We start from the raw sequence: 115,343 nt of genomic DNA, 5'->3' as shown, positions 1-115,343 counted from the left end.
AAGAAGAAAAGAAAATACCAGCCGCCGTGATGGCGTTTGCTGGATCCAATAGGTGCCGAAGCATAGCTCTCTCCATGATCGTTAGCGAGCCGCTACAAGTGTGTTGTTGCACAGGAGTTCTCCGGAAATGTCCCCAAGACGAAGATCGTCTTCGCTGTCGATTTCGCACCATTGCAGATCGCAGCCGCGCAGCGGTATCTTGGCTTGAGCCATCGTAGACCGGAACAGCACGTGCTTCCGCGCATCAGAATGCTCCCATCATGCTGTCTCACCTCCACTGACACTACCCAGCAGACACGCCTGCCATGGCTGCCGCATAGGGCGTGTTCTGCACGAGCCGCTTAGCGGGTGCCACTACCGTCCACCGCGCGAAAATCGTCGAAGCAAGTTGCATGCCGGATTGGGGCACCGGTTGTCTTGCACCACTTATCCATTCCCGCAGCCCGGACCTGCCGGCCGGTTTTGTCGGGCTTCCAACATTCTCGTTCAGCTTCGAACGCAAGAGGCTCGGTCCGTACATTGCTGGTGAAAACGGCCACCTGAACCGATTTACTTCGCCGCGCCCTCGATGGTTTTTCGCCCAGTTCCCCCCGAAGCTCCCGTGACAATGGCCGACGCCATGCCGGTCCAAATCGACCGGGATGCGCGCTTCACCATCTGCTGCCATTTCGTGCAATCGCTGGGGGTGGGACCTCCTTCCTTGTTCTCTTCCCGGCATGCCTCCGGCGGCCGTCACCGACAGCGCAGGCCGCTGATCCAAGATGAGAAGAGTTCGTCGGCGAAGGGAGACAAACGCACCGGCATTCGCACTGGTGCTACTCCCCGCACCATGCGAATGCCGCGTCGCATATCGAAATCCGGCTCCCAGTCTTCGACCGGTTCGTCCATGTCTGCTCAAGGCCGACTTTCGACCGCCTCGACAGCGCGGCCGTTGATCATGTGGAAAATGTTGGCTTCTTTGAATCGGGCACGTCCACCGGCCCAGCCTTGCGATTTCCGAAGCCATGCATTTGGATCACAGGCAAGATTGCTTCCAAACGCGTCGGTGTAATCCGTATCCACTAAAAATCCCGATCGCTCGAACAATTGCAGGCGATCAAATCCACGGCTGAAGTTCCCAAATAAGCCTTGTATACAAAGCCGGATCAAAGGCGCTCGCACCTAATCTAAACCGGAACTCCGACATACTGTCGGGTTTTGTCGACTCCATGATACCGTGGTGTTGGGCGGCTGCCTGCTGCACTCTATTTAAGCCATTGAATTGTTTGCAGAACATTTTCTGCGGCTCCTTCTGCGGAGTTGGCACGAGTTTTGAAGTTCCTTCGTCGCGAGGCGGCAGAAACCTGCCCACCGATATTCTTGTCGCGAGTGGTATGGCGATCGCTGGAGAGAAGGAAGGAAAGCAAAATGTCAGGTCGGCGCGAGATTCGCATTCTAAAGGATGGGCATCACCCGTGCGGTCGGAATGCTGAATCCGTATAATCGGCGACGACACTCACAATCGCTCACCTGCAACCAGCGGCCGTCATCGGCCTGGACGTTGAGCGTTAAGGCGATTGCGAGCGGCGGCTGACACGTCATCCCGAAGGCTACATGTCGGTTTATCGGAACGTGAACCGATCTCGTGATTGGCCAGGCGGCGCCGAGAAGCAAATCATCCCAAATCATTGTGCTGTTTGGTTTGGTAGCAATTGTTGTTGTGCCTGACTGACCCGGAAATGTCAGAGCGGGTTGTTTGGTGAAATGAACCATCAGGTTCCGCATGCGGCAGAGACCCCAATGAATGACGCAACATATCTGGCCCCAATCACCGCTGAGCCGCCGCCTATCACGTGGAGCAGAGCCTTTGAAGGAGAGAGCTATGTCTGCAGACCAAATGGTACTAGGTGCTTTTCTGCGTCCGGGTGGCCATCACGAGGCTGGATGGCGCCACATGAACGCGCATTCGGATGCGGGCGCTAATATCGAACGGTATAAATCCTATACGGCAAAAGCGGAGGCGTCCGCGTTGCATTTTGTATTCATAGCTGACACTGCCGGTGTTCGTGAATCAACGGTCGAAGCGATGTCGCGTTCCGGCCGAATTGTCGGGTTCGAGCCTACCACCTTGCTGGCAGCCTTGGCCATGACCACCAAGAACATTGGTTTAGTCGCTACAGCATCGACCACATTCAATCAGCCTTATCATCTTGCGCGCGTATTTGCATCGATCGACCACCTGAGCCGCGGTCGCGTCGGCTGGAACATCGTTACCTCGGCAAATCCGTTTGAAGCGCAAAACTTCAACCTACAAGCGCTTCCTCCCCACGAGGAACGATACCAACGTGCAGCCGAATTCTTGGAGGTCGTTGAAGGATTGTGGGATAGTTGGGCGGACGATGCATTTATTATGGAGCGTGAATCCGGGCTATATTTCGACCCGCAGAAAATGAACTTCTTGAACCACAGTGGGAAATATTTTGCAGCTCGCGGACCTCTGAATATATCCCGTTCGCCACAAGGATATCCCGTCCTTGCACAGGCAGGTAGCTCGCCGACGGGTGCCAGGTTCGCAGGGCAATATGGCGAACTGATCTTTACGGCGCAGCAAAGCATCGAGGACGCGAAGGCGTTTTATAAATCGGTCAAGGCGTTCTCAAGGGACTTCGGTCGATCTGATGCGGACCTTGTTGTGATGCCTGGGATCGTTCCACTCGTGGCACCGACTGCAGAAGAAGCTGAGGAAAAACTGCGTACGCTTCAATCGCTAATCCACGAAGACATTGCTCTTGAACTGGCTAAGCGACTCCTCGGTTACGTATTCGATGTCGATAAACATTCGCTCGACGATCCGGTTCCCGATGACTTAGGTGAAACAAACAACATGCAGAGTCGTCAGAAACTGCTGATCGATACTGCGAAGGAGAGGCATTTCACGATTCGGCAACTCACAGCTCTCCTCAGCATTGGAAGAGGACATTTGGTTTGCGTTGGCTCGACCGCAGAAATTGTCGACCAAATGGAACGCTTTTTTACGGAGGGCGCCGCAGATGGGTTTATTATAATGCCTCCTGTGTTCCCCGACGGTTTGGATGATTTTTTTCAACTTGTTGTTCCCGAGCTTCGGCGGAGAAATTTGTTTCGCTCTGAATATAGTGGAGCTACGCTCCGTGAAAATCTTGGGTTAACGCGACCCGAGAACAAGCGGACGAACCAAATGGGAAATGATCCTGTTGTGCCCGCAGTAGGCTTCGTCGATCGTGATGGATGAAGCGGGACCGCTCTGGAGCTGTACCAATCGGGTTCCGCCGACCAGGCGACCAGGACGCGTTTTAGATTGTTCTACTTTGGTCAACGTGACCTGGAAGAAGGATGATGTCGTGAAGCGTGGCTGAGTTCGCTACTCGCAGCTCTTGGTAGAGGGGCTGCTGTCCCTGTTGCGGTAATCGTGCTCACCACACTATCGATCAGACTCCTTGGCGACTGGCTCCGGGACGTGATGGACACAAAACTACGCTGAACGGATCGAAATCAGGGTCCTGCTTCAACTCGTCGGCGCCGCAGACGTTGCCGAATAGCCGCGCATTGCACGTTCGGGCTCCTGCAAATTGCAGCCTCGACTGGCATTGAGGTTTTTATTGAAGCTCCGTCTCACTGAACCTTGCGGTGATCAGAGGTAGTGCCTCGCGCAGGTTAGTCATAAAGAAAGATTCGGCGCCAAGTCCGTATTGTACGCGACGCTCCACGAACGCTCCCCGCCCATGCTCGAGTTGGCCGGCGTAGTAATTGAAAGGGTTCGATATTCAAGCGGTTTGGCACACCGATATGTCGATCTTCGAATATCCGCCATCGGGTAGTGTGGTTCCTGGTTTTTTTCGGCTCGCCATCACAAGGCGCTTCCTCTGGTCTTTGTCGGGCTGGAAATGGCGCTCGAGGTCGTTCTTCGCTGGTCGCCAAGCTCAGGATTTGGCAGATCGCCACCCGAAGACCGGCTGTTGGCGACAGCCCCAGTTGCCCGCCACCCAGAAGATCGCCGAGGCCTCTTGTTGACGCGGAAGTACGGCACGCCAATTGCAATCCCGTCAAAGGATCGGCGATCGGCCGCCATGAAATTGAGGAGGCATTTTGCGCGGTCATGCTTGCGTCGCCGCAAGGGTCGATCCGATCCTCATTCACGCGCGACCCGTCGTGGGCGCAGTTCGTTGAGACAACGTCGCCAAATGCGGGCTGGCCCAGACGGCATCGTACTCGCGGCAATGGCGACGTCCATCTGTAAGCGGGGTAACTATGCAGCACATACTGGATCGCTTGGCCGCCAAGATACAGCAAACTGATATTGATCAACGGCCTTCCCAAACTGTCTATATGGAAGATGTGCTTGATCCCGACGCATATAGCGAGATTTTGCGGGGTCTGCCCCGAGACGGGCGGGGAGCCGAAAACTCGTTGGATCTAACCAATCCAACCAAAAGAACCACCCAGCGGCTAAAACCGGAGCACCGTCCGTCCCGGAGCGACATGCGCGATGGGCAGCATAAGGCGCAAATAAAAGCCAACGATATGGCGCATATTTTGGATAACTTTGGGCATTCCGTGAAGGTACTTTCACTAGACTGCTTCGATACGTTGCTGTGGCGCAAGACCGCGGCACCTAGAGACGTTTTTGCCTTGCTGGCCGATAATCCTACTGCCCGACGGCTAGGGATAACTCCCTATCAGCGCATCAGTGCTGCTGCGCGTGCCTATCGGGCAAAGCTCTTAGAGACCGGATCTAGGCAGATCGATATCCGTGATATTTATCGATCGTTTACATCGCTTTCTGATGAGGCGCAGGCGCAACTGGCCGAGGCGGAAATCCAGGCCGAAATGAATGTTTGCTTCGCATTCTCTCCGTGCGTGGACCTGATAAGGCAGGCGTACACGCGTGGCATTAAAATTATCGTCGTGAGCGATACCTATCTGCGGGAAGGTGACTTAAGGCGCCTTTTGACGCGACATTTACCCGCAGACGTAATGCAGGCAATTAGCAAGATTTATTGTTCTGTCGATTACGGCACGGCGAAAAGCGCTGCTCTTTTTCCGATCGTAATCAAAGAGTGTGGGGTGCCTTCATCCCAAATACTTCATATCGGAGATAATGACGCATCAGATGTACAAGCACCGCGCGAGTTAGGCATGCATGCTCTGCATTTCCTGCAGTTTAATCGTGACGTTGCAAACTTCTTGCGCCTACAGCATGCGGCATCGTCCTTGATTGTAATGGGGCAGGCGGCACCGGAAACCATGGCACTGCCGCGCTATAGCCCGTTTCGGCCAGTGTTTTCTGTAGCAGACCTGCAGCCCTACGCGCCGGAGACAATGATTGGCTACATGTCGTTTGGTCCGGTTCTATACGCCTATGCCCAATTTCTTATGGACGAGGTCGAAGCGCTACAACAGCGTGGCAAGCGAGTAAAGGTCTTCTTTCTATTGCGTGACGCTTATCTTCTTGCAGCTGCATGTGAAGCGTATGCGCGTCGGCCCGTGGGAAAGCCGGTACGAATCCGCAAATTCGTTGCGATCGCTGCCTCTTTCAAAACCCGCGCTGACGTCGATTACTACATCAGCGGAATCAAACCAAAGTATTACAGTTTTCATGCAATTGCCGAACAGCTGTTGCTCCCACCTGAACTGACTGAATTGTTGATACGGATCGCTCATCGCTCTTCTGATCCACAGACGTCGTTCCATGAGCTGCTGCACGATGACGATATTTTGGAGTTGATATTCAAGCACTCAGCTGCTTTGCGCGTCCGCTTGAAGCGCTATATGTCAAAGGAATTGGAGTTAGAGGAAGGTGATACAATTATTTTGGCAGATACAGGCTATATCGGCCAAACGCAGCAATATTTGATCCGCACCTTCAAAGAAGAATTGAAAATCGACATCTTGGGACGCTATGTAGTCGCCTCTGACGAGCCCCACCGTCCGGCGAACATTAAAGCACTTATTACGACGCCCTGGTGTGATCACGATTTATTTGAGCAAAGCTGCACCTTCAAGGAAGGAGCGGTTATTGACTATGATTCGGAAGGAGAGCCAATTTTTGAAGAGATCAAACTGAGTGACAGGCAATACGAAAAAGTCGCCAATGTCCAGGCTGAATGCTTGCGATTTATCCGTGATGCAAGCACGTTTTTTGGCGAGGCTGGCGTGAAGCACGACCATTCTGTCTTGCAGCGCGCCGCGCACGCAGCCTTATTCCGTCACGTCTACATGCCTATCGAAGCAGAGCTGGAATATTTTAAAGACTTCCAGCATGACAAGTTGATGGGACCAGATCGAAGAAAGACGATTTATAGTTTAGAAACTGCTTTTAAGAATGTGAAGGGCCTGCCGTCGCCTTACCGGCTTGGTGCATATGAGACGCGCGTCTTGGGCCTTGATTTTACGTTCAGCGCTCTAATGCAGCGGGGGTTCCAATTGGACCTGGTGTCAGACGATATGGATATACGTTTCACGCCTCTGAAAATCTGCGTAGGGAAGGAACAAGAGTCGAGAGGTTTCGTGCTTAGAGCACAGCATCTGCACGATGGCTATTTCTTCGTGATGCTCCCATATGTAAGCGGCGTCAGCGTGAAAATGTTGTTGGGAGAGCACTACGAATGGCTGCAAATCGAGAAGGTACAATTATTGAACCATGCAGGAAGCGTGCGTAGTGATGTGTCAAACGCGCTCGACCTGAAGGAAATTGATCGGACGGGCGAGATTTATCGGTGCCAGTCAGAGGCAAGCATCGCGACAATTCGACCTGTTGATCTGCCACAGTTCCCAACGCCTCACTTCTATAATATTGTTTTTCGTCCACTGGTTTTGAGGGCGCACCGCGCTTTGTTGGCCTGAGCGGGCCGAAGCTGTAATTTTGAATCTATCCGACATTTGACAGTGATCACACGGCGAGGATGGAGTTTTGAGTTTTGCGCCGGAGCGGCGTGAGATTGTCGGTCAGGGTCTAGCGAGGCAGCCCTACGGCGCACCGTCATCATGGGGTACGGCGGGGTGAAGGCTGGCGGCGTGATCAGCGCTTTCGAGCCGACTTGGTCCGGCATGAGCTCGGGATGCTGACGCAATCGATAGCTTGATCCCTCGATCTGCACGACGACGGCATGGTGCAGGGGTGCAGGAGCCTGTCGAGCAGTGCGGTGGCAACGAGCGCTTGCTCGCCCGGCAGTAGTTTGAAGCGAACCCCAATTCCTTGCTTCCTTGCTCGCTTGGGGAATCTAATCCAAAGTGCAACATTGACGTGTGAAGAGTAGCGCACTACGCGCAGTGGCGCAAATGCGTCATGAACACCTCGGCGGGCGTGCGATAGCACAGGTACTTGCGCGGCAGCGCATTCAGATGATGGCCGAGGGCGACGAGCTGTTCTTGGTTGACAGCACATAGAGCGGTATCGCCGGGCATGAAGCGGCGGACGCGCTTGCTGGCGTTTTTCACGTCACCTTTGTGCCAGAGCGCACTGGGGTCGCAGAACATCTTCTCGCCTGACCCGATGTGGCGAACCCGACAATGTGTCGCGGCCATTCCAGCGGGCGCATATTTCACTCTTGCTAAATAAGGAGACCGCATTCCGTACGTGGTACGCCGATTGCAAGGATGATGAGCAAGAGGCGCCGCGACAAACCGTTTGTAGCGGCCCGTCCCAACATCGCAGGTTACGTGGGAGTGCGAGCTATGATGTCCCAGTTTGAAAACCAGTCCATAAACCAAGAGGTCGCTAGGCTCAATCTGCCGAACTCACAGATCAAGCACTTCGCGCCGGCCAGTTACGCACAATCCGGAGAAGACATTATTGTCGAAGGAATCTTGGCTGCAAAACTCTGCAAGAGCCAAAGATCTTGGACCAGTGTGTTCTATGTCGAGATCGGCGCTAATCACCCCATTTCTACGTCAAGTACCTATCTTATGTACCAAAGAGGCGCGCGAGGTGTTCTGGTGGAACCCAATCCTGAATTGGAAGCGCTGATCCGCACTGCGCGCCCGGAAGACGTTCTCGTGCGATCCGTTGTCTTGCCCGCTCCGCAAGCGTCTGCCACGCTCTTCATCGGAAACGCCCATGAGCTTTCCTCTGTGGATAAGGCACATATTGAAAGTTTCGGCGACTTCAACGGTATAGGAGGTATCCGAGAACATATCGAGGTGAGCGCGATCGGTATCAATGAACTATTGACCCCATATGCCAATAAGGTCGATTTCTTATCGATTGATTGCGAAGGACTGGATCACGATCTCGTTAAGGCCATTGACTACGAGCGCATCAGACCTGCGGTCATCCAATGCGAGCCAGGTGAGCATCGGCTAAAGGGCAACAGGGCTCGGATCATCAATCTGATGGAATGCAGGTCATACCGGCTTGCTGCAATGACTGACACCAACGTCATCTTCGAAAATGCGGTTTAAGCGCAAAAAGCAACAGCTGCAAAACCGCACTGGGGTTCCATAATTGTTATTATGCGATCTTCTCATGTAGCGGCAGTTTAGAGATGCGACATATGAGCCAGTTAGAGATGCGACAGTCGTCGCCTCTTGGGATGCTGGTCAAACGTCAACGTTTGGAAGGAAGACTGGCGACGTGAAGCGTGGTTGAGACCATGAGCGTTCGGAGTCGTCATGTCTTGTTTGATCACCATGTCGCAGAAGGAATTGCATCGTCTTGAACTGATCCAGCGGATTCGCGGTGGCGGCCTGACCGTCGTCGAGGCGGCCGCGTTGCTTCGTCTCAGCCGCAGTCAGGTTCACCGGCTGTTGCAGGCCTATGACCTGGCCGGCGCCGACGGTCTCGTCTCGAAGAAGCGCGGCCGTCCGAGCAATCGACGTCACAGCGAGGATTTCCGCAACCTGGTGCTCGACCTGGTGCGTGAGCATTATGGGGATTTCGGACCAACGTTGGCGGCTGAGAAGCTGCTCGAACGCCACCGGATTGCCGTTAGCAAGGAGACGCTGCGTCAATGGATGATCGAAGCCGGCATCTGGGTGTCGCGACGCGAGCGCAAGAAGCGGGTCTTCCAGCCGCGCGGCCGGCGCGATTGTTTCGGCGAACTCGTTCAGATCGACGGCTCGCTTCATTGGTGGTTCGAGAACCGCGGTCCCAAATGCGCCCTGCTGGTCTACATCGACGACGCCACCGGCAAGCTGTTGCATCTGCGCTTTGCGGCCTCGGAGAACACCTTCGACTATCTGCACGCGACGAAGGCCTACTTGCAGCAATGGGGCAAGCCGATCGCGTTTTACAGCGACAAGCATGGCATCTTCCGCACCACCCATGCTTCCAAGCAGGACAGAACCAGCGGCCTGACGCAGTTCGGCCGGGCCCTTTATGAGCTCAACATCGACATCATCTGCGCCAATACTCCGCAGGCCAAGGGCCGCGTCGAGCGCGCCAACCAGACGCTGCAGGATCGCCTGGTCAAGGAACTGCGGCTGCGCGGCATCGACACGATCGCGGCGGCCAATGCTTATGCGCCGGAGTTCATGGCCGACTTCAATCGTCGCTTTGGCAAGGCGCCGCGCAATCCGAAGGACATGCATCGGCCGTTTGCCGCGCATGAGAACCTCGATGGCGCCATGTGCCGCAAGGAGGTCCGCAAGCTGTCGCAGTCCCTGACGCTGCGCTATGACAAGGTGATGTTCCTCCTCGATCCGACCGACCTCGCCACGGCGCTCGCCGGCAAGAAGCTTATTGTCTGCGATTATCCCGATGGTCGCCTCGAGATCACCCATCAGGGGACGTCCCTGCCCTACAGAACCTTCGACACCTTACGGTCGGTCCATCGCTCGGAGGTGGTCGAGAACAAGCGCCTTGATGACATGCTGGCGGTGGTGGCCGAGATGCAGGCCGGGCGAGAACAACAGCGCAGCAAGAGCGGGCCGCGTCGCACCGGCCAGACGGACCATATGTTCGGGATTCGCGACGGCAGCCAGAGCAATGGCTACCAGAAGCGCGGCACGAAGCCTGGCCGGAAGACGGACTTTACCAAGGATCCGGTGGTCATCGCCAAGCGCCAGCAAGCCCTTGCGCAGCTGAAAGCGGCGGAGTGATCGGGCTGTCAAAGCTAAAGTTTATCTTGCAGCTGGAGCCATCCGCCGCCGACCGGGTTGCGCAACCCTGACCAGCTCCACCCGGACGGCGGCTTGCGTCTGTGTATTAATCAAATATGCCCGCTTGAAATCGCAGTAATAAACGATAGGATGATGTCGCGTTTCTAAGTTGACTACTTTGTCTCATCTTTAAATAGCTGTGACATCTCATGTAGCCGGGTGGGTTCAAGGATGAAGTGCGACTTGCGATAGATACCAATGGGTTATCACACGCAAGGAATGGCTCATGAGACGCACCTACTCCCAGATCGATATGGATGAACGTCGCAGGATCGCTCGCTGGCGAGCGGCCGGCCTCAGCGTCACCGTCATTGCCGAGAAGCTCGGCCGGCACCGTTCGACGATTTTCCGTGAGCTCAAGCGGAATGCTTTTGAGGATCCGCAGATGCCGGATCTGAGCGGCTACTATTGCGTGACTGCCAACGAGATGGCACGTGAGCGCAGAGCCAAGCTGCGCAAGCTCGCCCGCTTCTCCCATGTGCGCCAATCGGTGATCGAGCGGATCATGCATGGCTGGTCGCCACAGCAGATCGCCGGCCGCATGCGGCTGGAGCGCCATCCGATCTGCGTCAGTTACGAGACGATCTACAAGTTTGCCTATTCCGCAGACGGCCAGGCCATCAAGCTGTGGCGGCACCTGCCGGAGCGTCGTGCGCGGCGCAGGCCGCGGCATGCCCGACGGCGTCACGGTCGCCGCTTCAGCCCGGAACTCAACATTCTTCACCGTCCTGACACTGTCGCCGAACGCAAGCAGTTCGGCCATTGATGGTGTGGATACCCCTCCTCGGCGGCAGCGCGATATATCATGCTGCCTAGGTTCAACGTTTATATGGGAGCTATTCATGGAGAGCGCCGCTGTAATCGGGATAGACTTGGCTAAATCCGTGTTCCAACTGCATGGTGCAGACGCTACCGGCAGACCGCTGTTCCGGAAGAAGCTAACGCGAGGTCAGCTGCGCACCTTTCTTGCGAGCCATCCGCCAACGATCGTGGCGATGGAGGCCTGTGCTTCATCACATTATTGGGGGCGAGAGATCGGTGCTATGGGCCATGAGGTTCGACTTATTCCGCCGATCTACGTGAAGCCGTTTGTCAAAAGGCATAAGAATGATGCGGCCGATGCTGAGGCAATCAGCGAGGCTGCGGTCCGACCGACCATGCGCTTCGTGCCGGTGAAAACCGCTGAGCAGCAATCGCGGGCCATGGTATTCAAGACTCGCGATCTCTTGGTCCGCCAGCGCAACCAAATCGTCAATGCATTGCGCGGCCACCTCATGGAATATGGGGTCGCCATCCCGGCCGGTCTCACTTTTGTACGGAAACTGGAGCGTGAGATCGAACACCCCGATACGCCGCTGCCTTTGCTGGTCGTTGAACTCGCACGTCTTCACCTTGACCAGCTTCGAGGTTGTAACGAAAAGATTGCTGCCGTCGAGCGGCAGATGAAAGAAGAGGCCAAGCGTGATCCCGAAGCGATCCGTCTGCAGACCGCGCCTGGGATCGGCCCTGTCAGCGCAATGGCAATCAAAGCTTTCGGCCCGGACATGAACAGCTTCCAACGCGGGCGCGACTTCGCAGCGTGGCTCGGGCTGGTGCCGTTACAAAAGTCGACCGGCGGTCGTCAGAAACTAGGACGCACATCGAAAATGGGACAGCGCGACATCAGACGGCTTCTGATCATTGGAGCCATGACGCGCATCCGCTGGGCGTTGAAAAACGGGGCGCCGAGTGGATCCTGGCTCAAACAGATGCTGGAACGCAAACCGCGCCTGTTGGTTGCGATCGCGCTTGCGAACAAAACAGCGCGCGCGATCTGGGCGATGATGACAAGAGATGAGGAATATCGGGATGTGCCTGTTTCGGCGTAACGCCGAAACTAAGCATTACCGATGATGTGAGGAGGACTTCGGAAAGTAAGGACAACGGATCGACAAGATCGAGGTCAGGAAAACCAGGCACTCCCAGAGGGCTTCGCGCCCGCGCCATTGATATGGACCCGACCTTCGCATCGCCATACCGGCCCGCGGCAAATAGAAGGCCGCTTCAATAGAGGCCTGACACATGACCGCACCCGATCTCACGTTCAAACTATCCGAAAAGCCCTTGCATCGCCCGGGGTATCCACACATGGGAGTGCGACCTCATTCAGTTTCGCAAGAGGTTCGGCAAGGCCAACGTGACCTCACTGGTCGAGCGGGTCAGCCGCTTTGCGGTCTTCCTGCGCAACAACGACCGGCAATCGAAGCCGATCATGGACGGGCTGATCGAGGTGCTCCAACCCCTGCCCCACGCTGCTCGACGCTCGATCACCTTCGACCGCGGCACCGAGTTCAGCGAATGGACCTATCTGCAGGCTGGCATCGGAACACAGACGTGGTTCTGCGACCCGCAGTCGCCCTGGCAGAAAGGCACGGTCGAGAACACCAATGGCCGAGTTCGCAAATGGCTTTCGAGAGAGGTGGATCCCCTGTCGATCACCGACGGCGAGCTGAAGGACATCTGCGATCGGCTCAACTCGACACCGCGCAAGTGCTTGGGCTACCGAACGCCCGCCGAAGTCTTCCGCAAGAAACTGCTCGCGCAAATGCGGCGTGTCGGCTAGCATTACACGCGCAAGTCGCAATTCGGCGTGAACTTACACCGCAAAGTTAAAGTGTCCTGTTTCTGCAAAGTAAGAATGTCACTCTCGCCGCGTTTTCAATGACGTGGGAGATTGCGGATGGGATTGATTGCGATGAGCGAGCGTGACCTGCAGCGGATCGAGATTTTGTCGAAGGTGATCGCCGGGCGCATGACGTTGGTGTCGGCGGCACATGTGCTTGATCTGAGTACCCGCCAGGTGCGTCGTCTGTTGGATCGGATCAGCGCTGGCGGTGCGGCATCGATCCGGCACAAGGCGATCGGCCGCCCGTCGAACAATCGGATTTGCGATGGCGTGCGCGATTATGCCATGGCGATCGTGCGCGAGCGCTATGTGGACTTTGGTCCGACGCTGGCGGCCGAGAAGCTTGCGGAGCTTGATGGCCTGACGGTGTCACGCGAGACCTTGCGCCAATGGATGGCGGAGGCCGGCCTGTGGTTGTCGCGCAAGCAGCGGCGGACGTTTCATCAGCCGCGGTTGCGGCGCGAGGCCTATGGTGAACTGGTGCAAATCGATGGATCCGAGCATCGTTGGTTCGAAGATCGCGGTGACCCATGTTCATTGCTGGTGTTCATCGATGATGCGACCGGCAAGCTGATGCAGTTGCGGTTTGTACGATCGGAAAGTGCGTTCAGCTATTTCGAGGCGCTGGAGCTCTATCTGAAGGCGCATGGTGCTCCAGTCGCCTTCTATTCCGACAAGCATTCGGTGTTCCGGGTTGCGAAGAAGGATGCCAAGGGCGGTCAGCGCATGACGCAGTTCGGCCGGGCGCTTTGTGAGCTAAACATCGAGATTCTTTGCGCAAACTCGAGCCAGGCCAAGGGCCGAGTCGAGCGGATGAACCGGACGCTACAGGACCGGTTGATCAAGGATCTGCGCCTGGAGGGCATCTGCGGCATGGACGACGGCAACGCTTTCCTGCCTCGGTTCATGGAGCGCTATAACCGCCAGTTTGCCGTTACCCCTGCCCGATCTGATGATCTGCATCGGCCGCTGAACCTTGCCCCGGATCGGCTGCGCGACGTCCTGTGCAAACGTGAGCAGCGTTATGTCGGTGCCCAGTTGACGTTCTCCTACGAGCGCCAGCGGATCATGCTGGAGGAGACCGAGGTGACGCGCGGGCTGGTCGGTCGCTATGTCGAGACCTACGCGCTTGCCGACGGCAGGCTGGATGTGCGCTGGAAGGGCCATTCCCTACCCTACAGAACATTCGACAAGGACCAGCGGGTGACGCATGCGGCGATCACCGAGAACAAGCGGCTCGGTGACGTCCTGGCCTACATCAAGGAACGTCAGGAGCAGCCGACGAAGCCGGCCGTGAAGACGAACAGCGAGAAGATTGGCTACAAACCGCGGGGCCGCAAGCCGGGCAAGCGAACGGATTTCATGACCGATCCAGCGGTCATTACTCGGCGGCGACAGGCGCTTTCCCAGCGAAGTCCGGTGGAGCAAGGGCAACCCTACCCGGCACAGTTCAATGGAGAATAAACTCGGACTGCATGTCTGATTCCAGCTTTAAACACGCAGCCCACAACGGTGTCTTATGGTAGGTTCCATGCTGCCAAATCGTCAGGCCCTGGCGATCTTCATGCAGCAAACCCAGCCAGCACAGCGGGCGAATGACATCGTAGCGGAGCGCCGACCTTTCCGCCCAGGTTTCGACAGTCATTTCTGCTGGCTCCGGGTACGACTCGCTCGGGAATAGCTCGTTCGCCAGGTCGTCCAGCGAACAGCCCGTTTTTGCTTTCATATTGATAAGATTGAGAAAGACGTGCCACCAACGCATCCGATTACGGACAGCCTCCTGCGTCTGCCCGTAGTGGATATAAGCATAAAGATAATCCGTCGCGATCAGATCGAAGAAGGCCTGCGGTCTCGCCAGAAAGTCTCGGCCGCGTTGGGTTGGTACCAGTACGTCCTTTCGCCGCCGAAGAAGCCGTAAGTGCTTGAGCATGTCACGGACGACCAAAAGCGGCGGCATATCGGCTTCGTTGAGAACCTTGTTGAGGCTGTACAAGTCGTCCGACGTGTAGCCGGGCCAATCGAAGTGAACAGCGGCCCAGTGGACGAACTTGCGGTTCATCGCCCCCGACGCGGTCAGACCGATGCCTCCCTGGGTCTCGGCGTAGGAAACAGTCATGGCCATGCCGCGAAGCAGTGGCGACAGCGCGGCGACATCGACGTCACCCATCAGCTTGATTTCCGGAAGCATCGCGAGATCCTGGCCCTGCACATTCAGCTGCCAGCAACATCTACCAGGAACGCAACAATTGAAACTGAGAAAGCTAAAGCCGAAGGGGTGCCCTTCAGCCGCCCCCTCCCTTCCCTTGCAACCCGGCCCAGCCGGTCCGGTCGGGGGCTTGCCTCAGCGCAAGTGGACATGCCGAGTGTCGTATTTCTAAATGGCTGAAGACGTATCCAAAGTGACATTTTTACTTTGCGCCACGGCGGACATTTCAACCTGGCCGCCACATCTCATGTAGGGGGGGTACATTCTATTTCCAAGTGCGACATGGCAATAAAAACAATGGCTTGCCCCTTGGAGATTCTTGCATGTCGCAGTGCTATTTGCAGCTCACCCTTTCCGACCGTCGACGTTTGCATCAGCTTCTACAACGCAAGGGAGGACGGCAAGAAGTTCAAATCCCTTAGGCGACACCTGATGGCAAAGTTTGGGCTCACGCCGGAGCAATATCGGGAGAAATGGAATCTTCCAGCCGACTACCCAATGATTGCTCCGAATTATGCCCGCAAGCGTTCGGAACTCGCTCGTGCCGCCGGCCTCGGAAAGACACCCAAATCGGCGCCCGCGAGAGTCCCCCGTCCTGGACGCAAGAAGATAGGCCTGAAGTTGACCTAAGGCCTGTCACCGCGAAGATGACGTTCGAGGAAGGGTAGATTGTCCTGCCCCCAATAGATCTCGCCATCATAGACATAGGTGGGGAAACCGAAGACGCCGCTGTCGCGCGCATGCACGCGGTCCGCCGACCACTTGTTCTGGACATCGTCGTCGGCCTCTCGCCTGAGCAGCGCCGCGCCATCGAACCCTGCTGCAGTTATGATCGCCTCGCGCACATCGGGGTTGCCGATGTCACTCGCATCGCTCCAGAAGGCATGCTGCAAGGCGCGGGCGACGCCGGTCCAATCCTGCCCGTCGAGATTGGCGGCGATCACAAAGAAAGAGGCCGGCGTCGGATCGCTCAAATCCGGGCGGTTTTCGAGCCGCAATTCCTTGCCGCGTACGCGCGCCCAGCGTTTGAGGTCCCGCGTCCCGTAGGCACGCCGGATCTCGGGGCGGTTGCGCGAGAAGATCCCGCCATTTTCCTCGACCACCGTCGTCAGATAGGGCGTGATGACGACGTCGTTGTTCGCCGCAAGTTCGGTAAGGGCGTCGAAGCCGATGTAGGACCAGGGTGAGCCGATCGAAAAGAAGTATTCCAACGATTTGGTCACTGATAATGTTCCTCACTGTGTTGTGGAAGGGCGTAGGCGATCGACAGGCGCGGCCGCTGCGGACCGAAGGGCGTCTTGATCAAGGTCTGTTCGTCTCCGAGATGGGTGCCGCGCAGGTTGTCGGCCAAGCGCAACACGCGATCATGCGAGAAATCATAACTCGTCCAGTCGCCGTCGAAGGCGAGCGGGCCAATCAGCTCGGCGTGCAGCGGCTTTCCGGCGCTGACGCCGATATTCAGCCGCCCGCGCGAGAGAACAGCGACGGTGGCGAGATCTTCGGCCAGCCGATAGGGGCTCTCATAGGCGATTGGAATGACCGCGGTTCCGAGCTCGATCCGGCTGGTTCGCTGTGTGGCCGCCGCCAGGAAGGCGCTTGCGGAAGAGATCCCCGGCTCCAGATGCCGCTGGCGGACCCAGGCACTATCGAAGCCCAGCTCCTCTCCATATTGCAGTTGCTGGAGCGTCTGCTCCAGTCCCTGCAGGGGATCGTCGTCAGGATAATTGCCGGGGGTGAGGAGGCCGATATGGTTGATCGATATGGTGCGGTCGCTCATGTCATTCTTCCCGTCCGTGCCGTCCGATCCTCAGTATTTCGGTAGGCCGGGCGGGTTGGTCTCGGATGACGGCAAGGCTTCCTCGGTCAGATGCCAATGGTGGAGGATTTCGACGTAGGTGCCGTCCCTGATCAGGCCGTTGGTGGCGATGGTCAGCGCATCGGCGAGCCCACTCCCCTTGCGGGTGGCGATCGCCACGTCCGAACGATCGGGCCAGCCGGCGCTCAGCGTGCCGACGCGCTTGATGTTCTTGTCGCGCGCGGCGATGAAGACGAGCTGCGCGTGCGGCTGAACAATGACGTCGGCCCGGCCCGAATGGAGCGCGATCAGGCTTGCCGCCTCGTCGTCGTAATATTGCAGTTCGATCGGCTTCAGGCCGGCGGCGACGTCTTCGTCGCTCCACCTCAAGAGGATGCGCTCCTGGTTGGTGCCGGCGCTGACGATGACCCTGAGGCCGGCGGCATCTTTCGGTTCCTTGATCGAGGCGATGGGGCTGTCGGATTTCACGAAGAAGCCGTGCAGGCCCTGGCGGTAGGTGGAGAAATCGAACTTCTCCTTGCGCTGCTCGGTGACCCCAACATTGGAGATGACAGCATCATACTTGCCCGAGGTGAGGCCGAGCGGCCAGTCGATCCAGGCGACCGGCAGGATTTCGAGCGTCAGGCCGAGGCTGTCGGCGATGGCGTAGGCATAGTCGGGATCTGCTCCGATCACGGTCTTGGCGTCCGTAGCATAAGTCGCAAGCGGCGGGCCGCCGGGACTGACAGCGATGGTGAGCTTGCCCGGGGTGACGAACTTGAAATCCTTCGGGATCGCCGCGATCGCCGCATCATTTCTCGCGGCATGAAGCCGGCCCGGCTGTTGTGGACCGAGGTCGAAATCATCGGCCGCATGGCCAGCGCTGAAGGAAAGGCCAAGCGCCGTCGCAGCAATCAACAAGGTCCGGAATGCCGGAAGGGCAATCATCGTCTTCTATCTCCAAATTGTCAGGCAGGATGGGCCGGCCCGAATCCCGGCCGGCCCGGTAGGAAGCAATCAGGAGCCGCTCTTCGGCAGACCGAGCGGATTGGTCTGAGCCTTGTCGATCGCCTCGGGGCCGAGATTCCAAGTATCGAGGATCGTCTTGTAGGCGCCGCTGGCGATCAGGTCATTAATGACGGCAGTCAGAGGAGCCGCCAGACCGCTGTCCTTGCGCGTGGTCACCGCGATCTCGGCCGTGATCGGCCAGCCGCCGCTCACCGTGCCGACAAGCTTGGTCTTGCCGTTCAGTCCCGAGGCGTAGGCCTGCGTTGCGTTGACGCTGAAGACGGCATCAGCTCTGCCGGATTGGACAGCCAGGTCCTTGACCGCGTCGTCGTCGTAATATTGCACCTCGATCGGCTTCAGGCCGGCCGCGACGTTCCGGCGGTCCCATTCCAGCAGGATCTTCTCCTGGTTGGTGCCGGCATCGGTGATGACCCTCAGCCCGGCAATATCCTTCGGTTCCTTGATCGAGGTGATCGCACTGTCGGCCTTGACGTAGAAGCCGAGCTCGTCCTTGCGGTAGGTCGAGAAGTCGAATTTCTCCTTGCGCTCCTCCGTCACCGTCACATTCGAAATCACTGCATCGAACTTGCCGGACGTCAGTCCGAGCGGCCAATCGGCCCAGGCGACGGAAACGAGATTGAGCTTCAGCCCGAGGCTGTCGGCAATCGCCTGCGCCAGATCGACGTCGTAGCCGATGACGGTCTTGGAATCGGAGGCATAATCATGCAGCGGCAGATTCCCGCTCGTGCTGATGCCGACGGTGAAGACGCCATTTTCGACAAACTTGAAGTCCTTGATTTCGGCGACGCGCTTCTCGTTCTTTTCGACGCGCACCCGGTTCGGCTGCTCCGGGCTGAGATCGAATTTCTGCTGCGCCTGAGCGGAACCAAACCCGATCGCGCCAATGGTTACAGCTCCCGCTATGAGAAGCCTTGCCCTATCTGCAAATGTCATGCCCCTTCTCCATTTCGTTTTGAGTTGTCGTGGTTGTTATTCAACCGGAGCAGCCAGTCGCGGCCCGGCATTTCACCAGCGCTGGCCAGCGCTAGAGAACCTTGGCGAGGAATTCGCGTGTCCGGGGATGCTCCGCTTGCGTGAAGATGCGGGCCGGCGGTCCAGCCTCCAGAATGCGGCCGCTGTCCATGAAGACGACCGTATCGGCGACTTCCCGGGCAAAGCCGATTTCATGCGTGACGATGACGAGCGTCGTGCCGGTGCGGGCCAGTTCCTTGATGAGATAGAGCACCTCGCCGACAAGCTCGGGATCGAGCGCGGAGGTCGGCTCGTCGAAGAGCAGCACCTTCGGGCGAAGCGCCAGCGCCCGGGCGATCGCCACCCGCTGTTGCTGGCCGCCGGAGAGCTGGCGCGGATAGGCGTTGATCTTGTCGCTGAGGCCGATGCGAGCAAGCAGTTCCTGCGCCAGTTGCACCGCTTCCTGCCGGCCGACGCCGCGGACCTGGATCGGTGCTTCGATCAGGTTTTCCAACACGGTCAGATGCGGAAAGAGATTAAAGCTCTGGAAGACCATGCCGATGTCGGCCCGGCCTTTGAGGATGTCCTTCTCCTTCAGCTCGTAGAGCGTGTCGCCCTTTCTTCTGTAGCCGACGAAATCTCCGTCGACCGAAATGAAACCCTCGTCCACCCGTTCCAGATGATTGATGACGCGCAGCAGCGTCGACTTCCCTGAACCAGAGGGGCCGAGCACGGCGGTCACGCTGCCGGCCGGCAAATTGAGCTCGACATCGTCAAGCACCTTCAGCGAACCGAAGCTTTTGGAGATACCGTGGATCCGCACCGTTCCGCCCGCTGCCCGCAGGGCCGCCGCATCATGGAAGCCGGTATTGCGGACTCTATCGGTCGCGAGATTGAGGACAGGCAGCGGGCGGCGGAAACGGTCGAAGAATGCCTGGAAGGGCAGCGGCGCCGGGTTGCGCACGGCGCCCTTGGAGAAATAGCGTTCGATATAGTACTGGGCGACCGACAACACGGTCATGATGATCAAGTACCAGACGGTCGCGACCATCAGCAGCGGAATGACTTCGAGATTGCGGCGGTAGATCACCTGGACCGTGTAGAACAGCTCCGGCAGCGCCAGCACGTAGACCATCGAGGTGCTTTTCGCCAAACCGATGAGTTCATTGAAGCCGGTCGGCAGGATGGAGCGCATGGCCTGGGGCAGCACGATGCGGAAGGCTTGCCGGCGGCGCGGCAGACCGAGAGCGGCGGCGGCCTCCAATTGACCGTGATCGACCGAGAGGATGCCGCCGCGGACGATCTCGGCGAAAAAGGCCGACTGGTTGAGCGTGAGCCCGAGGAAGGCAGCGGCAAAGGGCGTCAGCAGCTGCACTGTGGGATAGTCAAGGAAGACCGTGTCGGTGAAGGGGATGCCGATTTTGATCGTCTCGTAGAGGTAGCCGAGATTGTTCAGGATCAGCAGCAGCACAATGACGGGGATCGAGCGCAGCAGCCAAATATATCCCCACGAGAGACCGGAAAGCAGCGGCGATTTGGAAACGCGGGCGAGCGCCAGAGCGGTTCCGAGGATGGAACCCGACATGGCGGCAAGCGCGGTCAGGAGCAGCGTCCTGCCAAGGCCGACGAGCACCGGCTCCGCAAAAAACCAATCCGCAAACACGCCCCAACCCCAGCGCGGATTGGTGAAGGTAGAATAGAGCACGGCGATGATGACAACGGCGGCGAATAACGTGCCTGCCAGCCGCTCCGGATGGCGCGCCGGGACGATGCGATACCGGGAATGATCCTGCCTCGGTTCTGCCGTCCTGCTGTCGGGCTTGATGCCCGCGAAATCCGTCGTCAGTGCCATGCTTGTTGCCCTTTGCGGTTACCGGCCTTTGCCGTTTTCAGAGACTTGCGCCGGCCACGCGCAGGCGCGGTTTGGCCGCTTCGGTTTCGAAAACCGACGGAACGAGGTGGGTGATGTCTTTCTCGAAGGGCAGGCTTTTGTAGACCTCTGGATCGACGGCCGTGTCGAAGAGAGCGGTGTAGCCGTAGTTCAGATAAAGGCCGACGGCTTCGGGCTGGCGGAAACCGGTCGTCAGGTAAATGCGGGTATAGCCTTGCCGGGCCGCCTGTGCCTCCAGCTCCACCAGCACCTTGCGGGCAAGGCCCTGGCGGCGCAGATCCGAGCGCGTCCAGATGCGTTTGAACTCGGCCGTGCGCTCGTCGTAGTGCTTGAAAGCGCCGCCGCCGATGGTTTGGCCATCGCGGATCAACAGGAGAAAATTGCCGTGAGGCGGCGCAAAGGCCTCAGGAGGATAGCGGTTCAGTTCGGCCGCAGCACCTTCGGCATTGAAATAGCTGCCGTAACGGCTGTCATATTCATGGATCAGTTCGTCGATCAGCGGCTTGGCCAGCGGATCAAGCGGCGTTGTATAGAGGAATCGATCGCTCATTTTCGCTCCTTTGGCTGATCACGACAGGAAGGTCTCGGCAAGTCGCGCCCAGAATCGGGCGGCAGGCACAATGATCTCGTCGTTGAAATCGTATTGCGGACTGTGAAGGGCAGCACTGTCGCCATTGCCGACGAACAGGTAGGAGCCCGGCCTCGCGTGCAGCATGTAGGCGAAATCCTCGCTCGCCGTGCGCGGCCTGAAATCCTTTGCCACCTGTTCCGCCGGAAAGCTTCCTTCGGCGACGCGGCGGGCAAAACGTGTTTCCTCGGGATGGTTGACCACGGCCGGAAAACCACGGCGGTACTTCACTTCCGCCTGGGCGCCAAAACTCTCCGCCTGGGCGCGCGCCAAGACCGGGACGCGTTCCTCCAGCTTGTCGCGAACCACCTCGGAATAGGCCCGCGCCGTCAGCTTCAGCTCGACGCTTTCCGGGATGATGTTGGAGGCCGAGCCGCCATGGATTGAGCCGACGGTCAGCACCGCCATTTCGAGCGGATCGACATTGCGGGCGACGATGCTCTGCAATGCGGTGATGAAGGAGGCGGAGGCGAGCACCGGATCGACGGTCTCGTGCGGTGCGGCGCCATGGCCGCCCCTGCCAATGATGCGGATCAAAGCCTGGTCGACGGAGGCCATGGCCGGCCCTTCGACGAAGCCGAACTGGCCCGCCGTAACACCCGGCCAATTGTGCAGGCCGAAGACCGCATCGACGGGAAAGCGCTCGAACAGCCGGTCCTCGATCATCTTGCGGGCGCCGGCGCCGACTTCCTCGGCCGGCTGGAAGATTAGCGTCAGCGTGCCGGAGAATTTGCCGTGTTCGGCGAGATACCGGGCCGCGGCGAGCAGGATCGTTGTGTGCCCGTCATGACCGCAGGCATGCATGACGCCCGGGTTTCGGCTCGAATAGACGAGATTTGTCGCCTCTTCGATCGGCAGCGCATCGATATCCGCACGGATGCCGATGCGCTTGCCACCCGGCCCCCGCCTGAGCGTCGCGACCACTCCATAACCGCCGACACCCTCCGTTACCTCGTAGCCGTAGGAGAGCAGGTACTTGGCCACGAGCCTGGACGTCCGCCCCTCATGGAAGGAGAGTTCGGGATATTGATGCAGGTCGCGCCGGATGGCGACGAACTCGTCGATCGAGGCAAGGATTATCCGTTCGGCGTCGTCGCGATGACGCGCGCCGTCAGTCTGGATGTTCATGGTTTTGCTTCCCAAAGGTTGCGCCGCGCACCGGCGCGAGCCGTTTACCTCGTCAATGTCTCAGGCTCGCGCCTTTTCCGCCGCAGACTGGCCGGCCGCATAAACGCTTCCGCGCCGTGGCAGTCCTAGGTGATCCCGCAGCGTCTGGCCTTCAAGATGCGGATCGAAGTTGCCGCGTTCCTGTAGGATCGGAATGACCAGCCGGATGAAGTCGTCCAGGCCCTCGGCAATTACCGGGAAGCTGAGGATAAAACCGTCTGCGCCATCCTTCTCCACCCAGTCGATGATCTCGTCGGCAATGGCTTCGGCCGTGCCGACGAAGCCTTCGCGCGGCGTCGCGGCCTCGAGCGCCGCCTCGCGCAGCGTGTGGCCCTTCTCCCTGGCGGTTCGCTTGATCCGGTCAGTGGTCGAGCGGAAACTGTTCTTGCCGATATCGCCGAGTTCCGGGAACGGCTCATCGAGATCGTAGACGCTAAAATCGTGATGGTCGAAGAAGCGGCCGAGATAGGCGAGCGCCTCCTCGATCGAAATGAGATTGCGGATGACCTGGTATTTCTCTTCCGCCTCGGCCTGGGTTGTGCCGACGATCGGTCCGATACCGGGGAAGATCTTCACATCGTCCGCCGAACGCCCCTGCGCCACGGCCGCCTGCCGTACTCGCCGGGAGAAGGTCTGGTTGTCTTCGAGCGAAACGGCATGGGTGAAGACGGCATCGGCGTGCTTGCCGGCAAGGCTTATGCCGGCATCCGACGAACCCGCCTGGAAGATGACCGGCTGGCCCTGGGGCGAGCGCTGGATATTGAGCGGTCCTTCCACCTGGAAGAAGCGCCCCTTGTGATCGAGCCGATGCAGCTTCTCGCGATCAAAGAATTTTCCGCTTGCACGGTCACGCACGAAGGCATCGTCGTCCCAACTGTCCCAGAGACCTTTGACGACTTCGAGATATTCATGCGCCATCTCGTAGCGTAGCGCGTGTTCCGGATGCGGGCGGCTGTAGTTCTTCGCCGTACCCTCGAGCGGCGTCGTCACCGCATTCCAGCCGGCCCTACCGCCGCTCAAGAGGTCGAGCGAAGCGAACTGGCGGGCGACGGTGAACGGATCGCTGTAGGAGGTCGAAACCGTGCCCGCGAGACCGATCTTCGACGTCACGGTTGCCAGCGAAGAAAGGATCGTCAGCGGCTCGAAACGGTTGAGGAAATGCGGGATCGACTTTTCGTTGATGTAGAGGCCATCGGCCACGAAAGCGAAGGCGATGCCAGCCGCCTCCGCCTTTAGTGCCGTTATTTTCAAGAACTCGAAATTGATGCTGGCATCCGCCGGTCCGCTCGGATGCTTCCAAGCATTCATGTTGCCGCCTGCGCCCTGCAGAATGATGCCGAACGTGATCTTTTTTTGAGCCATGCGATCAATCCTCCTTGGAAACGATCAGGCGACGAGAGAAAGCCGCTCTTTCGCGAGCAGCTCGATGGAGGCGAGGCGCTCGGAAGCCGAGAGCGCCGGCGTATCGAGCACGAATTCCTTGACGCCGTAGCGGCGGTGAAACTCGTCCAGTTCCTTGCGGATCTGCTTTGCCGTGCCGTGCAGGACGCTCGGCACCTTTTCCTCGGTGCGATAATCGGTGACACCAGCCTGGCGAGCAAATTCGGCGGCCTGTTCCTCGCTGCCGACATTGACGGTCTGACCGTTCGGCAGGAACACCTTGATAACCCGCAGATTGCCGACGCGCGCGCGGGCATATTCTTCGCTTTCGGCGGCAAAGGCTGCGAGCGCCAGGATCGGGCGCTTGCCACCGGATGCGCGCTCGTAAGTCTCGAAGGTCTTGCGCAGATTGTCAGGATCGCCATTCAGGTGGCCGGCAAAGACGAGCTCCCAGCCCTTCGCGGCAGCGAGTTCGGCGCTTTCGACGCTGGCGCCGAGCAGGAAGCGCTCGGGAGCGGTCGGCGGAAATGGCGTCGCTTGCGCACCGTTGTAATTCGGGTCGGCGGCAAGATAGGTGTTGAGGTCCGAAAGCTGGTCCGTAAAATCCGGCCTGCTGGCCGGATCGGCGGCAAGCTGCAGGGCGCGCGTTGCGAGCGGAAAGCCGCCCGGCGCCTTGCCGACGCCGAGATCGACGCGGCCGGGCGCAAGCGATGCCAGAAGATTAAAGGTCTCGGCAACCTTGTAGGCACTATAGTGCTGCAACATGACGCCGCCGGAGCCGATACGGATTTTCGAGGTCCTGGCAAGGAGGTAGGCTATCAGCGCCTCCGGCGAGGAGCTCGCCAGATTGGACATGTTGTGATGCTCGGCGACCCAGAACCGGTGATAGCCGAGCTCCTCGGCCCGGATGGCAAGCTTTACCGTCGCCTGCAAAGCATCCGCGGCGGTGTGGCCCTGTTCGATCGGGCTTTTGTCGAGAAGGCTGAGGAGGTAGGGCATAACACCAGGATCCGATCGCTGATTACAAGCTTTAGTCCATAAAATCAGTAGACAAACCTTATTATAAGAAATGACATTCTCTTTCGCAGACATTGCGAGGAAAAAAGCAGCCGCAGGGTCACGCGTCAGGAATGCAGCTCTACGGGAACGAGCCGACGTTACAATCAACCATTTGTTGATTTATACTCTGGTCAAAATGGAGCGACCTGCATGAAACTGTCAGACCAGGTCAAGCCGATCAGCTATCTCAAGGCGCATGCGCCCGAGATCATCCGGACGTTGAAGGATAATCCCCATCCTGTTGTCATTACCCTTCACGGCGAGGCGAAAGCGATCCTTCAGGATGTCGGTCAATACGAAGAAACGCAGGAGACGCTGGCGCTCTAGAAAGTGCTGGCGCTCACCAACCGGCAGGTCGATGAGGGCAAGCTGCGGCCTGCTGCCGAAACCTTCGCCCGCATCCGCAAACGTCTGGCCGACAGCCAGTCCTGATGCCGTATCGTGTTCTTTCGCCGGGACGCGGAACGCGACATCGAGGATCTCTATCGTTTCATCGCCGGCCGCGACGGTACCGACACGGCAGAGCGCATCCTGAGCGAGATCGAGAGCGCCTGCGCCGATCTCGAAGAGTTCCCCGCCCGCGAAAACATTCCGAAAGAGCTGGCGAGTATCAGGCTCTCCGAATATCGGGAACTGCACCATAAGCCCTGGCGCATGATCTACCGCATCATGGGCACCGATGTCATCGTCTACTGCATCGCGGACGGACGTCGTGACATGCAGACCTTTCTCGAGCGAAGGCTCATCCGCTGACGTCCTGCATGTGGCCTGCCTGCGATCACCATTCCTCGATCATCCGCAGAGACCTTCGCCGGACCGCCGCGCCCGTGAATGCGAAGACCATCCGGCTTACCGGCCGGTCGGCGCATTGCCGAGACGCCCCATCAGCATCGGGGCCGATCGCGAAGTCTCACTTTTCGGTTTGCAGCGTCAGTCCGCGAAGGTAGCCACGGCGAATTGATGCGGCCGCCGCGTTCGATGATCACAATGTAGACGCCGCACGACTATTCAGACGCAAGGCTAAACACAGGCATAGATCATCTCGCCGGCAGTTGCGGCAAGGCGGCCAGGAGTTGCCTGCGTATATCTTGCCTTCGGCGTTTCAAATATCTCCTCGACCGTCCCCGTCTCGACGATCCGGCCTTCTTTCATCACGGCGATGCGGTGGCAAAGTTGCTGCACGACGCGAAGATCATGCGAGATGAAGATCATCGCCAGCCCCAGGCTGCGCTGAAGATCTGAAAGAAGATCAAGCACGTGCGCCTGTGTCGTGACGTCGAGAGCCGAAACAGGCTCGTCGCAGACAAGGACTTTTGGCTCAGAAGCCAAAGCTTGCGCGATTGCAACCCTCTGGCGCTGACCGCCGGAAAGCTCCGAGCCGCGTCGCGACGACAGTTGCTGTTCCAGAAGCCGCATCGGTGATCTGCCGCAGCTGCGCGTTTGCATCTGCTACGAAGGCGGAGAGGGTTAAGGCAATGCGCATACCCAAAATTGTAATCAGTTTATGAGTCAACGGCATTCGATTGCTCCGGTTGCGGTTGACCCAGAAGCCATCTGCCATAGGCCCTGAGTTCGCTTTCAGGGCCGACATACCGGTAGAGGGTGACGCGCTCGATCGCGAGTTCCTTGCAGAGATGGAAGACAGATGTATCGCGCTGCGCGATGCGGCCTGGGCGAGGCGAACTTGCGCTTTGGTGAGCGCGAATTTGCGACCGCCTTTGCGACCTCGTGCTCTAGCTGCGGCAAGACCAGCCAGCTTGCGCTCACGGATCAGATCCCGCTCGAACTCGGCCAGCGTAGAGAAGATACCGAACACCATTCGACCGGATGCAGTCGTGGTGTCGATCTCAGCTCCTTTTCCAGTTAGCACCCGCAAACCGATCTTGCGGTCGGACAAATCTTCCACCGTGTTGACGAGATGGGTTAGCGAGCGCCCGAGACGATCAATCTTCCAGACAACCAGCACACCGTCGGAGCGCAACGATTTGAGGCAGCCGGACAGATCGGGTCGATCATCACGGCTACCGGAGCGCGATCCTCATAGATATTGTCCTGCTCAACGCCGGCGGCGCGTAGGGCGTCGTGCTGCAGGTCGAGGGGACTGGGAGCCGTCGGCTTTGGAGATGCGAGCATATCCGATCAACATGTTTCTTAAACGGTGGTTTGAGGCGGCGCAGCGACCGCGATTGTCATGTTCGCTGTTGCGGAAGTAGGTCGATCAATGACACTGTGGAGCCGGCGATCGACACGGGGCAAAATCGGAAAGCGTTCCGCGAGGGAACGCCGGCCGCCGCTTCACGGCGGCTTCGGACCAAGCACCGCGCTTTCTCGCTCGATAATTTGGAAACCTACGTCGATGCGCTTGTCGACGTCTGCCTCTCCCTTGATGCGGGCCAGGATAACCTCGGCAATCTTCCGGCCCATCGAAACGGGGCCTATGCGTGCCGTCGTCAGGGCCGGAACGACCGACGCAGCGATCGGCAAGTCGTCGAAGCCGCAAATGGCGAAGTGCTCGGGAACAGCGATACCTCGCCGCTGACATTCGTGCAGGGCGCCGACCGCAAGCACGTCGGTAACAAAGAAGATTCCGTCGACCTCCGGCCAGCTGTCCAGTATTGTCCGAAGTGCCTTGGCGCCGCCCTCGAAACTGTTTGTGGTCTCAATGAAGAGATCGTCCGGCAGACCCAGCTCGCGGCAAGCCGCTCGATAGCCTTCGAGGCGATCTGCAATACGATCATTTGGGTCGGTCGAGAACGTCACATGCGCGACGTGCTTGCGACCGCTCGCGAACAGGCGCGCCGTCAATTTTCGAGCCGCGTCGAAGTTCGAATAGCCGATCACGGTGTCGATCGGATTGTCGTGCAGATTGCTTCCCTCGATCACCGGGATTCCGCTGCTCTTCAGCAGCTCCCGCGTTCGGGCGCTGTGCCGCCCGCCGGTTACGTAGATGGCGTCCGGCCTGCGGGCAAGGAACGCTTCTACGACCCGTTCTTCCCCTTCTTCGGAGTAGCCGCTCGAACCGATCATGACCGTTATCCCGTAGGGTTTCAGGCCCTCGAGCATTCCCTGGATCACTTCCGAATGCTGGGCGTAACCGAGAACCGGGATGATTGCAGCCACAACGCCGGTTCTGTTCGCCGCAAGGCCCCGCGCGACCAGATTGGGCACATACCCGAGCTCCTGGATAGCGGCCATCACCCTTTCCCGGGTCTGAGCGGTCACGTTGGGCGAGCCGTTCAACACCCGCGAAACGGTTCCCGCTCCGACGTCCGCATGGCGCGCGACATCTGCGATGCGCACCGCCCCTGCCCCATTCTTTCCGGCAATTCCCATCGGCCTTTTCGGCTCCTGCACGGCTTGTGATCGAAACGTCTTTGAAATTGAAGATACACATGGAAAACGCATGTTGGAAGCGCTTCCAAATTTTTCTTGACGGTTTTATGCAGCGGGGGGTAGGAAGCTTGGAAGCGCTTCCAAAGAGGATTGCAGAGGCGCGCGAAGCTCACTGGACAGCCGTTGGAGGGACGCGTCCTTTGAGAACGATCCATTCGAAGTGCGAATGATGCCAGATCGGTGGTGGCATACCGGTTCACTTGGAGCAGAGACAATGACCTACGATCGCGGTTCATTTCTGAACCTAGTTGGAAACGCTTCCACGGGATTAGTGCTTGCGACGGGCGTCACGGCTATCGCCGCCTCCCGCCACCGCCCAGGAAAAGATCCTGCGGAAGGCCTTGACGAACCACCGGCTCGGCGCGAGCTGGAGCCTACGATGGACATGGCTTCTGACAAACTGAAGAAGCGCACCGACAGCCAGCTCGACATGCAGGTTTCTAAGCTGCGGGAACTGGGCCATTCAGGCTCGGAAATCATCCGTAGCCTGCGTTCCAGCATCGTCGACTTTGCCGACGTGGCGGTAGGCTACGGTATTCGGGATATTCCCGCCATCGAAGCCATCCAATTGCCGGGCGTTTACACCGACAACGAGCAGATCCGTAGGCAATGACATCTGGACGGACAATGTTGTCCGCTCTCGCGATAAGGTGATCGGCGGCAAGATCATCGCCACCTTCAACTACAAGTCCATCTGTCTCTTCACCAGTTTCCCAAAAGACAAGCTGGAAAACCTGAGGGGAAGAAGATCCGTGTGTTTTCCACGTGATGGCAACCACTGAGGAATTTCAATGGCTCACATGCTGCACGGTCGGTTCGAAGAAGGAGGGCGGTCTGAATCAGGCACAAAAAACAAGGCGGATCCCTTTGTCAGCGGAATTTACCAGATATCGAAAGTCCTGACCGCACCTACCCGGCTGGAGATCACGCTCACCAATGTCGTGAACATCCTCTCCTCGATGCTGGAAATGCGTGACGCAGCAATCGTCGTCCTGGAAAATGAAACCGAGCCCGAAATTGTCGCGACTGCGGGCATTACACCCTCACCTCATTCCGGCAGCGGCCGAGTTGTATCCCGGGCCGCAATAGACGCGATCGTTGCTACCGGAGCACCGGTCGTCATACAGGATGCCAGCAAGTCGGAGCTCCTTCAGCCCGACCGTCAAGCGTCTCCAAGCGGCACCACCATCCCGGGCCGCTTTATCGGTGTTCCGGTAAAGGCCGAGCGCAAAATACTTGGCACATTATCGATCGTTCGCGTCAGGGGCGACACCACCAACATTCCCTATGACGATGACGTCGGCTTTCTCACACTGATCGCCAACCTTGTCGGCCAGACGATCTGGCTCCATCGCAGTTTTGGCATCGATGATAAGCGGCTCACAGAGGAGCAACGCAGGGACGAGAACTCTCCCGACGGTGAGAGGAACGACATCGGCGGGCGGCTGCCTGCCAAGATCGACTGGATCGTCGGGGAAAGCCCCGCAGTCAAGGAGGTGCTCGCAACCGTTTCGGCCGTGGCCCCGACCAATACCACCGTACTCCTGCGGGGCGAAAGCGGCACCGGCAAGGAACTCTTTGCACAGGCCATCCATGAGCTTTCACCTCGAAGGAAGAAGCCCTTTGTAAGATTGAACTGCGCCGCACTGCCCGAAGGCGTTCTTGAATCGGAGCTGTTCGGGCATGAGAAGGGTGCCTTCACCGGGGCCATCTCGCAGCGCGCGGGCCGTTTCGAACTGGCAAACGGCGGAACACTGTTGCTTGACGAGATTGGCGAAATCTCGCCTACATTTCAGGCCAAGCTGTTGCGCGTCTTGCAGGAAGGTGAACTGGAGCGGGTTGGCGGCACCAGAACGCTAAAGGTCGACGTTCGGCTCATATGCGCCACCAACAAGAATCTCGAAACGGCTGTCGCCAATGGAGAGTTCAGGGCTGATCTTTATTACCGCATCAATGTAGTGCCGATTGTGTTGCCGCCGCTCAGGGATCGACCCGGCGACATTTCTCGCCTTGCGAAAGTCTTCCTCAAGCGATTCAACAAGGAGAATGGCCGCGAACTGACATTCGCGCCCTCGGCGCTTGACGTAATCTCGCAATGCCGCTTCCCCGGGAACGTCCGTGAACTAGAAAACTGCGTGCGAAGGACGGCAACTCTCGCGCCGTCAACGACGATCGTTTCTTCGGATTTCGCCTGCAAGAACAGCCAGTGCCACTCTGCGCTTCTGTGGAAGGGATCCAACGGTTCATTTGGCGATATGGGCAGCGGTGAGCCCACCAGAGAGAGCACAGTGTCGGGTGGATCCCCGTTTGCGGCCGGGTGCGCCGGCGCCTCTCTAGGCGAGGTCTCCTCCAAAGCTTGTGATCCGAACGATCCTGCCTGCCCCGCAATCGGTGCGCGTCTGACTGAGCGCGAACGGCTGATCGACGCGATGGAGAGATCCGGCTGGGTTCAGGCCAAAGCGGCCCGCCTTCTAGGCCTCACACCACGTCAGATTGGTTATGCCATCCGCCGGTATCAAATCGAGGTGAAGAAGTTCTAATCTAAGCCCTGGTAACGCCGACCGGAGGCCCGACCCGCCCTCCTCTCCTCATATGTGGAACGTATATGGACCCAAAGCGCAACGGCCGCGACGTTGTGGGATGCCGCCGTTGCCGCATCTTGCCGAGCCAGAGGCCTCGCGGATCCTGCTTGTCGCCAGCCCGACTTAAAGCGGCGCGTGAGAGCCATGAATCATCAGTGTACGCAGATAGCGATCGCCGCGTTTGCTGATGCCGAACAAGCGGGCTCGCCCTCCACTGGATCGCTGCTTCGGCACCAGGCCAAGCCAGGCCGCGTACTGACGGCCGTTTTTGAAGCAGGTTCTATCGCCCATGGCAGTCGATCAAGGCTGGCCGATGCCTTCGATCTTTCCAAGCCGTTGGCACTGCTCAATGGCGCGGAAGATTTCCCGTATTCGCCGGTCATAGATTGCGATGCTGTCTTGACCGCGCCTTGGACGACGCGATCCCTGATCGTGGGAATGCCCAGGGACCGGAATTGCCCTGGTTTATCGAGACTTGGGGATGAGCTTGGGCCGCGCAGGACTGGGCCGATATGCGCCGGAGCGCAGTTCCGCCTGTAGCCCTACGAGGAAGCGGTGCTCACCGATCCCATTCCGAAGCGCACCACAGTCATCCCGTCGATGCCGGCTGTGCGCCCGCCTTGGTTCGAGGCTACACGTGGCAACTGCGGCGTGGCCTCGCCTCCATCGTCCGCAACGACAATGACGGCCCCAGCGAGATGGTTCGATCGCTCATGAGGGAGTTGCGGACGGGAACTGCCCGAGCTTGATCGACGGGAGGTCGGCTTCTTCGCGAAGTCCGGGTAAAGGGCTCCGACAGCATGCTTTCTTGGACATTGGTCGCGGCTCGAACGAAACTCATGCGCACGACACTGGACGTGGCAAATCAGATTCGCGGATTGATGAAGACGTTTGGTCTTATCGTTCCGTGCAGTATGGGTGGCAAATTTGAGGTGCACGTTCGCTCCCTCTTGGCCGATAATGTCGACCTTCCGCAGATAATTCTGCCGCTACTTGAAGCGTGGCGTAATTTGCGCCTCCAGTCGGCAGGATTGGGACGACGGCTCCTCGCCGAAGCGCGTAGAAACCAGCAATGTCAGTTGTTGATGTCGATCCCCGGCATTGGAGCGATCGACGCTCACGAGCGATCACAGCCACGGCCTACCTAACTGCCGTCGAGGATCCTGCGAACTTCAAGCGATCGCGCTCGGTAGGCGCCTGGCTGCGCATTCCAACGCTACCGGCCAGTGATTCCGAAACGAAACAGGGACGCGTCCGGCTTTTGATCGGAACACTGTCCGGTAAATCGTCGGAATCTGCACCTGGCTGGGGTTGACCACGCGGCGCTATCAATCAGGCGAGGTAGACTATGATGGCCATATCTCCCGACGCGGAGAAGCTATGGCTTGGAAGCGGTCACGACGAGCTCGCGCGGTGACAAGCGCATGGTCCGCTTCTCCAATAGACAAGAACAAGAATATGATCTCGTCGTCGGCGCGGCGGGTGTAAACTCGCCGCTGCGGGCCGCAGTGTTCGGTCCGAGCGCAGCTCGCCAGATCGACATCGAAACGGAAACATACATGTATGCCGACTGCCGCTCGGACAAGTTCAGCGACGGCTCCGTGAAAGTCATGAAGCTGTTCAGCGGCTTCCGAGGTCCGCTTGCAGGAAGTTCCTGCAAGACGATGGGTAGCTGATCGCTATGTCCTGATCGGTGATGCTGCCACGCCTGCTCGCCAAGCATGGCCCAGGGAGCGGGCATGGCGATCGAGGACGCGGCGGATCGCATACTATTCCCCTGAACCGCCTCTCCCCGTCGCCACCTGTGTCAGCCGACTCGACCTGCTCTGGGCTAAACTCATGAGCCTTCTCGTCTAGGTGTTGTCATTGAGGTGTTTAAGGCCGCTGCTAAAGATCGTGCCAGAACTCTGCGGTTTTCGAGGACACTCATCATCGTTATGTGGTTCCCTGGTACCCGTACGGCATGAATGGCCGTTTCACTCAAGACCCGGTCCCACCCCCGCATGGGCGAATTTGCCTCCGAAGCCAGTGAAATCCTGCCTGGTCGTGCACGACGATCTGGGCGTGGCTCAGCGGCATAAAACTGGTGTATCTCAATTGGCAGAGACGGGACTCGATACAACTGCAGCGCCCTTTGGAACTGGGAAATTCTTTCATACATCAAAACGTCGTTTCGGAGATCACCTGGAATGCAGGGGTGGTGGGTCGTCACCGTGAACTGGAACCAGCTATCGCAATCGAGCGTTTGTAACCACAGGCAGGGCAAACTCTTCAGCCGGCCACACCATGCTTTCCAACAACCTCCGACACTGCTCCTCATCGCGCAAGACCACAATCATATCTTCCGCGGTCCGAATGTGGGTAAGCGCTGCAAGCATCGTTTCCGACATTCTCATCTCCCTCGGATCATGCCCGAGAATCGCATCGCAGCCATCAGATAGCAAGGTTGTTGCTGTCGTTCGCTGATAAAGGCCCCGTACGATTTCGAGCAGTTCTTGTTCTGACCTCTACAGGGGCAGGGCAAACCGGTCATGCTGCAGCAACATACTCATGATAAGTACGACAATTGCAAGGCAGGCCTGCACGATCCAATCCATGCCGTCTCGTGATGACCACTTTGCGAGCCAGGAACTTTTCGACGCCTGCATTGCCGAACGCGCGCTTGCTGGCTGCTTTCAAGAGCGAAATTGCACTGCCACTGCCGAAGGCCTTACCACCGATCTTATGCAAAGCGAGCATGTAGAATTGCTGGCCTAGGCCGAAGGGGGAGGCTCGCCTACCCTCCAAAGTGAAGGCGGATGAGGATACTGGGAAACGCTGCCGGGTCACGGGCACGCCGACCTCTATTGTGTGGCGGCCGGAATAGTGCGCCTGCTCGTGCCGGCGAAAGTCGCCCGCCGGTCTGCTCAGACATCAGCTTCGCGTCGAATTGGATGCCAAGTTGCGCTCAGCGCGGGCTTTCTTCCCCCTCGATCTCCACTGTCGCGTGATAGGTGATCATCAGCATACTGGCGGCACAGAAGCGGGCGTCGGCCATGGTGAAGCGGCCGCGCACGCGTGCGCCGCTCTTGACCGGCGCCATGAAGCGAACTTTGTCGAAGCCGTAATTTATCCCCATCGTCAGCTCGCGGATCTTGGGCAGGCAATTGTAATTCATCGCCGAGAGCAGCGAGAGAGAGAGAGAGAGAGAGAGAGAGAGAGAGAGAGAGAGAGAGAGAGAGGGGAACCCATGCGCGATCGTGCCGCCGAACGGTGTCTCCGCGGCTGCGCGCACCGGGTCGGTGTGAATGAACTGGAAGTCTCCCGTCGCCGCGGCAAAGTTGTCATTGGTCTCTTGTGTCACGGTGATCCGGTCGGAGACGCCGATCTCCTTGCCGATCAGGTCCTTGACATCGGACAGCGCGATTTCTTGCGGCAGTAGTCATCCTGATGAGGGCCTCGCAGCCGAACTGTAGTTGTTGGGCCAGGCTCTGAAAGAGGCGCGGTACGACTGCAGCAAGTTACTCCGCGCAGTCAGCCGATTGACACGGTCACGATTGTGGGGACTGCGCCGGTTGGGCGCCGCGCTGTGGTTGATCACGACAGGAGTCGCATGGACCTGCCTCAGCCGACTTTAATGGTGCTGACATGGTGATCCCGGACCAGTGACCCTAGGGTCCACACTGGTCTGGATCACGCTGTCTTGCCGACATTCGTTTGATATGCTTGGGGCGGCGGACGCCCGCCATTCGTTCGTCGCGTGCCTGGCCATGCCTGAACAGCGGACTGGCAGATATTCTACATAGATTGGCAGGTCATCGAAATACGCCCAATTTAGAATGCGCTAAAAAGCGCGTGGCGGCTTTGATGCGCTTGCGGTCGTCGCAAGTCCAAGGGCCACAGGCTGTCCTAAACGTCGGAACAGGATCCTTTCATGCTGGACTTCGCAGCCTCCCGGAAACGAACAAGCCCAGCAGCTCCGTGAGATCGGTCGCCAGCTATTCCTGCGGGTTAATGCAGGTTCTGATCCGCCAGATCCTCGGCGATCATGAGGGCCTGTTAAACCAGTGGCGCCTGCACGGTGAACCGACCGCGCCTTGACGATGCGAGCAATAAACTTGGGCGTAAGGTCGACACCTCCGAACTCCATTCAACAGCAAAAAAGGTCTTTGCATGCGCTCTAACGTGCAGTGGAAATTGTGTTGGGAAAACGAGTTGCAACTCTCCGACCATGTCGAACTCACGGACTTCTTTCGAAGGACCTATGGACCGACAGGGGCCTTTAATGCGAAGCCGTTCGAAGGCAGTCAAAGCTGGGCAGGGGCAAGACCCGAGCTTCGTGCCATCGCCTACGATTCCAGCGGTGTAGCGGCTCACATGGGCTTGCTGCGCCGTTTCATCAAGGTTGACGGAGTCGACCTGCTCGTGGCTGAACTCGGCTTGTATGGAGTGCGTCCGGATCTCGAAGGGCTCGGAATCGCCCATTCGATCCATGTCATGCTTCCAACACTGCAGGAGTTTCAAGTTCCATTCGCTTTCGGTACCGTTCGCAACCAGCTGCGGAAACACATTGAGCGGTTCGGCCGACACGGCCTGGTGACTGTCATGTCTGGGATCAGCGTACGATCCACGCTGCCACACGCGCGTGTCGACCTGCCGCCGACGCGCGTCGAGGATCCACTTGTCATCGTCCTGCCTGTTAGTCGGCCGCTCTCCGACTGGCCCGCCGCCAAGATGATCGACCGGAACGGACCAGAGCTATGAGCCGCCTTGACTGCTTGTCCCAAGTGCCGACGCTCATTGGCGAGCTCACGCGATCTCGCCCGCAGTCCAAAGCCGGTGGCCGGCGGGACCGGCGGCGCGTGCCCCGGTCGGCGGATCTGCCGGGCGTCCGTTGGAGTTCTGGCAGTGACCTTTCTTGACCTAAATCTCCTCGTCGCGTTCGACGCCCTGATGACCGATCGCTCGGTGCGAAATCGGCGGAAAGTCCGAGCCGCGCTTCAAAGCATCTAGGAGACGATTTTGTCGGCTGCAAGGAACTCCTGTCAAGCAAGTCCTCAGCGGCAACAAGGCTCGGGGCGGACATCCGGCACTATCGCGCCGCAATTGGAATGCATGCACATCTCTCGTCAGGTCCTTGGCCGTTGAACCAGCAGGAACGACAAAAGCAGCAATATTGAACCTGGAGAAAGCATGATGGAAAATAGCGCCGGTGATGCCGTTTTTCGATATCGTGGCTCAACGTTCGATAGCATGATCGAAAGCCTCGGAGGGGTTTTCGGCACATTCGATGCCGAGCTCGTCGGCCGTGCTCAAGACTTCCACTGGGGCATCGATCTTTCGGCCTCTGAGAACGCAGTATTGATTACTGGTTACCATCAGACAGGGTTTCAGTTCCGCGCTCAATGGTGTTCCGATGCAACAGAGCACCTGTCGATCGTAGTGCCGCGCAGAGGTGGCATGGGGGTCGGGTACGGTTCGCGTATGGCCGAGGCCGAACCAGGGAAATTGCTTCTTTACAGGAATTTCGAGCCTGACAGCATCTCAATGCACGGGCAATCCAATCTGATAGACGAGCTGGTGCTTAATTGGTCGTTGATTCAACGAACAATTGGCGAAACTTTCGATGTGCCGTTTAATGGCTCGCTCGACCTGTTGCCCGAAGTGGATCTGTCAATGCCGGTCGGCAGGACAATCGGCAATGTCACGGAAGCGATAATCGAAGGCATCCGCGATAATGGCCCCCTCCTTCAGTCCCCCGTAGCGATGGCCCATATTACGCAGGCACTCGCCGACGTGGTAATAAGGATGGTGCCTCATCGGTTGTCGCATCTCTTGAATAAGAAGCCATGCATGATTGCTCCCGGACATGTGCGCCGCGGGATCGAGTTCATGTGCGCCAATATCAGCAGGCCAATTACAATGCCAATGGTGGCAGACGCAGCGGGTGTTTCCACCAGAGCACTCGAAGCGGGATTCCGTGCTTTCAAGGACACAACGCCTGCAGCCTATCTGCAGATGCTGCGACTACGCGCAGCGCGGGAGGACCTGCTCGATCCAGAGAACCGTATGCTCTTGAAAGAAATCTGCCTGAAATGGGGGTTCTTTCAGTTCGGTAGGTTCTCCGCAGTCTATAAGGCACACTATGGAGAAAATCCGTCTGAAACGAGGAGACGCGTCTGCGGATCACTTTCTCGTAGTTCCTCCGGGCAAGTGACGAAGGCACACGGCAAGTAGGATGGGTTTGCGCGGATGGGAGACGCGCCATGCCCGGAGATAGGCGTCTGCGCCGTCGGATGATCGAATTGTGCCGCCGACTTTCTCCTCGCCAGCATCCGTCACATTCGGGTGCTCATGTAGTCGACAATTTGTCCTCCGCTTCACGGATGAACCTCGCCGCAGGGGAGGTCACGCCTTCTCGTTGGCCACCCGCGGTGTCGTCGACCGGCAAGGCTCTCGACCGAACAGGTCGAGCAACCGGCATGGGATGAGGGAAAGGCCGCCCGTTCCGAAAAACGGTGCGACGTGAGGCTAGATCGCTCCCCCTTGCCCGAACACCGCATGTCAGCAATCCGACACCGCAATGTCCAGATTCATGTTCAATATGCAATTCGCGCATGAAAGTTTCCGTACCCGGTCTCTGTGCTGTGAAAACTCCCATTTATATTACTAATGAGGAATGCGGCATACATCCACGCTATGGGAGAGACATGCGTTTTAAAGGCCTTGATCTAAATCTCCTCGTCGCGCTCGACGCCCTGATGACCGAGCGTAACCTCACGGCGGCGGCACGCAGCATCCACCTCAGTCAACCGGCGATGAGCGCGGCGGTCGCCCGGTTGCGCACCTATTTCCGCGATGATCTGTTTACAATGAGTGGCCGCGAATTCATTCCTACGCCGCGTGCGGAAGGGCTCGCGGCCGCGGTGCGGGAGGCTCTGCTGCACGTTCAGCTCTCGATCATTTCCTGGAAGGCATTCAATCCGGCGCAATCAGATCGTCGCTTCAGGATCATCCTTTCCGATTACGTCACCCTCGTGTTTTTTGAAAGGGTCGTGGAGCGTGCGACACGTGAAGCTCCCGGCGTCAGCTTCGAATTTCGGCCCCCCACCGACGACAATGAGGACCTTCTCCGGCGCGGCGACGTCGATCTTATAATTCTGCCGGAAATCTTCATGTCGGACGCTCATCCTCGAACGAAATTGTTCGACGATGTCCACGTGTGTGTCGGCTGTCGCTCGAACAAGCAGCTATTACAGCCACTTACATTCGAGAGGTACATGTCGATGGGGCACGTTGTCGTCGGGTTCGGCGAAACCCTGAGGCTAGGCATCGAGGAACGCTATTTGCTCGAGCACAGTCGCAAGCGACGAATCGACGTCGTCGTACACAGCTACAGTATGATTCCGCCGATGCTGTTCGGCACCGAGCGTATAGGGACCATGCCTTTACGGCTGGCGCAGCATTTGGCAAAAACAATACCGCTGCAGATCGTTGAGCTTCCGCTGCCACAGCACCTGCCGTTCACCAAGGCCGTTCAATGGCCTGCGCTTCATAATAGTGATCCGGCAAGCCTCTGGATGCGTGAGATGCTCGTAGAGGAGGCGTCCCGGCTGGTGTCCCCGCTTGCCACGTCCGAACCCCTCATCAATCCGGACCAGCACGAGTATTGTCCGGCTCATCTTTGATCCGCGAACTTCATCGGAGTTGGGACTGTAAAAATGGGCGACATGGCACCGCTTGCTGGCAAAGCGCGTCAATGCTGCCGATACGCTTGTCCGTTCCCCACGCAGCTTTGGCTGCAGCCTCGATCCTGAAGGGGTATCTGCCGTACTCGCCAGCGAGGCTCGAAAGCTGCGGCGAGCTCGCGGCCGTGATCCGGCATCGTCTGACCGGCATGATTCGCAGGAGCGGGCGCGATATACATGGGCAAGCACCATGCGAGGGTGCTCAGGCTCCCGCGATCATGGACGCCATTTTTAGCGTGTCCTTTTCTCAGCAAACGCCGGCAGGCGCTTTAACACGATCGAGAAGCACCACCCTGTCGGGTTTGTCGACGACACGGTAAGGTTCGCCCAGTTGCTGATGCATCACACTTTACGCCGTGATCCCATTGGAAAGAATGTCAGTTGGCACAATTCTTGAGTCTTTGTCCGAAGTTGGAAGGAATGAGGAAGGTAACATCCGCAGATGACCAAATTCGCGGCTCTTCGAACGACGGGCTGCTATACGATTATGAGGGTTCTGAGGTGATTGTGTCGATTCTTGCCAGACGCTGGATGCCCCCGATGACGATCCTTATCTCTTGCTTGAAGACATCGATGGCGAAGAAGCTCTTGCCTGGGCCGGAGAGCAATCGGCGGGAACATTGGCCCGTTTCAGGGGACCGCAGTTCGCATTCGACCGCGACACGCTCGCAGCGATTTTCGACCGGCGCTGACAAGATCCCCCTGATCAGTCGCCGCGGACGGTACCTTTACAACTTTTGGCGAACTGCCGGAAATCCGAAAGGCTTGTGGCGTAGAACGACGCTCGCCGCCCATATGACGACAGAGCCGGGTTTGGGAGATCGTTCTCGACTTGGATGCGCTTGCGGCAAGCGAAGGAGAGGACTGTTCTGGGGCGGCGCCTCGGTCAAGCCGGACGGATGAATTCATCGGCCGCGACGGTCATGAGCTTTTGCCGATCGCCGTGCCGATAATCCTTCCAGCGGAAGCGCACCGCGCCATCCTCGATGTCGACGAGGCGATTGTTGGAGATGGCGACATGACAAGTCAAAAGAGAACTTGCAATCAGCTCCGCGATCAGAGAACCCCATGTTCTGCGATCCAAATTCACCGTGGCAGGAATGTGCGGTCGAGAACACCAGTAAGCGCATCCGCCGCTTTGTGCCGAGCGATACCGACCTATCCGCCGTCAGCCAGCAGCAGCTGGTCGCCCTTGCCCATCATCTCAATTCCCTGCCCAGGAAGTGCCTCGGCTATCGCACACCCGCCGAGGTATTCATGGCGCATTTGCGAGATTGCGGGTAATCCCCTACCCTCCACTCGTCATTGTTACACTTGGATTAGATCCTCCACGGGGTCAAGCGTTTACATAAACAGAACATTTTTTACTCAGGTTCAATGCCTCAGTATGAATAACCATTTGTTGTGGCGCAGCCTCAATGTGGAACTATATTTCTGAAAGCCTTGCCATCAGAGCTTGGTGAGAAGTCATGAGCAAGGACCTATAGTAACGGCGATCATCGATAAACGGATGTCGCTTAATGGACATGTTGTAGGAAGTCCTTGAGCCGCGGGTTCTCCGGATTATCCAGCAGCACCTTCGGGTCTCCATCAACGGAGATTTTGCCACCCTCCATAAAAATCAGTCGGGTGCCAACTTTTCGTGCGAATCCGATTTCATGGGTTACGACAACCATCGTCATGCCTTCCTCCGCCAGTGACTGCATCACGCGAAGGACTTCGTGGCGAAGTTCCGGATCAAGAGCTGACGTCGGTTCATCAAACAGCATGATCTTCGGCCTGACGGCCAGTGCACGCGCTATGGCCACGCGCTGTTGTTGTCCACCCGACAACTCTGCCGGATAATGATCTGCCCTCTCAAGAAGACCAACCTTTTTCAACAGGTCGCGGGCAAGTTCTTCAGCTTCGCGCCTCTGTAAACGTCTTACCCACCGGGGACCGCAGGCAACATTCTGCAGCGCCGTCAATTGTGGAAAAAGATTGAATTGCTGGAACACCATTCCGGCTTCCTGTCTGATCAACCGTACCTTGTTCTTGCCGTCATGGACGCTGATCCCATCAACGATGAGGTCGCCGCCATTGATTCTCTCCAAGGAGTTTATGCACCTCAGGAGGGTTGATTTTCCTGATCCTGAGGGGCCAATGAGAACCACGACTTCACCCTTGTGGATTTCGAGATCCACATTGGTCAGCACCTTTATGCTGCCGAACTCCTTGGTCACATTCTTAAACTGGACGATACTCATAGCACGCGCATCCTTTTTTCCGTGACCCGCAACAGAAATGACAGCACACCGGTCATGATGAGGTAGAGGACCGCCACGGCGCTCCAGATTTCGACCGCTCGGAAATTGGTCGCCATGATTTCCTGGCCCGCCCTCGTAAGCTCGGCCACACCGATCACGATAAAGAGTGACGTGTCTTTGATGCTGACGATGAACTGGTTCCCGAGCGGTGCTAGGACACGCCGTAAGGCCAACGGGCCGACAACATTCGTGAGAACCTTCCAACCCGGCATGCCCAGCGCTAACCCGGCCTCCGTCAGTCCCTTGTTGATCGAAAGCAGGGCGCTCCTGAAAATCTCGGCAATGTAAGCACCCGAATTGATGACTACGGCGATGACCGCAGCAAGGAAAGGATCAATCCGGATGTCGACCAGCAGCGGCAAGGCAAAATAGATGAACATCACCTGCACCAACATGGGCGTGCCACGGATCACCTCGACATATACGAATGCGATCGCGTTCAATATGACACCGCCATAGACGCGGCAGAGGCCCGCCAAGGCACCGACAGCTGATCCGCCGAAAAGGCCGATGAGTGCGATGACGATGGTAATCCGTGCACCCGCCAGAAGCTCTGGCAACGCTGTCGCTACGACAGACCAATCAAGTTCCATTTCTCCCCCTATGAAGTGTCATGCGGAGCCTGCTCCGCATGACATCTTCCTTCCTCCAGAAAATTGAGTGGCCTCTACAGCCGCTCGCCTTCAGTTGAACCACTTCTTGTAGATTGCGTCGTAGGTTCCGTTGGCCTTCAGCTTGGCGAGCGAAACATTCACCTTGTCGCGAAGTTCACTACCCTTGGGGAAGGTGATCCCATATTCCTCGGACTGCTTCGCATCGCCGATGGCTTTGACCTTGCCCTGGCCATTGGTCTTGATGAAGTAGAGAATGTTCGGCTTGTCATGGAGTGCGGCGTCGGCCCTGCCGGTCACGACTTCCAAGAACATGTTGTCACCATTCGGGAACTGCCGAAGCTCCGTCTTCGGAAGGTTTTTCTTGGCATAGGCCTCGCTGGTCGTTCCCGTCTTGACGGCAAGAACCTTTCCTTCCAGGCCGGCCGGGCTGGTGACCTTGCTATCGGCCGGCACCATGAACGTCAGATCGCTGGTGTAATAGCCGTCAGAAAAATCAATGACCTTTCCCCGTTCCTTGGTGATGGTGATGCCAGCAATCCCGACATCGACCTGCTTTGTCTGAAGCGCAGGCAGGATCCCGTTGAAGTCCATCGGCTGCAGCTTGTATGTAATCCCGATATCCTTTGCGATGGCATCCCAAAGCTCGATATCGAAGCCAGTATATTTGTCGCCGTCCTTGAATTCGAACGGTACGAAGTCGGCGACCGTGGCGACGGTTAAATCCTCGGCAAACGCCGGAACCGACAACGACATCAACGAAACGAACGCGCCGGTGCATAGCGCAGTAATGAAGCCCTTCATTTCAAATCCTCCCATTCAGGTCAGGTTGGGTTGTGACGTGAGCACGCCCTCCAGAGTGCCCGGTATAAGAGGAGCGCTGACAAAACAGCCCTCCTCGCCGCAAGTGCATTGCGGCTGAGTTCGATAATCAGGAATGTCGGGTGGATCTGACCAAACAGCCGTCAGGGACAGCCTAGTTCATCAGATATCAGGCGTCCTCAACGCCGCACCAGGCCGCTGTAAACAAGGCGATCGTCTTGGTTACGTGCTTGAGGGATGCCAGGCTGACACGCTCATCCACGGCATGGATGGCCTCGGCAACGGGTCCGTAGACAAGACTGGTCATGCCGCCATGTCGGGCGAAAACGGAAGCATCGAGATAGCAGGGCATCACGAACCTTTCGAGCGACCGGCCCTCGCCATTAGCCGTGCGGTGGGCCATCGCAAGGCAGCTTTCGGCCTGCGAACCTGGCTCCAGTACGAATCCAGCTTGCTTGACACCTACCCATTCGATCTCGGGACGCGGACATCCAGTGAGAAATGTATCTGTTTGAAACGCGTCCTCGACGAATTCCTCGAACTCCTTCGCGCGCACCGAGACATCTTCATGAGGATAAAAACCAATTCGGCCTTCGAAGCGGCATTCGCTGGGCACTGATGCAAGCCATTCGCCCCCCGAGATCGTGCCGATGGTCAATGCGATCGGATTGTCGACGGCATCGAACAGCTCGCCTGCTGCCGAATGCTGGCTTCTCCATCGGCTTTCCAGAACACGAAGCTGTTTTATTGTCCGATAAGCTACATCGATCGCGCTTCTACCCCGCGCAACCTCGAAGGGATGCGCTGGCACGCCCTGTACCGTGATCGCGAATTTCATCACGCCGGTATTGGCCGCAACCAGCTTTTCATCCGTGGGTTCAGAGATTAGAACTGCATCGGCCTTGTAGCCTGCGGCCAGCACCATTGCGGCACCGTTGCCGGTCACTTCCTCTTCTATCACGGACTGGATTTGCACCTGGCCTTTAAGCTTGAGGCCGGCTGCCTGCAGTGCGTCCAACGCAAACAGATTGGCACAGAGCCCAGCCTTCATATCACCGGCACCGCGACCATAGAGCCAGTCGCCTTCACGCTTGGCCGAATATGGCGGATACTTCCAACGCTGCTCGGGACCGGTTGGCACGACGTCGACATGGGCGTTCAGGGCCAGCGACCTGCCGCCTCTCCGCTCCGCCTCGCGCATGCCAATAACAATACCCGTATCCCTAAGCTGGGTATTCATCGGCGAGAACGCCGGATCCACACCAATGAGCCTTTCATCAATAGCGAACCGGTCAACCTTGTAGCCACGTTCGGACAATGCATCTGCAACGATCTTCTGCACGCCCGCCTCGTTTCCCCGAAGAGAGGGCGATTGGACAATTTCCGTAAGGAAGGCCACTTGGCGTTCGAAACCCTCTTCCACGGCCTGCAGTATTTTATGCACTCGAGCTGAGCCCAACGCCTGCGCGGGAGAGGAGCCGTCCATACCGGTAAGCGAAACCGCGTTTGCCTGCATTGTCACCAAGACCCCTCCATTCCGTTGAAGGCAAGAATAGCCTTGCGGTTTGCTGACCGTAAAGCGCACATATGCTAGCTAAAAGCTTCTTTTTTTAATCAGTTTGCTATATCATGATGCGCACATTGCTACATGAGGCTCGAAATGGATGATTTGGATAGGAAGCTTATCGCGCAGCTTCGGCTGGATGGGCGGATGCCAGTAGCGATCCTGGCGGCCAAGCTCGACGTGTCGAGAGGCACCATTCAAAAGAGGTTGGACAAGCTCATTAGCTCGAATGCCATCCGGGGGTTTACGGTCCGCACACGCGAGGAAATCGACGCGAATGTTTTGCGTGCGATGATGAACATCAAGACTTCGGGCACAAAGCCTGCAGCCATCATAAAGGCGCTGAATGGATTGCCGGAGGTCGTCGCTCTCTACACAACAAATGGTGTATGGGATTATGTAGCAGAACTCCGCGCTGAAACGCTGGCGGATTTTGACCGGGTATTACGCGAAGTCCGGAGCATCGATGGAGTAGCGACTACCGAGACGAGCATATTGCTTGGTTCCGTTTGACGCGTTTTGAAACGAATACCTGATTGCGATAACCAATAAGAAAGAAACCCGCCGAGCAAACCCCGCTCGTTGCCGGCGCCATGTCCGCGCTCGCCCGACTGGCCGGCTTCCCGGACGGCGTTCTCAACCTAGTCTATGCGTCGGAAGGCGATGGGGTCGGACGCGAACTCTGCAGTAATTCCAAGGTCCGCAAGATCAGCTTCACCGGCTCGACGGAGGTAGGACGGCTCTTATGCGGCAATGCTCCGACCAGATCAAGAAGGTGAGTTTCGAGCTCGGCGGCAATGCGCCCTTCATCGTCTTCGATGACGCGGATGTGGACGCGGCCGTGGAAGGCGCGATCCAGGCAAAGTTCCGCAATGCCGGCCAGACGTGCGTTTCGGCAAACCGGCTTTACGTCCATTCCACTGTGCACGATGAGTTTTTCAAGCGGGTCTGGCGAGTGGCCGAAGCCCTCGAATATGGCATGGTCGGTATCAACACCGGACGAATGTCATCCGAGGCAGCGCCGTTTGGCGGTGTGAAGCAATCGGGCATCGGACGTGAGGGATCACGCCACGGGCTCGAGGACTATCTTGAGATGAAATATCTCTGCATGGGTGGTCTTTAGTCTGCTGTACCCGTGTGGGGACCGCGGTGTCATGCGCCAAATGGCATGAGTGGAATCGGCGGTCATTCTGCGTGTGGTCAAGGACGTCGAAGGTGTATCGGCGCGATCGATACAAATGTTTCGTCAAACATTGGCGCTTTCGGTTCACTGACGTGATCTACGAGCCAGGAGTCGTCGATGGCTGCCGAGATGACGGAAGCTGCATGAACAAGACCTGTCGACACATCGTTGAAGGCGTGCCGCAATGCGCCTCCAACCTCCGGTTGGGCGAATAGGTCCTCGACCTTGTGTCTGCCGACCATAGCCTTCCGCTTGATTACTTTGCGCGACGAGCTTGTGGTATTTAGCCGGCCAGCTTCTCCTTGACGAGCTCGGCCGCTGCTTCGTAGCCGATCGTTGCGACGAGTTCCGTCGCAAAGGCAGTACTGCTCGTGAGGTGCGCTTCGCATCTTGCGGCATTGGCTTGGACACCTTCAACACACGTGCGGGCGAAGCTCAGCACCGCGTTGCGGAGAAGGCTCATGGCGTTGTGGATGCTGAATACGATGACGGGCTCCATGGCGTTGAGCTGCAGCTGTCCGGCCTCGGCGGCGATACCGACGGTCGTGTCCATGCCATAGACGTAGAAGCAGACTTGGTTCAGCGCTTCGGCGGCAACGGGATTGATCTTACCCGGCATCAACGATGAACCGGGCTGCAGGGCCGGCAGGATGATTTCGCCGATCCCGCCGCGCGGACCGCTCGACAGTAGCCGGAAGTCGTTCGCGATCTTGGACAGCTTGGCTGCGGTACGCTTCAGAAGCCCCATATGGAGCATGAAGGCTCCCATATCCCAGCTCGCCTCCAGCAGATCCTTGCAACCGACGACCGGAAGGCCGGTATTTTTGGCAAGATGCCCGAGCGCGCGGGCGGGATAGGAGGAGGAGGCCGCGACGCCGGTTCCGATGGCCGTCCCGCCAAGATTGACTTCCAGAAACAAGCGCTCGGTTTCGTTCAGGCGGTCGCAGTCTTCCAGAAGCGTTGTTGCGAATGCCGCAAATTCCTGACCAAGCGTCATCGGGACGGCGTCCTGCAACTGTGTCCGACCAAGCTTTCTGATACCGCCAAATTCTTCCGCCTTGTCATTCAGAGCCGATGCAAGAACGGCAAGCGCATCCCGCAGCGCGCGGCTCGCCGGGATCATCGACAGGCGAACGGCCGTGGCATAGGCATCATTCGTTGACTGAGACCTATTGACGTCGTCATTAGGGTGAACGAGCCGTCCCTGCCCTCGTGCGCTGCCCAGGATCTCGCTCGCGCGATTGGCGAGCACTTCATTCATGTTCATGTTTGTCGAGGTGCCGGCTCCGCCCTGAAACACATCGACGAGGAACTCCTCGTCGTATTTACCGGCAAGCACCTCGTGGCAGGCCTGGAGTATCGCGTCGCGCTTTGCTTCTGACAGCAAGCCTTCGTCGAAATTGGCCTGCGCGGCAGCCATCTTGACGTGGGCCAACGCTTGAATGACGAACGGCAAGCTTCTGATCGCAATCCCTGAGATCGGAAAATTCTCGATCGCTCTCGCTGTCTGTGCCCCGAAATATCGGTCCAATGGCACGCTTACGGCACCCAAGGGATCATATTCAATACGACTGTCGCTAGACATCCTATCCTCGACGGAGGTTGCACTCGCCGTCCACCGGGTCAGTTCAGAACCCGTGCGGTCTATCGCGAGCTGCAGGTTGATAGAAAAGACCAGTTCGCAATCGCTCACCCGCGATTGATGCAAACGACCTTCGGCTGGGTCATTTCCTCGTAGGCAAAGCGAACGCCCTCCCGGCCCATGCTGCCATATTTGGACCCGCCGAAGGGCATGGCGTCAAAGCGGTAGTCCGAGGAATCGTTGACCATCACCCCGCCAGCCTCGATTCTGCTTGCGGCTCCCAGCGCGACAGACAGGTTGTTGGTGAAGATACCGGCGTGCAGGCTGTATTCGGGTTCATTCGCCAGTTCGATCGCTTCATCGAGCGTCTCAAACGGAGCAAGCATGACTACAGGGGCAAACACTTCCTCGTGCCACAGGCGGCAGGTCGTCGGCGTGCCTTCGAGCACCGTCGGATGATAAAGCGACCCTTCGCGCTTGTGACCGCAGAGCAGCTTTGCCCCGGCCGCGATCGCGTCATTGACTGCCGCTTCGGTGCGTTCGGCTGCTTGTTTCGCGATCATTGGGCCCACATCAGTATCCTCGCGCAACGGATCTCCCGCCTTCAGCTTCTCCGTCGCTGTGATGAACGCATCGCGAAAGCGATCATAGATTTCGGCCTGCACGAGTACACGCTGGGCACCGATGCAGTTCTGCCCTGCAGCCCAGAAGGCCCCGGAAAGGCAAGCCTCGACAGCCTTGTCGAAGTCGCAATCGCCCATGACGATGACGGGCGCATTGCCGCCAAGTTCCATCGCCAGCTTCTTCAAGCCCGCCGTGCGGCTGATGGCTTCGCCAGTGGCAAAGCCGCCGGTGAACGACACCATACGTACCTCGCGCGCAGCGACCAAGGCCCTGCCCAGATCGGTTCCACCTACCGCCACTGTAATGACCTCGTCGGGCAAGCCCGCCTCGCGAAGCGCGTCAACAAGGTTGATCGCCGAAAGCGGCGTCAGCTCCGACGGCTTCAGCAGCACGGCATTACCGCCGGCGATTGCCGGACCGAGCTTGTGAGCGACGAGGTTCAGCGGGTCGTTGTAGGGTGTGATGGCGGTTATGATACCAAGCGGCTCACGGCTGAACCAACCCTGCCGCTGCTCCGATCCGGCATAGGCGTCGAAGGGTACGATTTCGCCGGCGTTGCGCTTGGCCTCTTCTGCCGACAGCTTCAGAGTGTTGACGCAGCGGAGAACCTCCTTGCGGGCCTGGACGATCGTTTTTCCGGCTTCGCGGACGATGGTTTCGGCAAACCGATCGCGGTTGCCTTCAATGATCTGGGCAGCCCCTTCGAGAATGCTGGCGCGCTGATGCCTTGCAAGCCCGCGCGACAGCTCGGCGCCGCGCCGGGCACGTGCGAGTAGAGTGTCGACTTCACTTGCGTCCGTCGCCTCGACCGTTCCCACAACGGATCCGTCGAAAGGACTTTGGACGGTAATCGACGCCAGGCTTGTCGTGACATGAAGTTTCGCAGCGGTCATGGCCGGCTCTCAATTCCTTGATACGCCTCCATGCGGAGGACGGGTTCATCCATCAAGGCTGGCTCAATGAGCCAGCCCATCCCAATTCGGTTCAAATGATATCTTTGCTGCCTGAACGGCGTCGCGGCCGGGTCGGCCGCGCTCACTCAGATCTGCTGGCCGTCGCGCACCAGTTCGTCCATTACCGAGCGGACTGCCTTCTCAGCGATAGAGACGATCTCGTCGACTTCTTCCTTGGTTATGACCAACGGCGGTGCAAAGCCGAGGATGTCTCCATGCGGCATGGCGCGGGCGATCAGGCCGCGGTCGCGGGCGGCCTTGGAGACGCGGGCGCCGACTTTCAGCGACGGATCGAACCGAGTCTTGTTTTCCCGATCGCCGACAAACTCGATGGCGCCCATCAGACCAACACCGCGCACTTCACCGACGATCGGCAGCTGCGCGAACTTTTCCTTCAGCTGCGCCTGGAAATAGGCGCCGACCTCGCGGGCATTGCCCGGCAGGTTTTCCTTTTCGACGATGTCGATAACAGCATTGGCAGCTGCCGCACCGATCGGGTGGCCGGAATAGGTGTAGCCGTGCGAGAAGGCGCCGACCTTGTCAGCCCCCTCTTCCATAACCTTGTAGACCTTCTCGCCGACGATCGAGGCCGAAAGCGGGAAATAGGCCGAGGTGAGACCCTTGGCGACGGTGATCAGATCGGGTTCGATGCCATAATGCTGCGAGCCGAACATCGAGCCGGTACGGCCGAAACCGGTGATGACTTCGTCGGCAATCAAAAGCACGTCGTGCTTCTTGAGCACTACCTGGATCGCCTCCCAGTAACCTTCCGGCGGCGGCGTGATGCCACCGGTCCCGAGCACCGGCTCGGCGATGAAGGCGCCGACATTATCCGGGCCAAGCGTTTCGATCATCTCGTCGAGCTCGGCAGCGCGACGGGCCGAGAATTCGCGTTCGGTTTCGCCGGGGTTGGCGCCCCAGTAGTGGTGCGGGACACCGGTATGGTCGATCTGCGGCAGCGGCAGATCCATATGGTCGTGGTAGAAGCTCATGCCGGTCATCGAGCCGGAGACGACGCTGCAGCCGTGATAGCCGCGTTCGCGCGAGATGATCTTCTTCTTGGTCGGCTTGCCGCGCAGGTTGTTGTAGTACCAGACGAGCTTCGCCTGGGTCTCGTTGGCGTCCGAACCGGACATGCCGTAGAACACCTTGCTCATCTTGCCTGGAGCCATCTTCACCAGACGATCCGACAGGATCGCAAGCTCATCGGTCGTGTGGGCCGCGTACGAGTGATAGTAGGCGAGACGATAGGCTTGGCGGGAGATCGCCTCGGCGACCTCGGTGCGGCCATAACCGACATTGACGCAGTAGAGTCCGGCAAAGCCGTCGATCAGTTGGTTGCCATGCGCATCCTGGATGCGGATTCCCTTCCCGGTCTCGACGATTGTCGGCTCGCCGAGCTTGCCGGTTGCAAAGTCCTTGAGCTGCGTGAAAGGATGTAGGACCGTGTTACGATCCTTCGCGGCGATGTCTTTGATGTTGATGCTCACGGTAGTGATCCTCTTGGCGGAAACTTCTCAAGCAAACGGGACTTCGACACATCGTGTGCCGGCCTGCTTGCTTTGGCGTGATCGGAGAGTAGAGCCAAGCGGGAGTCACTTGACGGCGATTGTTGCCGGCCCTATGCAAGAATTTTGCATCCTGAACAAGCCTGACGCAAGATTCTACATGAGCCAGGAACTCGATCGAATAGACGCCGCTCTTCTCAACGCTGTCCAGCGAAATAACCGGCTCACATCCGATGAGCTTGCGGAGCTGGTCAACCTGTCACCGACGGCTTGCCACCGGAGGCTGAAGCGGCTGAGGGCGGAAGGTGTCATCGAAGCGGATGTCTCGATCGTCTCCCCAAAGGCTGTGGGCCGCCAAGTCACGGTGATCGTTCTGGTCTCACTGGAGCGCGAACGCGCCGATATCATTGACCGCTTCAAGACAGCGATCCGCAACACACGAGAGGTAATGATCGGCTACTACGTGACTGGTGACGCGGATTTCATTCTTGTCGTCACTGCGAAGGACATGGAAGGCTACGAAGAATTCACCCGACGCTTTTTCTACGAAAACCACGACATCAAGGGGTTCAAGACGATGGTCGTGATGGATCGCGTCAAAGCGAGCTTTGTCCTTCCGATCGACGTCTAGTCAGGCTCCGGACAGCGCCAGGCCAATTGAGTTGCCGAGACCACAGCCTGAGTGCAACTGAATATCGGAGCAAACCGCACCGCCGCTGCGAGGGCCTCGGCTCCACCCACTGAGCAGTCATCCGCTCCGCGCTCCGGCAGTCGGATCAAAAGGCGGGATCTGCGTCGCGACATCAAAGAACAGTCTGCGTCGGCATTGAGGCATTCCTATCTCGCGACCCGCCAGGCGGACGCAGCTCCAAGCATGGCCCGCAATATTCTGCCACCAATAGTTCTGCAGAACCCGGTTACCGTCCCCTGGCGGCATCAACGAGCCCGATCAAATACCAAATCGATCGCGAATGGGTTAAGTCCCCACCTAGCCGTAGCGCCTCAGACGGAACCTAGCAGTATCGTTGTTTCCGTCATTGCAATACCGTCGATGCTGCGCACCTCTCCGAGCGCGCAGTCAAGATTTGCGAGGCTCTCTGCCCGCAGCTCCGCAACGCAATCCCGCACGCCAAGGTCTTAGAGGGCAACGACCTCGGGAAGGCCGTTCAACGCTTTGATGATCGCGGCCGGTTTCTTGCCTGAGGTTTTCACATTCATTGTGGCGCGCAGGACGGTTTCGTCAATTTCTTCGCAGGTTCGAACCGTAAATCCGCGGATCGCGCCATTTGCAATCAGCCGATCGAGGCGCTTTTGCACCGTTCCCCGCGACGTGTTCAGCTCCTCCACAATCGCGGCCACTGGCATTCTCCCGTCAAGGCGAAGCAATGCTATTATTTGCCGATCAAATCATCCATAGCACCACCAAGTATCACATTGCGCATTTCCCTCCAGCAATACGCTCCAAAAATCTAGCATTTTGCTATCGTTTCATAGTTTCACGTTCAGTAGAGCGTGGCGCTACCGTTCAAAACAAGATTTCAGGGAGGATGAGCCTGAGTGAAAGAAGGTCGCTTGAGCAATCTGAGGCGTACAGGCTCACCGGTGACGATATCGATCGCATCGTCAAAGCCGTGGAAAAGCGCTTTGACGAAGAAGTCGCCTTCCCAAGCGATCTGGTTGGCGCGGCTTCGCTCCGCGGCAATGAAACCGGCGTGCGGGAGCTGGTTGCCCAAGCATTGGAAAAGCGCGGCTTTGACATCCACCGCTTTGCAATCGACACGAGCCTGATCGGCAAGGATGCTGCCTTTTCTCCAAGCACGTTCGATCTGAAGGACTCGCACGTAGTGGTCAAAGAGCGCGGCTGTCAAAGCTGGGCGCTCGCTGGCACTGAACGCGCATATCGACGTGGTGCCTGTTGGTTCTTCCGCCCGCTGGAAGTCCGAGCCTTTCAGGGCAACGCGCGACGGGGACTGGCTTTACGGACGCGGCGCCGGCGACATGAAGTGGCCTTGGCGGCAAATCTCTTTGCGCTCGATGCTCTTTCGGATGCCAGCTTCGATCTCACAGCCGACGTTCAATTCCAATCGGTGAACGAGGAAGAGACCACTGGCAATGGCGCAGCGATAGTGCTTGCGAGAGGCTTTACCGCTGACGCCGTGCTGATCCCCGAACCGACCGGAGAGAAACTTGTGAGCGCCAATACCGGCGTCATGAAATTCGCAGTCACGGTGAAAGGCGTTCCGGCCCACCCGTTCGAAGCGGCGAGCGGTAGAAGCGCGATCGACATTTGCCATCCGCACCATCGAGCATCTGAAAAACCTTGAGCAGGAGTGGAACGCTGAGCGACCGGCTGCCCTCGCGGATTTCCGTGACGTCGACAACCCAATGGCCTTGATCACCGGCACGATCTCCGGAGGCGAGTGGCTGGCTGTGATAGACGAGGCGCCGGTCGTTCCGCTTGGCGGATGGGGCCCGAACGATCACCAGAAGTGATGGCTTTGCGCGCTCATCTAAGTAAGCCGAGCCATAGCGCGAACTCGACAATAAGGCGCCCAACAGGAGGCGATCGACCCTGAATGGCACAACGACCTCCATGAGCGACTGCCGACGGTAACCTCAGACACGAGTTGGCCATCCGCTGCCTCACAATGACGCGTGGGCCAAAAGCGCCGGGGCTTGACGGACCCATGGTGCATTTCGTTCGAAGCACGAGACGATCTGCAGGAGCTCACGGTCGGCGCGCGCTCGTCCAAGCAGTTGAATACCCATTGCTCGACCGCTCCCATCGAAGCCTGCCGGAACCGCGGCAACGGGATGGCTGGACAGGCTGCCCGGAACGACTATTTCCATCCATCGATGATATGTGTCCATCGGACGGTCGTTGATTGAACTGGGCCAGGTGAGTTCGGCAGGAAACGCGAAGATTTGTGCTGTCGGGAGGGCGAGGACGTCGAACTGCGAGAACAGCTTTTGGAGGTACCGCACCCAATCGCTTCTGGTCACGCTTGCCCTATGTACGTCACCGGCGGTCAGTCGCAGGCCCTGCTCGAGTTCCCAGCGTGCTTCGGGTTTCAAAAGCTCGATTGATCCGTCACTGACAAGCACTGGCTGCAGCCGTTGTGAAACGGCCCATTGGCGGAGGACAAGCCAAGCGTCCCACAGACGGTTTGCTTCGAACTCGGGCGTCAGGTCCTCGACCGTTGCGCCCTGATCGGCGAGAGCGCCAAGTCCCGCCCGCGTCAGTTCCAGTACGCCATGCTCCGTAGGATAGTAACCTCCCCAGGACCCAATCCATCCGATCCGCAAGTCCTTGACGTCACGATCCAGGCCTCCGGCAAAGCTCGTCGGTTCGGTCGCCAAGGACAGAGGAGCCTCCGGCGCGTAGCCTGCAATGACGTCCAGGAAGCGCGCCAGATCACGCGCAGTCTTTGCCATGGGTCCGTTGGTCGACAACTGATGCAGGAAGACATCCGGACTTGGGGCGCTCGGCACCCTTCCGAACGAAGGGCGGAAGCCAAAAACATTGTTCCAGCCAGCCGGGTTGCGCAGGCTCCCCATCATGTCGCTACCATCGGCGATCGGAACCATGTCCAGGGCGAGCGCGACCGCCGCCCCGCCAGAAGAGCCTCCAGCACTGAGATTCGGATCGTAGGCGTTGCGAGTAATGCCAAAAATCGGATTATAGGTGTGAGAGCCCAGACCAAACTCAGGCGTGTTGGTCTTACCTATGATAATCGCGCCAGCCTCGCGGATCCTCTCTACCATGAGGCCATCTTCGGCCGGCATGTTAGTTGCATGCAGGGGCGATCCATACGTCGTGCGGATGCCGGCGGTAGCGGACAGGTCCTTGATCGCAATCGGGAACCCATGCATCCAGCCGCGTCGATCGCCGCGCGACAGCTCCATATCAGCGTTTCGCGCTTGCGCCAGCAGTTCGTCTTCGGGCTGCAGCGACACAATCGCATTGACCGCAGGATTGAGCCGCGCGATTCGATCGAGATAGGCTCGCATGACCTCTTCGCATGTGATCTGCCTGCACGAGATCTGCTCCGAAAGATCTGTCGCATCTGCGTGGGACGACATAGGTGTCATGTGGGTCTTTCAAAAATCCAGATTGAAGGTCAGGTTGACTATCCATACTCACTGGGAAATGAAGCTGTCCGGAAACCGGTCGATCTCGAGGCAGCCATATCTCACTTCTTGGGCGTAGCGTACTCGATGCCTCAGCAAGGTTGCGGGCCGTGGGCGTGATGCGCCCCTTGAATTGCGGCTCATCGATATTTCTCCAAGTTCCCCTTTCCGACGGCAATCTTTTGTTGCTTGACCGGACAGCTGAAAAATACCGTTGGAGAGCCCGCGATTTCGGGCGACTTCCGACGCGCTGGCGCAGCAATCCACCAATTTGACAAGATTTTTGCTCCTGCGAAGATGTGGGCGTAGTTGCTGCGATCCCGTGATCTCCACACGAGTTCACGCAGTTGATCGGCTGATCGCGAATAGAAGAAGAAGTTTGCTAAATCAAGCCTACGGGAAGGGAATCGGCGCCATATATAAGAGTAGCCAATTCCACATCCGGTCATAGTTGCCTCGCATCGCTCACGATCCACCCGGCCCTTCTCACATTGGTTGACCGTCGAGAAGAGTCTGGCACCCGCCCCGTGATGAACCGTTCGTTTGGAGCAGGTAGCCAAACGCTTCTCGTGGACCGCCACGACCAGTGCGCAGCAGTTGTCACCAACCGGCAAATTTTTGGCACTCGCCAAAGTCCATCTTGCTTGAGACGACGTCTTCAATCGCCCGCTCGATGATTTCAACCCCGCGCATTGCTTCCTCATGAGAGATGTTGAGCGGCGGTGTGATCTCGATGACGTTCGAGTTGACGCCGACATAGTAAACGACCAGCCCGAGCTGGAAGGCACGATAGACGACGCGGGCTGTCAGTTCGCGAGCGGTCACTCCAGGCAAGGCTTCATCCCGCAACCCGATTCCGAGCGCCAAGCCGATCCCGCGCACTTCCGCGATTGCCGGTTGCCGTACAGCAAGCTCATTGAGCAATTCCTTAAGGCAGTAGCCAACCTTTGAGGAGTTGCTGAGCAATCTCTCGCGTTCGATAGTGCGCAGGACCGCCGCGCATACCGGATTACCATGCAGTGTCTGAAACGAGAAGGCGGCACGATCGTTCATCAGCCATTCCGGGCCAATCACTGCGGATATGGGCAGCCCGCCGCCAAGGCCCTTGCCGAGGACCAGCACGTCCGGCTCGATACCGAAATTCTGGAAGGCATGCAGGACACCGGTACGGCCGATGCCGACCTTCACTTCGTCCGCGACCAGCAGGATGCCGTTAGTGTGTGCTTGGTGGATTCGGCGGGCAAGATCATCCGCGAGACGAAGGTGGCGAGCGATCCGGATGCGCTCATCGAATACTTTGTTTCGCTGGGGCTTGCTTTGAAGCGGATCGGCCTTGAGGCAGGGCCATTGTCTCAATGGCTGTATGAAGGCCTGACGAACGCTGGCGTTGATGTTGTCCTGCTGGAAACCCGTCACGTGAAGGCCGCCCTGTCGGCGATGATCATCAAGACGGACAGGAAAGATGCACGTGGCATCGCGCAACTGTTACGAATGGGATGGTATCGTGCCGTTCATTCGAAGTCTCCCGGCTGCCAAGATGTCCGAGCGCTTCTGACGGGTCGTAAATTACTGCAAGCCAAATTGCGTGACGTCGAGTTGAGCATTCGGGGCATTTTGCGTGGCTATGGTTTGAAGGTTGGCGAGGTGAGCCGCGGCCGATTTGAAGTACGAATATTGGAGCTCGTCGAGGGACATCCGGTGTTGAAGACCGTGATAGGCGCTATGTTGCCGGCCCGTCATGCGCTTTGGACCGAGTTTACCAAAATGCATCGCGAGATGCTGAAGATCGTTCGCCAGGATCGGGTCTGCCAAAGACTGATGACCACGCCAGGCGTTGGTGCGCTCGTTGCGATCACCTATCGCTCGGCGGTCGATGACCCAGGTCGGTTTGCAAAATCGCAGACCGTCGGCGCGTACTTCGGATTGACGCCGAAGAAGTACCAATCAGGCGAACGGATCTGGACGATGGCATCAGCCGGGTCGGCGACACGATGGTACGCACGCCCTTTACGATGCAGCCCACATCATGCTGACCCGCGCCACCAGGTTCTCGGCGCTAAAGCGATGGGCAGTCGACGTGGCAAAGCCGCGTGGCATGATGACTTCAACGTCGACGAAGATCGTGATCGGATGGCCAAGCGCAGCCGGATCGACGATCGCGACATTTGCCTGAACTACCCCGGCTTCCGTCATCCTCTTGATCCGGCGCTGCACCGCGGGAGCCGACAAGTTGACTGCCTCGCCGATCTTCCTTTGCGGCGTGAGATTGTCCCTTTGCAGGATCGCGAGGATCTGGCGGTCGAAATCATCTCATGGTCGAGATCGAAATCGGCGTCCTGCGCGGCCAATGCCTCGACCGCCGCATCGAAAGCCGCGGCCGCCTCGTTGGCCGAGGTCGAAGCCTGGGAACGCCGACGCAACGCCAGCGGGGCTCGCATCAAATGGATGTTCTCTACCGAGCAAGCTCGCGTCAAACTCGCCAAAGCCTATCCAAACCCAACCGCAAAAGAGTCGTAACCTCTGTGTAGTGGTACTAGCGCGTAGCGTGAGGCTGTTGAGACGCGTGAAGTCGGTACTAAGCGGTCAGGGCATGAGGAAGTCGAAGTCACAGCCTTCACTCGCTTGCGTGACGCATCTGCGATAGAGCGCCGCATAACCTCTTTTCGGGACTGGGGGCGGGACGTGGTCGGCGAGACGTCTTTCGATCTCTCCGGGTTCGACCAGAAGATCAATGCGCTTTTCGGCCACCGAAAGCCGGATACGATCGCCGTTTCGCACCGCCGCCAATGGCCCGCCGATCGCCGCCTCGGGTGTTACATGCAAGACGATCGTGCCAAAGGCGGTTCCAGACATTCGAGCATCGGAAATAAGCACCATGTCCTTCACCCCCTGACGCGCGAGCTTCTTTGGGATCGGAAGATATCCCGCTTCGGGAATGGCCGCCCCATGTGGTCCTGCGTTCTGCAAGACGAGAATGTCGTTGGGTTGCACATCGAGGTCTGGATCATCGATGCGCTGGCTCAAGTCCTCCGGGCTGGTGAAGACCACGGCGCGACCCTCGATCTCGAACAGCTCGGGTGTTGCGGCGGCCCGCTTGAATATGGCGCCGCCTGGCGCCAGCGAGCCCTTGAGCGCGACCAATCCGCCGACGGACGAAATTGGTTCATTGAAGGCACGGATGACGAAGCGGTCCACCCAGTCTAGCGGCTCGGCAAGCCGCTCCTCGAGCGTCCTGCCCTCGACATCGATCGTATCCAGATGCACCAGGTGACGAAGCTCACGCAAGACCGCACCGACCCCGCCCGCTGAATAGAAATCCTCCATGTAGCCTTCGCCGACCGGCTTGAGATCGACGAGAACAGGCGTCTCGTCGGAGATCTCGTTCAGCCGATCCATTGAGACGCGAACGCCGGCACGACCGGCAATGGCGGTCAGGTGAATGATGGCATTGGTTGATCCACCGAGCGCCATAAGTACGCGGAACGCGTTCTCGACTGATTTTTCCGTGACGATCTGCGAGGGCAGAACGGGACGAGAGATGAGTGCGACAGCAGCTTTGCCGGCCTCCTCGGCGGCAACAAGCCTGGCCGCATGAACGGCCGGGATCGCTGCGGTGCCTGGCAGGCTCATTCCGAGCACCTCCGAAATGCAGGCCATCGTGCTCGCCGTGCCCATCACGGCGCAAGTTCCGGCCGTGACAGAGAGGCGGCTTTCCACAAGCTCGATCTCATCCGCGTCGATTTCGCCGCCACGAAACTTGCCCCAGAACCGGCGGCAATCAGTGCAAGCGCCGAGCCTCTCGCCTCTGTGGCGGCCTGTGGTCATCGGTCCCGTCACGACCTGGATGGCAGGCAGATTTGCCGAAACGGCACCCATCAACTGCGCCGGTACAGTCTTGTCGCACCCGCCGATGAGCACGACCGCGTCCATCGGCTGAGCGCGGACCATTTCCTCCGTGTCCATCGCCATGAGGTTGCGGAACATCATGCTCGTCGGATTGAGAAAGACTTCCCCCAGGGAGATCGTCGGGAACGGGCGCGGCAACGCGCCCGCCGCCAGAACGCCGCGCGAGACCGCCTCTACCAGTTCCGGCATCGTGCGGTGGCAATTATTGAAACCAGAGGGAGTCATGGCGATGCCCACCACCGGCCTCTCAAGGAGCTCACGCGATATACCCATGGATCTTGCAAAGGAGCGGCGCAGGTAGACCGCAAAGTCGGCGTCGCCGTAATTCGTCAGGCCGCGGCCGAAACCGTGCTTCTTTGACATGGTTCAAATTCCTTGCACTAACGTCCGTCCACATTCGCGACCCAGATCAGAATCTCGTCGGGATATCGAATAAATCGGTTGAGGCGTCGATAGCATTGGTGCGCCGGCGCAAGCTTCAATGGCGGCTAGCAACCGAGTCAATGCCCCACACACATACGAAGTGGTGCCATCTAGTACCACTGCATAGAGGTTATGACTCTTTTGCGGTTGGGTTTGGATAGGCTTTTGCGAGTTTGACGCGAGCTTGCGCGGTAGAGAACATCCATTTGATGCGAGCCCCGCTGGCGTTGCGTCGGCGTTCCCAGGCTTCGACCTCGGAGGCGGCCGCGGCTTTCGATGCGGCGGTCGAGGCATTGGCCGCGCAGGACGCCGATTTCGATCTCGACCATGTTGAGCCAACTGGCGTGCCTGGATGCGGCGCGCCTCGCCTGCCGGCAGGGTCTGGTAGAGCGCGGCCGGCGTGTGGGTCGACAGATTGTCGAGCACCACCCGGATGCAAGCGGCCTCGGGATAATGGACGTCGACGAGATCGCGCATGCAGTGGGCGAAGTCCTCGGCCGTGCGCCGTTCGGTGACCTTCACCTTGCGTGTCGAGGAAGACGAACAGGTTGGCGGTGCCGTTGCGCTTGTACTCGCAGTCGTGGCGCTCCGGCCTTCCGGATTCGGCCGGGATCGGCTGGCGCACCTCGCCGATCAACTGGGTCGGGCTTTCGTCGAAGCACACCACCGGCCGCGCCGGTCGAGCGCTTCAGCATAAAGGTCGAGTACATCCTCCATGCGCGCGACATACTCTGCGTCGATCTTGGGAATGCACCACATGTCCTTGCGCCACCGCTGAGATCGTTCGCGGCAAGGCGCCGGCGCACCGTTTCGCGCGACAGCCGTTCGTGATCCGTCAGCTTGACGAACGCGTCGGCTAACCCTCCTTCAGTTGCGGAGGTTCCGGAAGCGAAAAAATGAATCAATCACTTGACGGGAAGACGCAGCACTACCCCGCTTCACCGAAAAGCAGGGCCAGTACCTCGCCTTCATCTGGGCTTACAGCCAGATCAACGGACGGGCGCCCGCCGAACGAGATCTGCAACACTATTTCGGCGTCACCGCACCCGCCGTCCACCAGATGGTGCTCACCCTCGAGCAGGCCGGTTTGATCCGAAGGCAGCCCGGCGTGGCCCGCAGCATCGAACTGCTCGTCGATTACAACATCAGCCTGAGCGGCAAGCAGACCTTCGGCGATCTTACGATCCGCGGCGGGATTTCAGGGCGGCTTGAGCTTGGGTATCAGGGACATCGACGACCACTTCGGCGGCCCGGGTTATCATGTCCGTTACCATGACGACATGGATCCGGCGCCGGCGATCGGCGCCACTGTTGCAGTCAACTACGCGCTGACACCAGGTACTTCGCTCTATCTGTCCGGTTCGTTGGATCGCGTGTTTCACAACCGCGGCAAAACGGAACGAGAGGACATTTTGCACGGCACACGCTTCCCCAGGAAGAAGGACGCGGCCGCGGCGGATTTCGAGGCGACGTCGATCTCCTTCGGGCTCAAGGGCTCGTTCTGAGTGCAACGCGAACATGAGGCCGAGAATCAAGGCCCGATCACCAGCTTGGAGCCGACACTGCTTGCCAATTGTCACACGCCATGGATTACCATGCAGTTTCTCCTTATGATTGCGGCGTCCGAGCGCCATGTTTTTACTCTTTATCGGACCAATGAAGCAATCGATTGATTGGATGTGACGCATCCACGCATCGAATGCATCTGGCGCACCTTGCTTTACAGCTTCGAATTCATGGACCGGCGCGGCGGAGGAGGATTATGTACCGTGCTCCGAGCGGCCGACAGCGGCGGCGCCGGCAACAAAACAGCCGCGTGTGACATACGCTAGGGGATCAAGAAGGCAAGAAAGGGCGATGCCTGGCTATGCCTTGAGCAACGCTCTGGCAGATATTCGACACAGATTGGCAGGTCATCGAAATACGCGCAAATTAGAACACGCTAAAAGCGCGCGGCTCTGTGTCGCCAGCTATTCCTCCGGCTCATGGCAGGTTCTGATCCCCCATGTCCTTGGCGACCATGAGGGCCTGTCAACAGCAAAAAAGGTCTTTGCATGCGCTCTAACGTGCAGTGGAAATTGTGTTGGGAAAACGAGTTGCAACTCTCCGACCATGTCGAGCTCACTGAGTTCTTTCGAAGAACCTATGGACCGACCGGGGCCTTCAATGCGAAGCCCTTCGAAGGCAGTCAGAGCTGGGCCGGAGCAAGACCTGAGCTTCGTGCAATCGCCTACGATTCCAGCGGTGTAGCGGCCCACATGGGCTTACTGCGCCGTTTCATCAAGGTTGACGGAGTCGACCTGCTCGTGGCTGAACTCGGCCTCTATGGGGTGCGTCCGGATCTTGAGGGACTCGGGATTGCTCACTCGATCCATTTCATGCTTCCCACACTGCAGGAGTTTCAGGTTCCATTCGCATTCGGTACCGTCCGGCCCGCGCTACGGAAGCACATTGAGAGGTTCGGCCGACACGGTCTGGTGACTGTTATGTCGGGGATCAGCGTACGCTCCACGCTGCCGCACGCGCGTATCGACCTGCCGCCCACGCGCGTCGAGGATCCACTTGTCATCGTCCTGCCTGTCGGAAGGCCGTTCTCCGACTGGCCCGCCGCCAGGATAATTGACCGGAACGGACCAGAACTGTGAGCCACCTCGACTGCTTGCCCGAAGCGCCGACGCTCATTGGCAAGCTCATGCGGTCTCGCCCGCAGTTCAACGTCGAACGCCAGCAGGACCGACAGCGCACCAGCCTCCGGTCAGCAAATTTGCCGGCCGTCTGTTTGATTTCAGGGGATCATATTCTTCCAATGAAGCTGCCGATCGCCGATCAATGGTTCGGCCGGCATAAAAGAGGCATACGGCTCAAGGGCGTTGATCTAAATCGCCTCGTCGCCCCGACGCCCTCATAACGGTTTTGGCATCCGGGATTCGGTTTATTGGGATTCGCTGCAAGCCGCCAATGTCAGTGCCGCTGCGACCCGCCGGCATTGGCCGCGGCCAAATGCGGTACCATATTGGCCATTCGCATTGATCAATACGAAATCATTGCGGCCGGAGCTGAATCGCAACAAAACATCCTAACGGATGTCCTAAATGTGCCCTGGAGCAGGGTGATTCAGGCCGCGATCCCGTTCCAAGCCGATGGGCGAAATGGTGGCTAGAGCAGGCGACTTGAGGGTCGGAATCCATACGCTGTCGCGCTAGGGCGGATTGAGTACAGCCAATAAGTTAAGTCGAGGTGCGGTACGTCCCCCACCTCACAATCACCGATTTAAGATCATTCGCAGCTACGATGCGCTCGAGAAGGTCATCCCGGGCATTAGTGCCGAATCCTAGAAGGATTTTTCCACGTTCCGTAAGAAATGCTCGGCCTTCTGCCAGAAATCTCTCGAGCTGCCTGTAGCCGGGATCAATCGCTCCACGCTCGAGGTCGTCGATAAATTCGAAATTTGCTGGAGCGAAGTTCCAAGGGTAGTTCCAAAAAATGATATCGAACTTGCTCCCGGGAGGAATGTTGTTGAAGATATCACTTTGAATGATCTCGACGTTCTCTATTCCGTTTCTTGCGGCATTCTCCAACGTGTTCGCGACAGCCCTCGGATTGATATCGCAGGCTAGCAACGACAGTGCACCAGTTTTTGCCAGAAGAAGACACGGAAGACCGAAACCGATTTCCAAGATCCGCTTTCGAGCGAATGGAGGGAAGTTCTCGGTAAACCAACGCCAGCTTTGGAAATCTTCGGGCGGAAAAACGACTTCTCGTACGATCAGATCCAGCCCGAACTCTCGCAACTGCCGCGGGAAAGTTCTCTGTTGGCTGGTCCTGAGTTTTGCCCTTATTCTGTCGAGTTCACTCAAATGTTTCTCTCCGGAGCCGACTCCACCGATTTTACGCTGACCGTTTTCGGCCGAGCACTTGCGGTCACCTTCTTGCGAGCACTCGAAGGAGACTCAAAAATTGTGCCAGTCGCGCAGCGCGTGTCGCAGAATTCTGGGGTTGCAACGCTTAAGTGAAGGCGCGTCGAAATAACGTCGCCAAAACCGACAAATAAATGGTCGCGGCGGAAGCGATGCAGGCTTTGATGTCCTATTTGAACGTTCACCCGGTGCCGTAGGCCCGCCCGGCCGCGACGGAAGAGAGTACTTTCATGACCAAGGTGCGGGTCGCCTTCGGACAGCGTGGCTACGACGCGATCGACCGAAGGGGCCGGCAAGGAAATTGCCAACTGCAGCCTGCGCGCTCGTTACCGACAGCCATGTGGCGCATCATAAGAGCGCGCCGGTCTCCGCCGATCGTCTCGGCTATTCCGCGTGCTCACTCCTGTTGGCGCGGCCTGCGAGGAAACCTTCGTGCTAGCTGGCGAACGCGCCGACGCCCCTGTTCACCCCAAGGGCGACAGGCGGGCAAGCGTGTCGGCGCGCCGGTCGCTGTGTAGCAGCTGAAGGCAATGCTGCTTGAGACGCACGAAGTCTGCGGAAGCCATGATCCCCGTTTCGCGCGGCTTGTCAAAAGGCACCACTATCTCCTCCTGGATTCTGCCCGGCTCAGCCTGCATGACGATGATGCGGTCGGCCAGGAGAAGCGCCTCGTCGATATCGTGCGTCACAAAGACGATTGTCTTGCGGAACTGTTCCCAGATATCGAGCAACAGTTCCTGCATGCGCAGCCGCGTCAGCGCGTCCAACGCGCCAAACGGCTCGTCCATCAGAAGCAGGCGGGGCTGGTTGACAAGCACACGGGCAATCTCCACCCGTTGCTGCATGCCGCCGGAAAGCTGTCGCGGATAGCGGTCGAAGAATCCGGAAAGGCCGACGAGGTCAAGCATGCGCTCGGCCTCTCGCCGCCGCTCGTCGCGGCCAACGCCGCGCATCTTGAGACCGAAGGCGACATTGTTGCGCGCGCTCTTCCAGGGAAAGAGCGTGTGGTGCTGGAAGACGATCCCCCGCTCGGGTCCGGGCCCCCTCACGAGCTCCCCGTCGACAGTGAGCCGTCCGGCGGCGGGAGCGATATGGCCCGCAAGCGCGCCAAGCAGAGTCGACTTGCCGCAACCGGAGGGCCCGAGCAGGCAGACGAACTCGCCGGGCAAGACGGCGAAGCTGACGTCGCTTACCGCCTCGAAGGCGTTGCTGCCGTGGCCGAGGCGAATGGAAACGTTGCTCGCCTCGATGAGGCCGGTCAGTGCGTGAAGTTTTCGGTCATGGCCATTCATCATCTACCTTCCTTCACATGCCAGGGCAGAAGTGCTGCGCCCGCCGCCTTGAGCAGTGCGCTGCTGCCCATGCCGAGCAGGCCGATCAGGATCATGCCGACGATGATTTCGGGGTAGTTCTGCAAGGTATAGGACTCCCAGGTATAGTAGCCGATCCCGAACTGACCTGAGATCATCTCGGCTGTCACCAGGCAGAACCAGGCGGTGCCCATGCCAATGACGAGGCCGGTGACGATGTTCGGCGCCGCACCCGGGACAATGACCTCAAAAAGCATCGCCGTTCGCGTGCTGCCCAGGCTGCGGGCGGAAGCCACGAGCCGGGGATCGACGTTTTCCACCCCGTGAACGGTGTTGATAAGGATCGGGAACAGGGCGCCGGTGAACGTGATAAAGATCATCGATGCTTCGGAGGACGGAAACATCAGCACCGCGAGCGGGATCCAGGAAACGGCCGGGACGGGACGCAAGAGCTCGAGCGGCGTCTCAAGAATATCTCCAAGCCGTCGGGACCGGCCGATGACAAGACCGAGCACGACGCCTGCGACGGCCGCGATGCCATAGCCGGCCAACACTCGTCGAATGCTGCTGGAGACGTGATCGTAAAGCCGCGGCGAACGCAGGAACTCCAGTGCCGCCGCGGCGACGTTGACCGGTCCCGGCACGTTCTGGAAGGTGACGACGCCGAGATCGAGCCTGAAGCTCGATGCCATCTGCCAGGCGATGAGGCAGATGGCGAGGGACCCTGCGCGGCGCATCCAGCGCCCGAACGAACGGGTGCTCATGCCAGCCTCAGTTGCTGGCCACGATCGATGCCTTGACGGCGTCGAAGTCGAGCACGTTGCCGCCATGCGCCTTTGCCCAGGCTTCGGCCCTGTCCTTCAGCAGGAAGGCGTCGACCGCGCCGCCGTCGGTGCGCACAAACCAGGCCTGCGCGCCGAGAAGTTTGATGCCGCTTTCACGATCCTGCGCGTAAAACACACGGACGGTCTTGCCTTCCGCCTCGACTCCTTTGAAGACACTCAGCGCAAGTTCAGGGGAAGCGTAGCTGCGAACCAGCGGCTCGCCCGCGACCCAAAGCTGCGCAACGCGCTTGCCGTCGGCGATGGTCTCGCCGGTCGCCGCGTCCTTGGCGTCCAGCGGAAGCTGGGCATAGTTCTTGAGTGCGGCCTCATAATCGAGGCCCGAGGCCTTGAAGGCGGCGCGGATGAAGCGCTCGTCGATGAAGCTGTCGACATCAAGCGAGCGGTCTGCCTTTTTCAGGGACTTGAGTGTTTCGATCGCGGTGGCGACTGCCTGGCGATACTCGGGCTTCCAGGTGAGGTCCCGGGTCTGAAGACCAAGCGGTCCGTGAAAGAGGTAGTCGACCTCCGCCTCGACGCCGCTCACCTCGGCGATCAGTTCGCTGTACTTTTCCGATTCCTTGGCGATCAGCTGATCGGCCTCGATCGCGGCCCGAAGGTAGGCGACGACGACCTCGGGATATTTTTTCGCATAGTCCGCATCGACGAGCGCGCCATGGAAGGTCGGCGTCTTGGCCTGCGACCCATCGTAGATTTTCCGCGCGATGCCGCGCCATGGGAACAGTTCGGCAAATGGAACGAAGTCGGCATGCGCCTCGATCCGGTTTGCCTTGAGAGCCGCGCCCGCGACCTCCGGCGCCTGGGTGATGATCTTGACGTCGCGTTCGGCGTCCCAACCTTCCGCCTTGACGGCCCGCAGGAGCATGCCATGCGAGGTGGATGCGAAGGGCACGGAGATCGTCTTGCCCTTGAGTTCCCCGAGCGACTGAATTTCAGAATCTACGGGCACGACGATACCGTTGCCGCTACCGCCGACACTGCCGGAGAGCGGCGTGATGAAATGGCTTCTGCGGCCGGCGTTGATATGGGCGAGGCCGTTGAAGGAGCCGGGGAAGTCGGCCATCACGCCGAAATCCAGTTTACCGGCGATCTGCTCGTTGGTGATCGGCGCGCCGCTGGTGAAATTCTTCCACTGAATGTCATAATCGACGCCCTGATACTTGCCGTCATGCGGCAGGTATTTTTCCAGAAGCTTGAGTTCACGGATCAACAAGCCGCCCGTGGCGGTGTTGATCGTCGTATCCTGCGTGCCGATTGCAACGCGGATGGTTTCAGCGTCGGCTGTTGAAGAGAAGCCGGCGGCCGCGAGCGCGATCGCAGCCAGATGGACGCGCAAAGTCATGATCATACCTCTTGGTTTGCCGCAATTGGGCGACTGAAGCCTCTTGACCCAGCGTCGGTCGTCGAGCTGCTGTCGCGAAATTTATGAGGCGGCGGCCCGGAAGGAATAAGCAATTACTTGCAGGCGCCAGCAGGCGAGAAGTGCCGGGACACGCGCACCCGGCAAGTCACGGCGACACGCACCGAGTTCGTTCCTCTCGTAAAACCAATTACTTGAAGCGATCCGCTCCGAAATCTGAAGAGGCGACAATGTTTCATGTTCCGGTCCAAAGGCGCAATTATTTTTCTTCTTAATCGGTAGATTATCTCTACTTTGAAGGCGATCACGATGTGGAAGGAGACCGATGTGAGCCTTGACGTCCGCGTAACCGCCGAAAGGGTAGCACGGCCAAAACATACGACTTCTATCGACTTGCCCGCACCGGCCACCCTTCCGGGCGACCAGGCGCTTTTCCTCAGCGAAAGCATTGAAAGACTGGACGAAGGGGCACACTTTCTCGATGCCCTCAAGCCACAGGAATGGGAACGGCTGAGGGCGCACGGCCGCCACCTTTCTTTTGAGACGGGCGAGGCAATTTTTACGCAAGGGGACAAGCACGGCGGCATCTTCATCATCGAGGCCGGTGACGTTCGCGTGTTCTACACCGCGCCGTCCGGGCGCGAGATCACGCTTGCCTATTGGACGAAGGGCCATTTCATCGGCGGCCCGGAAATGACCGGCGGCGGCACCCATATCTGGTCGGGCGAGGCGCTCAGCACCTGTCGCATCCTCTTCCTGCCGGCGCCGGCACTGAAGACGCTGGTGGTCGAGCTGCCAAGCTTCGCCCTCTGTCTTCTGCAGGGACTTGCCGCGAAGGGGCGGTGTTATTCGGCCATGGCGCAGATGCTCGGCACCCGCTCGGTCATCGAACGCCTGGCGCAGTTCCTCATCAATCTCGGCAATCGCCATGGCGTGCGAGACGGGCGGGCGATCATCATCAACGCCAAGGTGACCCACGATCAGATCGCAGCCATGGTCGGCTCGACCCGGCAATGGGTGACGATGATGATGAAGCGGTTCCAGACAGATGGGGTGGTGACGGTAACACCGCGGCATATCCGCATTGAGCGGCCGCATGCGCTGCTGGAGATGGTCTCCAAGCGCGGCGCCTGACGCCGCGCTTTCAAAAAATGCCTAGACCAAACGGGTGAGCGCCCAACGCACAGTCTTGCGCACATCGGGATCCGCATCCGAGACGTGCGCCATCAGGGCGGCGTGCGAGGACGGATCCGCGATCTCGCCGAGGGTTGCTGCCGCTTCCTTGCGCAGCGAAGGCAGGTCGCTCGATAGCAGCGCTGCAATTTCCGACACGACGGTCCGAGCCTTCAGCCTGCCGAGTGCGTTCAGACAATTCTGCCGGACCTGCCAATAATCGTCCGAAAGCCCGGCCGCGAGGCCGTCGATGGCCGAGGCGTGGCCGATCCGGCCAAGCGATTCTGCAGCCGCCGCCCTCACCTGCCAGTTCTCATCGTGCAGCGCTGCCGTGACGGCAAAGGCGACCGCAGCCTGATTGCTGAACGACAGGGCGTTGACCGCCACGGCGCGAACGGTCGCCTCGGCATCGCGCGTGGCCGCGATGAGCGACGGCAGGGTTTCTTCTCGCTTGAGATAGGCAATGACACCAAGCGCTTCGGCTCGCACCTCGGCGCTCTCATCCTTCATGGCCGCAAGCGCGGGGCCCAGTGCTGCCTGCGAACGAAAACCCTTCAGCCCGCGAAAACCGGCTGCGCGCACGAAAGCGTTGTCATGGAACGCAAGCGGCAGAATGACAGGCGCCGCGCCAGCATCCTTCAGCTCCGCAAGCCCATCCGCCGCGGCCCGCGCCACAGTCGCATCCAAATCCGTGACAAGCGTCGTGAGCGCGGCGGCAGCTTCCACCGTGCCGAACTCCGCAAGCGCGATGGCCACCTGAAGGCGCACGCTTTCATCGCTGTCTGAGACCGCGGCAAGAAGATGCGGGAGCCCGTCAGCGCTGGCAGCCTCGGCAAGATCGATGACGGCAAGGCGGCGCACGGCAGCGTCGGCATCGGCAAGGCGGGCCGCTATCTCCTCGGCATCGCCAAAATCTTCAAAGGGTTCGAAAGCACTCATATCAGCGCAACAGGTAGGGAATGTTGACGGTAACGGCGCCGGTCGGGCAGTCTGTTTCACAGGGCATGCAGTACCAGCACTCGTCGAACTTCATGTAGGCCTTGCCCGTCAGATCGCTGATCCGGAGCACATCGAGCGGGCAGACGTCGACGCAGACGGTGCAGCCCTTGTCGGCGATGCATTTGGCGTCGTCGACGACGACGGGAACGGTTGTGGGGGAAAGAGCAAGCGGCATGGCTTTTCCTTGGTCAGGCTTGATTGGAGACGCGGAGACGGTCGTATCCTGACCGCTCTTCGTCCTCGATTGGAACGAGATAAGGTTGGATCGCCCGCTTCTCCGCCGTCATGCGGCCTTCGACCTTGCTAAGAAGCGTGTGGCAGAACCAATTGTCGTCATCCTTTTCCGGAAAGTCGACGCGGTTGTGATAGAGGCCCCATCGGCTCTCGGTGCGGTAAAGCGAGGCGTGTGCTGCCATATCGGCGCAGTCGAGGATCGAGGAGACCTCCAGCGCCCGCATCAATTCATGCGCATTGCGCACCACCAGCGCCGTTTCGAAATCCTCCCGCACTTCGGCGAGGCGCGCCTGACCGATCTGCATCTTCGCCGTCACCTTGGGCGGCTGCAGATAGTCGTTGACCAGTCGACGCGCCTTGTATTCCAGCTGGTTCGGCGGAATGCCATCCCCGCGCCGCGTCGGCGCCAGCACGCGCTCACGCTCCAGCTGCACGAAGTCGGGATCATAGTCCGGCAAATCAATCTCCTGCGCGACTTCGGCGGCATGCTCACCGGCGACGGCGCCATTGGTGAAGGCACCGAGCATGTAATTATGCGGCACGCTCGCCATGTCGCCGGCGGCATAGAGGCCGGGCACCGTGGTGCGGGCAAACTCGTCGACGAAGACGCCCGATGCGCTGTGGCCCGAACAGAAGCCGATCTCGGAAATGTGCATCTCGATCATCTTCTCGCGGTAATCTGTTCCACGCGCCCCATGAAACCGCCCGCGCGACGGACGCTCGACCTTGTGCAGGATCTCCTCGATCTCGCCGACCGTGTCGGGATGGAGGTGATTGAGCTTGAGGAAGACCGGTCCCTTGCCTGACTGGAGTTCATTGTAGAACTCCTGCATCATCTGCCCGGACCAATAGTCGCTTTTGATGAAGCGTTTGCCTTCGCTATTGGCCGTATAGGCGCCGAAGGGTCCCGCGACATAGGCGCAGGCCGGGCCGTTATAGTCCTTGATCAGCGGGTTGATCTGGTAGCACTCAAGATTGGCGAGTGCGGCACCCGCATGATAGGCCATGGCATAGCCGTCGCCGGAATTGGTCGGGTTCTCATAGGTGCCGAACAGATAGCCGGAATGCGGCAGGCCGAGCCGGCCTGCAGCCCCCATGCAGAGGATCACGGTCTTTGCCCGCAGCACGAGGAATTCGGCGCTGCGCGTGTTGACGGCAACGGCGCCGGCGATACGCCCGTCGCTCGCCGTCAAGAGACGCGTCGCCATGAAGCGGTTAGAAATAAGGATGCGCTCCCGCTTCAGCTGGCGATAGAGCGCCTTCTTGACCGTATCGCCATTCGGCATCGGCAGTACATAGGTGCCGAGATGATGGACCTTCTTGAGATCGAAATCGCCATTGGCATTTTTCTGGAAGCGGATGCCGAAGCGATCGAGCTCCTCAATGATATCGTAGCAGCGCGAGGCATATTTGAAGACCGGCGCCTGATCGACGATGCCGTCATTGGCGATCGTGATTTCCTTGGTGTACTGCTCCGGCGTCGCGTAACCCGGCACGACGGCATTGTTCAGGCCATCCATGCCCATCGAGATCGCACCCGACCGCTTTACATTGGCCTTCTCCAATAGCACCACATTCAACGCCGGGTTCTTCTGCTTGGCCTTGAGCGCGGCCATCGGCCCGGCGGTTCCTCCGCCGATCACCAGCACGTCGCAGGTAACTTCCGTGAGACCTTCGACAAAATTGTCCATTCTCTTTCCTCGAACTCATGAATTGGCGAGCGAGCGCAGATACTCCCAAGGGTAGATGCCGCGGTCGTGGCCATCGGAGAAAACCAGGCGCACGGCATAGGCCCCGATTGCTTCAGCGCCCGTAAGCGTCACCCCCTCGAATGAAGCGGCACGACCTTCGATCTCGGCGCGCACCTGGCTTGCGGCGCGGCTATGGGCGCGCAGCACCGGCGCCGGGATGTCAGAAACAAGCCCATCGTCCCATGTGACGGCAAGGCTGCTGCGTGCTGCATTGATCTTGAGGCTGAGAGCGATCATGGCGTTTCCTGATGGTTCGTCCCATCTTAGGAATCGGTAACAGCGCAAACACGCAATAAATTGCCAAAGGGCTGGTTACGGCATCATCGAATGCACTGACACGCAGTCAATCGGCATGTCATTACTGCGCCTTAGAACACTTGCGTTACAGTGATCAGCAACACACCGGTGTGCGATTGAGCCGCGGCATTCGAACATGGAAATGCCGTCGACCATGATGATGATGTTGCCGCCACCTTGAGCACTTCCACTGACCGAGATCACACTCGACCCACCGAGATTGATGCCGACAACCAGTTTTCGAGTGCAATCGCAAGATGTTCTAAAATCTCCGAAAGTTTCATCAATTCCGTGACCGGATGCCTGGTAAGATCGGAATAATCTACCTTATCTGTAGACATTCTTGCAGCTAAAGTTGAGCAATCGGCAAGGCCGTGCAGCTACCCGTGGCGGGTATTCCGCAGCCGGCCAAACAAGAGGAGATAGCACCCATGACAGGCCAGGTCGTTGCTCTCGACAAGCCCTTCGAGCGGATCGGTATCAAACCGGTTGCTGGACGGATCGGAGCCGAAGTGACAGGCGTCAAGCTCGGTGGTTCGCTTGACCCGGACGTCTTCGCAGAGCTTGAGCGGGCTCTCCTGAAGCATAAGGTCATTTTTCTGCGAGACCAGGACCACCTCGACGACGCGTCGCACGAGGCTTTCGGTGCTCTTTTCGGCAAGGTAGTGGCGCATCCCACTGTTCCTTCACCGCAAGGCACTCGCATCTTCGAACTCGATTCTGCCGGCGGCGGTGGTCGAGCCGATTCGTGGCACACGGACGTGACCTTCGTCGAATCCTTCCCCAAGATCTCGGTGCTGCGTGCGGTGATCGTGCCGGAATTTGGTGGTGACACTGTTTGGGCAAATTCAGTGGCGGCCTACGACCAGCTTTCGCCTGCCCTGAAACAATTGGCAGAGCAGCTCTGGGCAGTCCATAGCAACGACTACGATTACGCTGCGGTCCGCCCGACCATCGACCAGGAGCGGCTGAAGCATCACGAGAACGTTTTCGTCTCCTCGGTCTTCGAGGCCGAGCATCCCCTTGTGCATGTGCACCCGCAGACCGGCGAACGGTCACTGCTGCTCGGACATTTTATCAAGAGGCTCATAGGGCTGTCGACCGCGGAGTCGACGCGAATATTCGAGATCCTCCAGAACCGCTCGATACAGCTCGAAAACACGGTGCGCTGGCGGTGGCGGGCGGGTGACGTTGCGATCTGGGACAACCGCGCCACGCAGCACTACGCCATCAATGACTATGGCGACGCGAAGCGACTGGTGCGGCGCGTCACGGTCGAGGGCGCTCCGGCCGTTTCGGTGACCGGCGAACGGAGCCGCACACGCCGGCGTCCTGAAGCTGTAAACGATGACAGCGTCAAGGTGGCAACCGCAGCGTCCTGAAGCCGGTCACCCGACCGCGACGTTGAGTCGGAGGGACGTGTCGTGCGTACCGGCGAGCCGGCACTTTGTCGGTTCGGAGAGGCGAGCGTGCCGGCCGACTCGGTGCTTGCCCTAATCGCGATGCGCTTCTGCTTGCCCGATCGCGTGTAACGATCCTGCAGGCGGCGACCTGCCGACCGGATCGTTGCAATCGTCGCAGGCCTCGAAGGCGGTTCGGCTCGCACAGCGGATCGGAGCAAGCGGACCGTCAAGCGCGCGGATGACCTGGCCGATCATGATCTCCGTGGCGGGCTTCGACAGCGAATAGCCGCCGTTGGGGCCCTTCTTCGAACGCAGGATGCCGGTGTTGCGCAGTTCCAGGAAGGTGGTGTCGAGGAACTTCTTCGGAATATCGTTGCGCGTCGCAATCTCCGTGACGAACGCGGTTTCTCCAGGACCAAGGCGCGCCAGAGCCACAAGCGCCTTCAATCCGTACTTGCCTTTTTCGTAAGCATTGTGGGACTCGGATGGGTGTCGATCGTACACGCGCCGGGTGCGCGCGCAGAGACGTCTATCATTTCTTACTGAGTAGATAGTTTAATGTGCAAGTCCCTGGCCGAACAATGATCACCAATGCCGCCGCCCTGTTGTCGGTGAGATCCGTCGCATACGGCTTCTCGGCCGTGACGGTCGTGACTAAATTCGTCCCTCCGACGCTTTGTGCGAGAAGGTGCCGGCCTTCAACCTGAAACCTATACCGACCAGATTCTTCTGGCCGCGGGATCAATGTCGTAAAGACGGAGCTTGTCCATAATTGGCGACGCGGGCTGCCCGCTGACTTTTGAGGCAATCGTGACACCTAGCACGTCATACTATAGCCCGGTCGCAATCCGGGTTCGGATGAGAGCGAGTACATCATCGAGAACGGCGGTGACCTGAGAAGGCCGAACAATCCATATCCGGCTTTCCAGCGCCCGTAGCCACTAGCAATGTTGATATGCCCGGCCTCGCCGAGATCGATGAGAGCGCTCCCCCAGCAGCGGGCCGTAAGGCGTAGTCTTTCCACGGACATGTAAGGATCGTTGAGACTTCCGACGACGAGGCTCGGGAACGGCAGCCGCGACCGTGGCATGGAGCCGAAGGTAATCATGCAGGGATGCAGCTTCTCCGTCGTCTCGAGGTCACATGGCGCCACCAGCAGTGCGCAACGCACGCGTGATGCAAGGCGATGGTTCGCAAGTTTTGCTGCTAGCACACAGCCGAGGCTATGGGCGACCAGCCCGATACGGCCCGGGCTGGCTTCAATCGCGCTTTCGAGGCACCCCATCCAACTGTCCAGATCGGGACAGGTCCAGTTGTCCTGCTCGACAATTTGGCTGTCCGTATTGTCCCGCGCCCAATGACGCTGCCAATGATCTTCGGGCGATCCATTGAGCCCCGGAAGAATGAGAGTTTCGATGTCCGGAACCACTGACCTCATGCGCGCGATCTCCTTCTAGAGGGCCACTGCCACTTACGTCCGCGGGGCCAAGTCGTCCACCTGCTCGTGGAACAGCAGCCTTCGGAGCTCTATCACCGGCAGCGGATTGACCTACATTTCCATGCTGACGGAACCATGGTTCGCCTATACCTCGTCGAGAATTCGCGCCTGCAATGAGACGGCTGAGGTGTCCGCCGCCCCACGACGCGGGCGGGGAAGGTCGATCGGCATGTCGAGGGCGATCGCGCCGTCGCGCAGGACGATCACCCGATCAGCAAGTGCGACCGCCTCGGCGACATCATGCGTGATTAGAACCGTCGTAAAGCCGTGCTCGTGCCAGATGCGTTCCAGAAGGCGGTGCATCTCCATGCGCGTGAGCGCATCGAGAGCCCCGAATGGTTCGTCCAGCAGGAGGACGCCCGGCCGGCTCACCAGGGCGCGCGCAAGGGCAACGCGCTGGGCCTGGCCCCCCGAAAGAACGGCCGGCCAGTCATTTGCCCGATCCGCAAGCCCGACATCGGCTAGAGCCGCCGCGGCGCTATCGCGCCAATTCTTCGTCCGAGCGATCCCGACATTGCTGATTACCCGATGCCAGGGAAGCAGCCTCGCATCTTGAAACAGAAGCCGCACATTCGACTGAAGCGACTTTACCTCAGCGCCGCCCACTGAAATCATACCGCTGCTCGGCCGGTCGAGGCCGGCAATGAGACGCAGAAGCGTGGACTTGCCGCAACCGGATCGCCCAACGATCGCCAGCAATTGGCCGGCCGGAATCTCCAGATTCAACCGCGAGAGCACTCGCCTGCTCGCGAACGATTTCGACAATCCATCGAGGAGCACGGTCTTCCCATTTACCGGCCGTTCCTCCTGCTTCCGCGGATCCGGCTCGCTGACGACGGTCCGCTCGGTCGGGGCCGGCACTTCCCGGAGAAAGGGCCGGCCACGCAGACGAAGATCGGATGCAGGCTCGCTCATGATGTCGCTTCCCCGGTTGTGTTCATTCGATAGGCGGGATGCCAGGCGAGCGCGCGTGCCTCAATCAGGCGGGTGATGGTATCGGCAACCTTGCCGAGCAGCGCGTAGACAATGACGCCGAGCACGACGACATCGGTCTGCAGAAATTCCCGCGCGTTCATGGTCATGTAGCCGATACCCGAGGTCGACGAGATCGTCTCGGCGACGATGAGGGTCAGCCACATGATGCCGAGCGAAAATCGCAGACCGACCAGGATTGAGGGCAAAGCGCCCGGAAGGATCACCCGCCAGAACAGAGCCAGGCGGCCGAGCCCGTAGACGCGTGCCATCTCGATCAAGCGGACGTCGATCGTGCGAATTCCGTGAAACGTATTCAGGTAAAGCGGAAAGGCGGTTCCGATAGCCACGAGAAAGATCTTCGCCTCCTCGCCTATTCCGAACCACAGGATGACGAGCGGGATAATGGCAAGATGCGGTACGTTGCGGAGCATCTGCATCGAGGTGTCGAACACGACTTCGACAAGCCTTGAAATTCCGGCCAGGATACCGAGGGCAAAACCAATCCCGCCACCGATGATGAGGCCCTTCAAAGCCCGCTCTGTCGAGATCGCAGCATTCGTTAGGAGCGTGCCGTTGCGCACGCTTTCCAAAAAGGCCGCGGCGACAGCGCTCGGCGCCGGCAGGAGACGCATCGACAATAGTCCGCTGCGCGAGGCGATCTCCCATATGACCAGAAGACCCAGCGGCAGCGCCCAGGAAGCCAGGAACGTAAGTGCCGCCGCGCTTCGGGGTTGGGGTAAACGGGTTGCCATCAGGACGCCTTTCTCGCCGGCCGGGTTTCGTTGGCGACGGTCACTTCTGGACTGCGTCGGCGATCTTGATCGTCGACGGGATAAGACCGAGCTCATGAAACACGTCGGCGATCTTCTGCTGCGCGGCGACCACCTCCGGCGTGATCAGCTTTACGCCGTATTGCCGCCGCTCGACGGCCACTTCGAGCACGTCCTTCGGAAGACCGAGTGCCGGGGAGAACTGCTCGGCAACGTCCCTGCGGTTGGCATTGATCCAGGTGTCGACCTCTCCAAGCGACGCGACAATGGTATCGACCACCTCGGGATGCGCATTGATGAAGTTGCGCGAAGCGAGATAGAACTCGTGGTTGTCGACCACGCCGGTGCCATTCGCGAGCTGTCTCGCGCCTGTAGCGGCTTCGGCGGCTGCGAGGAACGGCTCCCAAATCACCCAAGCGTCGACGGCCCCCTTTTCGAAGGCGGCGCGCGCGTCCGCCGGCGGCAGGAATGAAACGTCTATGTCGGAATAGGAGAGCCCCGCCTTCTCGAGCGCCTTGACCAAGAGATAGTGGACGTTCGAGCCCTTGTTCAGCGCGACCTTCTTGCCCTTGAGGTCGGCGACCCCTTTGAGCGGGCTATCCTTCGGGACGATGATCGCCTCCGCTTCCGGGGCCGGCGGCTCATAGCCGACATAGACGAGCGGGGCACCGGCCGCCTGCGCAAAGATGGGAGGCGCTTCACCCGTCGTACCGAAATCGACGGAACCTACGTTGAGCGCCTCAAGGAGTTGCGGTCCGGCGGGAAATTCCGTCCACTCGACCGTATATCCCTGCGGCTCCAGCTTTTCCTCGAGCAGCCCCTTTGTCTTCAGCAGAATGAGCGTGCCATACTTCTGGAACCCTATCCTGACGATCTTGTCTTCCGCATCGGCAACCGTGGCGAGGCCAAGAGCAATACCCCCGGCGAGGGCAATCTTTGCGAGGTATCGTATAGCTGCGTTCATCGAAAAGTCTCCCAAAAGCGGTGCATCCTGATCGGGCAAGGCTGCCACCTACGGCCCCGCGAACCGGGAACGGCAATGGAGATTGCCGATGTGTCACCCTATCGGCTCGCAGGCATCTCTCTCAAATAATAATCTACTAAAATCATATAATAATGGACAACATTTTTCGTCGGAGGCTGAAAGGCGCCTGCGATAGGGGGAGCGGCGTCGCTTCGCGCGCCTATCGCCCTCGGTGAGGGCAGAATTTGGGTCATCAGTGTGACGCCGAGCGCCAGTCCGAACCAGGAATGACACTCGGCTGTAGAAACCGCCATCGCGTGCTGCTGCGAAGGGCCGTATGCGATTATTGTCCCGGCTTGTAGATCTGGTCGAAAACTCCGCCATCGGCGAAGAATTTCGGCTGAGCTTCCTTCCAACCGCCGAATTCGTCGATAGTGACCAGCTTCACCTCGGCAAAGCGCTTGATGTCAGCGGGGTCGGCAAGCTCCGGCTTGAACGGCCGATAATAGTGCTTGGCGGCGAGCTTCTGGCCGCCATCGCTGTAGAGATAGTTGAGGTAGGCTTCCGCGACTTTGCGCGTGCCCTTGCTGTCGACATTGCCGTCGACGAGCGCCACGGGTGGCTCGGCCTTGATCGAAATCGACGGCGTGACGATCTCGAAATTATCGGGGCCGAGTTCTTCAAGCGAGAGATAGGCTTCATTTTCCCAGGCCAGCAGCACGTCACCGAGGCCACGCTGCACGAAGGTGGTGGTTGCGCCGCGCGCACCGGTATCGAGGACCGGAACGTGCTTGAAGAGTTGCGTCACATATTCCTGCGCCTTGGCATCGTCGCCGCCGTTGGCAGCGCGCGCCCAGGCCCAGGCGGCAAGGAAGTTCCAGCGTGCACCGCCCGAAGTCTTGGGGTTCGGCGTGATCACCTGGATGCCTTCCTTGGTCAGGTCACCCCAGTCCTTGATGCCCTTGGGGTTGCCCTTGCGGACCAGGAAGATGATCGTCGACGTGTAGGGAGCGCTGTTGTTTTCGAGGCGGGTCTTCCAGTCGGTCGGGATCTTGCCGGTCGCCTGTGCAATCGCGTCGATATCGGCTTCGAGTGCCAGCGTCACCACATCGGCCTCGAGGCCGTCGATCACCGAGCGGGCCTGCTTGCCAGAGCCGCCGTGAGAGGTCTGGATCGTGACGGTTTCGCCCGTATCGGCCTTCCATTTTTCCGCGAAGGCGGCGTTGAAGTCCTTGTAGAGTTCCCGCGTCGGATCATAGGACACGTTCAGAAGTGTGGTGTCTGCCTGAGCGAGAGCAGCAGCACCAAGCTGCAGGCTCCCTAGCACGAGCGAAAGTTTCAGTAATCCGGCAAGTTTATTCGAAAGCATTCGAACCTCCATTTATTTGCTCAGATAAACTATCAATTTAATTGACTGTCACAACGTAAACAGATGACGCGGCAGGCATCATACGGGGAAAGACCTATTCTCTTTGACGTTCATCCGGGAATTTCCTGCCCACCTTGGAACCCAGTCTCTGATCGCGCCCGCTGGATTTAAAGCGAAGCCGCACGTGCAAGTTACTCCCTGCGAAACAGCTTCCACTTGGTGGGCCGGAACGCGATTCGGGTGCGATCAGCCAACGAAGCGCGCTCGGGCGACAACTCGATTTCGACCGAAGACCGTTCCTTGCCTATTTCCAATTCCAAATGGCGCGTGCCCGCCACGCGGCGGCTCGCCGTCACGCGGCCGGCGAGACAGCCAGCGGGGCCGTCGATAAGCTCGACGTCGTGCGGGCGAAAGAAGAGGGTTGCCGGTCCATCGGCTTCGTTTGCTGCGCGTAATCCGATCGGCCTGTCCTCGAACCAGACCTCGTTGGCAGCCACTGTGACGCTCAAGCAGTTCGATTGGCCAATGAAACCGTAGACGAAGGGCGAGACCGGGTCGTCATAGATCTCGTCCGGCGTGCCCACCTGCTCAATCACGCCTTTGCTCATCACAACGACGCGATCGGCAAGCTCGAGCGCTTCTTCCTGATCGTGGGTGACGAAGACCGTCGTGTAGCCGGTGCGGTCGTGAATTTCGCGCAGCCAGCGGCGGAGCTCCTTGCGCACCTGCGCGTCGAGCGCGCCGAAGGGTTCATCGAGCAGCAGCACGCTCGGTTCGACCGCCATAGCACGAGCCAGCGCCACCCGCTGACGTTGGCCACCGGAAAGTTGGGCCGGATAGCGTTTTTCGAGATCAATGAGTTGCACCAGCTCAAGCAGGTCGAGTGCACGACGGCGAATCTCCGGGGCCGGCGGCCGCCGGTTGCTGGGCCGTACCTTCAGCCCGAAGGAGACGTTGTCGAGCACCGTCATGTGGCGGAACAGGGCGTAGTGCTGGAACACGAAGCCGATGTTTCGCTGCTGCACCGTCTTGGTGGACGCATCCTCGTCGCCAAAGAAGATCATGCCTTCTGTCGGGCTCTCGAGCCCGGCGATGAGCCGGAGCAGTGTCGTCTTGCCTGACCCAGAGGGGCCGAGCAGCGCGATCAATTCGCCGGAGCGGATGTCGAGGGTCACATCAACGAGCGCCGGAAAGCGGCCGAATTCCTTGCGTAGGTTCTGGACGCGGACTTCCATGAATGTCTGGTCCCTTCGATGCCTTCGGCCAATCGCCTCGCGGTAGCGAAGCTCGTCGCTCGGCTGCCGACCGGCATGAATCCTATCGACCCGGCTTGTAGATCTGGTCGAAGATCCCGCCAGTGCCGAAGAATTTCGCCTGAGCTTCCTTCCAACCGCCGAATTCGTCAATCGTGACCAGCTTGAGATCGGCGAAGCGGGCAATGTCATCGGGATTGGCAAGTTCTGGCTTGTAGGGTCGGTAGTAATGTTTGGCGACGATCTTCTGCCCGATATCGGTGTAGAGATAGTTTAGGTAGGCTTCCGCCACCTTTCGGGTGCCCTTTCTATCGACATTGCCATCGATGAGCGCCACCGGCGGTTCGGCCTTGATCGAAATCGACGGCGTGACGATCTCGAATTTGTCTGGGCCGAGTTCCTCGAGCGCGAGATAGGCTTCATTCTCCCAGGCGAGCAGCACGTCGCCAAAACCGCGCTGGACGAAGGTGGTCATCGCTCCCCACGCGCCGGTGTCGAGAACGAGAACGCGCTTGAACAGTTGCGCCACATATTCCTGCGCCTTGGCCTCGTCGCCGTTGTTGGCAGCACGTGCCCAGGCCCAAGCCGCGAGGAAGTTCCAGCGGGCGCCGCCCGAGGTCTTCGGATTCGGCGTGATGACCTGGATGCCTTCCTTCGTCAGGTCACCCCAATCCTTGATGGCTTTCGGATTGCCCTTGCGGACCAGAAAGACGATCGTCGAGGTATAAGGGGCGCTGTTGTTTTCGAGCCGCTTCTTCCAGTCGGCCGGGATCTTGCCGGTCGCCTTAGCAACGGCGTCGATATCGGCTTCGAGCGCCAGCGTCACCACATCGGCTTCGAGGCCGTCGATCACCAACCGCGCTTGCTTACCGGAACCGCCGTGTGACATATCGATCGTCACCGTCTCGCCCGTCTCCGCCTCCCACTTCTCGGCGAAGGCGGCATTGAATTCCCTGTAGAGCTTACGCGTCGAATCAAAGGACACGTTCAGGATCGTCGTGTCGGCGAGAGCGGAGCCGATTAAGCCAATCTGCAGAGCGCCGACCAAAAGAGCTCGTCTCACGAGTCCGGCAAGCCTATCCGTTCTCATCTCGATCTCCATGTTTGGCCCGAAGAAACTACGCCCCAAACGCTGGATAGGGAAAGCAGAGATGAGGGCGGTTTGCCGCGCATGTCCGCGATCAACAACGTGCGCATGTCCTTAAGAGCAAGAACCATCTTTCTCGCCGTGATGATTTCAGGCGAAAAATCACCGGCATGTTAATTCGCCAAATTCCTTTAGTCGAAAATTGGCTTTTGCCCCACGTGGACGGCGCGGGCGGGACTCAATATGGACAGCCTAAAGAACTGGAAAGAAGCTCCAGAACGGCCCGTGCTCACGTTCCCGTTGCTGTTCAGTCCGAACAACTGGACCGCTTTCGTCGTGATTCTCCGTTTGTGCGGGCCTGTTCTCGGCGCGGAGTTCATTCGCACCGGCTTTCAGGCGCCAGGGGGCGAAGAGATCGAAAGAAAAGTTCACCATACCGAGCGGCATTTGTCATTCCTCCCGTTTCGGACGCCGAACAGCGTCGCCCATTCTGATTGTTCGTGGCTATCCACCAAGCGCGAAATACCGCCCATCGCGGTAAACCAATGAACCACGATTGCCGAAGCGAATACCGACCACGCGGCCAAGCACGATCGCATGGCTGTGCCGTTCGATGAGCTCCTCGACTTCGCAATCGATGGCCGCCGCCGCATTCTCCAGAACCGGCGCTCCGCTCTCGAGGCGGATCCATTCAGCGCCGTGGTAACGTTCCGCCCCCTTCAGCCCGCCGAGACCGGCGAACTGGTTGGCAAGTGTTTCGTGGTCGTGTCCCACCACATTGACGCAGAAATGGCCATATCGCTCGACGACCGGCAATGTTGAGGCAGAACGGTTAAGGGTGACGATCATGCGCGGCGGATCGATCGAAAGGGCGGTCGCCGACGTGACCGTCGCTCCAGTCCGAGTCTCGCCCTCCCCGGCCGTTATGATGCTGACTCCACCGCCAAGGGCGCGCAAAGCACGCTTCAGGCCCTCGGCATCGACGTGGTGATTGCCGGGGTGGCTGGTGGTCGCCTCGACATCGAATGCGCGCACAGAAGGTTGGACGGACATCTCAATCACTCCTCTGTTGGGTATGAATTTCACTGCATTGCTAGCTCTGCCGCGCTATATCGCGACCGATCAGGAAACACGGTCATGCCTGCGATTGCCGGGGCGAGCGGCTTTGCGCCCGATTGGTCTTCAGGGCAGGGAAAATTAAGAACCCGCCACAACCCTCAAATTGCCGCCGTGACCGCCGCCGCCGAACACCTGGTGCTCGCCAAAGGTCGAACGGATCTGGTTGCGCGGGGGGCCGAGGCCGATCTCCGGGAAGAGCAATTCCGAGACGCGATAGGCTTCCTCAAGATGCGGGTAGCCGGAGGCGATGACCGTATCGATGCCGAGATCCTGATACTCCCTCAGACGCGTGGCGACCGTCTTCGGCGAACCGACGAGCGCGGTCCCCGCACCTGAACGAACGAGCCCGATGCCGGCCCAGAGGTTCGGCGCCACCTCGAGTTTGTCGCGCCGGCCGCCGTGAAGGGCCAGCATGCGCGCCTGTCCGACGGAATCGGAATTCTTCGCAAATCCCTCTTGCGCGGCGGCGATCGTCTCGTCAGAGAGCTTGGAAATCAGCCGGTCGGCGGCGGCCCAGGCGTCCTCATCGGTCTCGCGCACAATGAAGTGCAGGCGGATACCGAAGGTCACCTTACGGCCTTTGTCGGCCGCGGCCTTGCGGACCTTGGCGATTTTGTCGCCGACCTGATCGGGCGTCTCGCCCCAGGTCAGGTACTTGTCGACCAGGCCTGCCGAAAACTCGATCGCTGCATCGGACGATCCGCCGAAATAGAGCGGCGGGCGCGGCTCCTGAACCGGCGGGAACCCGAGCTGTGCGTTATACGCCTTGATATATTTGCCATCGAGCTGGCTCTTGCCGGTCTCAAGGAGCTGGTTGAAGACCTGGAAAAACTCGTCGGCATGCGCATAACGCTCGTCATGGGGCAGGAAGACGCCGTCGCCGGCGAGCTCCTGCGCACTTCCGCCCGCAACGATGTTGAGCAGAAGACGCCCGTTCGAGACGCGGTCGAGCGTCGAGGCCAGTCGCGCGTAATAGGCGGGCGAAGCGATACCTGGGCGGACCGCCACCAGGAACTTCAGCTTCTCGGTGAAGGCCGCGAGATTGGCGGCAAGAATGAAGGATTCCTCGCACGCGACCCCCGTCGGGATGAGCACGGCGGAATAGCCGAGGCGGTCCACAGCCGTCGCGATCTCACGAAAATAGCCCGGATCGGAGGGTCGGCTCAGGTCATCGGATCCGAGATAGGCGCCGTCCCCCGAGGAAGGAATGAACCAAAGGAAATCGAGAGGGTTGTCTGTCGTGGGCATGGTCGTCCTTTCAAGGCGGCGTACTTCTCATCTTTGGCCGTCAGGCTGATATCGGTCGATCATCAGCTTCTGTAAGATGGCGAGGCGATGGAATTCATCCGCGAGAGCTTGCTGGAGCCGCAGCGAGAACGATGATAATGTATTCTATGGTTTTACTAAGGAAATATATTCCAAAGAGTTCGCATTAGCGGGACAATATCCCTCATCCTCGGAGTAGAGACGCGAACGGCCTTTCTGCCGCCTCGCCACGCGCGCCATACCGGCTGTTCTTGCCGCCCTTCAGCTTGACTGAAAGGAGCGTTGCAATTTGCTCAGCCACGAAAACGGCATGCTCGGTCACCTGCGGGAGACCCATCAATTCGCCGAAGGTACCACGCGCTAGCGGCCCTGCGATGAACAGGCTTCGTTCCACGTTACCGCCGGCACCGACGGCCCGGGAGTGGAGATCGCAGGCAATGCCCAGCCCGGTTTCACAAGCGGTAAGCACGCCCGCCTCTTCCAGTGCGGCGAGGAAAGGCTGAGACCTCAGGATCTGAGTATGCGCCGGACCTGTGGTGACGACGACCGCGTCCACGGCGACGCGCCGCGGCGCGTCGCCGCCTCGTGCTTTGAGCTCGATCGCGGTCCCCTCGCCCTCAATCGCCGCTGATAGAACCGAGGCCGCCAGAATTTCGAGCCTGCCGCATTCAACCGCCCGGTTCAGCACCCCCTCGACCTGTGGCGCTATCCGGAAACGGTGAACGTCCCAATGGGCGCGTGCTAAGCGGGCGATGCGCCGGCGCTCGACGATCGGCAGGGCCTGCCAGATCTCTTGTCCCTGCGCCCGCACGGCGTCGATGACCGGATGCCAGGTCAGGCCTTGCTCGCCGGCGAGCCGCAGCGTCCGGCGAATATGGCGAAAAAGCTCGGATGCGCGGGGGATCGGCTCGCTGACGAAGTCGCCGAACGGGTCCTCAGCCACCTTCGGATGACCGCGGGAGCGCAAGCCGCGCCGCGAAATCGAGATGACTGGTCCATGATGGCCGCGTTCATCAAGCGCCGCGATCACGTCCGCCGACGTCAACCCATTGCCGACGACGAGGATCCGGTCGGTGGGCGCGACGATGTCGAGCGCATTGGCTTTTGTCGGATCTGCGACGAGCTTGGGGTGCGCCAGGAGCGGTCGCAAGGCCTTGGGCAGCGACGGCGCCGGATGACTGACCGCGAGAACGACGACATCGGCGACAACCGCCTCGACATCCTCAGCGAGGATCATCCATCCTTCACCGGTGCGCTTTACATCGGTGACCCGCTTGCGCCGGTGTTCGATCGCCCCGCTTGAGAGCAGGGGCGCGATCTCCGCTGCGACATAGTCGCCGAAGACGGATCTTCGCGGAAAGGGGATCCCTTCAGCAGTGTAGGCCGCCGGATCGTCGGCGCGCGTACCGGAGCGGGCGATATAGTTTGCAAAACTTTCCGGATCGTCCGGATAGAGGCTCATTCTGTAGGCCGGCACATTGATGCGATGGGCCGGCTCGGTCGTATCGTAGGCAAGCCCGGCGCCGAGCCTCTCACGTGGTTCGAAGACGACGATCCGCACGTCCTTCCCCTCGGTGAGACCGCGTGCCAGGTGCAGCGCGACCGCGGCGCCGCTGAACCCGCCGCCGATGATCGCGACAATCGCCGATCCGAATTTTCCCATGCCGCACTCCTGCAATTGCACCGGTGAGACACCGGCAGCGAACGACGCCGACCGCCCCGCGGGTGCTGACAAGACTGAGGGGCAAATGAATGCCCGTCAGCGTGCCGGTCCGTATGCAAACCCGGCCGGATCTCAGATTGCGCCGTGTCGCGGGGGCAACAGGCCGTTCAGGTAGTAGTTGCCGATATGGTGGTATTTCCATCGCACCGGATCATGTAGCGAATGGGTGCGGGCATTGCGCCAGTAGCGATCGAGGCCATAGCTTTCGAGCGTCGAGCGCGCGCCGCCGAGTTCGATCAGCTTCGTCGCCGCAAGCTCAGCGACTTCCGTTGCGAGCGCCTTGATCTCGGCAACGGCGATCGATGCCGCCGCAACGGTCTCGTGCGTCGGATCTGCCGCGGCAACATCGAGAAGCCGGCCGGCCCGGGCGAGCAGCGCGTCAGCCGCGTGCACGCGGATGGCAACGTCGCCAACCGCGTGGATCGTGTGTGGATCCTCGTAACCTTGCTCGATCGAAAGCTCGAAGAAGGGCCGCGCATGCGCCCGCACATAGGAGATCGTCTCGGCGAGCGCGCCGCGGGCGAGCCCGACCTGGACGGCCGAGTGGATGATCTGGGCAAAGGGTCCCATCGGCGTCGGCCGCTCGAAGACGATATCGTGATCGACCACTTGGAACCGCGTCATCTCCACGTCATCAAAGGTGACTGTGCCGCTACCGGTCGAGCGCTGGCCGAACGAGGTCCAGTCGTCGACGAGATTGAGCCCGGGCGTTGCCCGGTCGATGAAGACGAGATGCACCCGGCCGTTCTCATCCCTCGCGACGGCAACGATGATGTGGGCGAAAAGCGAGCCGGTCGAATAGAACTTCTGGCCATTGAGCAATAGCCTACCGTCCCGCTCTCGAAAACTCGTCTTGAAATCGACGGGCGTCTTCGTGCCGATCTCGGTGAAGGCGTTGCCGAGGCGGTCTCCATCGAGGATGCGCTCGAAGAAATACTTCTTCTGCTCCTCGTTTCCGGCGAGCCTCAGCGCCTCCACCATGTAGAAATGGTTCTGCGGGATCTGCCCAATGCTTGAATCGGCGGCGGAAATGATCGCCGTCACCTCGGCAAGCGTAACGGCCGACACCCCCGCGCCGCCATAGGCTTTCGGCACCGTGATCGCCCAGAGACCGGACTGCGAGAAGCGCTCGATCTCCGGGATCGGCAGTCGCCGCTCGCGGTCGCGCTCGGCGGCGCCTGTGGCAAACTCGCGGGCGAGCTCGTGGGCGACCGCGATCGCCGCGTCATCGTCCTTGATGCGGTGCGCCTTCGCCCGGCGCGGCGGAATATGCGGCGCCGGGCGCCCGGCAACGAGCGCCGCCTCCCGATGCAGTCTGCGATCGTTCTCACTCATCGGCGCGCCTCAGTTCCAGGCGTGGCGCGGCGGGTGCACGCCGTTCAGATAGTAGTTGCCGACGTGGTAGAACTTCCAGCGCACCGGATCGTGCAGCGTGTGGACGCGGGCGTTGCGCCAGTGCCGGTCGAGATTGTGCTCGTCGAGCGTCGAGCGCGTGCCGGCAAGCTCAAACAGCTTGTTGGTCGCGAGAATGGCGATTTCCGTCGTCAGTACCTTGGACTCGCCGGTCTTGATCGTCGCCTCGGAGACCGTCTCGAGCGTCGGGTGCACTTTTGCCGCGTCGATGCTCCGGCCGGCGATCTCGAGCAGCGCCTCGGCGGCGTGCAGCTTGATCTTCAGGTCACCGACGGCGGCGATCGTGAACAGGTCGTCACCGGCGGTTTCCTTGCCGCTGTCGATCCACGGACGGCTGTGATTCCTGACGAAGGCGATCGTGTCCTCGATCGCGCCGCGGGCAATGCCGGCGTCGATCGCCGACTGGATGATCTGCGACACCGGACCGCCAACCGTCGGATGGTCGAAGGACGTCACCCGAACCGCGCGAGCGCGCGGCACGCGGACGTTGTCGATCTTCACCGAGCCAGAGGCCGTCGTCCGTTGGCCGAAGCTCGACCAGTTGTTGGTAACCGTCAGGCCGGGAGCGTCGCGATCGGCAAAGACCAGGTAACCCTGCCCGTTCTCGTCGACCGCGACGATCGGCACGACATGCGCAAGCAGCGCGCCGGTCGTATAGAACTTCTCGCCATTGACGATCGCGTCGTCGCCATCGAAGGCGACCTTGGTCTCGAAGGCCGCCACGGTCTTGCTTTTCAGTTCGGAGAAGGCATTGCCGTAGCGGATGCCCTCAAGCGCCCAGGAGAAAAACAGCTTCTTCTGTTCCTCGGTCCCGTCGAGATCGACGGTCGCGATGATGGCGAGATGGTTCTGGGTGATCTGGGCGATCGCCGGATCGGCGGCGGCAATCGTCGCGATCACCCGGGCAAGCGTCGCATAGGAGACCTCCGGGCCGCCATAGGCCTTCGGCACGTTGATGCTCCAGAGGCCGCTCTCAGAATACTCGTCCAGCTCGGCGATCGGCAGCAGGCCCTCCCGGTCCCTGAGCGCCGCTCCGGCCTTGAACTTTTCCGCCAGTCGTTCGGCGATTTCCAGCGCCTCGGCATCGCTCCTGATGATGCGGGCCGGTGTGACGGGCTTCGGACGCGGTGCCACCGGATCGCTCGAGTTCACGCGGGGATGCACTGAATGGTCAATTTGCGCGCTTGGAAGAGTGCCCATGGTCTGATTGCTCCCTGGAGAAGAGTGAGGTTAGCTGCCGGTGGCAAGCAGCGCTTCGCCGCGCTTGACGGCTTCGATGTCGCGGTAGCGCGCGCCAGGATGCGGGGCCTCGAGGCGCGGGCCGCGGCCGAAGAGCTTTTCGCGCAACGTGCCGGGACGGTATTCGCGCGGATAGACGCCGCGCTTCTGCAACTCGGGAACGAGATAGCCGACGATGTCCTCGAAGGTCTCGGGCGTCACCGCATAGGCGAGGTTGAAGCCGTCGACGCCGGTCTCCTCCACCCACTGCTGCAACTCGTCCGCAACGGTAGAGGCAGAGCCGACGACGACCGGCCCCATGCCGCCCACCCCGCCCCATTCGGCGAGCTCGCGAATGGTCCAGCGCTGGTTCGGATCACCCTCGGAAAGGCTGTCGACGGCGGAATGAATGGCGTTCGTCTCGACCTTGCGCACCAGATCGTCCGGCTCGTAGCGGGAAAAATCGATGCCGGTCCAGCCCGACATGAACACGAGAGACCCGTCATAGGACACGTAGTCGAGATAGTCGCGGAACTTGGCGCGGGCCCTCTCGTCGGTCTCCTCGACGATCACCGTCAGCAGATTGTAGATCTTGAAGCTGTCGGGCGAGCGCCCGGAGGCGAAAGCCCCTGCCCGGATGTCGGCGACGTAATTACGGAGGATTGTTTTCGTCTGCGCGGCCACGAAGACGCATTCGGCGTGCTCGGCCGCAAACTTCTTGCCAGGCCCCGAGGCGCCGGCCTGATAGAGCACCGGCGTGCGCTGCGGCGAGGGCTCCGAGAGGTGATAGCCGGGCACCTCGAAATATTTGCCGCGATGACCGATCTCATGGACCTTCTCGGGGTGGGTGAAGACGCGGGCTTCGCGGTCGCGGACGACGGCGCCATCCTCCCAGGAGCCTTCGAGCAGCTTGTAGATGACCTCCAGATATTCGTGCGCAACGGCGTAGCGGTCGTCATGCTTGCGCAAGCCGCCCTGCCCCACGTTCTTCGCGCCGCTTTCGAGATAGGACGTGACGATGTTCCAGCCGACCCGCCCCTCGGTGTGGTGATCGGCGGTCGCGAGGCGCCTCGCGAAGGTATAGGGATGCTCGAAGGAGATTGAGGCGGTGATGCCGATGCCAAGATGCTCGGTGGCAAGCGCAATAGGGGCGGCGAGTTGCAGCGGATCGTTCACCGGTATCTGCGCCGCCTGATGGATCGCGTGATAGTTGTTTCCCTTGTAAACGTCGTAATAGCCGATGACGTCGGCGATGAAGATGCCGTCGAAGACACCGCGCTCGAGGGTTCGGGCGAGATCCTGCCAATAGTCTAGGTCCTTGTATTTGTAGGATCGGTCGCGGGGATGCGCCCAAAGACCCGGCGACTGGTGGCCAACGCAGTTCATGTCGAAGGCGTTGAAACGAATGGTCTTGCTCATCCGCAGGCTCCGTCGGGTTCGGCCGAGATAGCGATCGCCTCCAGCATCGCAGGTCGGCAGCATATATACAGTTAATCCATCTTTTTAATGTACTTATGTGGGCAATGTTTTTCCGCGGATTGCCGCGTTCGCGAAAAACCGATGTCCAGCGTCGCTGTTTCGAGCATTGCAGCGGCACACCCGCCTACCGCGGTTGCAGCGCGTCCGACCTTCCACGCGGGCGCGGGGAAACAATGTGTCGCATCATCCGTAAGGTCGCCAAGGCTGAATGGCCACGCCTTCGTTGATCTCACCGTCGATAGTTTCGATCATGTGGAAACGCCGATGGTGCTTGGCACCGCGGTTCGAAACGGACGCCAATGAGGGTCGTCACGGCCGCACCCTGTTGAGGGGCAACGCCCGCTCAAGGAAAAATTCGTGCCTCGACCAGTGGCTCGCAGCAGGAAAATCATTCCCTTATAATCCATAAAACCTATAGATTATTTGTATATCTCACTCCCGATTTCCCGCATGATGCAAATGGGCGAAGGCCGACAGAGTGGCCCATCGACCGCGACACCGAAGGACGGGCAATCCGACGCGCGCAAGCATCAACCCCAGATCTGAGGGAGAAATCCATGTACGACAAGATTCTTGGCCAGGCGTATCGTCGCCGCGGCGTGCTGAAATCGCTCGCCGCCGCAGGCACACTGCCCTTCATCGCTCCGCTTGCCTCATCACCGGCAATCTCGGCGAGCAACAAGTTCGCAGGCCGCACCATCAACCTTTTGATCATCCAGCCGCATGTCGTCACCGGCAGGAAAATCGCCGAAGATTTTGAAAAGTTGACCGGCGCCAAGGTCACCGTCACCGCAGTTCCCTATGACCAGGTCAGCGTGAAGGCAACGCTTGATGTGCAATCGGGCGCCAACCAGTTCGATGTCATCGACTACTTCTACACCTACAAGGGCCAACTCGCCGAAGACGGCATCATCGAGGATGTCACCGATCTCATCGAGCGAGACAAGGCCGCAATCCAACCCGAGGATTTCATCCAGACCATTTACGACCAGTACACACTGCACGACGGCCGCCGTTACGGTCTGCCCTATGACGGCGACAGCCATCTCCTGTTTTACAACCGCGAGCTTTTCGACCGCTACGGCTTGAAGGCGCCGAAGACCTGGGACGAGTACAACGAGAACGCCAAGGTGATCACCGAGGCCGAGTCGAAGAATGGTATCTATGGTGCGGCCGTGCGCGGGGCAAAGATCCCGGTGATCGTCCTGTCCACCTATGCCAACCGGCTGACCGGCTTCGGCGGCAACTTCCTCAAAGCCGACGGCACGTCCGCGCTCGACAGCACAGAGGCCGTCGAAGCGCTGAAGTCGCTCATCGCCTCCACGCCCTATGCCCTTCCCACTCCGCTCGAAACCCGCTTCGAGGAAGGCCTGCCCGCCTTTCTCAACGGCAAGGCAGCGCAGATCGACTTCTGGACCGACCTCGGCGGCTATGCTCAGGATCCCAAGGGATCGAAGATCGTCGACAAGTGGGACGTGGCACGCATCCCCGTCGGCGGCGGCAACAAGACGCCGCGTCTGGCCTTCAACGCCGGCTTTGGCTTTGCGATCACCACCGGATCGCAGAACAAGGATGTTGCCTGGGAACTGATCAAGCTTGTCACCAGCAAGGATTATCACGAACAGCTCCTGACGCTCACCGGTTCGGGCATCGACCCGGATCGCCAGTCGGGCTTGAAGTCGGAAAAATTCAGAGCTTTCCAACCGCTCGTGCAGCCGCTGCTCGACGACGGCGCATTGGAAAACAGCCTCGCCTGGCCGACCGCTGTCTACGCGCCGAAGCTCGAAAATGCACTGACCGATGAACTGGCGCTGGCGCTGGCCAGCACCAAGAGCGCTGAACAGGCGATCGCCGATGCCCATCGAGCCTGGACCGAGATCATCGAGACAAACGGCTGACTGCGCGCGGACGCCGTCGCTTGCTCCCTGACTGCGTCCCCACCCTTTCAACGAGGCGATAGATCATGAGCACATCCGTGCCGAAGCGCAGACTCTGCCGCAATGAAGTCGACATCGTAGCCGTTGGCTTTGGGTCTTGGCCCGGACCTGCGGGGGTGATCATTCTGGCACGTGAGCCGACGCCAAACGATAGCTGGATTGAAACAGCGACTGCCGCCCCGCCTGCTGCGAAGTCGACAACGTCGGGGCCGGGGCTTCTCGCAGCCCGGGCAGATCCTGGCGCGACGCCTCCGAACCGCGCGGAGGCAGCATGACCGCCTTCACCGTCGACCTCCCGCGGATCGGCGAAAGCCGCCATTCCCCACGCTCTGCCGTACTCTTGCAGCGCTTCGGCCGAGCTTTGTGGATCGCTCCGGTCCTTCTCGCGTTGGCCGTCACGACACTTTATCCGACCGTCTTCCTGTTGGCGCTCGCCGTGAGCAAAAGCACGCTCGGAAAACCATTCCGCGGCTTTGTCGGCATCAAGCATTTCGCAACGACCCTGCAGGATCCAGTCTTTCTTTCAGCGATCGGAAAGAGCATTGCCTATGCACTTTCGACATCACTGCTGCAGCTCGCGCTCGGGTTCCTGATCGCGCTTCTCTTCACCTCTCTTCTGAAGGCGGGCCGCTTCCTGACGAGCGTCGTGCTTCTTCCACTAATGACGCCGCCGGTCATGGTAGGCGTCGCCTGGAAGCTCATCCTCGCGCCGGCCGGTGGGCTCTTGAATGGCACTCTGATCAGTTATGGGCTTATTTCCCAGCCGATCTCCTTTCTCGGCGATCCGATACTGGCCTGGCTGGCGATCGCCGTCGCCGATCTCTGGCAGTGGACGCCCTTCATCGTCATTCTCTGCTTTGCCGCACTTTCGACAATCCCGGACGGGGTTCACGAGGCGGCGTTGGTCGACGGCGCGAATAGCTGGCAGCGCTTCTGGCACATCACGCTTCCACTCGTCGCCGCGCCACTCTCGTCGATCTATCTGCTGAAGCTCATCCTGTCGTTCAAGCTCTTCGACCTCGTCTACATCCTCACCTTCGGCGGGCCGGGCTTCGCGACGACATCGGCCGGATTTTCGATCTACCGGCGGGCAATCGAGCAGTTCGATGTCGGCCGTGCGGCGGCCGAGACGATCGTCTACGGTCTGGTCATCGGGTTGGCGACGCTCCCGGTCGTCCGCCTCCATCAGCGTTTCGAGAGGCGAGAGATATGAGGCTTGCCGGACGACATCTCTGGCTGGGCCTGGCGACGGCGCCGATCGTCGGCTTCTTCGCCCTGCCCATCCTTTATCTCGTCGCCGTATCCCTGAAAACGAAGGACGATGTGCTGGACGGCCATTTCTTTCCAACGGCGCCGACATTGGCCAACTGGCCGACAGCCTTCGAAGCGGCCAATGTCGTCGGCTTCATCCTGAACTCGGTGGTCGTGTCGCTACTTGCGGGACTGCTCACGATCGTGTTGGGGCTGCCCTCGGCCTATGCGGTCCTGCGGCTCAAGATCGGCGGCAAATGGCTCTCGGATGTGACGCTATCGAGCTACATGGCACCGCCGATCGTGGCGCTCATCCCGCTCTTCTTCCTGCTGAAGGCGACCGGGCTGCTCGACACGCGCGCGGGGCTGGTCCTCATCTACGGCTTCGCCAACGTGCCAGTCGCCTTCTGGCTGCTGACGCCGTTCCTGCGCCGGATACCGGTCGAGATCGAAGAGGCGGCTGCGATGGACGGCGCCGGACCGCTTCGCACGCTTCTGCAGATCGTCGTGCCGATCATTGCGCCCGGGATCGTGGCGACCTTCATCATCGTCACGGTGCTGTCTTACAACGAACTCCTCTTCGCCTCCGCCTTCACCTTCTCTGATGCCACGAGGACATTGCCGGTCGGGATTTCGCTTTTCCAGGGTGACAGGCTGGTGAATTTCGGCCAGATGGCGGCGGCCTCCTTGGCGGGCATCGCCCCGGTCTACCTGATCGCGCTCTTCATGCAGCGCTACCTGGTCAGCGGGCTTGCGCATGGCGCCGTGAAATAGGGCAAAAAGCGGAATGCCTCCGCGACCCCTCGCGTTGCCCTCGGCCTGTGCGATGTTGCGTCTCAAGATTGGCGGAATTCGGCCTGCCAGCCTGTCGCGTCGACAGGACGCGACGCGACGAGGGTGAAGCGGCGATAGAATCGTGTCCGGAGCCTGTTCCTGAGGTCGGCGGTCTTTCGTCGGGCGACGGCGATCTGCCGATGTGAGGGAAAGTGGATATCGTTAAAGCCCGCGGCTTCCACCAGCGGCCCGAGACGCGCAGCGGTCAGTCCCTCGCTGAAGGGCAGCCGCGTCATGATGTTGGCATGTTTCTCACTCATGGCGCCGTCGTAAAAGGGGTCGTGTCCGATGAACGGCTATGCAGCGGACGGCGAAACTCGCAAGTCGCCCCACGTGCGTCGGCTTCGTCCAGTCGCCATCGAAGACCAGCAGCTTCCCACCGGGTTTTATCACTCGGAACCAGTCAGCAAGCGCCTGTTCCGGCTCCGTCAGCGTCCAGACCAGATGCCGGCAGATCACAGCGTCATAGGTCTCGTCCGGCTCCATGGTGCGCTCGGCATCGGCGAGGATGAAGCGCACACACCGGTTGCCGGCATGCTTGGCACGGGCGACCCCAAGCATGGCTTCCGAAAAGTCGAGCGCCGTCACGTCGTGGCCCAGCGAGAGCAGCACGTTCGTCACCTCGCCGGTGCCGCAGGCGAGCTCCAGGACCCTCTTCGGTTCCGGGCCGATTGCGTCGCGCACCGCTGTGGCCCAGGCTTCGAGCTCCGGCCCCGGCGCGATGCGATGGCCGAAAGCCAGTGAAGGTCGCCGAGCGCTTCGACCAGTATGCCCGGATGTCTTCCTTGAGGTCATGGTTGCGCATGTCCATCAGGCTCCCATGGCTGAAAGGTCTTCGAGCCGCACGGCCTTGATCCGCGCCGGCGAACGTCTTGTCAGGAAGCGGATGTGGCAGATGCCCTCGCCATCCTGCTCGATCTCGACGTCAACGCCGAAGACCTCGCGGATGCGGTCTTCGGTAAGGACGTCTTGCGGCCGACCGAGCGCAACGAGCCGACCGGCCTGCATCACCGCGATCCGGTCGCAGAACATGGCAGCGTGGTTGAGATCGTGAAGCGCCGCCACGACCGTCAACGCCTGGCGATGGACCAAGTCAAGGAGGCTTATCTGATGACCGATGTCGAGATGGTTGGTCGGCTCGTCAAGCAGCAGGATTTCCGGCTCCTGTGCAAATGCTCGTGCGATATGCAGGCGCTGACGCTCTCCGCCGGAAAGCGTATGCCAGAGCCGTCCCGCCAGATGGGCCATGTCGACATTTTGAAGCGCCGCCTCGACGATCCGGTCGTCGTCTGGCGACGACGGAGACAATGCGCCGAGATAGGGTGTTCGGCCGAGCTCGACTGCCTGGCGCGCGGTGATCCGTTCGCCCGTCTCGGCCTGTTGCTCGACAAGGGCCAGACGCTGCGCGATCGCACGACGGCCGAGGCTGCCGATCGGCGCCCCGTCGAGAAGCACCGCACCAGACTTTGGCCTGCGGATGGCGGCCAGCAGGGACATGAGGCTCGTTTTGCCAGATCCATTGGGGCCGATGATGCCGAGGAATTCGCCCCGCTGTACAGTCAGCGAAACACCTTTCAGGATCTCCGCTCCGCCGGCGGACCATGAGACATCATCGGCCGAAAGCGTCATCCGCGGGCCCTCCTTTGTCCGAGAATGAGCGCGAAGGCCGGAGCCCCGACGAGCGCTGTGATGACGCCGATTGGCAGCACCTGGCCAGCGATTAGCGTGCGCGACAGAATGTCGGCCACAATCATGAAGACGGCCCCGATCAGAGCGGCGGCCGGAAGCAGCGCGCCGTGGCGCACGCCGACCAGCATGCGGGCGGCATGGGGAATGACGAGCCCGACGAAGCCGATGGAGCCGACGATGGACACCATCACCGCGGTCATCATGGCGGAAACGCCGACGAGCACGACGTAGGTGCGGCGAACCAAAATACCGAGCGAGGCGGCCGACTCCGAACCGAAGGTAAAGGCGTCGAGAGCCCGCGAATGCCAAAGGCAGACTGCCAAGCCGACGACTGATGCCGGAACGGCCAGCCAGGCGTCCGGCCAACGTACGCCTGAAAGATTTCCTAGCAGCCAGAACATGATGCCGCGCGCCTGCTCCGCGGTCGCGGCCTTGGTGACGATGAAGGAGGTGAGCGCGTTGAAGAGCTGCGACCCCGCGACGCCAGCAAGGATGATCGCTGCCGTGCCCCGCCCCGCCCTCACCGCCAGCACGCTGACCAGCACGAATGCGACGATCGCACCGAAGAAGGCGCCGAGCGGCAGGGTGAGCATGCCGGCACCGACGCCGAGGATCGCGACGCTGACGGCACCGGTCGAGGCGCCGGCGGAGATACCTAGGATATATGGATCGGCCAACGGATTGCGCAGCAGCGATTGCAGAACGGCGCCGGAGAGCGCCAGCGCCGCCCCACAAGACGCGGCGACGACCGCGCGACTGAGGCGATAGCTCCAGATGATGCCTTCGTCGATCGGCTCGAGCGGATAGCCGGCATTCCACAACCTGTTCGCAACAGTCTGCGCCACGGTCTTAAGCGGAATAGCCGTCTCACCGATGGCCGCTCCCATCCAGAGCGCGATCAGAAGAATGGCGAGCGCGGCAAAAGCCGCGCCCGTCCGTCCGAGCGATGTCGATGTCCGGCTCACTTGGCGAGCCCGGCTTCGGCGATCGCGTCAGCCAGCGCTTCGATGCCGTCGACCGTGCGGATCGTCGGGTTCATCGCCTGCGCATCCATGTCGAAGACATAGCCGTTCTTGACGGCCGACATCAGGCTGGCGACCGAATCGGCCTTCAGGAATTCGAGTTTGGCTTCCAGACTGTCGAGCGGATAGCGACGGCGCTCCATGGACCCGGCGACGATCACCGTCGGGTCCGCCTTGGCGATGGTTTCCCAACCAACCGTCGGCCATTCGTCGTCCGTCTTGATGATGTTGTCGATGCCGAGCGCCGACATGATGTAGCCCGGCGCACCATTCTTTCCGGCGACGTAAGGATCGGCATCGGCGGCGCTCGAAAACCAGAACACGGCCGAGAGCTTGCCGTTCGCGGAAGCAGCCTTCGCCCGGGCGGCTTCTTCACGCTTCTTCAGGGTCGCCACGACCTCGTCGCCCTTATCCTGCACATCGTAGATCTGAGCCAGTTCGCGGATCTCCTGGTAGACGCGGTCCATCGTGAAGCCCTGGTGGCGCGCGCCGTCGCTGGCGGCGGAGTTTTCCTTGCCCACGCAGTCGGACGGCGAGGTGTAGACCGGGATGCCGAGTTCCTCGAGCTGCTCCGGTTTGGCGACCACGCCTTCCGGCCCGATCTGCCACTGGAACTGCACGGCGACGATGTCGGGCTTCTTGGCGAGCACGCTCTCGAAGCTCGGGTCGTTGTCGGCAAGCCGGTCGATTTTGGCGTTGACCTCCTCGTAGCCCCTCAGCACTGGACCGACCCAGAGCGCGGTGCCGACGACCCTGTCGGCGAGGCCGAGCAGATAAAGGATTTCGGTGCTGCTCTGGCCGATGGAGACGGTCTTTGTCGGCGCCTTCTGGAAAGTGACCTTACGGCCGCAGTTTTCGAGCGTCAGCGGATAGTTGGTCTCGGCTGCCTGCGCCTTACCGGCGAGGGCAACTGGCGCGAGCGCTGCGAAGAGGAAAACCGCACGCAACGACGGCTTGAGAAAAGATGTCATGTACTATCCCCGAATACGGATTGGAAAACCGCGCAAGGCGGCGTGACGATCGGAAGGCGTCAGGCCGTCCGCGAGATCGAACAGTCGTCAGGATACGGGAAAGGCGGCGTCGGTCTGCGCCGCGAGGCGCTTGTGATCTTCATTCAAGGCTCCTGTTCCGGGCATCCCCGCCCGTGACGATGGATCGATATCTGACGGCAGGTCTCCTGGCTCGCGGATATCTGCCGGTCCATCTGCCTTCCCGTGCGGCTCGCACAGTGGCATGGCGCGTCGGCGCCACTAGGATGGACGGCAATCCGCTTACAGTTGCGGGGGCAGCCACGGTCTTGGTCCCTCCTGGGGTCTTCCGCACCGTGTTCCCTATTAATCCCCTCCACCTCCTGGGTAGGGGAACCGTCCCATCCAGATAACGGAGAGGCATTCGCTCCGTCAAGTAGACTGCGACGCCCTGTCGTCGCTCGTGATCAACCGACGGTCCCATCAAACGTCTTATCCTCAAGGCTGATCACCCGCGCCGATATGTTCTCCGCAATGTCGCGGTCGAATTTTCAGACCGGCCCCGTTGCAGAAGCCGAGAACGCATACGCGATGTCGTCTTTCGCGACGTCCTTCATGGCCTTGTGGATCGAGATCTGCATGGTGTCTGCCTGGTGCATCACCAGGATCACCGTTTCCTTCGGCGGGCAGCCCGGCAGATGGCAGGAAAGCTCATTCACCGATACGACCGCCTCGTCGGCCAGATTCAGCACCTCGCGTGCCCAGGCCTTGATCGTCCGGGTTTTGCCGACAATGCCGGGGGTGCCCCGCGTCAGCGGATTGACGAAAGCGTCGTTCATGCCGACCTCCGCGACTTCTTTGCCGAACGCGGCGCCAGCACCGCGAAAAGGTCGCGGATCGACTTCTCCGGCATGTCCTGGCCGATGAGAACGACGCGGCTGCGCCGGTCGTCGTCCGGCCATGTTTCGAGGCGCTGAGGCGGATAGAGCCGGTTCTGGACCGCATGGGCGATCAGCGGCCGATCCGGATCGTCGGTCAGGGCGAACAGGCCCTTCAGCCGCAGGAGCCCAGAGTCGATATTGCTGGTGACGATGTGGAGAAAGGTTTCGACGGACTGCGGCGACAAGGCTACGTCGTGCACCAGGCTGATTGCCTCGATCTCGTCCCCATGCCGGTTCGGGTGATGCGCATGAGCCGGATGTCGGGTAAGCGTCTCCATCGCGAGCCATCCCGGTACATCCTCGGCCTTGCCGGAAATGGAATAGGTGCGATCGCCGAACAGAGCGTGGAGGTCAAATCCAGTCTCATGGCGATCATGGTAGCAAGCCGCCGGATTGAGTTCGTTCAGCTCCGCAGCCCAATCATGCGGACCAGCCGCAAGGTCGGTTTTCGTCAGAACGACATGATCGGCAAAGGCAAGCTGCTTCCAGCCTTCGAGGAAACTGTCGAGGGTTGCGCGACCGTTCATTACGTCGAACACCGTGACGACGCCAGCGAGATAGAAATGACGCGCGACGACATGGTCCCGCAATCCCATGGCCGGCGCGCCGCCCGGAATAAGGCTGTTGATGATGGGAGCCGGATCCGCGAGTCCGGTGGTCTCGATGACCACGCGCGAAACCGAGGGAACCTCCCCTCGCATCCGTGCCTCATGCATTTCGTAGAGGGAGATGCGAATATCGCTGGTCGCCGTGCAGCAGATGCAGCCGGTCGTGGTCTGGAAGTAGGTTTCGGATCCGGTGCGCACGAGGCTGTGATCGATAGCGACCGAACCGAACTCGTTGACGATGACGGTTGTCCCCGCCATCCGGGGATCGGCAAGCACGTCGTTGAGCAGCGTGGTCTTGCCGGAGCCGAGAAATCCCGTCAGCAATGTCACGGGAACGGGATCGTAGAGTCCCTTCATGTCATCCTCCACGATACCACGCACCGCCTTGCGCCGCTTGAACAGGCCACCCATCATGTCTCGATCACATCCGCTTCGTTTGCAGGATTTGGAACAGAGCCTGCCCGGCCCGTGGCCGGGCAGGTTCGGCTGGAGTCAGCTTCCGAGGATTGCGGTCTTCATCGTGTTCACGTTGTGCCGGAACATGTCGATGTAGGTGGATGCCGGACCGTCCGGGCCGGAAAGCGCGTCGGAGTAGAGCGTCCCGCCAATCTTGAGACCGGTCTCCCTGGCGATTTGCTCGACGAGGCGCGGATTGGTGATGTTCTCGACGAAGATTGCCGACGCCTTGTCCTCTTTCACCTGATCGACGAGCTTGGCAACATCGGCGGCGGATGCTTCCGCTTCGGTCGAAACGCCCTCCGGTGCGATAAACTTCAGGCCGTATTCACGCTCGAAATAGCCGAAGGCATCGTGGGAGGTGATGATCGTGCGTTTGCCTTCCGGAATGGATGCGATTGCCGCCTTCACCTCGCTCTGCAATTCGTCAAGCTTCGCAAGATAGGCTTCTGCATTCGCCGTATAAGTCGCGCAGCCGGCCTTGTCGGCCGTGCAGAAAGCGTCGGCGATGTTCTTCACATAGATCTCGGCGTTGTGGATCGATTGCCAGGCGTGCGGGTCGAACTCGCCATGATGGTGGTGGTCGTCGTTGTCATGTTCATGTCCAGTGTCGCCCTCTGCCTTGTCCACGGCCTCATGGTCATGATCGTGCTCACCCTCGGCCCCCTTCTCACCCTCGTGATGGTGATGCTCTTCGGCAGACTTCAGCGGCTCGATACCCTTGCTCACCTCGACAGCGGGCGCCTTGGTGCGGCTCGTCTCGATGAGCCGCGACATGAAGCCTTCGAACTCCAAGCCGTTTACAAGGATGACATCCGCCTGCTCCAGCGAAGCGGCATCTGCCGGTCGAGGTTCGTAGACATGCGCGTCGCCGTCGACCGGCACCAGCGTCGAGAAATCGACCCGATCACCCCCAACGTTCTTCGCGAAATCCGCGATGATGGAAAAACTCGCAATGACTTTCAACTCGGCGGCGGACGCGGTCGAGGCGAGGCCACCAAGCGTCAGCAGGCTGGCATAGGTTGCGAAGCGCAAGGTCCTGAACATGGAGATCTCCTTCTGTTGATCAGGCTGTTTTATGGCGAGCGGAGACGAGGAGGCTTGAAAGCACTCCGCGGCGGCCAACCAGTGCGGAGAAGAGGTAGAAGGCTCCGGCGATGAAGATGATCGCCGGGCCGGAAGGCATCGACGCATGGTAGGAAAGAATGAGACCGCCGACCGAGGATGCGACGGCCATGGCGACTGCGATGAGGCAGAGGCTGCGAACGTTGTTCGACCAGAAGCGCGCCGCCACCGCGGGCAGCATCATCAAGCCGACCGACAGCAGCGTGCCAAGAGCCTGGAACCCGCCGACAAGATTGAGCACGACGAGCACGAGGAACAGGAGATGAACCGGGCCGCCGATCCGGCTCACCGACCGAAGGAAAAGTGGGTCCATGCATTCGGCAACGAGCGCGCGCCAGAAGACAAGAAGAACGACATAAGTGAAAGCAGCGATCGCAACGATGAGGGTCAATGCTGCATCGTTGAGGGCCAAAACAGAGCCGAACAGGACATGCATCAGATCGACGCTCGACCCGCGCCAGGAGACAATCAGAACGCCGACGGCGAGCGAGATCAGGTAGAAGGCGGCCATCGAGGCGTCCTCCTTCTGGATCGTGAACCGCGACACGACGCCGGAGCCGAGCGCGACCAGAAGGCCAACTGCAAGGCCGCCCGCCGTCATCGGAATGATCTCGAGACCGAAAAACAGGAAGCCAAGCGCCGCACCCGGAAGAATGGCGTGCGACATCGCGTCCCCCGTGAGACTCATGCGCCGCAGCATCAGGAAGACACCGACCGGCGCACAGCTCACCGACAGGACCACGGCCCCGAAGAGCGCACGCTGCATGAAGCCATATTGCAGGAAGGGGCCGACAAGATATTCAAACACGGGCGGCGACCTTCTTCTCATGCAAGGCCGAAGCCTCGCTGTGACGGGTATGTTCGGCAGCCGGCAATTGCTCATCGCACCAACCCGCCTTCTCATCCCACGCTTCCTGAAATCCCCTTGCCCGCAGGAGATTCTCAGGCGTCAGGACGTCCACGGTCGCTCCCCAAGCTACCAGCTTCCGTGCGAGCAATATTGTGGTCGGGATGTGCTCACGTACGAGCGCATGATCGTGCAGCACGCACAGCACCGTCCGCCCTTCGGCAACCCAGCCTTTGATCAGTATGACGAGGTCGGAAATTGTCCGGGCATCGACGGCGTTGAAGGGCTCGTCCAGCAGGATGAGATCGGCATCCTGCAGCATAGTGCGGGCAAAGAGCGCCCGTTGCATCTGTCCGCCTGAAAGGCTGTCGAGCGGCCGGGCCTCGAAACCGCTCAATCCGACGGCGGCCAGGCATTCCGACAGGGCGGACCTGTCGCTCCGAGTCAGGCGCCCGAGCAGCCCGCGCCTCTGCCAGAAGCCGAGGGATACCAGGTCCGCCACACGGGCCGGAAAGCTACGATCGAGTTCTGAGAGCTGTGGAAGATAAGCAAGACGGCCGAAGTGCGAGGCGCAGGTACCGCTGATCGGCCTCAGGATACCGGCGATCCCCTTCATCAGCGTCGACTTGCCCGAGCCGTTGGCGCCCACGATCGCCGTCAGGGTGCCGCGTTCAACGACGCCACTTAGGTGGTGGATAGCCGCGTGGCCCTGATAGCCGAGTGTGAGATTTTTGAATTCCAGGCAGATGTCGCTCATCGCGTCCTCGGGGATTGACAGCGACTGCATAGGTAATGTTATTACGTTCGTCAAACGAAATGTTACGTAATAACATTATCTCCGTTCCTGCTGTGGGCCATGACAAACGCGGCAGGCGGTTCGAAAACAGTCAACTTGAGGAGGCCAATCGATGTCGAAGCAGTGCGAACCAACACTCGTCACAGTGCTGACCGGATATCTCGGCGCCGGGAAGACGACGCTTCTCAACCGCATCCTGACGGAGCCACACGGCAAGAAATTCGCGGTGATCGTCAACGAGTTCGGCGAGGTCGGCATCGACAACGACCTGATCGTCGAATCCGACGAGGACGTGTTCGAGATGAACAATGGCTGCATCTGCTGCACCGTGCGCGGCGATCTCATTCGTATCATCGAGGGCCTGATGCGCCGCCGGGACCGGTTCGACGGCATCCTGATCGAAACCACCGGGCTTGCTGATCCCGCTCCGGTGGCGCAGACCTTTTTTGTTGACGAGGACGTCCGGTCGAAGACCCGGCTCGATTCCATCGTGACCGTCGTGGATGCCAAACATCTGCTCGGGGAGATCGACCAGGCGCATGAGGCGCAGGAACAGCTCGCCTTCGCAGACACCATCATCCTCAACAAAACCGATCTGGTGAACGCGGACGAATTGGCGGCCGTGGAGGAGCGTATCCGCCGGATCAATCCAACGGCGAGCATCCTAAAATCGCAGCGCTGCAACGTGGATATCGGCAGCCTGCTGAACCGGAAGGCCTTCGATCTCGAACAGATCCTCGAAGTCGAGCCCAACTTCCTGGAAGAAGAGCATCAGCATGAGCACGACGACCACGTCACGAGCTTCTCGCTGGTCGAGCGCGAGCCGATGGATCCGGCCAAATTCCTGAATTGGCTGCAGACAACCGTCCAGGCGTTCGGCATGGACATGCTTAGAATGAAGGGGATCATCTCCTTCGTCGGAGACGACGACCGCTTCGTCGTTCAGGCCGTCCATATGCTGCTGGAAGGCGATCACCAGCGCCCATGGAAGGATGGTGAGGATCGTGTAACGCGTCTCGTCTTCATCGGCCGGAACCTTCCCAAGGACATCATCAGTGACGGCTTCTTCAAGTGCCGGGCTGTGCGGCAAGCCGCCGAATAGCGCGTGCCAAAGACAAAGTTTTATAACAAAGGAAGGATCCGATGGGACTGTCTCTCAACCGTAACCGACTCAAGGCTGCAGTGGCAGCGACTCTCGTGTTTGCTACGCAAGGCGCCAAGGCAGACGATCACGAAACGGCCGAGGCCTGGCGCCTCTTCGTCGCCGATCACACGCAGCCGGTGGTGCGCGCCATCGACTTTTCGGACGGCAAGGAACTCGCTCGTTACGACCTCAAGGGCTATGCGGCGCTGACGGCGAGCGCGTCGGGGCAGACCGTGTTCGCAACCCAGTCGGACCACGACATCGCCTATGTGATCAAGACCGGCGTTGAATTCTCCGATCATGGCGAACACCGCGATCTCGACATTTCGGATACTGCACTGCTCCCGGTGACCTTCGAGGGCAAACGGCCGTTCCATGTCGTTCCCCATGACGACCATGCGATCCTGTTCTACGACCGCGGCGGCAAGGCCGACATCATCGACGAAGCGGCACTTCTGGAAGGCAAGGCCGAAGTGAGGACCGTCGACACGATCAAGCCGCACCACGGCGTTGCGGTGACCATGGGCCGCTTCGTCCTCGTCTCCGTGCCAAACACGGAAGTCGAGACCAAGCCGGACGAATTGCCGCCACGCATCGGCCTTCGCGTGATCGACGAGAAGGGCGAGCAAGTTGGCGAAGTGGCCAAATGCACCGACCTTCATGGCGAAGCCACATCCGCACGCCTCGTTGCTTTCGGCTGCAAGGAGGGCGTCCTTGTTGCCCGTCCAAGCGGCGTCGACAGCCCCAAGCTGCAGATGCTCCCCTACCCGACGGACTTCCCGAGGGCCCATACCGGCACGCTCCTCGGCGGCAAGGCGATGCAGTTCTTCCTCGGCAACTACGGCGAGGACAAGGTCGTGCTTATCGACCCGGATGCCGAGCAGCCTTATCGGCTGATTGAGCTTCCGACGCGTCGGGTCGATTTCCTGCTCGACCCCGCGACGCCGCGAAACGCCTACATCATGACCGAAGATGGCGATCTGCACGTGCTCGACGTCATCAAGGGCGAGATCATTCGCAAGGCCAAGATCACCGAACCCTACAGCAAGGACGGCCATTGGCGTGACCCGCGTCCGCGGCTGGCAGTTGCCGATGGCCAGATCGCGATCACCGATCCACGGCATTCCCTGGTGCGGGTAATTGATGCGGAAACGCTAAAAGAAACGCGCACGATTGCGGTTGAAGGCCAGCCGTTCTCGATCGTCGCGGTCGGCGGTTCCGGCGCATCCCACTGAGCGAATGATGTCATGGTCGGGAACTGCGGTCGCGGTTCCCGACGATTCAAGAGAAAAGCTCCACCGGAGATGATCATGCCGCAGGCGGTCCATGCCGACGATTTGAAACTGACGAAGAACCAGAGCCTCGTGCTCTCGGTGCTGCAATCGTCCGTGCAGCCGCTCAGCGCATACAGCATTCTGGATCGTGTGCGCGGCCACGGCCTGAGGGCGCCACTCCAAGTCTACCGAGCGCTCGACAAGCTGTTGGAAGCGGGTCGAGTGCATCGTCTCGAAAGCATGAATGCCTTCGTCGTCTGCTGTCATTCGAGACACGGCCAGATCCATCCGCGCGTCACCGCCTTCGAGATCTGCGAAGCCTGCGGCAAGGTCAACGAGTTCCACGACAAAGATCGAGGATGCCCTGATCCGGCACGCGAGGGGCAGCGGGTTTTGCGACGACATCGGCGGATTTTCGATCTACCGGCGGGCGATCGAGCAGTTCGATGTGGGCCGCGCGGCCGCCGAGACGATCGTCAACGGTCTCGTCATCGGGCTGGCGACGCTCCCCGTCGTGCGCCTCCACCAGCACTTCGAAAGGCGGGAATGATGCGGCTCGGCGCACGACGTGGCTGGCTGGTCGTAGCGACGGCGCCCATCGTCGGCTTCTTTGCCCTGCCGATCCTCTATCTCGTCGCCGTTTCTTTCAAAACCAAGGACGACGTGCTGAGCGGCCATTTCTGGCCCACGGTGCCGACGCTTGCCAACTGGCCATCTGCTTTCGAAGCGGCGAACCTTGCCGGTTTCATTTTCAACTCCGTCATGGTCTCACTCTCGGCTGGGCTACTCACCATCGCGCTCGCGCTGCCCTCGGCCTATGCCGTGTTGCGGCTCAAGATTGGCGGCAAATGGCTGGCAAGCGTGACGCTTTCGAGCTACATGGCACCGCCCATCGTGGCGCTCATCCCGCTCTTCTTCCTGCTGAAGGCGGTCGGGCTGCTCAACACGCGCGCAGGCCTCGTCCTCGTCTACGGCTTCGCCAACGTTCCCGTCGCCTTTTGGCTGCTGACGCCGTTCCTGCACCGGATACCGATTGAAATCGAAGAGGCGGCCGCGATGAACGGCGCCGGACCGCTTCGGACGCTTCTGCAGATCGTCTCACCGATCATCGCGCCGGGCATCGTGGCAACCTTCATCATCGTCACGGTGCTGTCCTATAACGAATTCCTCTTCGCCTCCGCCTTCACATTCTCCGATGTCACACGGACACTGCCGGTCGGCATTTCGCTTTTCCAGGGCGACAGGCTGGTGAATTTCGGCCAGATGGCCGCCGCTTCGCTTGCGGGCATCGCCCCGGTCTACCTGCTCGCGCTCAACATGCAACGCTACCTCGTCAGCGGCTCGCGCATGGCGCCGTGAAATAAAGGACGAACCGGAGCGCAGGTTGTCGCCACTCGGCACTGAGTGCCGTACTGCCCCCGGAATCGAATCAAATACTGCCGTTCGCTTCCACGTGCCCGTCGTCCTGCACGGAGCGGCCAGGCTTCGTCTCGCGGGCGAGTGGCCCTCCTCTTTTTTGCGACTGCGCCTCTTTTTTGGGGTCACTGCATGCGCGGATGAAGCAGATGCCGGTACCCGACCTGGGTCATCCTGCGAGCACGAGAAAGATGGGTTTCGTGAATGCGTTTTGCGCGAGCAGGATCGGCATCGGGATCGATGCCGAAAATGATCCTGACCGCCTCGCGCCAGTCAGCACCTTCTGCGTCCGCGTCGAGCAGACGCAGATAGGTCGCGACGTGAGCCTCGTCGTGGGCGTTCACCCTTTGAGTCAAAGGTGGTCCTTCTTCCCGGAAAGGCTTGTTCAAGGATCGCTCCTTATCGAAAAGCATTCTGACGACCATCGCCACATAATGAGCACCTCGGAGAGCGATGCCGTGTGAAGCCCTTACGTTATGCCGAAGGCTCCTCGGCCAGTTGTCTCACCAACTCGACGAAACGCCGCCGTACGGTGGGATCCTGAATTTTCACGAAGGCACGATTGAGGGCAATGCCCTCGGTCGAGTCGAGAAATTCAGCAACGAGTTCACTGGATCCCATTGCCGGCCGCTGCGGGGAGCGGGATGCCCCAGGACCCTCCTCGAAAAAGCAAGCGGCCGGACTTCCCAGAATGTGGGCGATGGCCTGCAAGCGACTGGGGCTGACGCGATTGGTCCCTTTTTCGTATTTTTGGACCTGCTGAAAGGTCACGCCGATCCCCTCGGCCAGGGCCATTTGCGTTATTCCCTTGATTGCGCGCTGTAAGCGGATGCGACTACCGACATGAACGTCGGTGGGATGCGGTATCTTTTTGACCATGGGACTGCATTAGCACGGAGTACTTCTGGCGTCATCACTCACAGAGCTGATTTTCGGCCCTCGGTTGAAAATTGGTGGCGAGCATCGCTAATCCTCGCGTCTTTCGTGGTAACGCGGGGTTGAATGCGGCGGACCTGGCGAAGATCCTGGCGAAACGCGCTGCGGTTGGTGAACTGCTTCTTTCGGGTTGTAAGCTAAGTCGCACTTTCGCCGACATACGCAAAGTCACAACACCTTATCCTGCGACGCCAGAATGTTACCTTGCCCACGTTACAATGATGTGGAAGATACGGCGCGGCAGCGCTTTGGAAGCTGCTGCATTTAGCTTGGCCGATAGCGGACGTCGGCTGAGCACCAAACACTTTCTTGTAGAACCGTACCGGAATCGCTGAATCAGACCTTCCCCGCGGTTCCACCCAAAGATACGGTGCCGCTGCACCTTCAATCGAAGATGCAATTTTCCCCGCACCCAGACTGAGCCAAACTGGATGCATGACTTGCCCCGCCATAGCACAGGGCTTTTTGTACAACTGTGATGCAAATCGCGGGATGGTGCCGCTTGGAGGCGGCAATGGGCTACGATTGGACAGGCAAGAGAGCGCGCAGGAAGAGAATAATCACAATCGGCGCGGTGGCTTTGCTGTCGACTGCTGTGGCCTTCTTCCTTTGGGCGGCGATGCGTGGTTAAGGTCGGTGGGCAAGGTTCGAAACGCAAATTTTCGGCTCGCCCGTTAGCCACGCCTCGAAATATGGCTTCGGCGTAGGCTTGTGGTTCCCGCCCGAATCACGGACCTTTGTTTCCTTCGTTGATCCAGCGTGACGACATGGCCAATGACTTGCCAGGCGCGGCCGGTCAACCCACCGGTGCGGTCGCATTTACTTGATCGTTTGCTAGGACTCTAACTTGCGTGCGTCGCAGGGCACAGCAATCGCAAGTCATCCTGTCGCAATCGATTAGTGACTGCCTTTTGGTGCGTTTGGCCAGGGATGAACGATGGTCGAAAGCAGAGGGCGCTCATATCGTTGAGAAGCCTCTGCTTCTCGGGAACTGTCAGGTTTGCCTCGCACTTGCCTTGGCCGATTGATGATCTCTTCTAAGAGTCTCCTGAACCGGTCTCCCGTCGCTTACGCCAAGCCGCTATCAGCAGACCTGACCTGGGCTAACCATGTCCAGGTGTTGTCAGCGAGGTGTTTAAGGCCGCTACTAAGGATCGAGCCAGAACTCTGCGGTTTTCTGGGACACTCATCATCGTCATGTGATTGCCTGGGACCGGTACGGCATGAATGGCCGTCTCACTCAAGACCCGGTCCCAACCCCGCATGGGCGAACTTGCCTCCGAAGCTAGGGAAATCCTGCCTGGCCGTGCCCGACGACTAGGCACTGGCTCAGCGGCATAAAGTTGATGTATCTCTATTGGCAGAGACGGGATTCGATACAACTGCAGCGCCCTTTGGAACTGGGAAATTCTTTCATACATCAAAACGTCGTTTCGGAGATCACCTGGAGAACGCGCTCCAATCTGCTGCGCCTTTTCAAGCAACTGAACAACTGAACTTTGTCTGGAAAAGCGTTCCAATACGTCGAACTGCTCATCATCCAACGGTTCGAGCGATTCTAACACCACTTCTTGGACTATTTGGGATGGTGGCTTGCTCATGGGATTTGCAGGTAGCGTAACATCGATGAAAGCCACGAATGATACAGTTTCATCGAAACTTAGTAACCGCTCGGCAATCGCGTAGGCCAAGATTGCGCCCGAGGAGTAACCAGCGAAGCGATATGGCCCCCGCGGCTGAAGGCTTTTAATCGCCAAGAGTGCTTGCGAGGCAATCGCCTCAAGAGTTAGGGGACAAGCGTCATCAAAGGACGGCCATGGCAGAGCATAGACAGGGCAATCTACGTCCATTTCCTTTACCAAGCTAAGGACATAGGAACAATCTCCGGAACCTGCGGGAAGAAAGAAGAGCGGCGCCTGTGATCCCGTCGCACGAACGGAAAGCACTCCAGCAGGAGTGGAGTGAGGTGCCAACTTGACCTTCGATGCAAGATCCATCAAAACAGGAGCTTGGAAGAGATCGGTGGCGCTAAACTTCAGCCCAAGATTTAGTGCTTGGCTGAGCAGCCGTACCGCCAACAGCGAGTGTCCGCCGAGCTCGAAGAAGTGGTCGTGGCGGCCGACCCGCTCGACACCGAGAAGCTCGGCCCAGATCGCGGCCAGCGTCGTCTCCACCTCGCCGCGCGGCGCCGCATAGCTGCGGCGGGCATAGGCCTCGTCCTCCGGAACAGGCAGTCCCTTGCGGTCGAGCTTGCCGTTCGGCGTCAGGGGCAGCGCCGCCAGCTTCACGAAGGCGGACGGCACCATGTAGTCCGGCAGTCGCGCGTGGAGATGCGCGCGCAAGGTGCCGGCAAGGTCGGACCCCTCGGCCTCGCCGGCATGCTCCGCCGCCGCAACCACATAGGCGATCAGCCGCTTGTCGCCGGCGCCATCCTCTCGCGCCACCACCACCGCCTCGCGCACCCAGGCGTGCTCAGAAAGCCGTGCCGCGATCTCGCCCGGCTCGATGCGGAAGCCGCGGATCTTCACCTGGTCGTCGTTGCGGCCGAGGAACTCCAGATTGCCGTCCGGCAGGTAGCGGGCCAGATCGCCGGTGCGGTACATGCGGGCGCCGGGCTCGTTGCAGAACGGATCGGCCAAAAACCGCTCCGCCGTCAGCTCCGGCCGGTTGAGATAGCCGCGCGCCACCCCCGCCCCGCCGATGTAGAGCTCGCCCACCGCCCCAAACGGAACCGGCGCGCCATGCCCGTCCAAGAGATAGACCCGCGTGTTGGCGATCGGACGGCCGATCGGGAGGCGGCGTGATGTCTCATCAATCACGGTAATCTCGCACACCGTCGCAAAGGTCGTCGTCTCGGTCGGACCGTAGCAGTGCAAGAGATGTTGCGGTCGGTTCTGCCTCAAAACCCTTGCTACTGCCGCCACATCAACCGCATCGCCGCCGACCAATAAAAGCCGCAAACTCGCCAGCACCGGACCTAAACCATCAGCGCTCTGGCTGAACAGCCCGGCTGTCAAATGCAGGACGGTAATGCGGTGCTGCTGAACCAGCCTGCGCAGCACCTCTGGCTGCAGCACGTCAGTGTATGGGACCACAACGAGAGTCGAACCGTGTAGCAGCGGCGCCCAGACTTCCAGGGTACTGATATCAAATGCGGGATTGCCCACCCACGCCACATGATCACGCGAGCTGAACTGCGCATAGCCATTGTTGATGACAAGCCGGTTGACCGCACGATGAGCAACAACAACCCCCTTCGGCAGGCCGGTCGAACCGGAGGTGTACATCACGTAAGCGGCAGCCTCGGCGCTCAATGCCAGGCCAGGATCGGCCGTAGATCCAGTTCCGGCCATGAGCGGCTCAATGGGCAAAACAGGGATCGTCCCCTCAACCAGATAATCATCGTCACTCTCGCTAAGCACCAGGCGCGCTGCACAGTCAGCCATGATCCAACGTTGTCGCGCAGGTGGAAGACCGCGATCGATCGGCACATAGACTGCGCCCGCCTTCAGGATCGCCAGTTGGGCCACGACAAGCGCGACGCAGCGGTCCAGCACTGTCGCAATGCTGTCCCCCGGCTTCACCCCGAGTCCGATGAGATGATGCGCCAGCCGGTTGGCCCGCGCGTTGAGCTCGCCGTAACTCAGCCGCTCGTCGTCATGGACCACCGCCACCGCATCGGGAGCCTGGCGCACCTGCGTCTCGAACAGTTCGTGGATGCACATGTCCGACGGATAGGCCGCAGCCGTCCGGTTCAACTCCTCCAGCAGGTAGCTGCGCTCGTTAACCGGTAGGATGTCCAGCTCGCGCACCGGCCTATTGGGGGCCTGCTCCAGTGCCTCTGCCAGTTGCTCGAGCGCGCACTGCATGTAGGAGCAGACCCGCTCCGCAGAGACGGGCGCCGCCACCTGCGCCGTCAGGCCGAGCGCCTCGCCAAGATCCTCCACCGACAAAGTCAGCGGATAGTTGGTGCGTTCCTCCGCGCCCAGCCATTCCACCCCCGCCAGCCCAGCATCCGGTCCGGAGCCGTATATCGCCGCCGGGCTGTCGTGACGGTAGTTCAACAACGCGCTGAACAGCGGCGCCGGTGCCGCAACGCCGCTGCAGCGTTGCGCCAGCGCCAGCGAAGCATGCTCGTGCGCCAGCAGCTCGGAAAGCCGGCGATGGGTGGTGCGCACGCTCGCCTCGACCCCGGTCTCGTCGAGGTCGAGCCGCACAGGCAGGGTGTTGATGAACAAGCCCATGGCACGGTCTGCACCGGTCCCGGCATGCATGCGGCCGAACAGCACCGTGCCGAACACCACCTGCTCGCGGCCGCTGCTGCGCGCCAGCACCTGTCCCCAGGCCAGGTGGCAGAGGCTCGCCAGGCTCACCCCCAGCCGCCGCGCCTGCACCCGCAGCCGATCGTTGAGCGCCTGCGGCAGCATCCGATGCGCCTCGCCAACCCCGCTGCCGTCGCCGTAGACTTCGCTCAGCCCGAACGGCATCGTCGGCTCGTCGATGTCCGCCAGCTGCTCCCGGAAGAACTGCTCATGCGCCTTGGCATCAACGCCCAGGCGCGCCTGTGCGACCAGATTGCGGAACGGCTGCGGCGCCGGCAGTTCGTGCGCGCGCCCCTCCAGCACCGCCCGCACCTCGGCATGCATGAGTTCCTGTGTGGTGTGATCGCCGATCAGATGGTGCTGCAGTTCTAAAAGCAGCCAGCGTTCGCTGCCGGGCTCGCGCGCAATCACAAACCGCATCAAAGGCGCCCGGGCCAAATCGATGCGCTGCCGGCGCGGATCGAACCGGCGCCGGAGCTCAGCGGCGCCGGAACCATCACAGCCGCTGAGCTCGACCTCGTTTACCTCGAGCGGCGCTTTGCGCCACACCACCTGGGCCGGGCTCGACAACCCCTCCCAGACGAACGACGTGCGCAGGATGTCGTGCCGGTCGACCACCTGCTGGACCGCGGCAAGATAGCGCTCGAGCAGCCCACGATCGGCAAAGGCCATCTGACCGACCAGCAGGTAGGGATCGCCGCGGCTGGCCAGCAGATGATGGAACAGGATGCCGTCCTGCAGCGGCGACAGGGCATAAATGTCCTGGATATTGCCGACGCCACCGAGCACCGTTTCTACGATCCGGTCGATCTCCGGCTGGGAAAGCGCGATAAGCGGCAGCATCTCTGGCGTAATCGCCGTACTCTGCTCGCTGATCAGGTTGGCAGGCACCGTCACCTCGTGATGGCTGCCCAGGCTTGCGGCAAGATCGGCCAGCACCGGCCTGGCGAACAGGGTGCGCACCTCGACGCCAAGCGACAGCCGCCGCAGCCGCTCCATCAACTGCACCGCCATGAGCGAGTGGCCGCCGAGCTCGAAGAAGTGGTCGTGGCGGCCGACCCGCTCGACACCGAGAAGCTCCGCCCAGATCGCGGCCAGCGTCGTCTCCACCTCGCCGCGCGGCGCCGCATAGCTGCGGCGGGCATAGGCCTCGTCCTCCGGAACAGGCAGTCCCTTGCGGTCGAGCTTGCCGTTCGGCGTCAGCGGCAGCGCCGATAGCTTCACGAAGGCGGACGGCACCATGTAGTCCGGCAGTCGCGCGTGGAGATGCGCGCGCAAGGTGCCGGCAAGGTCGGACCCCTCGGCCTCGCCGGCATGCTCCGCCGCCGCAACCACATAGGCGATAAGCCGCTTGTCGCCGGCGCGATCCTCTTGCGCCACCACCACCGCCTCGCGCACAAAGGCGTGCTCGACAAGCCGCGCGGCGATCTCGCCCGGCTCGATGCGGAAGCCGCGGATCTTCACCTGGTCGTCGGTGCGGCCGAGATACTCCAGATTGCCGTCCGGCAGATAGCGCGCAAGGTCGCCGGTCCGGTACATCCGCGCCCCGGGCTCATCGCTGAACGGATCGGCCAAAAACCGCTCCGCCGTCAGATCAGGCCGGTTGAGGTAGCCGCGCGCCACCCCCGCTCCGCCGATGTAAAGCTCACCCACCGCCCCGAACGGAACGGGCACACCATGGCCGTCCAGCAGGTAGATCCGCGTGTTCGCAATCGGACGGCCGATCGGGACGATTGATCCATCAAAATCATCCGGGCAGCTCCACGCCGTAACATCGATGGCAGCTTCCGTGGGACCGTATAGATTGTGCAGGCCGGTCCAAGGCAATAGGCGCCGAACCTTGTGCACGATGGAGCCAGGAAGCGCCTCGCCACTGCACAGGAGACGCTGCAGCGATGTGCAGCGATCAACACCCTTCGTGTCCATGAAGCTGGCCAGCATGGATGGCACGAAGTGAGCTGTCGTGACGCGTTGGCTGATCATCAGCTCTGCCAGCGCCTCGGGGTCTTTGTGCGCACCCGGAGGCGCCAGCACCAAGGACGCCCCTTCAAGCAACGTCCAGAAGAACTCCCAAGCCGAGACATCGAAGCCGAACGGCGTCTTCTGCAAGACAACATCAGTTGCCTTGAGGGCGTAGGCTTTTTGCATCCAGATCAGACGGTTGATAATCGCCCGATGTTCATTCTGTGCTCCTTTGGGGGTTCCGGTTGATCCGGAGGTATAGATGACATAGGCGAGGTGGCGGGAGGTGAGGCCGAGGGCGCGCTGGTCGGGGTCTGCGGCCGACAGTTCCGCCCAAGCGGGGGTGGCTGGCTCCAGATCGACCACCGTCAGACCGGTGAGCGCCTCGACGCCGAGTGCGGCGCGGCCGGCCGCGTCGCAAAGCAGCAGCAGCGGTGCTGCATCATCGAGAACCTGCCTGAGCCGCGCCGAAGGATAGGCTGGATCGAGCGGCAGATAGGCACCGCCGGACTTGAGGATCGCCAGAACCCCCACCACCATCGCCGGGCTGCGCTCCAGGCAGATCGCCACCGGCTGATCCGGCCTGACCTTAAGGGCGATCAGATGATGCGCCAGCCGGTTGGCCCGCTGATTGAGCTCGCCATAGCTCAACTGTTCGTCCTCACAGACCACCGCCACCGCATCGGGGGCCCGGCGCACCTGCGCCTCGAACAGCTCATGGATGCATCGTTCCGACGGGTAAGGCGCCGCCGTCCGGTTCAACTCCTCCAAAAGATAGGTGCGCTCGTCAGCCGGCAGGATGTCCAGCTCGCGCACCGGCCTATCGGGGGTCTGCTCCAGTGCCCCTGCCAGTTGCTCGAGCACGTGCTGCATGTAGGCGCAGACCCGCTCCGCAGACACGGGCTCCGCCACCTGCGCCGTCAGGCCGAGCGCCTCGCCAAAATCCTCCACCGACAGGGTCAGCGGATAGTTGGTGCGTTCCTCGCCGCCCAGCCATTCCATGCCGGACAGGACATCATCCGTTCGGGAGCCGGATATCGCCGCCGGCGTGTTGTGACGGTAGTTCAACAGTGCGCTGAACAGCGGCGCCGGTGCCGCAACGCCGCTGCAGCGTTGCGCCAGCGCCAGCGAAGCATGCTCGTGCGCCAGCAGCTCGGAAAGCCGGCGATGCGTGGTGCGCACGCTCGCCTCGACCCCGGTCCCGTCGAGGTCGAGCCGCACAGGCAGGGTGTTCATGAACAGGCCCAGCGCGCGGTCGGCGCCTATACCCGCCTGCATGCGGCCGAACAGCACCGTGCCGAACACCACCTGCTCGCGGCCGCTGCTGCGCGCCAGCACCTGCCCCCAGGCCAGGTGGCAGAGGCTCGCAAGACTCACCCCCAGCCGCCGCGCCTGCACCCGCAGCCGATCGTTGAGCGCCTGCGGCAGCAGCCGATGCGCCTCGCCAACCCCGCTGCCGTCGCCGTAGACTTCGCTCAGCCCGAACGGCATCGTCGGCTCGTCGATGTCCGCCAGCTGCTCCCGGAAGAACTGCTCATGCGCCTTGGCATCAACGCCCAGGCGCGCCTGTGCGACCAGATTGCGGAACGGCTGCGGCGCCGGCAGTTCGTGCGCGCGCCCCTCCAGCACCGCCCGCACCTCGGCATGCATGAGTTCCTGTGTGGTGTGATCGCCGATCAGATGGTGCTGCAGTTCCAAAAGCAGCCAGCGTTCGCTGCCGGGCTCGCGCGCGATCACAAACCGCAACAACGGCGCCCGGGCAAGATCGATGCGCTGCCGGCGCGGATCGAACCTTCGCCGGAGCTCCTCGGGGCCGAGACCATCACAGTCATCCAGCTCGACCTCGCTCACATCGAGCGGCGCTTTCCGCCACACCACCTGGGCCGGGCTCGACAGCCCCTGCCAGACAAACGACGTGCGCAGAATGTCGTGGCGATCCACCACCCGCTGGACCGCGCCGAGATAGCGATCGAGCAGGCCGCGATCGACAAACGCCATCTGGCTGACCAGCAGGTAGGGGTCGCCGCGGCTCGCCAGCAGATGATGGAACAGGATGCCGTCCTGCAACGGCGACAGGGCATAAATGTCCTGGATGTTGCCGACACCGCCGGGCACCGTGGCGACGATCCGGTCGATCTCCGGCTGGGCCAGGTCGATAAGCGGCAGCATCTGCGGCGTAATCGCCGTACTCTTCTCGGTGATCAGGTTGGCAGGGATCGCCACCTCGTGATGGCTGCCGAGGCTCGCGGCAAGATCGGCCAGCACCGGCTTGGCGAACAGGGTGCGCACCTCGACGCCAAGCGACAGCCGCCGCAGCCGCTCCAGCAGTTGCACCGCCAGCAGCGAATGGCCGCCGAGTTCGAAGAAGTGGTCGTGGCGGCCGACCCGCTCGACACCGAGAAGCTCGGCCCAGATCGCGGCCAGCGCCGCCTCGACCTCGCCGCGCGGCGCCTCATAGGCCGCCCGCGCATAGGCGTCGCCCTCCGGAACAGGCAGCGCCTTGCGGTCGAGCTTGCCGTTCGGCGTCAGCGGCAGCGCCGATAGCCGCACGAATGCACTCGGCACCATGTAGTCCGGCAGCCGGGCATGGAGATGCGCGCGCAAGGTGCCGGCAAGGGCGGACCCCTCGGCTTCGCCGGCATGCTCCGCCGCCGCAACCACATAGGCGACAAGGCGCTTGTCGCGGGCGCCATCCTCTTGCGCCACCACCACCGCCTCGCGTACCCCGGCGTGCTCGATGAGGCGAGCGGCGATCTCGCCGGGCTCGATGCGGAAGCCGCGGATCTTCACCTGGTCGTCGGTGCGGCCCAAGAACTCCAGATTGCCGTCCGGCAGGTAGCGGGCCAGATCGCCGGTGCGGTACATGCGGGCGCCGGGCTCGTTGCAGAACGGATCGGCCAAAAACCGCTCCGCCGTCAGCTCCGGCCGGTTGAGATAGCCGCGCGCCACCCCCGCCCCGCCGATGTAAAGCTCACCGACCGCCCCAAACGGAACCGGCGCGCCATCACCGTCCAGCAAGTAAATCCGCGTGTTCGCAATCGGTCGGCCGATCGGAACAACCGACCCGTCAAACCCAGCGGGATAAACCCAAGCTGTCGCGTCAATTGTTGCCTCAGTAGGTCCATAGAGATTAACGAGTGGCCGTGGTGCCAATTGCAGCCATTTAGTGGCTATCTCGCTTCCAAGGAGCTCTCCGCCACAGAACAGGTATCGTAAACTCTCGATTTCCTTTTGCTCAACGTCAGTGGCCGCAATCAACGCTGAAAGAAGCGACGGAACCACTTGTAGAACCGTCACTCGGAACGAGCCTACGAGACCCAAGATTGTGCGAATATCTAATTGTCGGTCGAGAGAAAGAAGAATTGAACGTGCCCCAATCGATAAGGCTGTCCATAGCTCCCAAACGGCGGCATCAAAAGAGGGGGAAGTTCGCTGCAAGAAAACGTCGTGGGCAGCAAGCTGGAATCGATCCGCCTGCCAGATCGTATGGTTCACCAGACCTCGATGCTCGACCATGACGCCCTTTGGGGTGCCGGTGGATCCGGAGGTGTAGATGACATAGGCGAGATGGCGGGAAGTGAGGCCAAGGGCGCGCGGGTCGGGATCGCAGGCCGGCAGCTCCGCCCAGGCCGGGGTGGCTGTCTCGAGATCAACCACCGTCAGATCGGCGAGCGCCTCGGCGCCCAGTGCTGCGCGACCGGCCGCGTCGCAAAGCAGCAGCCGCGGGGCGGCATCGTCGAGCACCTGCCTGAGCCGCGTCGACGGATAGGCCGGGTCGAGCGGCAGATAGGCGCCTCCGGCCTTGAGGATCGCCAGCAGCCCCACCACCATCGCCGGACTGCGCTCCAGGCAGATCGCCACCGGCTGGTCCGGCCTGACCCCAAGGGCGACCAGATGATGCGCCAGCCGGTTGGCCTGCGCATTGAGTTCGCCATAACTCAGCTCTTCGTCTTCATAGACCACCGCCACCGCATCGGGGGCCTTGCGCACCTGCGCTTCGAACAGCTCGTGGATGCACATGTCCGACGGGTAAGGCGCCGCCGTCCGGTTCAACTCCTCCAAAAGATAGGTGCGCTCGTCTAACGCCAGCAGCTCAATCCGGCCCACCGGTTGCTCTGCATCGGCCATCACACCGCATAACAAATTTTGCAAATGCTGCGTCATACGGTCGGTTTGCTGGGACGCTAAACGAC

Annotated in this window: 83 protein-coding genes, 24 pseudogenes and 1 riboswitch (2 of these 108 running past the window's edge); of the genes and pseudogenes, 39 read left to right on the top strand and 68 right to left on the bottom strand. The window is 60.0% G+C overall.

The features are described 5' to 3' along the window. Window positions 1-64, bottom strand: partial view of a CDP-alcohol phosphatidyltransferase family protein gene (locus tag RB548_RS22565; RefSeq protein ID WP_331375270.1) — the start only. Its footprint begins 542 nt before the window's first position; only the first 64 of its 606 coding nucleotides appear in the window; the start codon lies at window positions 62-64; its stop codon lies off the left edge, out of view. A 1,797-nt stretch (window positions 65-1,861) separates the two neighbouring features. On the opposite strand from RB548_RS22565, the gene RB548_RS22560 reads away from it, so the two are divergent. Together RB548_RS22560 and RB548_RS22555 are read left to right on the top strand one after the other, a co-directional pair. Beyond that, on the top strand, window positions 1,862-3,250 hold the full coding sequence (locus tag RB548_RS22560) for an LLM class flavin-dependent oxidoreductase (RefSeq protein WP_331375269.1): 1,389 nt from the start codon (window positions 1,862-1,864) through the stop codon (window positions 3,248-3,250). A 1,016-nt stretch (window positions 3,251-4,266) separates the two neighbouring features. Next, the gene (locus RB548_RS22555) at window positions 4,267-6,861 is read left to right on the top strand and encodes an HAD family hydrolase (protein WP_331375268.1); all 2,595 of its coding nucleotides are present in this window, start codon (window positions 4,267-4,269) and stop codon (window positions 6,859-6,861) included. Between the two features lie 149 nt (window positions 6,862-7,010). Here RB548_RS22555 and RB548_RS22550 read toward each other — a convergent pair. After that, window positions 7,011-7,171: pseudogene (locus tag RB548_RS22550) on the bottom strand (ATP-binding protein); the annotation flags it as partial. A gap of 107 nt (window positions 7,172-7,278) precedes the next feature. Then, window positions 7,279-7,491, bottom strand: a pseudogene (locus RB548_RS22545) (IS30 family transposase); the annotation flags it as partial. A 204-nt stretch (window positions 7,492-7,695) separates the two neighbouring features. Between RB548_RS22545 and RB548_RS22540 the strand changes: the two are divergent. The 6 genes and pseudogenes from RB548_RS22540 to RB548_RS22515 all read left to right on the top strand — a co-directional run bounded on the left by RB548_RS22540 (window position 7,696) and on the right by RB548_RS22515 (window position 14,245). Then, window positions 7,696-8,418 carry an FkbM family methyltransferase gene (locus tag RB548_RS22540; protein ID WP_331375267.1) on the top strand — a complete coding sequence of 241 codons (723 nt, stop codon included), beginning with the start codon at window positions 7,696-7,698 and terminating at the stop codon, window positions 8,416-8,418. A gap of 210 nt (window positions 8,419-8,628) precedes the next feature. Further along, complete coding sequence (locus RB548_RS22535) at window positions 8,629-10,056, top strand: ISNCY family transposase (protein WP_331374341.1); 1,428 nt, start codon at window positions 8,629-8,631, stop codon at window positions 10,054-10,056. A 286-nt stretch (window positions 10,057-10,342) separates the two neighbouring features. Further along, window positions 10,343-10,879 (top strand): annotated as a pseudogene (locus RB548_RS22530) (IS30 family transposase); the annotation flags it as partial. Between the two features lie 79 nt (window positions 10,880-10,958). Continuing rightward, window positions 10,959-11,984 carry an IS110 family RNA-guided transposase gene (locus tag RB548_RS22525; protein ID WP_331375266.1) on the top strand — a complete coding sequence of 342 codons (1,026 nt, stop codon included), beginning with the start codon at window positions 10,959-10,961 and terminating at the stop codon, window positions 11,982-11,984. Window positions 11,985-12,244: 260 nt separating this feature from the next. Then, window positions 12,245-12,718: pseudogene (locus RB548_RS22520) on the top strand (IS30 family transposase); the annotation flags it as partial. A gap of 117 nt (window positions 12,719-12,835) precedes the next feature. Continuing rightward, window positions 12,836-14,245, top strand: a complete 1,410-nt coding sequence (locus RB548_RS22515) for an ISNCY family transposase (protein WP_331375265.1) — start codon at window positions 12,836-12,838, stop codon at window positions 14,243-14,245. On the opposite strand, the gene RB548_RS22510 is transcribed toward RB548_RS22515, so the two are convergent. Further along, complete coding sequence (locus tag RB548_RS22510) at window positions 14,232-14,969, bottom strand: hypothetical protein (protein WP_331375264.1); 738 nt, start codon at window positions 14,967-14,969, stop codon at window positions 14,232-14,234. The two genes, RB548_RS22515 and RB548_RS22510, sit on opposite strands and share 14 nt — an antisense overlap. Window positions 14,970-15,380: 411 nt before the next feature. Between RB548_RS22510 and RB548_RS22505 the strand changes: the two are divergent. Further along, window positions 15,381-15,617: pseudogene (locus RB548_RS22505) on the top strand (MucR family transcriptional regulator); the annotation flags it as partial. Here RB548_RS22505 and RB548_RS22500 read toward each other — a convergent pair. From RB548_RS22500 to RB548_RS22460, 9 genes and pseudogenes are all read right to left on the bottom strand, one after another. Continuing rightward, window positions 15,614-16,210: a 2-hydroxychromene-2-carboxylate isomerase gene (locus RB548_RS22500; protein WP_331375263.1), complete on the bottom strand. Its 597-nt coding sequence runs from the start codon at window positions 16,208-16,210 to the stop codon at window positions 15,614-15,616. The pseudogene RB548_RS22505 and the gene RB548_RS22500 overlap by 4 nt on opposite strands. Before the next feature lie 44 nt (window positions 16,211-16,254). Beyond that, window positions 16,255-16,764, bottom strand: a pseudogene (locus RB548_RS22495) (LLM class flavin-dependent oxidoreductase); the annotation flags it as partial. 30 nt (window positions 16,765-16,794) lie between these two features. Next, window positions 16,795-17,730, bottom strand: coding sequence for an ABC transporter substrate-binding protein (locus tag RB548_RS22490; RefSeq protein ID WP_331375262.1), 936 nt, complete (start codon window positions 17,728-17,730; stop codon window positions 16,795-16,797). A gap of 69 nt (window positions 17,731-17,799) precedes the next feature. Then, window positions 17,800-18,744 (bottom strand): ABC transporter substrate-binding protein, encoded by a 945-nt coding sequence (locus RB548_RS22485; RefSeq protein ID WP_331375261.1) that lies wholly within the window; start codon window positions 18,742-18,744, stop codon window positions 17,800-17,802. A gap of 91 nt (window positions 18,745-18,835) precedes the next feature. After that, entirely contained in the window at window positions 18,836-20,614 is a 1,779-nt protein-coding gene (locus tag RB548_RS22480) for an amino acid ABC transporter permease/ATP-binding protein (protein ID WP_331375260.1), read from the bottom strand. A gap of 37 nt (window positions 20,615-20,651) precedes the next feature. Beyond that, on the bottom strand, window positions 20,652-21,203 hold the full coding sequence (locus RB548_RS22475) for a GNAT family N-acetyltransferase (RefSeq protein ID WP_331375259.1): 552 nt from the start codon (window positions 21,201-21,203) through the stop codon (window positions 20,652-20,654). A gap of 18 nt (window positions 21,204-21,221) precedes the next feature. After that, window positions 21,222-22,409, bottom strand: a complete 1,188-nt coding sequence (locus RB548_RS22470; protein WP_331375258.1) for a M20 aminoacylase family protein — start codon at window positions 22,407-22,409, stop codon at window positions 21,222-21,224. Window positions 22,410-22,469: 60 nt separating this feature from the next. Next, window positions 22,470-23,810, bottom strand: a complete 1,341-nt coding sequence (locus RB548_RS22465; RefSeq protein ID WP_331375257.1) for an LLM class flavin-dependent oxidoreductase — start codon at window positions 23,808-23,810, stop codon at window positions 22,470-22,472. A 24-nt stretch (window positions 23,811-23,834) separates the two neighbouring features. Beyond that, window positions 23,835-24,827 (bottom strand): LLM class flavin-dependent oxidoreductase, encoded by a 993-nt coding sequence (locus RB548_RS22460; RefSeq protein ID WP_331375256.1) that lies wholly within the window; start codon window positions 24,825-24,827, stop codon window positions 23,835-23,837. A gap of 210 nt (window positions 24,828-25,037) precedes the next feature. Here RB548_RS22460 and RB548_RS22455 point away from each other — a divergent pair. Beyond that, window positions 25,038-25,319: pseudogene (locus RB548_RS22455) on the top strand (type II toxin-antitoxin system Phd/YefM family antitoxin). After that, window positions 25,319-25,640, top strand: a pseudogene (locus tag RB548_RS22450) (type II toxin-antitoxin system RelE/ParE family toxin). Before RB548_RS22455 ends, RB548_RS22450 begins: the two co-directional pseudogenes overlap by 1 nt. A gap of 267 nt (window positions 25,641-25,907) precedes the next feature. Here RB548_RS22450 and RB548_RS22445 read toward each other — a convergent pair. The 3 genes and pseudogenes from RB548_RS22445 to RB548_RS22435 form a co-directional block, all read right to left on the bottom strand. Then, a pseudogene (locus tag RB548_RS22445) lies at window positions 25,908-26,294 on the bottom strand (ATP-binding cassette domain-containing protein); the annotation flags it as partial. A 95-nt stretch (window positions 26,295-26,389) separates the two neighbouring features. Next, a pseudogene (locus RB548_RS22440) lies at window positions 26,390-27,033 on the bottom strand (recombinase family protein). A gap of 149 nt (window positions 27,034-27,182) precedes the next feature. Next, window positions 27,183-28,220 (bottom strand): LacI family DNA-binding transcriptional regulator, encoded by a 1,038-nt coding sequence (locus RB548_RS22435; RefSeq protein WP_331375254.1) that lies wholly within the window; start codon window positions 28,218-28,220, stop codon window positions 27,183-27,185. A 274-nt stretch (window positions 28,221-28,494) separates the two neighbouring features. Here RB548_RS22435 and RB548_RS22430 point away from each other — a divergent pair, with 274 nt between their 5' ends. Both RB548_RS22430 and nifA read left to right on the top strand, forming a co-directional pair. Next, on the top strand, window positions 28,495-28,893 hold the full coding sequence (locus tag RB548_RS22430) for a type 2 periplasmic-binding domain-containing protein (RefSeq protein ID WP_331375253.1): 399 nt from the start codon (window positions 28,495-28,497) through the stop codon (window positions 28,891-28,893). A gap of 178 nt (window positions 28,894-29,071) precedes the next feature. Continuing rightward, window positions 29,072-30,820, top strand: a complete 1,749-nt coding sequence (nifA, locus tag RB548_RS22425) for a nif-specific transcriptional activator NifA (protein ID WP_408642435.1) — start codon at window positions 29,072-29,074, stop codon at window positions 30,818-30,820. Window positions 30,821-30,894: 74 nt separating this feature from the next. Here nifA and RB548_RS32220 read toward each other — a convergent pair. Continuing rightward, a pseudogene (locus RB548_RS32220) lies at window positions 30,895-31,156 on the bottom strand (transposase); the annotation flags it as partial. 476 nt (window positions 31,157-31,632) lie between these two features. Here RB548_RS32220 and RB548_RS22415 point away from each other — a divergent pair. Both RB548_RS22415 and RB548_RS22410 read left to right on the top strand, forming a co-directional pair. Continuing rightward, a pseudogene (locus RB548_RS22415) lies at window positions 31,633-32,054 on the top strand (IS110 family transposase); the annotation flags it as partial. Between the two features lie 193 nt (window positions 32,055-32,247). Continuing rightward, window positions 32,248-32,538, top strand: a complete 291-nt coding sequence (locus RB548_RS22410) for a hypothetical protein (protein WP_331375252.1) — start codon at window positions 32,248-32,250, stop codon at window positions 32,536-32,538. Between the two features lie 547 nt (window positions 32,539-33,085). On the opposite strand, the pseudogene RB548_RS22405 reads toward RB548_RS22410, so the two are convergent. Next, window positions 33,086-33,252: pseudogene (locus RB548_RS22405) on the bottom strand (transposase); the annotation flags it as partial. A gap of 516 nt (window positions 33,253-33,768) precedes the next feature. Beyond that, a pseudogene (locus tag RB548_RS22400) lies at window positions 33,769-34,280 on the bottom strand (MaoC family dehydratase). Between the two features lie 734 nt (window positions 34,281-35,014). Between RB548_RS22400 and RB548_RS22395 the strand changes: the two are divergent. From RB548_RS22395 to RB548_RS32215, 4 genes are all read left to right on the top strand, one after another. Further along, a complete protein-coding gene (locus RB548_RS22395; RefSeq protein ID WP_331375251.1) occupies window positions 35,015-35,605 on the top strand; it encodes a NodA family N-acyltransferase in 591 nt (196 codons plus the stop codon). A gap of 429 nt (window positions 35,606-36,034) precedes the next feature. Next, window positions 36,035-37,078: a helix-turn-helix transcriptional regulator gene (locus RB548_RS22390; RefSeq protein ID WP_331375250.1), complete on the top strand. Its 1,044-nt coding sequence runs from the start codon at window positions 36,035-36,037 to the stop codon at window positions 37,076-37,078. A 473-nt stretch (window positions 37,079-37,551) separates the two neighbouring features. Next, complete coding sequence (locus tag RB548_RS22385; RefSeq protein WP_331375432.1) at window positions 37,552-38,529, top strand: LysR family transcriptional regulator; 978 nt, start codon at window positions 37,552-37,554, stop codon at window positions 38,527-38,529. A gap of 617 nt (window positions 38,530-39,146) precedes the next feature. After that, window positions 39,147-39,281: a hypothetical protein gene (locus tag RB548_RS32215; protein WP_408642434.1), complete on the top strand. Its 135-nt coding sequence runs from the start codon at window positions 39,147-39,149 to the stop codon at window positions 39,279-39,281. Window positions 39,282-39,484: 203 nt separating this feature from the next. On the opposite strand, the pseudogene RB548_RS22375 reads toward RB548_RS32215, so the two are convergent. Beyond that, a pseudogene (locus RB548_RS22375) lies at window positions 39,485-39,616 on the bottom strand (transposase); the annotation flags it as partial. A gap of 44 nt (window positions 39,617-39,660) precedes the next feature. On the opposite strand from RB548_RS22375, the pseudogene RB548_RS22370 reads away from it, so the two are divergent. Next, window positions 39,661-39,873: pseudogene (locus RB548_RS22370) on the top strand (transposase); the annotation flags it as partial. Window positions 39,874-40,106: 233 nt separating this feature from the next. On the opposite strand, the gene glnQ reads toward RB548_RS22370, so the two are convergent. The 4 genes from glnQ to RB548_RS22350 all read right to left on the bottom strand — a co-directional run bounded on the left by glnQ (window position 40,107) and on the right by RB548_RS22350 (window position 43,844). Then, entirely contained in the window at window positions 40,107-40,835 is a 729-nt protein-coding gene (glnQ, locus tag RB548_RS22365) for a glutamine ABC transporter ATP-binding protein GlnQ (protein WP_331375249.1), read from the bottom strand. Then, window positions 40,832-41,488, bottom strand: a complete 657-nt coding sequence (gene glnP, locus RB548_RS22360; protein WP_331375248.1) for a glutamine ABC transporter permease GlnP — start codon at window positions 41,486-41,488, stop codon at window positions 40,832-40,834. The genes glnQ and glnP overlap by 4 nt, the downstream gene beginning before the upstream one ends. 90 nt (window positions 41,489-41,578) lie before the next feature. Next, window positions 41,579-42,310 carry a glutamine ABC transporter substrate-binding protein GlnH gene (glnH, locus tag RB548_RS22355; protein WP_331375247.1) on the bottom strand — a complete coding sequence of 244 codons (732 nt, stop codon included), beginning with the start codon at window positions 42,308-42,310 and terminating at the stop codon, window positions 41,579-41,581. A 187-nt stretch (window positions 42,311-42,497) separates the two neighbouring features. Beyond that, on the bottom strand, window positions 42,498-43,844 hold the full coding sequence (locus RB548_RS22350) for an ArgE/DapE family deacylase (RefSeq protein WP_331375431.1): 1,347 nt from the start codon (window positions 43,842-43,844) through the stop codon (window positions 42,498-42,500). 144 nt (window positions 43,845-43,988) lie between these two features. On the opposite strand from RB548_RS22350, the gene RB548_RS22345 reads away from it, so the two are divergent. The 3 genes and pseudogenes from RB548_RS22345 to RB548_RS32205 all read left to right on the top strand — a co-directional run bounded on the left by RB548_RS22345 (window position 43,989) and on the right by RB548_RS32205 (window position 45,015). After that, window positions 43,989-44,405: an Lrp/AsnC family transcriptional regulator gene (locus RB548_RS22345; protein ID WP_331375246.1), complete on the top strand. Its 417-nt coding sequence runs from the start codon at window positions 43,989-43,991 to the stop codon at window positions 44,403-44,405. Window positions 44,406-44,485: 80 nt separating this feature from the next. Then, a pseudogene (locus RB548_RS32210) lies at window positions 44,486-44,781 on the top strand (aldehyde dehydrogenase family protein); the annotation flags it as partial. A gap of 90 nt (window positions 44,782-44,871) precedes the next feature. Continuing rightward, window positions 44,872-45,015, top strand: coding sequence for an aldehyde dehydrogenase family protein (locus RB548_RS32205; protein ID WP_408642438.1), 144 nt, complete (start codon window positions 44,872-44,874; stop codon window positions 45,013-45,015). Between the two features lie 343 nt (window positions 45,016-45,358). Here RB548_RS32205 and RB548_RS22335 read toward each other — a convergent pair whose 3' ends face one another. From RB548_RS22335 to RB548_RS22325, 3 genes are all read right to left on the bottom strand, one after another. Beyond that, the gene (locus RB548_RS22335; RefSeq protein ID WP_331375245.1) at window positions 45,359-46,660 is read right to left on the bottom strand and encodes an aspartate ammonia-lyase; all 1,302 of its coding nucleotides are present in this window, start codon (window positions 46,658-46,660) and stop codon (window positions 45,359-45,361) included. Window positions 46,661-46,764: 104 nt separating this feature from the next. Next, complete coding sequence (locus RB548_RS22330; protein WP_331375244.1) at window positions 46,765-48,174, bottom strand: aldehyde dehydrogenase family protein; 1,410 nt, start codon at window positions 48,172-48,174, stop codon at window positions 46,765-46,767. 146 nt (window positions 48,175-48,320) lie between these two features. After that, complete coding sequence (locus RB548_RS22325) at window positions 48,321-49,724, bottom strand: aspartate aminotransferase family protein (RefSeq protein ID WP_331375243.1); 1,404 nt, start codon at window positions 49,722-49,724, stop codon at window positions 48,321-48,323. A 178-nt stretch (window positions 49,725-49,902) separates the two neighbouring features. Here RB548_RS22325 and RB548_RS22320 point away from each other — a divergent pair, with 178 nt between their 5' ends. After that, a complete protein-coding gene (locus tag RB548_RS22320) occupies window positions 49,903-50,373 on the top strand; it encodes an Lrp/AsnC family transcriptional regulator (protein WP_037381455.1) in 471 nt (156 codons plus the stop codon). Between the two features lie 506 nt (window positions 50,374-50,879). On the opposite strand, the gene RB548_RS22315 is transcribed toward RB548_RS22320, so the two are convergent. Continuing rightward, entirely contained in the window at window positions 50,880-51,101 is a 222-nt protein-coding gene (locus RB548_RS22315; RefSeq protein ID WP_331375242.1) for a hypothetical protein, read from the bottom strand. Window positions 51,102-51,127: 26 nt separating this feature from the next. Between RB548_RS22315 and RB548_RS32345 the strand changes: the two genes are divergently transcribed. Further along, on the top strand, window positions 51,128-52,066 hold the full coding sequence (locus RB548_RS32345) for a hypothetical protein (RefSeq protein ID WP_331375241.1): 939 nt from the start codon (window positions 51,128-51,130) through the stop codon (window positions 52,064-52,066). A 319-nt stretch (window positions 52,067-52,385) separates the two neighbouring features. Here the strand turns inward: RB548_RS32345 and RB548_RS22305 are convergent, their stop codons facing one another. Next, on the bottom strand, window positions 52,386-53,834 hold the full coding sequence (locus RB548_RS22305; protein ID WP_331375240.1) for an amidase: 1,449 nt from the start codon (window positions 53,832-53,834) through the stop codon (window positions 52,386-52,388). Window positions 53,835-54,473: 639 nt separating this feature from the next. Continuing rightward, window positions 54,474-55,061, bottom strand: a complete 588-nt coding sequence (locus tag RB548_RS22300; RefSeq protein ID WP_331375239.1) for an aminotransferase class III-fold pyridoxal phosphate-dependent enzyme — start codon at window positions 55,059-55,061, stop codon at window positions 54,474-54,476. A gap of 30 nt (window positions 55,062-55,091) precedes the next feature. On the opposite strand from RB548_RS22300, the pseudogene RB548_RS22295 reads away from it, so the two are divergent. Next, a pseudogene (locus RB548_RS22295) lies at window positions 55,092-55,971 on the top strand (IS110 family RNA-guided transposase); the annotation flags it as partial. On the opposite strand, the pseudogene RB548_RS22290 reads toward RB548_RS22295, so the two are convergent. Next, window positions 55,971-56,165, bottom strand: a pseudogene (locus RB548_RS22290) (Lrp/AsnC family transcriptional regulator); the annotation flags it as partial. The pseudogenes RB548_RS22295 and RB548_RS22290 overlap by 1 nt on opposite strands. A 20-nt stretch (window positions 56,166-56,185) precedes the next feature. Between RB548_RS22290 and RB548_RS22285 the strand changes: the two are divergent. Next, window positions 56,186-56,390, top strand: a pseudogene (locus tag RB548_RS22285) (IS630 family transposase); the annotation flags it as partial. Between the two features lie 66 nt (window positions 56,391-56,456). On the opposite strand, the gene RB548_RS22280 reads toward RB548_RS22285, so the two are convergent. Continuing rightward, window positions 56,457-58,142, bottom strand: a complete 1,686-nt coding sequence (locus RB548_RS22280) for a dihydroxy-acid dehydratase (protein WP_331375238.1) — start codon at window positions 58,140-58,142, stop codon at window positions 56,457-56,459. Window positions 58,143-58,332: 190 nt separating this feature from the next. After that, window positions 58,333-59,062 (bottom strand): annotated as a pseudogene (locus tag RB548_RS22275) (IS630 family transposase); the annotation flags it as partial. A 110-nt stretch (window positions 59,063-59,172) separates the two neighbouring features. On the opposite strand from RB548_RS22275, the pseudogene RB548_RS22270 reads away from it, so the two are divergent. From RB548_RS22270 to RB548_RS22260, 3 genes and pseudogenes are all read left to right on the top strand, one after another. Further along, window positions 59,173-59,340 (top strand): annotated as a pseudogene (locus RB548_RS22270) (helix-turn-helix domain-containing protein); the annotation flags it as partial. 76 nt (window positions 59,341-59,416) lie between these two features. Continuing rightward, the gene (locus tag RB548_RS22265) at window positions 59,417-59,707 is read left to right on the top strand and encodes an omptin family outer membrane protease (RefSeq protein WP_331375237.1); all 291 of its coding nucleotides are present in this window, start codon (window positions 59,417-59,419) and stop codon (window positions 59,705-59,707) included. A 549-nt stretch (window positions 59,708-60,256) separates the two neighbouring features. Continuing rightward, window positions 60,257-60,847 (top strand): NodA family N-acyltransferase, encoded by a 591-nt coding sequence (locus tag RB548_RS22260; protein ID WP_331375236.1) that lies wholly within the window; start codon window positions 60,257-60,259, stop codon window positions 60,845-60,847. A gap of 582 nt (window positions 60,848-61,429) precedes the next feature. Here RB548_RS22260 and RB548_RS22255 read toward each other — a convergent pair. From RB548_RS22255 to RB548_RS22240, 4 genes are all read right to left on the bottom strand, one after another. Beyond that, entirely contained in the window at window positions 61,430-62,059 is a 630-nt protein-coding gene (locus RB548_RS22255; protein WP_331375235.1) for a methyltransferase domain-containing protein, read from the bottom strand. Window positions 62,060-62,583: 524 nt separating this feature from the next. Beyond that, the gene (locus tag RB548_RS22250; RefSeq protein ID WP_331375430.1) at window positions 62,584-63,411 is read right to left on the bottom strand and encodes an ABC transporter ATP-binding protein; all 828 of its coding nucleotides are present in this window, start codon (window positions 63,409-63,411) and stop codon (window positions 62,584-62,586) included. After that, window positions 63,411-64,193: an ABC transporter permease gene (locus tag RB548_RS22245; protein ID WP_331375234.1), complete on the bottom strand. Its 783-nt coding sequence runs from the start codon at window positions 64,191-64,193 to the stop codon at window positions 63,411-63,413. Before RB548_RS22245 ends, RB548_RS22250 begins: the two co-directional genes overlap by 1 nt. Window positions 64,194-64,200: 7 nt before the next feature. Next, window positions 64,201-65,613 carry an ABC transporter substrate-binding protein gene (locus RB548_RS22240; RefSeq protein WP_331375233.1) on the bottom strand — a complete coding sequence of 471 codons (1,413 nt, stop codon included), beginning with the start codon at window positions 65,611-65,613 and terminating at the stop codon, window positions 64,201-64,203. A 345-nt stretch (window positions 65,614-65,958) separates the two neighbouring features. On the opposite strand from RB548_RS22240, the gene RB548_RS22235 reads away from it, so the two are divergent. Then, entirely contained in the window at window positions 65,959-66,765 is an 807-nt protein-coding gene (locus tag RB548_RS22235; RefSeq protein WP_408642431.1) for a Crp/Fnr family transcriptional regulator, read from the top strand. Window positions 66,766-66,786: 21 nt separating this feature from the next. Here RB548_RS22235 and RB548_RS22230 read toward each other — a convergent pair whose 3' ends face one another. Genes RB548_RS22230 through RB548_RS22215 form a run of 4 tightly spaced genes read right to left on the bottom strand, consistent with a single transcriptional unit; the run spans window position 66,787 to window position 70,025 of the window. Beyond that, the gene (locus RB548_RS22230) at window positions 66,787-67,743 is read right to left on the bottom strand and encodes a HEAT repeat domain-containing protein (protein WP_331375232.1); all 957 of its coding nucleotides are present in this window, start codon (window positions 67,741-67,743) and stop codon (window positions 66,787-66,789) included. 1 nt (window position 67,744) lies between these two features. Next, window positions 67,745-67,978, bottom strand: coding sequence for a 4Fe-4S dicluster domain-containing protein (locus tag RB548_RS22225; RefSeq protein ID WP_064253763.1), 234 nt, complete (start codon window positions 67,976-67,978; stop codon window positions 67,745-67,747). A 13-nt stretch (window positions 67,979-67,991) separates the two neighbouring features. Then, on the bottom strand, window positions 67,992-69,728 hold the full coding sequence (locus RB548_RS22220; RefSeq protein ID WP_331375231.1) for a fumarate reductase/succinate dehydrogenase flavoprotein subunit: 1,737 nt from the start codon (window positions 69,726-69,728) through the stop codon (window positions 67,992-67,994). Between the two features lie 15 nt (window positions 69,729-69,743). Then, complete coding sequence (locus tag RB548_RS22215) at window positions 69,744-70,025, bottom strand: DUF971 domain-containing protein (RefSeq protein WP_331375230.1); 282 nt, start codon at window positions 70,023-70,025, stop codon at window positions 69,744-69,746. A 491-nt stretch (window positions 70,026-70,516) separates the two neighbouring features. Between RB548_RS22215 and RB548_RS22210 the strand changes: the two genes are divergently transcribed. Next, window positions 70,517-71,467, top strand: a complete 951-nt coding sequence (locus RB548_RS22210) for a TauD/TfdA dioxygenase family protein (RefSeq protein ID WP_331375229.1) — start codon at window positions 70,517-70,519, stop codon at window positions 71,465-71,467. Between the two features lie 111 nt (window positions 71,468-71,578). On the opposite strand, the gene RB548_RS22205 is transcribed toward RB548_RS22210, so the two are convergent. The 15 genes from RB548_RS22205 to RB548_RS22135 form a co-directional block, all read right to left on the bottom strand. Next, window positions 71,579-71,935: an RrF2 family transcriptional regulator gene (locus tag RB548_RS22205; RefSeq protein ID WP_331375228.1), complete on the bottom strand. Its 357-nt coding sequence runs from the start codon at window positions 71,933-71,935 to the stop codon at window positions 71,579-71,581. 370 nt (window positions 71,936-72,305) lie between these two features. After that, complete coding sequence (locus tag RB548_RS22200; protein ID WP_331375227.1) at window positions 72,306-72,926, bottom strand: RBBP9/YdeN family alpha/beta hydrolase; 621 nt, start codon at window positions 72,924-72,926, stop codon at window positions 72,306-72,308. A gap of 144 nt (window positions 72,927-73,070) precedes the next feature. Beyond that, on the bottom strand, window positions 73,071-73,901 hold the full coding sequence (locus RB548_RS22195) for an ATP-binding cassette domain-containing protein (RefSeq protein WP_331375226.1): 831 nt from the start codon (window positions 73,899-73,901) through the stop codon (window positions 73,071-73,073). Continuing rightward, entirely contained in the window at window positions 73,898-74,713 is an 816-nt protein-coding gene (locus RB548_RS22190; RefSeq protein ID WP_331375225.1) for an ABC transporter permease subunit, read from the bottom strand. The genes RB548_RS22195 and RB548_RS22190 overlap by 4 nt, the downstream gene beginning before the upstream one ends. Before the next feature lie 40 nt (window positions 74,714-74,753). After that, complete coding sequence (locus RB548_RS22185; RefSeq protein WP_331375224.1) at window positions 74,754-75,695, bottom strand: sulfonate ABC transporter substrate-binding protein; 942 nt, start codon at window positions 75,693-75,695, stop codon at window positions 74,754-74,756. A 343-nt stretch (window positions 75,696-76,038) separates the two neighbouring features. Next, window positions 76,039-77,064 carry a sulfate ABC transporter substrate-binding protein gene (locus tag RB548_RS22180; protein ID WP_331375223.1) on the bottom strand — a complete coding sequence of 342 codons (1,026 nt, stop codon included), beginning with the start codon at window positions 77,062-77,064 and terminating at the stop codon, window positions 76,039-76,041. A gap of 191 nt (window positions 77,065-77,255) precedes the next feature. Beyond that, window positions 77,256-78,299 (bottom strand): sulfate/molybdate ABC transporter ATP-binding protein, encoded by a 1,044-nt coding sequence (locus RB548_RS22175; protein WP_331375222.1) that lies wholly within the window; start codon window positions 78,297-78,299, stop codon window positions 77,256-77,258. 82 nt (window positions 78,300-78,381) lie between these two features. Beyond that, the gene (locus tag RB548_RS22170; RefSeq protein ID WP_331375221.1) at window positions 78,382-79,407 is read right to left on the bottom strand and encodes a sulfate ABC transporter substrate-binding protein; all 1,026 of its coding nucleotides are present in this window, start codon (window positions 79,405-79,407) and stop codon (window positions 78,382-78,384) included. Between the two features lie 249 nt (window positions 79,408-79,656). Then, entirely contained in the window at window positions 79,657-79,851 is a 195-nt protein-coding gene (locus RB548_RS22165) for a hypothetical protein (RefSeq protein ID WP_331375220.1), read from the bottom strand. Window positions 79,852-79,908: 57 nt separating this feature from the next. Next, complete coding sequence (locus RB548_RS22160; protein ID WP_331375219.1) at window positions 79,909-80,457, bottom strand: flavin reductase family protein; 549 nt, start codon at window positions 80,455-80,457, stop codon at window positions 79,909-79,911. A gap of 144 nt (window positions 80,458-80,601) precedes the next feature. Continuing rightward, window positions 80,602-81,771: an FMNH2-dependent alkanesulfonate monooxygenase gene (ssuD, locus tag RB548_RS22155; protein WP_331375218.1), complete on the bottom strand. Its 1,170-nt coding sequence runs from the start codon at window positions 81,769-81,771 to the stop codon at window positions 80,602-80,604. 202 nt (window positions 81,772-81,973) lie between these two features. Continuing rightward, window positions 81,974-83,452, bottom strand: a complete 1,479-nt coding sequence (locus tag RB548_RS22150; protein ID WP_331375217.1) for an FAD/NAD(P)-binding protein — start codon at window positions 83,450-83,452, stop codon at window positions 81,974-81,976. Between the two features lie 132 nt (window positions 83,453-83,584). After that, window positions 83,585-84,847 (bottom strand): SfnB family sulfur acquisition oxidoreductase, encoded by a 1,263-nt coding sequence (locus RB548_RS22145; RefSeq protein WP_331375216.1) that lies wholly within the window; start codon window positions 84,845-84,847, stop codon window positions 83,585-83,587. A gap of 9 nt (window positions 84,848-84,856) precedes the next feature. Further along, a complete protein-coding gene (locus RB548_RS22140; RefSeq protein ID WP_331375215.1) occupies window positions 84,857-86,125 on the bottom strand; it encodes an SfnB family sulfur acquisition oxidoreductase in 1,269 nt (422 codons plus the stop codon). A 30-nt stretch (window positions 86,126-86,155) separates the two neighbouring features. Continuing rightward, window positions 86,156-87,562: an LLM class flavin-dependent oxidoreductase gene (locus RB548_RS22135; protein ID WP_331375214.1), complete on the bottom strand. Its 1,407-nt coding sequence runs from the start codon at window positions 87,560-87,562 to the stop codon at window positions 86,156-86,158. Window positions 87,563-88,179: 617 nt separating this feature from the next. Between RB548_RS22135 and RB548_RS22130 the strand changes: the two genes are divergently transcribed. The 3 genes from RB548_RS22130 (at window position 88,180) to RB548_RS22120 (ending at window position 91,584) form a co-directional block, all read left to right on the top strand. Then, a complete protein-coding gene (locus RB548_RS22130; RefSeq protein ID WP_331375213.1) occupies window positions 88,180-89,520 on the top strand; it encodes an ABC transporter substrate-binding protein in 1,341 nt (446 codons plus the stop codon). A gap of 310 nt (window positions 89,521-89,830) precedes the next feature. After that, a complete protein-coding gene (locus RB548_RS22125) occupies window positions 89,831-90,772 on the top strand; it encodes a carbohydrate ABC transporter permease (RefSeq protein ID WP_331375212.1) in 942 nt (313 codons plus the stop codon). Further along, a complete protein-coding gene (locus tag RB548_RS22120) occupies window positions 90,769-91,584 on the top strand; it encodes a carbohydrate ABC transporter permease (protein WP_331375427.1) in 816 nt (271 codons plus the stop codon). Before RB548_RS22125 ends, RB548_RS22120 begins: the two co-directional genes overlap by 4 nt. Before the next feature lie 62 nt (window positions 91,585-91,646). Here the strand turns inward: RB548_RS22120 and RB548_RS22115 are convergent. The 9 genes and pseudogenes from RB548_RS22115 to aztA form a co-directional block, all read right to left on the bottom strand. Beyond that, a pseudogene (locus RB548_RS22115) lies at window positions 91,647-92,455 on the bottom strand (class I SAM-dependent methyltransferase). Further along, the gene (locus tag RB548_RS22110) at window positions 92,455-93,273 is read right to left on the bottom strand and encodes an ABC transporter ATP-binding protein (RefSeq protein WP_331375426.1); all 819 of its coding nucleotides are present in this window, start codon (window positions 93,271-93,273) and stop codon (window positions 92,455-92,457) included. Before RB548_RS22110 ends, RB548_RS22115 begins: the two are co-directional and overlap by 1 nt. After that, window positions 93,270-94,220, bottom strand: coding sequence for a FecCD family ABC transporter permease (locus RB548_RS22105; RefSeq protein WP_331375428.1), 951 nt, complete (start codon window positions 94,218-94,220; stop codon window positions 93,270-93,272). The genes RB548_RS22110 and RB548_RS22105 overlap by 4 nt, the downstream gene beginning before the upstream one ends. 74 nt (window positions 94,221-94,294) lie before the next feature. Further along, window positions 94,295-95,326, bottom strand: coding sequence for an ABC transporter substrate-binding protein (locus RB548_RS22100; protein ID WP_331375425.1), 1,032 nt, complete (start codon window positions 95,324-95,326; stop codon window positions 94,295-94,297). 179 nt (window positions 95,327-95,505) lie between these two features. Continuing rightward, a riboswitch (cobalamin riboswitch) is annotated at window positions 95,506-95,737 on the bottom strand. Between the two features lie 137 nt (window positions 95,738-95,874). Continuing rightward, on the bottom strand, window positions 95,875-96,162 hold the full coding sequence (locus RB548_RS22095; protein ID WP_331375424.1) for a hypothetical protein: 288 nt from the start codon (window positions 96,160-96,162) through the stop codon (window positions 95,875-95,877). Next, window positions 96,159-97,283, bottom strand: a complete 1,125-nt coding sequence (locus tag RB548_RS22090) for a CobW family GTP-binding protein (RefSeq protein ID WP_408642437.1) — start codon at window positions 97,281-97,283, stop codon at window positions 96,159-96,161. Before RB548_RS22090 ends, RB548_RS22095 begins: the two co-directional genes overlap by 4 nt. An 81-nt stretch (window positions 97,284-97,364) precedes the next feature. Continuing rightward, window positions 97,365-98,375 carry a zinc ABC transporter substrate-binding protein AztC gene (gene aztC, locus RB548_RS22085; RefSeq protein ID WP_331375423.1) on the bottom strand — a complete coding sequence of 337 codons (1,011 nt, stop codon included), beginning with the start codon at window positions 98,373-98,375 and terminating at the stop codon, window positions 97,365-97,367. 19 nt (window positions 98,376-98,394) lie between these two features. Next, complete coding sequence (gene aztB, locus RB548_RS22080; RefSeq protein WP_331375422.1) at window positions 98,395-99,282, bottom strand: zinc ABC transporter permease AztB; 888 nt, start codon at window positions 99,280-99,282, stop codon at window positions 98,395-98,397. Further along, window positions 99,254-100,057: a zinc ABC transporter ATP-binding protein AztA gene (gene aztA / locus RB548_RS22075; protein ID WP_331375421.1), complete on the bottom strand. Its 804-nt coding sequence runs from the start codon at window positions 100,055-100,057 to the stop codon at window positions 99,254-99,256. The genes aztB and aztA overlap by 29 nt, the downstream gene beginning before the upstream one ends. A gap of 151 nt (window positions 100,058-100,208) precedes the next feature. Here aztA and RB548_RS22070 point away from each other — a divergent pair, with 151 nt between their 5' ends. The 4 genes and pseudogenes from RB548_RS22070 (at window position 100,209) to RB548_RS22055 (ending at window position 103,873) form a co-directional block, all read left to right on the top strand. Next, on the top strand, window positions 100,209-101,198 hold the full coding sequence (locus tag RB548_RS22070; protein WP_331375420.1) for a CobW family GTP-binding protein: 990 nt from the start codon (window positions 100,209-100,211) through the stop codon (window positions 101,196-101,198). 41 nt (window positions 101,199-101,239) lie between these two features. After that, window positions 101,240-102,475, top strand: a complete 1,236-nt coding sequence (gene aztD, locus RB548_RS22065; protein WP_331375419.1) for a zinc metallochaperone AztD — start codon at window positions 101,240-101,242, stop codon at window positions 102,473-102,475. A 12-nt stretch (window positions 102,476-102,487) separates the two neighbouring features. Continuing rightward, window positions 102,488-102,808, top strand: a pseudogene (locus tag RB548_RS32190) (hypothetical protein); the annotation flags it as partial. 252 nt (window positions 102,809-103,060) lie between these two features. Then, on the top strand, window positions 103,061-103,873 hold the full coding sequence (locus RB548_RS22055; protein ID WP_331375417.1) for a carbohydrate ABC transporter permease: 813 nt from the start codon (window positions 103,061-103,063) through the stop codon (window positions 103,871-103,873). A gap of 182 nt (window positions 103,874-104,055) precedes the next feature. On the opposite strand, the gene RB548_RS22050 is transcribed toward RB548_RS22055, so the two are convergent. From RB548_RS22050 to RB548_RS22040, 3 genes are all read right to left on the bottom strand, one after another. Next, window positions 104,056-104,355 carry a DNA -binding domain-containing protein gene (locus tag RB548_RS22050; protein ID WP_331375440.1) on the bottom strand — a complete coding sequence of 100 codons (300 nt, stop codon included), beginning with the start codon at window positions 104,353-104,355 and terminating at the stop codon, window positions 104,056-104,058. A gap of 49 nt (window positions 104,356-104,404) precedes the next feature. After that, the gene (locus tag RB548_RS22045) at window positions 104,405-104,809 is read right to left on the bottom strand and encodes a helix-turn-helix domain-containing protein (RefSeq protein WP_331375416.1); all 405 of its coding nucleotides are present in this window, start codon (window positions 104,807-104,809) and stop codon (window positions 104,405-104,407) included. Window positions 104,810-105,969: 1,160 nt separating this feature from the next. Next, window positions 105,970-115,343, bottom strand: partial view of an amino acid adenylation domain-containing protein gene (locus RB548_RS22040; protein ID WP_331375415.1) — the 3' portion only. It continues 1,027 nt past the right edge of the window; the window shows 9,374 of its 10,401 coding nt (coding positions 1,028-10,401); the start codon falls outside the window, past its right edge — the gene reads right to left on this strand; it ends in the stop codon at window positions 105,970-105,972.

It is taken from the genome of Sinorhizobium chiapasense (assembly GCF_036488675.1).
Lineage (GTDB): Bacteria > Pseudomonadota > Alphaproteobacteria > Rhizobiales > Rhizobiaceae > Sinorhizobium > Sinorhizobium chiapasense.
The sequence above is the reverse complement of the archived record's forward strand: the minus strand, read 5'-3'. Positions and strand labels throughout refer to the sequence as shown.

Excerpts from the sequence above, each read along its gene's own strand:
- RB548_RS22540 (WP_331375267.1), top strand. The coding sequence starts at position 7,696 with ATGTCCCAGTTTGAAAACCAGTCCATAAACCAAGAGGTCGCTAGGCTC.
- RB548_RS22180 (WP_331375223.1), bottom strand. The coding sequence starts at position 77,064 with ATGCTTTCGAATAAACTTGCCGGATTACTGAAACTTTCGCTCGTGCTA.
- RB548_RS22045 (WP_331375416.1), bottom strand. The coding sequence starts at position 104,809 with ATGGTCAAAAAGATACCGCATCCCACCGACGTTCATGTCGGTAGTCGC.
- RB548_RS22140 (WP_331375215.1), bottom strand. The coding sequence starts at position 86,125 with ATGGGCACTCTTCCAAGCGCGCAAATTGACCATTCAGTGCATCCCCGC.
- RB548_RS22145 (WP_331375216.1), bottom strand. The coding sequence starts at position 84,847 with ATGAGTGAGAACGATCGCAGACTGCATCGGGAGGCGGCGCTCGTTGCC.
- nifA (WP_408642435.1), top strand. The coding sequence starts at position 29,072 with ATGGCTCACATGCTGCACGGTCGGTTCGAAGAAGGAGGGCGGTCTGAA.
- RB548_RS32205 (WP_408642438.1), top strand. The coding sequence starts at position 44,872 with ATGGTCGGTATCAACACCGGACGAATGTCATCCGAGGCAGCGCCGTTT.
- RB548_RS22130 (WP_331375213.1), top strand. The coding sequence starts at position 88,180 with ATGTACGACAAGATTCTTGGCCAGGCGTATCGTCGCCGCGGCGTGCTG.
- RB548_RS22320 (WP_037381455.1), top strand. The coding sequence starts at position 49,903 with ATGAGCCAGGAACTCGATCGAATAGACGCCGCTCTTCTCAACGCTGTC.
- RB548_RS22350 (WP_331375431.1), bottom strand. The coding sequence starts at position 43,844 with ATGCAGGCAAACGCGGTTTCGCTTACCGGTATGGACGGCTCCTCTCCC.
- glnP (WP_331375248.1), bottom strand. The coding sequence starts at position 41,488 with ATGGAACTTGATTGGTCTGTCGTAGCGACAGCGTTGCCAGAGCTTCTG.
- aztB (WP_331375422.1), bottom strand. The coding sequence starts at position 99,282 with ATGAGAAGAAGGTCGCCGCCCGTGTTTGAATATCTTGTCGGCCCCTTC.
- RB548_RS22490 (WP_331375262.1), bottom strand. The coding sequence starts at position 17,730 with ATGATTGCCCTTCCGGCATTCCGGACCTTGTTGATTGCTGCGACGGCG.
- RB548_RS22525 (WP_331375266.1), top strand. The coding sequence starts at position 10,959 with ATGGAGAGCGCCGCTGTAATCGGGATAGACTTGGCTAAATCCGTGTTC.
- RB548_RS22480 (WP_331375260.1), bottom strand. The coding sequence starts at position 20,614 with ATGGCACTGACGACGGATTTCGCGGGCATCAAGCCCGACAGCAGGACG.
- RB548_RS22210 (WP_331375229.1), top strand. The coding sequence starts at position 70,517 with ATGACAGGCCAGGTCGTTGCTCTCGACAAGCCCTTCGAGCGGATCGGT.
- RB548_RS22070 (WP_331375420.1), top strand. The coding sequence starts at position 100,209 with ATGTCGAAGCAGTGCGAACCAACACTCGTCACAGTGCTGACCGGATAT.
- aztC (WP_331375423.1), bottom strand. The coding sequence starts at position 98,375 with ATGTTCAGGACCTTGCGCTTCGCAACCTATGCCAGCCTGCTGACGCTT.
- RB548_RS22105 (WP_331375428.1), bottom strand. The coding sequence starts at position 94,220 with ATGGGAGCGGCCATCGGTGAGACGGCTATTCCGCTTAAGACCGTGGCG.
- RB548_RS22475 (WP_331375259.1), bottom strand. The coding sequence starts at position 21,203 with ATGAGCGATCGATTCCTCTATACAACGCCGCTTGATCCGCTGGCCAAG.
- RB548_RS22280 (WP_331375238.1), bottom strand. The coding sequence starts at position 58,142 with ATGTCAAAGAAGCACGGTTTCGGCCGCGGCCTGACGAATTACGGCGAC.
- RB548_RS22190 (WP_331375225.1), bottom strand. The coding sequence starts at position 74,713 with ATGGCAACCCGTTTACCCCAACCCCGAAGCGCGGCGGCACTTACGTTC.
- RB548_RS22160 (WP_331375219.1), bottom strand. The coding sequence starts at position 80,457 with ATGTCCGTCCAACCTTCTGTGCGCGCATTCGATGTCGAGGCGACCACC.
- ssuD (WP_331375218.1), bottom strand. The coding sequence starts at position 81,771 with ATGCCCACGACAGACAACCCTCTCGATTTCCTTTGGTTCATTCCTTCC.
- RB548_RS22225 (WP_064253763.1), bottom strand. The coding sequence starts at position 67,978 with ATGCCGCTTGCTCTTTCCCCCACAACCGTTCCCGTCGTCGTCGACGAC.
- RB548_RS22330 (WP_331375244.1), bottom strand. The coding sequence starts at position 48,174 with ATGACCGCTGCGAAACTTCATGTCACGACAAGCCTGGCGTCGATTACC.
- RB548_RS22055 (WP_331375417.1), top strand. The coding sequence starts at position 103,061 with ATGATGCGGCTCGGCGCACGACGTGGCTGGCTGGTCGTAGCGACGGCG.
- RB548_RS22125 (WP_331375212.1), top strand. The coding sequence starts at position 89,831 with ATGACCGCCTTCACCGTCGACCTCCCGCGGATCGGCGAAAGCCGCCAT.
- RB548_RS22150 (WP_331375217.1), bottom strand. The coding sequence starts at position 83,452 with ATGGGAAAATTCGGATCGGCGATTGTCGCGATCATCGGCGGCGGGTTC.
- RB548_RS22230 (WP_331375232.1), bottom strand. The coding sequence starts at position 67,743 with ATGAGTGCTTTCGAACCCTTTGAAGATTTTGGCGATGCCGAGGAGATA.
- RB548_RS22335 (WP_331375245.1), bottom strand. The coding sequence starts at position 46,660 with ATGTCTAGCGACAGTCGTATTGAATATGATCCCTTGGGTGCCGTAAGC.
- RB548_RS22260 (WP_331375236.1), top strand. The coding sequence starts at position 60,257 with ATGCGCTCTAACGTGCAGTGGAAATTGTGTTGGGAAAACGAGTTGCAA.
- RB548_RS22120 (WP_331375427.1), top strand. The coding sequence starts at position 90,769 with ATGAGGCTTGCCGGACGACATCTCTGGCTGGGCCTGGCGACGGCGCCG.
- RB548_RS22095 (WP_331375424.1), bottom strand. The coding sequence starts at position 96,162 with ATGAACGACGCTTTCGTCAATCCGCTGACGCGGGGCACCCCCGGCATT.
- RB548_RS22460 (WP_331375256.1), bottom strand. The coding sequence starts at position 24,827 with ATGCCCTACCTCCTCAGCCTTCTCGACAAAAGCCCGATCGAACAGGGC.
- RB548_RS22430 (WP_331375253.1), top strand. The coding sequence starts at position 28,495 with ATGACCTACGATCGCGGTTCATTTCTGAACCTAGTTGGAAACGCTTCC.
- aztD (WP_331375419.1), top strand. The coding sequence starts at position 101,240 with ATGGGACTGTCTCTCAACCGTAACCGACTCAAGGCTGCAGTGGCAGCG.
- glnH (WP_331375247.1), bottom strand. The coding sequence starts at position 42,310 with ATGAAGGGCTTCATTACTGCGCTATGCACCGGCGCGTTCGTTTCGTTG.
- RB548_RS22515 (WP_331375265.1), top strand. The coding sequence starts at position 12,836 with ATGGGATTGATTGCGATGAGCGAGCGTGACCTGCAGCGGATCGAGATT.
- RB548_RS22175 (WP_331375222.1), bottom strand. The coding sequence starts at position 78,299 with ATGGAAGTCCGCGTCCAGAACCTACGCAAGGAATTCGGCCGCTTTCCG.
- RB548_RS22100 (WP_331375425.1), bottom strand. The coding sequence starts at position 95,326 with ATGACATCTTTTCTCAAGCCGTCGTTGCGTGCGGTTTTCCTCTTCGCA.
- RB548_RS22305 (WP_331375240.1), bottom strand. The coding sequence starts at position 53,834 with ATGACACCTATGTCGTCCCACGCAGATGCGACAGATCTTTCGGAGCAG.
- aztA (WP_331375421.1), bottom strand. The coding sequence starts at position 100,057 with ATGAGCGACATCTGCCTGGAATTCAAAAATCTCACACTCGGCTATCAG.
- RB548_RS22560 (WP_331375269.1), top strand. The coding sequence starts at position 1,862 with ATGTCTGCAGACCAAATGGTACTAGGTGCTTTTCTGCGTCCGGGTGGC.
- RB548_RS22395 (WP_331375251.1), top strand. The coding sequence starts at position 35,015 with ATGCGCTCTAACGTGCAGTGGAAATTGTGTTGGGAAAACGAGTTGCAA.
- RB548_RS22345 (WP_331375246.1), top strand. The coding sequence starts at position 43,989 with ATGGATGATTTGGATAGGAAGCTTATCGCGCAGCTTCGGCTGGATGGG.
- RB548_RS22485 (WP_331375261.1), bottom strand. The coding sequence starts at position 18,744 with ATGACATTTGCAGATAGGGCAAGGCTTCTCATAGCGGGAGCTGTAACC.
- RB548_RS22200 (WP_331375227.1), bottom strand. The coding sequence starts at position 72,926 with ATGAGGTCAGTGGTTCCGGACATCGAAACTCTCATTCTTCCGGGGCTC.
- RB548_RS22390 (WP_331375250.1), top strand. The coding sequence starts at position 36,035 with ATGATGGAAAATAGCGCCGGTGATGCCGTTTTTCGATATCGTGGCTCA.
- RB548_RS22435 (WP_331375254.1), bottom strand. The coding sequence starts at position 28,220 with ATGGGAATTGCCGGAAAGAATGGGGCAGGGGCGGTGCGCATCGCAGAT.
- RB548_RS22185 (WP_331375224.1), bottom strand. The coding sequence starts at position 75,695 with ATGAACGCAGCTATACGATACCTCGCAAAGATTGCCCTCGCCGGGGGT.
- RB548_RS22135 (WP_331375214.1), bottom strand. The coding sequence starts at position 87,562 with ATGAGCAAGACCATTCGTTTCAACGCCTTCGACATGAACTGCGTTGGC.
- RB548_RS22385 (WP_331375432.1), top strand. The coding sequence starts at position 37,552 with ATGCGTTTTAAAGGCCTTGATCTAAATCTCCTCGTCGCGCTCGACGCC.
- glnQ (WP_331375249.1), bottom strand. The coding sequence starts at position 40,835 with ATGAGTATCGTCCAGTTTAAGAATGTGACCAAGGAGTTCGGCAGCATA.
- RB548_RS22215 (WP_331375230.1), bottom strand. The coding sequence starts at position 70,025 with ATGATCGCTCTCAGCCTCAAGATCAATGCAGCACGCAGCAGCCTTGCC.
- RB548_RS22535 (WP_331374341.1), top strand. The coding sequence starts at position 8,629 with ATGTCTTGTTTGATCACCATGTCGCAGAAGGAATTGCATCGTCTTGAA.
- RB548_RS22195 (WP_331375226.1), bottom strand. The coding sequence starts at position 73,901 with ATGAGCGAGCCTGCATCCGATCTTCGTCTGCGTGGCCGGCCCTTTCTC.
- RB548_RS22245 (WP_331375234.1), bottom strand. The coding sequence starts at position 64,193 with ATGAGCACCCGTTCGTTCGGGCGCTGGATGCGCCGCGCAGGGTCCCTC.
- RB548_RS22470 (WP_331375258.1), bottom strand. The coding sequence starts at position 22,409 with ATGAACATCCAGACTGACGGCGCGCGTCATCGCGACGACGCCGAACGG.
- RB548_RS22250 (WP_331375430.1), bottom strand. The coding sequence starts at position 63,411 with ATGAATGGCCATGACCGAAAACTTCACGCACTGACCGGCCTCATCGAG.
- RB548_RS22050 (WP_331375440.1), bottom strand. The coding sequence starts at position 104,355 with ATGGTCGTCAGAATGCTTTTCGATAAGGAGCGATCCTTGAACAAGCCT.
- RB548_RS22220 (WP_331375231.1), bottom strand. The coding sequence starts at position 69,728 with ATGGACAATTTTGTCGAAGGTCTCACGGAAGTTACCTGCGACGTGCTG.
- RB548_RS22510 (WP_331375264.1), bottom strand. The coding sequence starts at position 14,969 with ATGCTTCCGGAAATCAAGCTGATGGGTGACGTCGATGTCGCCGCGCTG.
- RB548_RS32345 (WP_331375241.1), top strand. The coding sequence starts at position 51,128 with ATGCTATTATTTGCCGATCAAATCATCCATAGCACCACCAAGTATCAC.
- RB548_RS22110 (WP_331375426.1), bottom strand. The coding sequence starts at position 93,273 with ATGACGCTTTCGGCCGATGATGTCTCATGGTCCGCCGGCGGAGCGGAG.
- RB548_RS22165 (WP_331375220.1), bottom strand. The coding sequence starts at position 79,851 with ATGCCGCTCGGTATGGTGAACTTTTCTTTCGATCTCTTCGCCCCCTGG.
- RB548_RS22465 (WP_331375257.1), bottom strand. The coding sequence starts at position 23,810 with ATGGCTCAAAAAAAGATCACGTTCGGCATCATTCTGCAGGGCGCAGGC.
- RB548_RS22240 (WP_331375233.1), bottom strand. The coding sequence starts at position 65,613 with ATGACTTTGCGCGTCCATCTGGCTGCGATCGCGCTCGCGGCCGCCGGC.
- RB548_RS22170 (WP_331375221.1), bottom strand. The coding sequence starts at position 79,407 with ATGAGAACGGATAGGCTTGCCGGACTCGTGAGACGAGCTCTTTTGGTC.
- RB548_RS22555 (WP_331375268.1), top strand. The coding sequence starts at position 4,267 with ATGCAGCACATACTGGATCGCTTGGCCGCCAAGATACAGCAAACTGAT.
- RB548_RS22090 (WP_408642437.1), bottom strand. The coding sequence starts at position 97,283 with ATGGGTGGCCTGTTCAAGCGGCGCAAGGCGGTGCGTGGTATCGTGGAG.